This is a genomic window from Nostoc sp. GT001 (assembly GCF_030382115.1).
Lineage (GTDB): Bacteria > Cyanobacteriota > Cyanobacteriia > Cyanobacteriales > Nostocaceae > Nostoc.
Genome location: NZ_JAUDRJ010000003.1, coordinates 5,517,677 through 5,633,019, shown reverse-complemented (window position 1 = coordinate 5,633,019; position 115,343 = coordinate 5,517,677). Strand labels below are relative to the sequence as shown.

The window sequence follows — 115,343 nt, the reverse complement described above, 5'->3', positions numbered from 1 at the left end:
GGGGGAACTTCAATCGAATTTCATGTTTGTCGAGAAGGTAATCTCTAAAACGAATAGCCTCACTTGTACTACTAACATCAATATTTTTATCTCCTACCTTCTTTGTTGTCCCCAAATACTGTGCGAGTAAACGCTTAAAATCTCGTTTTGATATAGGTTGATTACCAATTTTTCTAAGTTCCGATGAGAATAATTTCAATTTTTCAACATCTAGGTCAGATGCTTCTTGTAAAAATTCTTCAACTATATCAGCTAGCTCATCTCCACTTCCCTTGTCTTCGGGAAGTTCAGTTTCGACTTCCTTGAGAATAGCTTCAATTTTAGAAAGGTCAGGAATACTGATTTCATCAGTTATAAATATCTGATTTATATCACCAGCATCAGAAATAACAAGACCTTCTAATGTCTCGATTTTATCTCCTGAGCTACCCGCCGTCATGAATTTTCTATATTTATCAAACTTTTGCCAGTGAAGTAATATATCTTGACCATCTATTTCGTAAAATTCAAAATTACCATTTGGTTGAATTTCCATAAAAATTACGTGGTCTGTATCTTCATCCCAAGCAGCAAAAGTCCAAATTCCTTTTAGTTGAAGTTTACCCCAATCAAACAAGTTCAATGTTCGAGAGCTAACATCACGCTTTATAAGCTGTTCCTTTATAATTGTTTTAACAATAGGCTTAGAGACATTTTTAGTTGATTCAATTGTCAGATTTTGTCGCTGAAATTTATCTGTTGAAGGGAGGTATTCGTCCTTTTGCCCTCTTTTTTCATAAAATTCGGCATCATGTATAATTCTAAAATTTAGAGTGTTTTCTTTATCACGTTTACTAACGGTAATTAGTTTTTCGTCAGTGATATAAGGAAGAAGAAATTCTTTCAGTGTAATTACTAAATTAGTAGAATCTTCATCATTAACTCTATCAACTATATGTATGGCTTGACCATCTAGTTTTGAGTGAAGTTGTTTTGGACTTTTAAGCAAAGTATTTTGGAGTTCAATGCTGCGATCAATTTCAAGAGTGGAAAAATTAACACTCATGTATTCACATAGATATTCTTGAATACTATTGAAAACTTGAAACAAAATACCTGCTCGGCTTTTCTCAAATTTCTCTATACTTCCAAATTCGAGAAAATTAGTATGACGCTTTTCACCTTGTTTCTTACATTTTATGTAAGACTTTGTAGGATCTGTATCTTTACCATCAGATGGAAGCCATCTTCTCAGAGTTCCTGTGCCACTATGGAACACATATTCAGGTCTTTTAAGAATTTTTTTTAATTCTGCCGTACCTTTATATTCTTTTAATATAGATACCTTTTTTCGATAAGTGGGGACACTAACTTTCAATAAAAATTCATTTTTTTTGCTCTCATCACTACTAAGAGTGATTTCAGCAACACCAATCGCATCATAAAGTTTATCTTTTAATGGAGGGACTTTAAGTAATGCTCCCGTCAGATTTGAGAAATGTAGATGTTTAAATTTAGAGCGTGATGAGCCTAGAGAGTTAATTAATAAGCGGGCAAGTGTTACTTCACATATACATTCATCATTTCCAGTATAAACAGCCTGGGATTTTACCTCAATTGCAGATACACTAGCAAATTTAGGATCGGTTTTAAGTTTTTGAAGTAATGCGTAAGTATCATTCGATTTTTTATCAAACATGGCATAGGCATATTGAGCATATCCAACGGACATAGCTTGATAATCGTCGCCTATAATGCAATCCAATTCTTCTGCTCCCCACCATTTGCCATTTTTGTCTCGTTTGAAGCGGATAAAAACAAAATCTCGTTCAATAGCATCAATATGAAAATTTACCTTCAGTCTATTTGTAAGAATGCTCATTTCAAAAACTCATTCACAATAAATTTAAGTGCAAAATCATCAATCTTATCATTTTTACAGAGATAGGGAATCTCTATAATTTTTCCGTCAAATGATGGAATCGGAATAAAAGGAGTGTTAGAAGAACCAAGAATGTTGATAACAAAAACTTTTTCTGCTTCAACAATCTCCATTTTTCCACAGATTTTTTCGATTATTTCATCAGCTTTTACTGCAACCCGATCATTCCATAGCTTGAAGTCTATATAGATATTTTGCTCTGTTTTAAAGTCAAAGAGTTCAAATTCATCTATATTCAGTTCTAGTAAGGGAATCTTTAAGAGGTTTTGAAAAATATGTTTCCCACATACTTCGCCTAATGCCCCTTTATAAATATTGTTGAACATGGGAGGGGTCAGCATTAGTTGAGATTTAGGAAATTTTGTTGCCCAACCAGAATCAGTGAACAATTTATGTAAAGTATCAATTTTCATCAACTCTGAAAGACGGGCAGTTTCTTCGCTTACTTCTTTAACTTCCCTTTTCCCGTAGTTATCAGAAAAGAAAACTTCGATATCATCATAGTCATTTTCATGTGAAAAATAATATGAATCGGCAGATTTTGGCAAATGCAGGTAAATATTATTCCAGTTAATATTGCATTCTGACTCTTTTACAATACTTGGTTGATAAAGAACTTGTTCTCTTAGTTCTTGCCACTTTTTAACACTCTGTTTTGTCCACGGCGTACTCAGTTGGCGACGTATATAAGTAGCAGTTTGATTACTTTTATGAGATGCACGGTTCTGTGCTTCTATTAAATCTTCAGATTGGTTAGGTGATTCACCTGCTGATTCAAGGAGAGCAGTATATTCACGAATAGGAATTACATCTTCTGGCAGAGAAAATCCAATTAAATGTTTTCGGATAGAAGCGTCAGCAAGAATATGAATTGTTGGAGCTTTCATATTGGTACGACATATTCGACCCAATGCCTGAATAATGATTTTATTTAAGTAGCGTGAATAAGCGTTTGTATTGTATGGGTTGATAAAGTCCTCAGCCTTGCGTCTAGGTTTATATCTGTTTATATATCTGTAAAACGCTTCATCCAACTTGCTTTTAAACTGGTTGAGTGAAAAATCTCCGTTTTCTCGAATAAATTCTAATTGAAAAATATATTTTATAAACTTATCGTCATCTATATTATTTTCAAAGATATTAACAAGAATATTTGTTGGATTATCTAAATAAATTCCGTTAATATCCATATTTGAATCCTTAGAAAAGCTGTTGATATGTATTGGCTCTATCCCTGAAGGAATCGAGAATTGTAAATTTTGTCCAACGCCAATGGTTTGGTATGCAGAAATAATAAATCGGCGTTTATTATCTTTTAGTTCATTGAGCAGTTGTTCCTTGTTTGCATCAAAATTATTACTACTAAGTACAAAGAATGTATCAGCTACAGAACTATCAATATTATTTTGATGACTTTCTAATAAAAGTTCCGCATATTTATGCAATATATGCAGGTCGAATTTTGGATCGGAAGGCTTTGGTAATTTATTGAAAAGACAAAGGAACGCATGACAATCAGGATGATCTAAAAAATATTGCCATGCAGTTAAAGCTCTGACATAACGGCAAAATGCAAACTTGATACTTTCCTCCTTCTCATCAGTAATGGTATGAAGAAGAGTATTCCATAAATCCTGGGCTGCTTCTCGATCATTCAAAAGCTCTTCAAGCTGTTTGATTGCTTGTTCTTGTGAATCTGTCCCAATAAATTGAGTTTTTATAGAGACTTTATCATAGCCTTGAGTTGCTTCGTTATATACATTTTTCAGTTTAACAAGCGCATCATCTTTAATACGTATAAATGAATCTCCTAAACGAGATTTTAAATACTCTAGATCATAATTGCCAATATTTGTATAAAGTCCGGCAGTAGCTGAAATACCCACTACAAAAGCCTTTGAGCAAACTCCAGCTAAAAAAGATTCAGGTGTACGGCTGAAGTTAAACATATATATTTTTGATAATGTATCATGCTCATCGCTATCGACGATATCGTAGTAACGAAACCCTGTATCATAAAAATTCTGACTTTGTATTGATCCTTGATAGGGTTGTAAGCCATAAGGTAAATCATCTTCAAGAATTCTATTGGTTAAAAATTCAACATCTTTAAGGTGGAAATTATTAAGAACTGTCTGAATAGCTAATTTCATTGGAAAAGTTTCCTTACCACCTTTATCTTCTTCTTTTAAACGGCGATAGTTATTTGCTAAGTATTTAACTCCTGTCTGAAAATAGGATAAATATCCTGTAATGCTACTCAGTAATTCCTGTATGTCAATACCTGATTTTTGATGTTTAATATCAAAGGCTTTAATCCAATTTGTACGACTATCTATATCTCCAATAATCTCTACATGTTGATTACGAGCCAGAACATTATGGAATTTATAATCATAAAAAAGAAAGTTTCTTTCCTTAGTTGAAAATTCATTCTGAGATTTACAAATATGCTGTAATTCATATTTATTAAATATATAGTTGGCTTTTTCTCGCAATGATTCAATTTGCTCTCGTAGAGATAGCCAATTTTTACCTGAAGATTTTTTCTTTCGCCAGTTTGATTCTTGCAGAAGTACTTCAGGGCATTCGGTTTGCATCAGATGATTATGAATGTTCAAAAATAAATCAATAAGATCCACCCGATGCCGTAATCCAGACTTAATAATATTTTTGAGTACAGCATCTTTGGTAGTATCGAACTCATCAATAAAAATAACTGACTCATTAATCAACCGCTCATAAAAGTAATATGATGGTTCCACAAGTGTTGAATTTTGAGCGACGAACTTATCTATACTAAGAAATAAGATGGTTTTCTCATCTGTAAATACGGCAGGATAAAGTTCTCCAATCCATTGGTAGTCTTGATTATTCTTTATAGCCAACAAACGAGCTTTTTTTGTTGAAAAATTCTTGGTCAACGTTTTCTGAATAATATCTCGGAATGCAGGCTCAACATTTTTACGAATATCTATTTTAATCTTTTCTTTAAAGCTGCTAGGCAATTGTTCATTTTGGAGTAGCTCTATATCTTTTTTTAGTTCTAAATATATTTCAGTTCTAAATTGATCAGGAATTTGGTTATCAATTTCAAGTAAGCTATTGATAACAGTATCTACATTAGAATCTATAAAAAGAAAATATTTCTCAAAATCTTCCTCATCTCCATTGTCGATAAAAAGTTTCTTGAGTTCGTCAGTAGGTAAGTTCTTCTTGAGGTTGGTAATAAACAGAATCTTTCTCTCTTGCTTGACAAACTCCTTGTAATTAGAATGTATAAACTTTAGAACGTTGTAGGTTTTACCAGAACCAGTTGGCATACTCAGGAGAAGCAGACCAGGAGTATCTTGTTTACAGTATTGATTTAATATTTCTTCCATATCCCTGACAACCTTAAGAAAGTTTAAAATATTGAGATGTGAATGCTACATCTAGATAGCGATCGCAAATTATGACACCAGCATTTTAATGCCCAGCAAGATTTAACCCAATGCTTACAGGACAAGCTATAAAGTACCGAAGAGGTATCATTTACGGTGCTTTTGGGTGGAATAGAGGGGCTATGTAAAGGTTAGATACTGGGTCTTCTGCTAGCAAGTCCCAGTTCCGATGAAGTAATGAGTATCTTACATCCATCTGTAACATTTTGGCGCGATCGCATCATCGCCATCCAAAAAATTAGCTATGGCAAGCAGTGAAGTATTTGATACCAAAACAAAGCTCTCTAACCTCTGTAGCGTCTGCTTTTCAATGAAGTGAAGAATCTAGCAACTTAAACAGAGGATTTATTTACTCTTTGATAAAATCATGAGCATCTTAATTTGTCACATTTTGGCGCGATCGCTCTGAAAACCATAAAAAGGCAATTGAGGATTTTAATCAAGCTCTCCTCATTTTGCAAAAATATGACAACAGACGTGAAATGACCATTCTATGTGCTTGACTGTGCGGCAAGCTGAACGTCTTCTATATCAACATTGAGGTGTTGAGCAATCTGCTCCATACTCATCCCTGTTTTTAGTAACAAAGGTACGGTAAGTTTCAACATTTCAGCTTCCCGTTCTTCTCGACCTTCTTCTCGACCTTCCTCCCGACCTTCTTCTCGACCTTCTTCTCGACCTTCGGCTTTCGCTTCCTGATAAACCCTTGTTTGTTCCAAAGTCAGTCCTAGCATAGCTTCAACTTCCTCTCTACTCAACGAAGAAAACTTATAAACGGCAATTGTGGTGATGATGTCTAGTATTTCGTTTTGCGGCAGTGTGTCCGTTTCTTCTAATTTTACTCGCTCAATTAATTGCTTTGCTTGCTGTGCCATCACTTCATCCGATGCTAGAGTCAACTGCATCAAGTTGATACCTATTGGCTGCTGATTAGTCGCGCCTAGCTCATCTAAATAGATTCGCTGCACTTGGTCGCTGTTAAGAAATATTCGATGAGTTTGTTGATCCCTTGGCTCCAAAGAGCGTGATGAAAAAATTACCACACAGAACCAGTCATCGTACTGAGAACGATTCCGGTTCAGGTACATCAGCGACTCAGTAAAGAACCGATGGTAGAGGGCTTCATCCTTTTGAAATTGAACTTCAGCAAAAAAGATTACCTTCGATGTTGCATCCTCTGGAGGTAAAAACACACCATCGATGCGAAAAGCGGTTTCTTTGACTTCAGGTGATTCAAATCGATAGTTTTGCCCTTGAAGAGGAGGGTGATCTACCAGTTCAAAGAGTAACCGAGGAAACCGCTTAAAAATTTGATAGTAAATGGAGTCTCGTTTCACTACTTCATCCTAAAAACCTGATTTCTCACAAGCCATCAAAATTAATCATAACTTGGCTGAAGCATACGCTAATCAAGGTGTTGGTATAACTGGCTGCTAAATAATTGCGATCGCCTCTGGCGGGGCAAAACGCCATCGCAACTTCAACTTTTCGTTCGCTGATTTCGAGCGGGTAGGGTTTATCTTTATTAAAAGAGAGAAATTAAATCCTATAAACTATACGAAAAAGTAGCTATGGCAAGCGGTGAAGTATTTGATACCAAAACAAAATCCCTATCTGTGCCAAGAGTAAACCTGCTGACCATGTTCCGGCTGGGTTTATTTCAGATGGGGTTGAGCATGATGTCAATCTTGACTCTGGGGGTACTCAACAGAGTCATGATTCAAGAAATAGCAATTCCGGCGACGCTGGTATCAGTAGTTTTAGCACTGCCTTTATTTGTTGCTCCTTCACGGATCTGGTTTGGCCAGATTTCCGATGCTAAACCTTTATGGGGATACCACCGCACAGCTTATGTTTGGGTAGGCGCAGCAATATTTGCGATCGCAGCATTTTTAGCTGTACAAGTAATGTGGCAGATGAATCTTGCTGGAAATAGTGCAGGTAGTTGGGTATGGACAACCCAAACAATCGGCTGGACAGGACTTTTGGCTTTAGTTTTCGCTGTATACGGTCTAGGAATTTGTGCTAGCGGTACTGCCTTTGCTGCTTTATTGGTGGATATATCTGAAGAAGATAACCGTTCTAAAGTAGTCGGTGTGGTTTGGTCGATGCTCATGGTGGGGATTATTGTTGGGGCGATTATTAGTGCCAGCTTGCTGAAACAATTAACGCCAGAAGCAACTGTAGAAACCTTACAGCCAGCAATCAACAGATTGTTTACTATCGTCCCAGCAATTGTATTTGGTTTAGCGATCGCAGCAACATTCGGCGTAGAAAAAAAGTACTCCCAATACTCAACCCGTTCCACACTGGTGAATCGGGAAGATAGCATCACTCTAGGCAATGCTTGGAAAATATTGACAGCTAGCCCACAAACAGGTATATTTTTCACCTTTTTACTGGTGATGACTATCAGCTTGTTTATGCAAGACCCGATTTTGGAACCGTATGCGGGTCAAGTGTTTAAAATGCCCCTAGCGGAAAGTACCAAATTAAATATTTTTTATGGAACGGGTCTACTGATTGCTTACGGCGTTACGGGCTTTTTCATAGTCCCGCGTTTGGGTAAGCGCAGAACTGCACGTTTAGGCTGTATGTTGGTGGCATTCTGTGCAATATTGCTCGGCATATCAGGATTCACGGCTAATGCAGCAGTTCTCAAACTAGGTTTGGTTTTATTCGGTTTAGCCACAGGTTTCTTAACAACGGCTGCAATTAGCTTGATGTTGGATCTTACCGCAGCGGAAGCCGCAGGTACATTCATTGGGGCATGGGGATTAGCGCAGTCTCTTTCTAGAGGTGTGGCGGTAGTAATCGGAGGTACAGTTTTGGATATTGGACGCCAGCTGTTACCTAGCCCAGAGTTAGCTTATGGACTGGTATTTGCTCTAGAAGCCTTGGGAATGGTGGCATCGATTTGGTTTCTGAATCGGGTGAACGTCACAGAATTTCAAACAAGTGCCAAACAAGCGATCGCATCTGTTTTAGAAAGCGATTTAGATTAAACTGTATAGGGCATGGGGCATTGGGCATGGGACAAATGACAAATGACAAATAACCAATGAATGATTTTTGGACAACAATTCTAGATTTTGCCCAAACTACTACTACCAGGGTGGGCAAGCAGCTAATGCAAGATTTTGGGAAAGTACAGGCTGACCAAAAAGCTGATGGTAGTTTGGTGACGCAAGCAGATAAATGGGCAGATCAGGAAATTCGAGATGCGATCGCTTCTAATTTCTCTGGTTACGGCATTTTGAGCGAAGAGAGTGATCAGTCATTTCCCGGTACTGAGTGGTGCTGGGTAATTGATCCTCTCGACGGTACAACCAACTTCACACGCGGCATTCCTCTCTGGACAATATCTCTGGGTTTATTGTATCGAGGCACACCCATTTTTGGGTATGTTTACGCACCAACTCTAAATCAAGCTTTTCATGGTTTCTGGGCAGGTTCATCTGGTTTGGCAACACCAATAGGAGCATTTCTCAACCACCACCCCATCCACACAAGTGTTGATAGTCCCAGCAGCAATCACTTTTTTAACCTCTGTTCTCGTAGCACCGCAGTTATCAAAAACGGCTTTCCCTGTAAAATTCGGATGTTGGGTGTAGCTAGCTATAACTTTTTGACGGTTGCTACTGGGGCTACTCTTGGTGGGATTGAGGCGACACCAAAAGTTTGGGATATAGCAGGGGCTTGGGTAATTGTTCAGGCTGCTGGTGGGGTATGGTCATCGCTGAAGTCAGAACCGTTTCCGTTGTCACCAGGAGAAGATTATAGCGATCGCTCTTTTCCTACCCTTGTGGTTAGTCGTCCCGAATTAGTTCCGGTATTTCAACCTTTTCTCGAAGGTGTAAAAATTTAATTTGCTGCCTCATTATTTGAAAAGAGTAATTTTGTCAACTAGCCTAGTGGATAATAGCATACTCGATATTAAACTTAACAAAACCCTAGTTCAACAAAGAATTGAGTATAAATAAAGCTGGTAATAATCCTGATTTAAGTGCAAAACCAGTGTAGTTATTAATTTAAGTAGTGTTGTGACTTTCATTACACTGGTTAATTTAGTATAAAAAATTTTATGTTGTCTAATCTAGATTTAATTCGAGAGTTTGTGCAAAACTCTATTCAAAAAAAAGATATTTTGTTGTCAAATCCTGTTTTGACAGCGCAAACAGTGTATAAAATCAACCAACTGACAGCAAAATCTGAAGGCGTAATTGCCACTGTTCAACTATCTAACACCTTATCTGAATTCTCGATTTCTCCAAAATCAACCCAGTGGGAATTGATCAATCAGGCATTAGCAGAATATAGTTATATCCTCAAAGGAGAAGTAGATAGTCGGGGTTTCTATCAGTATCAATACTGCGAAGTTCCCAAAGGCTATCAGATGAACTGTACTAAATGTGTCATTCTATGGCGAGCCTGGTGGAAATATTGCAAGCATAGTTCAAGATCAGGGATTCCGTTAGAACTTCTGATTAGAACACGAGATTCATGGTATCCAATTAGAGATTTAATTATCAGTGACGGACTTCTCTATATCAAAACCTTGGGAAGTGAGATTGCACTTGGCTCAGAAGACTTAATTACTTGGTTAAGCAAAGTTGATGTAACCAAAATTAAAGAAATACCTTCTACAGAGACATAGTATGGGTATATCAGTACAAATGTTTGCCCTTATATTTGTAAACATTTTTCAAAGTGATTATGACAACATAATTAGGCAAAGGATTTGACATACTCACCGACCTAAAGGCGCTCTTAAGAAGGAGTAATGAGTAATAAGTAATGAGTAATAAGTAATGAGTAATAAGTAATGAGTAATGAGTAATGAGTAATAAGTAATGAGTAATAAGTAATAAGTAATAAGTAATGAGTAATGAGTAAATACCCATTTTTCATCCACGATGAAACTCATTACTTTAAAGCATTGCGTGAAGCACGAGACTTCTCTACGAGACGCTTCGCGAACAGACCCAAATATGTGGTGAAAAAGAATGAAAGGACTTTGGCTCGAAAATAATCAGTTGCAATTACGTACAGATATTCCCGTTCCTGAACCGCCACCAGGAGAAGCTTTAGTACGCGTCTTGCGTGCTAGGTATCTGTAACACTGACCTGGAATTACTCAGAGGCTACTATCCTTACACTGGTATTTTGGGGCATGAATTTGTCGGCGTCGTTGAACAAGGGCCAGAACACTTAGTTAATAAACGCGTAGTTGGAGAAATCAACGCTGTGTGTGGGCATTGTCGATTTTGTCGTAGTGGACAACCAACTCACTGCGAAAATCGTACAGTTCTGGGTATTGTCAACCGGAATGGAGCCTTTGGTGAATATCTCTGTTTGCCGATAGAGAATCTGCATCTCGTACCTGAGAATGTGCCAACAGAAGTAGCAACATTTACTGAACCTGTAGCAGCAGCTTTAGAAATTCAGCAGCAAGTGCCATTACATCCAAATAATCGGGTGCTAGTGGTTGGAGATGGCAAACTAGGGCAGTTGGTAGCCCAGACATTAGCCTTAACCTAGCTGTGAACTCTTAGCTGTGGGGCGTCATCAAGACAAACTGGCTAACTTAGAGGCACGGGGGATTAAAACTGGTTTAGCTAATGCTGTGAAAGATGGATATTTTGATATCTCAGTAGAATGTACTGGTAATCCAGAAGGATTTGCGATCGCCCGCCGCGCCCTACGTCCCCGTGGTACGCTTGTACTGAAAAGTACTTATGCTGGCAACCTCAGCCTGGATGCTTCTTCTTTAGTAGTAGATGAAATCACCCTCATCGGCTCCCGTTGTGGCCCTTTTGCCCCGGCCCTTCAGCTACTAGCTACAGGAAAAGTTGACGTGCAACCCCTGATTCATGCCACCTACCCTCTTATTGAAGGGCTTGCAGCTTTTGAACACGCTCAGAGTCGGGGTGTTTTGAAAATATTGTTAGATATTAGTCATTAGTCATTAGTCATTTGTCCCCACTCCCCACTCCCTACTCCCTACTCCCTAATAGAGATAAGGATTAGTCTTCGGTTGATAGTCAGAACAATCGATCGCTTCTTCTGTATTGGCAATATATGGGCGTACAGTACATTTAAGACGATAATTGTCGGTAAAAAATTGGCAACCAGTACAAGGAATTTGATGCATTTGCTTGGCTGTTGTCAAACTATCTCGCGCCGCTGCACAGAGACTCCAAACAACGAGAATAATTACAGTCCAAGCTACAACAAAGCAAATCGGGACTAACAAAGGCTCAATCCCATGAATGAGGAAAGATATCAGTTTAAACACGGTATGTCCTGATACAAATTAGGAGTTAGAAGTATATTACCTCCTAACTCCTAATTTCTAACTTCTCACTATAGAAGTAGAAGTTAAACGCCAGCATGACCCAGCGCTAAACCAGTGACGAGCATTCCTAGAACAAGGAAAGGTTGGGCGCTAGCTTGGTACTTAACATCATTCTTCACGGGGTCGCGCAAGAAATACATATCTTGCAAGGTGATTTGCGGGATGATTAACAGTACTAGTATTGCTGCATACAAATTCTCATGGATGCTGACGAGATAAGCTGCAATCAATCCTTGAAAAACATCAATTGTCACTACACAAATCCAAGATGCGGCGGTGATGCCAAACATTACAGGTAGTGAATTTAATCCTAACTGGCGATCGCCTTCTACACTCTTAAAATCATTCACAATAGCAATGCCCAATCCAGCCAAGCTGTAGAACATTGTCAAAATCACAATTGTGGAATTCAGTTCGCCAAACAAAGCGTGTCCTGTAGACCAAGGTAGGGTGATATAACTTGCACCCAAGGCATAGCTACCTAGCCAGCCGTTTTGTTTGAGTTTCAGGGGAGGTGCAGAATAAATGTAGGCGATGAAAGAACCGATAATTGCGATCGCTGTAATTGTCGGGAATTCATGACCAGACCACACATCCAGCACAAATGCCAAACCATAGCCAGCAATCAGTAATACCCAAATCTGAATAATTACCTGGGGTAGGGGAATTGCGCCAGAGGGAATCGGGCGATAGGGTTCATTGATGGCATCGATTTCGCGATCGTAGTAATCATTGAGGATTTGGGTGTAACCTGTCATCAATGGCCCAGCCAGTAACATACAGGCTGCTACCTTCAATACATTTTCCAGTGTCCAAGTATAGTTACCCGAAGAAGCCGCACCACAGACTACACCCCAAATTAGGGGAATCCAGGTGATGGGCTTCATGAGCTGCAAACGGATTTTCCAGATTGAAGTTTCCCCAGCAGATGCACCTTTCATCCCTAGCAGCTGTCTAGTTTTCGCACTGCGATCGGCAGACGCGAGCGCTTGCTCATTGAGATTATTTGCCACTGAGTCTAGTGCTTCAGACGGGTTAGGGTCTGGGGTAATGGGAGTTGATTCTGACATAATGCCTATTTTTTTTAGAGTGAGGAGTTAAGAGTTAGGAGTTATGAATTATTGTTTTATTCCTAACTCTTCACTCCTAACTCCTAACTAAATTAAAACGAAATTATCAAATAATTATTCTGAAACTTTGCTCCAGCAACAGGTCTGCCACTCAGAGCCGGGGGTAAGGGAATATTGCGCCGCTGATCTCCTGCTTCTACCGTGACTTCTGGCCCATATTGGGTAAGCTTGACGTGCTTTTTGTCAAATCCTGGCAAGAATAAGCGTACTTGACGATTGTGGATGTCTATTTCAATCGGTTTGGGAGCCTGTAAAGCTTGTGCTTCAAAGTTTGGTAGAGCGTCTATCAGTGGTTGCCAATCACCCGTGGGCGAGTTCGGAATAACGCTCACAGGGAGGGGTATAAATTCCTCTGGTAGGTTGACATTTGTCTCGGTAGACACAAGCAGAACACCACCGACAGTTAAACCTATTTGTTGAGCGCTACCCCATAAATAACGAGCATTTGCTACCTCAATCGGATCTCCTGTAGTCACTAAGAAAGCAGCGAGACGCTTGGGATCGGACAGAGCAGCTCTCCCCTTTTCTAAGAAATTATTGACTTGGTTAGTGGGAGCGGCAAAGTTATCTGCTGTCCAGTTGACATTGAAAAAACTGCTAATCAGCGGTTGAATCAAGGGTGATTCAGTAATTGTCTTCCCCAAGTCGGAGTTGACAAATAATTGCCGAAATCGCCGGACATACCAACTCAGAGATTCTGGCAAACCCAACATTCGCAGGGTTAAAGAGTCGCCCGTGCCATCGTAGACGATCGCATCATATTTGCCACTGGCATCATATTCGCGGATAGCATTCAGTGCCAGGGCGTTGTCCATCCCCGGCAATACTACCAGTTCTTGACCAAAAACATCTTTGAAGATGGGCGTGCGGAGATATTGCGCCTCAAGTTTCTTCACTTCGTCCCAGTTTCGTTCTAGTAGTACAGATGCTTGAAACTGGACTACTTGCAAATTGGGAGCGATTTCCTGGGGATCGGCAGCAATGGGAGTGCCCAGCAGGATTTGCAATGTTGGTTCTGCTTGTCCTGCTAGAAGTACGCGCTTGCCTTGACTTGCCAATAATTTGGCGGCGGCGATCGCAATTTTGGTACGAGCGGTGCCGCCTTTGCCCAAAAATGTCAATATTAGAGCCATTAGTTGATTCCTATTTTCACCGCCGATCTTTTCAACTCCAACTTAGCACTCAACAAAGAGTCTCAACCTGTGCTTGAAATTTCAGATACCAAGAAAAACTTGGATCTGAGTTCTTTAACTACTACACAGGTTTGATTTCATCTTCAAAAAACCAAGTGGAATAATTATCGTCAAACAGTAGCACTACACCGATACCACCACCATCGGTGACTTTGTAGCCTTGGATAATACCCACTTGTCCGAGCTTTTTCACAACTGGGGCAGAAACGCGATCGCGCAAACGATAGACTTTAACCTTTTGTCCGATTTCCATGCCTGATTACAATGCAATAAACCAAGTCTCAGTGTAGCGGAATCCGTGACTCTGCTCTCATAAATTCAGTGGAGATGAGGAGTGAGGGAGAGAATCGTAACTCCTACCTTCTGACCTAAGAACTTAAAATTAACAACAGGTGCGATTGCAAAGATTAGTGCTAGTGGAACATTTGCGATCGTTAGAGGTTCATCCAGATAGCTTGAGTTAAGCAACAAAGGTAGTAATCATGTATCAAACAGATCCACCCCGTCCGCCACAAGAAACAATGCCTACGATGTATGATTTACCCAGTGAATTAGTGGGGGAATCAGGTTTGCCAGATGAATTTCACCGAATTCAGGCAGATTTGCTCAGTGAGACTTGTCAGCCTCTTGCTTATCCATCTGAGGAAATTTTGCTTGCTAGCGACTTAAATCTTTACTACGATCCCCGCCATCCTTTGTGGTACAAGCGTCCTGATTGGTACATGGTTTTAGGATTACCTAGTGCTAGCCAGCAGCAAGACCTGCGCTTAAGTTACGTTATTTGGCAAGAAGGAATTGATCCATTTTTAGTAGTTGAATTACTTTCACCTGGTACAGAACAAGAAGACTTAGGAAAAACACTGCGGGAAGTAAACCGACCCCCAACGAAGTGGGAAGTATATGAACAGATTTTACGGGTTCCTTACTACGTTATCTACGATCGCTATGAAAATAATTTACGTGCCTTTAAGCTCAATGGCACTCGTTACGAAGCAATATCTTTACCAGAGAACCGCCTATGGTTAGAAGAGTTAGAGCTAGGATTGGGTCTTTGGCAAGGTAATTACCAGCAGACAACAGGTTTGTGGTTGCGTTGGTATAATTCTGCGGGTTGGGTGCCGACTCGAAGAGAACAAGCTGAACAGGAACGCCAACAGGCTGAACAGGAACGCCAACGGGCTGAACAGGAACGCCAACGGGCTGAACAGGAACACCAACGGGCTGAACAGGAACGCCAACGGGCTGAACAGGAACACCAACGGGCTGAACAGGAACGCCAACGGGCTGATCGATTAGCAGAGTATTTGCGATCGCAAGGAATTGATCCAGATAACTTGAGTTAAGCAAAAACTCGCATCCTTAACAAAGAAGGAGCCTGACAAACAGACGTTATATTTGTAGTAAAAATATACTTGACAATATCCTATTTATTGTATAATCGCCAAGATAATTTGGATACAATTTTCTAGTGATGATAAATTCTAAAAGCACTGAAGAGATTTCCAACAAATAAATTATCCAATATTATGAGGTGGGCATCCTGCCTAACCCACGTTTAACCAAAGGCGGGTAAGATACGCACATCACAAGAAGTAGTTGGATATTTTTTCTATTTGAAAGTGCCTGAAAAAGGAACTTTCATAAATATAATAGGCTTCAGTGAGAGTAATTAGATGAGCGGATAGTGAGTAGTAAGCGAGGAAGCAGAAATTGTTGCCGACAATGCGGGGAGTTGTACGTAATGTAGGGAGATTGAGACGAATCTTGCCCATAGATGAACAGATGTGGATGAAGTTCGACTTACTGAGAACTCTAGTACGCCGGGATTTAGAAGCGCGTTACAAGGGTTCTATTTTAGGTAACTTGTGGCCTTTGCTAAATCAGCTATCGCAGTTACTGATTTATACTTATGTATTTTCCACTGTGTTGAAGGTGAAGCTGACTACTCTCAAGGGTTTACCAGCAAATGATTTCACCTTTGGTTTGTGGCTATTTGCAGGCTTACTTCCTTGGATTGCTTTTAGTGGTGGTCTAATGCAGTCCGCTAATTCGGTACTAGGACAACCAAATTTAGTCAAGAAGGTGGTATTTCCTTTAACTTTATTACCCCTAGTGCCAATTTTGTCAACATTCATTGAGAGTTCCTTTGGTTTAATGGCATTGATTTTTTTCGTGGCGATCAATGCTCATACTTTACATACTAGCTTGGCGCTATTACCCTTGATCTGGTTAACACAGTTATTGCTAACAGCAGGGTTGGGCTATTTAACAGCCGGACTAACTGTATTTTTGCGAGATATCCCGCAGACTTTAGGAGTAATTTTAAATATTTGGTTTTATGCAACACCGCTTGTCTATCCAGTATCAGCAGTTCCAGAGGAATGGCGGAGTTTGGTATTCTGGTTAAATCCAATGGCAGCGATCGCAGAGGTTTATCGTGACATAGTTTTAGTTGGAGAAGTAAAGCACTGGGGTGAATGGGGAGTTGCTTGTGTCATAGCAACAATTATATTTTGTTGTGGTTTTACAGTATACAAGCATTTGCGTCCAGCTTTTGCCGACGTGTTGTAGTCAAGGCTTCATTAGTTAGCCGCTTTTAAAACAAGCAAATGCTAACGTTAACTGTATATGTAGATAGCGATATAATTCAACAACAAGCAAAAATTATAATGAAGTAATTAATTTTTAATTGATAAATTTGTACCGTGTGAAATTCATTATTAGTTTAAGTATGCAGTGTTATGGGTGAGGAGATTGTAATTTCACTGAAGAATATCTCAAAGTGCTACAAGCGTTATGCTCGTCCGGTAGATAGGCTCAAAGAAACTTTACTACCTGGTAAGAGCCACGCTCAAGAATTTTGGGCATTGCGGGATATTAACTTAGAAATTACTAAAGGAGAGAAATTAGGAATTATTGGTCAAAATGGTTCTGGGAAAAGTACATTACTACAAATCATTGCTAGAACCTTGACACCAACTACAGGAGATGTCTGGCTTCACGGCAGAGTTTCAGCTTTACTAGAACTAGGTAGCGGATTTAATCCTGAATTTACTGGAAGACAAAATGTATTTTTCAATGGACAAATTTTAGGGTTAAGTCGTGAAGAAATTGAAGCCAAATACAATGAGATAGTCGAATTTGCTGATATCGGAGATTTTATTGAGCAGCCTGTTAAAACTTATTCAAGTGGTATGTTCGTGAGATTAGCATTTGCAGTTGCAGTAAGTGTTGATCCTGACATTCTAATTGTAGATGAAGCACTAGCAGTTGGAGATATTTACTTTCAGCAGAAATGTTTTGAGCGGATTAGAAATCTAACACGTATGGGAACAACACTTTTATTTGTTTCCCATGATTCAGCTGTTGTACATAAAATCTGTAACAGAGCTTTATTTATGGAAGCAGGAAATTTAGTGTTGGATGCTAAACCAAGGCAAGTAATTGATTTATATGAAGCCAAGCTGTTACAAAAAAAAGATATACAATCAGAATTAGTAGAAATTCAAATGCTTCCAGATTCTAATTATGTTACTTCAGAGGAAAATAAAGAATTTTTAGATATAACCTCAGAATCAGTACAAGAAGTAGTAATTAATGCGCCAGAAGTAAGCATAGAATTTGTTAGATTTTTAGATGAAACAGATCAAGAAATAAAAGTTGTAATTAGTGAGCAGTTATTACAGATTTCCGTAGGAGTTTTATTTTCCCAATATTTTGAAGATCCCCATATTGGTTTTAAAATACGGGAAAGAACAGGTGAGGTAATTTTTGAAACAAATACTCTATGTATGGGAAAAAAAATAGGTCGAGTAGAGAGCGGTACTTTACTGGAGATTTGCTTTAAGTTTAAAGTGCCTTTGATGGAGGGTGAATATACAATTACATTTGGCGTAGCTGATAGTGCAATTGGGGAAAGTTTATTCCAGAGAACATTAGTTTATGCTCATAATGTCGCCGCATTAAAAGTTTTAAGAAACAAAGACTCAATACTGTGGTCAGGTATAGTAAATCTTTCTCCTTCTATTTCTATTCATAAATATACTTATGTTTGACTCTATAATTAAACAGGCAAAACAGACAGAATATGACTTTAGAAAAACTACTAATCCAGAAGATCCCTTGTTACATCTTTTTGATGAGTGGATTGATTATTACAAACTCAAATCTGCGATCGCTCATGAATTAAAACCTCTTAATATCCTAGAAATAGGAGTACGTTTTGGTTATTCTGCCGCAGCTTTCCTACACGGATACCCTAATGCTAAATATACTGGTATTGACTTAGATACCAATGATTTTGGTGGTGTCAAAGGTGCAATTAATTGGGCAAAAGAAATTACTAAGCAGTTTAATACTGAATTTATTATTGCTGATACACAGGTAATGAAACGCTTGCCTGGTAATGTCTACGATCTCATTCATGTTGATGGGCAACAAAATGGAGACGGTTCCTTTCATGATTTAGAACTTGCTATTAAGCAATCCCGCTACGTGTTGGTAGATGGATACATGTGGACACAGCAGAACTTTATGGCAGTTAGTGATTTCTTATTTAGATATGCTGATTTGCTCGATTGGTATGGTGTAATACCAGGTTATGCCGGAGAGTTATTAATAAAAGTTTCTAATAATTATTTAAGTGAGCTTGAAGAACACTACCACAATACTAATTCTAGTCTAGACATTCGTCAAAGTTATACTAGTCACTACTATACTCAAGACTGTAGCGGATTTGATACTTATAAACAAAATCAAGGGAAGAAGTTAGAAGATCCAAGATTGCAATCTGTAGCAGCGATCGCTAGTTTGAAAGCATCAGGACGAGTACTTGACATTGGTTCTGGACGAGGTGAACTTAGTTATTATTTTGCTCGTCAAGGTTTTGCGGTTACATCTATTGACTATTCACCAAATGCCATTGAACTAGCAAAAAATTGTTTTAATGGAGAAGCTGAGTTAGCAGCCAACGTAGAATTCATCTGCGATCATGTCTGCAATGTACAACTGCCAGATAAGTATGATCTAGCACTAGCTTCTGACGTGATTGAACACTTAGCTTTTGAAGAACTAGATGTGCTTTATCAGCAAGTCGCGCACAGTCTTAAACAAGACGGATTATTTGTTGTGCATACTTTTCCAAATCTTTGGTATTACAAATATGAATATCCACGTAAAAGGAAAATTGCTGCTTCTGTTGGTGCCTACCTACCACCACAGCCCCGCTCAAGATATGAGCTACTAATGCATATTAATGAACAATCGCCAAGGATTTTGAAAAAGCAATTAAGCAAACACTTTAACCATGTATGTTTATGGTTTGGTGATACCCAGAATCCAGGTGGAAGTTTAGTAAAAAAGTTTTCTACAAGAGAAATAGGTGCAGCAACTAGTCTATTTGTAGTTGCTTCTCATCGACCCATAAATCGGGAACATCTCAAGAATAGCTTACAAATGTTCCCTATCCCACCCATCTCTGCTGGAAAAATCAAGATATTTGTGAAAGATCATCAAAAACTAGTAAATGCAGATAGTGAATTTGAAATTAAATTAGAAATTGAAAACTCTAGCGAATTTACTCTTAATAGTTATGGTTCTCATCCACTTCACATTTCGTATCATTGGATGAATGAAGAAGCTACCGATTACATTGTTTTTGAGGGACAACGAACAAAGATATTTCCCCCATTAAATAGCTCTGAAGATATAGTGTTGAAACATTTATTCAATAATAAAGTACCCAAAGAAACGTATAAAATTAAACTGAGATCGTTAGCACAAAAAGGTAGCTATATCCTGAGAGTGACATTGGTACAGGAAGGTGTACGCTGGTTTGATTTAGCGCCAACTTATTTAATGGAGGACATTGGAATCAGGGTGATATAAGCATTAAATACCATATCTAATCTAGAAATTAAAATCATATCATCATATCAAGAAATAATTGAGGTTAAGTAATAAATAAATGATTGAATCCAATTATCCTGAAACTAATATTGATGAATTAATACATAAAAATGTTGAGCAGATTAGCAAAAACCAAGCTCATTCTCAGTTAGGAGATTCACAATCTAATCTAGACACATCAAACTTGAAGTTAAGTATTAGTTATATTGAAACTTTTATTGAAAATGCAGAATCTCGTTCAAGTGCCCGTACAAAGTGGCCAGATAAACTTAATCTTTTTCCTTTGAATTTAAGTGGTAAGTTGCAAAAACTTATTCTAAAAATCATGAATTTTATCTTTAAAGATCAACGAGAAATCAATTTTAGTATAATTAATTCCCTAAAAGAGTCTGTAGCACTTAATCACCAGATGGTGGAACACATTGCGACTTTAAAAACGCAAGTGGATAACAACATCCAAGGGCTAGATGAGCGCCTGATTGCTATGGATAATCGCTTTCCAGGATTGGATGAGCGCCTGGTTGCTATGAATAACAGCATCCAAGGGCTAGATGAGCGACTGGTTGCTATGGATAATCGCTTTCCAGAGTTGGATGAGCGCCTGATTGCTATGGATAATCGCTTTCCAGAGTTGGATGAGCGCTTAGTTACTCTGGATAACAGCATCCAACAATTAGATAGGCGCTTGATTGCTGTAGAGAATCGCTTTCAAGGGTTGGATGAGCGCTTAGTTACTCTGGATAACAGTATCCAAGGAATAGATGACAGCTTAAATGCTATTCATACTTTAATTACCAACTGGTTAACTGGCGTTCAAGAACGTTTGGATACTCTGAATCGTCTAGTACAAGAAATAGATGAGCATAAAAATATTGTAGATGCTCGTATTGAAAGAATGGGCGATCAATTAATTACAACAGATAATCGTATAAATACAGCAAATGCTCGTATTCAAGAAATCAATGAGCATTACATCAGAAACGATAGTTACCTCAAAAATGACTTAATGCAGCAAAAACGTTTAATAACAGTGTTTTTGGAAGATGCAAGAAAACGTTTACCAGAACCTTTTACTCAAAAGGAGTTAGAAACCTTTGTAAATGAAGATATGCACTTTTTAGATGCCTTTTATGCTGCATTTGAAGAGCAGTTTCGAGGTAGTCGAGAAGAAATATTAGACAGATTAAAAGTTTATTTGCCATTGATTGAGGAAGCAAAGATAGGCACATATGAATCACCAATTTTAGATGTAGGTTGTGGGCGTGGTGAATGGCTGGAGTTGCTACAGGAATCTGGATATACAGCCAGAGGTCTGGATATCAACAAAGTAATGGTAGAACAATCCCGCTCCAGGGGATTTGAGGTGATAGAAGCGGATGTAATGGTTTATGTACAATCTTTACCAGATAGTAGCTTAGGAATGATAACAGGTTTTCATATTATTGAGCATCTAACTTTTCCAAAGTTAATGAAATTTTTCACTGAAGTAGTCAGGGTACTTAAGCCTGGTGGATTAGCCATTTTTGAAACACCTAATCCTCAAAATGTATTAGTTGGTAGTTGTAATTTTTATTTCGATCCCACGCATCATAATCCTTTGCCAAGCTCCATGATTAAATTTATTCTGGAAACGCAAGGTCTACACCAAGTAAAAATTCTCAATCTTCACCCTTACCCAGAAACTTATAAGCTCAGTGGTTCTGAGGTAGCTGAACGATTTAATGATTACTTTTACGGAGCGCAAGATTATGCAGTTGTAGGATACAAATTATAGACTCAAAAATTGAATGTATTAATTACCATATGAGCGAATTACAACCATCTCTAAGAATTGCTATAGATTTAACTCCTCTACGACCTGGTGGTGAAAATGGAGGCGCTAAAGTTTTAGTATTGACCCTACTAAAGCAATTTCAAGAATTAGCACCTCATCATTATTTCTTACTCCTTACAGCTCCTTGGAATCATTTAGAATTAGCCCAATACGAGACTAACAGGATGGAGCGACTATTAGTTCCTGATTTAATTGATACACCAAAAAAAAGTAATTTGGGGCTTTTCTCTAGACTTGTAAAAAAAATAGTTAATAAAATCAACTTTAAGTTAAATGATTTTATAGGCTCTAGCTCCTTACTGAAAGAAAATAAGATTAATTTACTATTCTGTCCTTTCTCTGCACCAACATATGCTGACAAAGATATTCCGTTAGTAGCTATTGCTTATGATTTACAGCATTTAGACTATCAATTTTTCTTTACTACTCAAGAACAGCAACATCGAACAAAATTTATAGTTGAGCTTCTTAATAAGTCTCAAAAAATCATTTGTATTTCAGATTTTACACGCCAATCATTTATCAAGCATTTTAAAACACCCCCTGATAAACTTGCTGTTATACCAATTTCTATTCATGAACGCCTAGTTGAATTAAATGAAAGCACTGTGATAGAGCATCTCAGCAGTATAGGTCTAGCAGGACGAAAATATGCATTTTATCCTGCTAACTATTGGCCACATAAAAACCATCGTATCCTGTTAACAGCCTATGGAATATATAAAAAACAGTTTCCAAATTCATTTTTAGATTTAGTTTTTACAGGTGCATTAGAACATGAAGAAAAGCACTTAAAGGAAGCAGTAGACCTTATGGGTTTGAGTGACAATATCCTATTTTTAGGATTTTTAAATCAAGAGGCATTAACAGCGGTTTGGCAAGGATGCCAATGTTTAATTTTCCCTTCACTATATGAAGGATTTGGGATTCCAACTTTAGAGGCAATGAAATTTGGTAAGCCAGTATTATCTAGTAATGCTGCTAGCTTACCAGAAGTTGGAGGAGATGCCGTTATCTATTTCGATCCTCGAAAACCAGATGAGATAGCATCATGTTTGGCAAAGATTAGCGGTAATCAATTATTAGTTGAACAACTGGTAAAAAAAGGGTTTCAAAGATTAGAGTTATTTGATGGTAAGGAAATGGCTTACCAATATCTAAGTATCTTTCAAAAAGAGGCTTTAAATCAAAAGACATTAGTTCAAACAATGATTTCTGGCATTTATGATGATGGTTGGTCAGAACCTGAGTTTCATATTTCCATAGAGCCAGGTTTGTCAGGGCGAACTCTAGAGATTTTGTTTGAAACTCCTGAATTTTATCCAACCTCTAAAGCCACGATAAAATTACGTACTAAACAGAGAAAAGCTTCTTACAATTGCCTTCGGGGCGAATCACAGAAAGTTATTTGGCCACTTTTGCCTACAGGTGAAGTGGTAACAGTGCAAATATCGCCTAGCTTTCAACCTAGTCAACTAAATCTGAACTCGGATCAACGTCGGCTTGGGTTAATGGTACGCCATTGTCGAGTAAACTTAGTTGATGGGTCATCTAGTTCAATTTTAGCATTAGAGAGTGTGGTGTGAACTTAAAATTTAGCGTTATTACACCTTCTTTTGGTCAGGGTTGTTTTATAGAAAGAACTATACAGAGTGTGCTATCTCAACAATTGGCAGATACAGAAATGGAGTATGTAATCTGTGATGGTGCTAGTACCGATGGGACTGTAGAAATCTTAAAAAATTACGATAAGTACATAAAGTGGGTTTCAGAACCTGATAAAGGACAAGCAGATGCCGTTAATAAAGGTATCGCTATGACCACAGGTGACATAATTGCTTGGATTAATTCTGATGATATTTACTATCCAGGAACTTTTCAGGCGATTAAAGAGATTTTTGAATCTTATCCCAATATAGAAGCTATATATGGTGATGCCGATCACATTGATGAACAAGACCGAGTTATTGAAGCTTATCCGACTGAGGCTTGGAATTATCAACGTTTAATCGAAACTTGTTTTCTCTGCCAACCATCAGTATTTTTTCGCCGTAGTCTAGTTAAAAAATATGGCGACTTGAATGATTCTCTCAAGTACTGTATGGACTATGAGTTGTGGCTTCGTTATGCAAAGAATACAGCATTTCATTATATACCACGCAAGCTTTCTGGTTCTCGCTTATATAAGACTAATAAAACACTGGGTCAACGGATAGCTGTGCATTATGAAATAAATAATATGATGCATTCCAAATTTGGAAATGTGCCAGATAAATGGATTTTTGCTTACGCACACGTAAAGATAGAAGAGAATTGGAAGTTAGACAGAACAAAACCTCTTCAAAACATGATTTTTGTGAATGCAGTAATTTTTAATAGTCTGTGGTCATTTTATCATTGGAAAAAATCGATTTCAGTTAATGCATCAGTCAGGATGATTTGGTGGTTAATTGCTGCCAATATATTTCTGATTAAAAATTTAGTTTTACTATTGAAAAGATTATGAGGATCGGTTTTGATATTAGTCAAACTGGAAAAGCCAAGGCAGGATGTGGATACTTTGCTGATAGTCTTATAAAACACCTAGTAAGCTGCGACAAGAATAATGAGTATTTGCTTTACTCCGCATTTGGAAACACTTTTTGGGATACAGAGCATGGAACTAGCACGTGCCGCCTTCATAAAAGTAATTGTACTCATCTACTAGACCATTTCTCACATCATGAATCTCTAGCTTTTTGGAGTACTTCAGCAGCAATTGATGAAGAAAAATTGGGAAATCCAGATATTGTTCACGGGAACAACTTTTCATGTCCTCGTTTTACTTCTGCTCGGTTTGTTTATACTTTATATGATCTGAGTTTCCTAGATCATCCAGAATATACTTCTGAGGCCAACCGATGGAATTGTTTTAATGGTGTTTTCAATGCAGCAATGCAAGCTGACTTAATTATTGCTATTTCTGAATATTCTAGACAACGATTTCTGGAAATATTTCCCCACTTTCCAATAGAAAGAACTCGCGTAGTCTATTTAGGAAGTCGTTTTCAGGATGATCATAAGGAAAAACCTATTGCTGACCTCGAACCTGATAATTTTTGGCTTTCTGTAGGTACTTTAGAACCAAGGAAAAACTTACGCCGAACTTTGTTGGCGTACAAAAAATATATCGATATTTATAACGATCCTAAACCTTTGGTTTTAGCAGGAGGACAAGGATGGTTAGAAGACGATCTTGAAAGTTTCATTGTCAATATAGGCTTGACTAAGCATATTCGTAGACTAGGGTATGTGGATGATGATACACTAAACTGGCTATATAAAAATTGTTGGGCATTTGTTTATCCATCAATTTATGAAGGATTTGGATTGCCAGTGTTAGAGGCAATGGATCTTGGTGCAGCTGTTATAACTTCTAATACTACGAGTTTACCTGAAGTTGGCAAAGATGCAGTTTTATATGTAGATCCTACAAATGAAGCTGATATCGTGGCAGGATTTGCAAAACTTCAAGATGACAAATTGCGTCAGGTGTTGAGGTTTAATAGTCCAAGACAAGCCAATAATTTTTCCTGGTCGAAAGCAGCAAAGCAAGTAACTCAAGCATATATAGATGTTTTAGAACTTCCTAAAAAAACTTCTGAAAAGGAGATTAAAAAGCAATTTTTTATGAGTTAAATATAGGAATTTAACTCTAGCGTAAAAACGCTTAAACTAAATTTACTTTTTTAGAAAAGCTCATTCTCATTAGATGATTTTTCCCTATCGGCAGCAATACAACCTTGACAACTGTTGTGGTCTTAGTTGAAATTACAAAAATAGAGCATTTCAGACTTAATTGTAAAACAAAGTTTTGGATTTTCACTAAATAGTTTGCCATAACATATACTGAATAAACTTTTAAATTTTATTTTTTTAACAGTAGGATTATAACTGTGACTAGAAAAGCTCTCATTACCGGTTTAACTGGACAAGATGGCTCTTATCTTGCTGAACTACTACTAACCAAAGGCTATCAAGTCTTCGGCTTAGTCCGCCGCTCAAGTTCCAGTAATCTTGAGCGCATCAATCACCTTTCTGGCGATATCCAAATCCTCTCTGGCGACCTTTTAGATCAGTCATCTTTAATGGATGTGATTACCGAAGCTCAACCTGACGAAATTTATAATCTCGCCTCTCAAAGCTATGTTCCTCTGTCTTGGACACAACCTGCTCTCACTGCTGAATATACAGCCCTTGGTGTCTCCCGTATTTTAGAATCTATTCGTCGCTGCAAACCAGATGCCAGATTCTATCAAGCATCTAGTAGTGAAGTCTTCGGTCAACCTGATGAATCACCTCAAACTGAACGCACTGCCTTTCGTCCGCGGAACCCTTATGGTGTTGCCAAAGCATATGCTCATTGGATGACTGTCAACTATCGAGAGAAATACAATCTTTACAACTGCTGTGGTATTACTTATACTCACGAATCGCCTCGACGTGGGACAGAATTTGTATTTCGTAAAATCACCCATGCAGCTGCTCAAATTAAACTGGGTTTAGCAAATGAACTAAAATTAGGCAACCTAGATGCCCGTCGTGATTGGTGCTACGCCAAGGATGCTGTTTACGCTATGTGGCTGATGTTGCAGCAAGCACAACCTGATGACTATATCATTGCTAGTGGTGAAACTCACTCTGTCAGAGAACTCGTTGAGTGTGCTTTTAACTGCGTTGGTTTCAACTGGCAAGATTATGTCTCAGTTGATCCTGCTTTTTATCGCTCTGATGAACCAGTGCAGTTAGTTGGTTCCATTAATAAAATTAAGACGGAGTTAGGTTGGCAGCCTCAGCATTCCTTTGAGCAATTGATTGAGTTAATGGTTGACTATGATCTAAAAAAATTGAGCAACGGCGGAGCTTAAATATTCTGATGCTAAAAATTGTAGTTGATGCCACCCCAGTGGATTCAAAACCCAGTGGGGTTGGCTTTTATGTTGCTAATTTGATATGCGCTCTTGATGTATTACAAAAAGAAGAAAATTTTCAGTTAGGAGTAGTGTATCAACCAGGGTTAAAAAATTGGCTTCGGGGTGATTTCAGGTTTCCTAAATCTTTTAAACATTCTTCTCAACAGTATCTCTTGCCTTTACCTGTAAGAATTTCAGATTTATTATTAGCTTTAGCGTTTAAACCTAGTTTATCTTACTTTGAAAAATATTTTGGTTCTCCAGATATATTACATGGTACAAATTACTCAGTTTATCCCTGTCAAAATAGTTTAAAGGTAATGAATATATATGATCTGACTTTTATTAAATATCCTAACTATATAGATTCAGTTGTAAAAACATATACAGAAAAGGTAAAGCGATGTTTACAGTGGACAGATTTAGTTCTAACAATTTCAGAAAGCTCTAAAAAAGATATTATTGAATATTTGAAAGTAGACCCCAGCAAAGTCTATGTTACACCTTTAGCTAGTCGCTACTATCCTAATTACTTGTCTGAGGAAATTGCCCAAGAGCTAGAAAAACAAGCTAATTATGATTTTTCTAAGCCATATCTACTTTTTGTCAGCACAATAGAGCCAAGAAAAAATATTAATACTATAATCACAGCTTTTAATTTTTTAAAAGAAAAGTATAAAATTGAACATCAATTAATATTAATTGGTAAGAAAGGATGGAATTACGAACCGATATTTGCAGCTATTGAAAATTCCCCTTGGGCAAACCAAATTCATCATCTTAATTACCTATCCAATGAATTAGTTGCATTATTTTACTCAAAAGCTGATGTCTTCGTTTATCCATCTCACTACGAAGGGTTTGGTTTACCTGTATTGGAAGCAATGACTCTAGGCGCTCCTGTGATCAGTTCCAATACTTCCTCAATTCCAGAAGTTACAGGAGATGCTGCTATACTAGTTGACCCTAGTAACTCTATCCAACTAGGGGAAGCCATACTGAAAGTAATCAGTAATTCTCAGTTACGTCAAGAATTAATTTATCAAGGGAAAGCCAGAGCAAAATTATTTTCTTGGGAAAGAACGGCAAAAGAAACATTAAACGCTTATAGAACCATTATTTAATGAAAATAGTAGATAATACCTCTGCCAAACAATTAATTATTAACTTATCTATTCTCTTGTCTAAACCAACGGGTATAGGCAACTATGCTCAAAACCTTTTTCCTTATTTAAAATCTTTGCAACCGACTCTATTAGTAGCGCAAAAATGTCCCTATTTTGACTGCTATCCAATACCGTCAAACTTAACACCAGACCACGGTACAAAAGGTCATTTTAAGCGCCTGATTTGGACACAATTTCAATTACCACAAATATATAAAAATCTCAAATCTAATCTTTTATTCTCCCCGCTACCGGAAGCACCCCTTTATAGCAACTGCCGTTTTGTTGTCACATCTTTTGACATGATACCGTTGCGCTTTGGCAAACGCTTTTCACCACTTACACCCTACCATCGCTACTACACTCCCCAAGTTCTTAAGCAAGCACAACACATTATTTGCATCTCCCAGACTACGGCTAAAGACATCACTGATTTTTACCAAATTCCCGCCAGTAAAATTACTCCGATTCCTTTAGCGCACGATCGCACTCACTTCCTTCCTCTCAACCTCCCCACCAGCAACTACTTTCTCTATATTGGTCGCCAAGATCCTTACAAAAACATCCAGCGACTCATCAGTGCTTTTGCGGCGTTACCTAACTGCAAAGACTATGAACTATGGTTAGTAGGGCCAATTGATTCGCGTTACACCCCGACTTTAAAAATACAAGTTGCAGAATTGGGTGTAACTAATCAGGTGAAGTTCCTTGACTATGTACCTTACAGCGAATTACCAAAAATCATCAATGAAGCGATCGCTCTGGTTTTTCCTAGTCTCTGGGAGGGTTTTGGTTTACCTGTTCTCGAAGCAATGGCTTGTGGTACTCCCGTGATTACCTCCAATCTCTCTTCTTTACCTGAAGTGGCTGGCGATACGGCGATTCTGATCAATCCCTACAACACCGGAGAAATTACAGAGGCAATGCAGTCTATTGCAACTAATTCAGAATTGCGATCGCGCCTTTCTAGTCAAGGTATTACTCACTCTCAAAAATTCAGTTGGGAAAAAACAGGAAAAGCAACCGCCGAGGTGTTATCCCGTTACCTATAAATCAACGCCAGAATTTAAATGCAATGATTTGGGATTTTGTCAAGATTTCAGATTATCTTGACTAATGACTTGTAATTAATCCTAAATCCTTATGAAAGCACTAATTCTTTCTGGCGGTAAAGGTACACGCTTACGTCCCCTCACCTACAGCGGGGCAAAACAACTTGTACCAGTTGCTAACAAACCGGTTTTATGGTATGGCATTGAAGAAATGGTCGCGGCTGGTATTACTGATATTGGCATCATCATCAGTCCAGAAACCGGGGCAGAAGTCCAAGGAAAAACCGGAAATGGAGAAAACTTTGGAGCGAACATTACCTACATCGTACAAGATAAGCCACTTGGACTTGCTCACGCCGTCCAAATCGCTCGTCCTTTTTTAGGAGATTCTCCCTTTGTTATGTACTTAGGAGATAACCTGATTCAACTAGGTGAGTTACGTTACTTTCTGCAACAATTTAGCCAACAACAGCCAGATGCTTTGATTCTCTTACGTTCAGTTGCTAACCCTAGTGCCTTTGGTGTGGCTCAGGTGGATGAAACAGGACGGGTATTACAGTTAATTGAAAAACCCAAAGTTCCTCCTTCAAATCTGGCATTGGTAGGGGTTTATTTCTTTTCTCACCTTATTTATGATGCGATCGCAAATATTCAACCTTCCACCAGAGGCGAGTTGGAAATCACCGATGCTATTCAATACCTGATTAATCAGCAAAAGCAGGTTGTAGCCCACAATCTCCAAGGCTGGTGGTTAGATACTGGTAAAAAAGATGATTTATTAGAAGCTAATAGATTGATTCTCGATACTTATCTGACAGCATCAGTTGTGGGCGAAATTGATGCCCAAAGTCAGATTATTGGACGAGTCCAAATCGGGGTAAAATCTAAAGTAATTAACTGCACAATTCGGGGGCCAGTAATCATTGGTAGCAATTGTCATTTAGAAAACTGCTTTATTGGCCCTTATAGTAGCATCGCTAACAATGTCACACTCATTGATACTGATTTAGAACACAGCGTTATTTTAGAAGGTGCTAAAATTGTCGGCATCCATCAGCGCATTATTGATAGTGTGATTGGACAAAGGGCACAATTGAATCTTGCACCCCGTCGCCCTAAAGCCTTGCGATTTATGATTGGCGATGACTGTCAAATTGAACTAACGTGATTTACTTATTCAAAAGAAAAAAGCCACAGTCAAAATCTTATTCTAATACCTGTAAAATACAAGTATTAAATTATTCTCATAATTAAGACTGTGGCACATTACTGATAATATTAATGAGCATTGTACATACCAAAATTCCCGAAGTTATCCAACTCGAACCCCAAGTCTTTGGAGATGAACGCGGTTTATTTTTTGAAGCTTACAACCACCAAAAATTTGCTCAAGAGATAGGGATTGTTACGAACTTCGTCCAAGATAATCACTCTTGCTCTAAACAAAACGTCTTACGTGGATTGCATTATCAAATCCAACAACCTCAAGGTAAACTCATTCGGGCGATTGTTGGCACTATTTTTGATGTAGCCGTAGACATTAGAACAAGTTCGCCGACCTTCGGTAAGTGGGTAGGTTATGAACTCAGTGCTAAAAACAAACGCCTACTGTGGATACCACCAGGCTTTGCTCACGGCTTTCTGGCGCTTTCAGAAATAGCCGAAGTTCTCTACAAAACTACAGATTACTACGCGCCCCGAAGCGATCGCACAATTCTATGGAACGATCCAGATTTAGCGATAGATTGGCCCCTGAGTGAACCACCAATTTTATCAGCTAAAGACCAAGCGGGTAAATCTTTCAGAACTGCTGAAGTATTTGATTAAATGGTCATTGGTCATTGGATTTTGTCAGATACCCAGCCTCTTGTGATACCCTAAGCTTACTTTTATAGTGTGCGGAAAAACTTTGTCTTTCATCGGACTAATTCAAACCACGTTAAAGAGTGAGCGTGGCTTCTCTTGTACAAATGACAAATACTTCTCTACGAGAGGCTGCACTTCGACTACGCTCTGTTACCACGCCAACGGCTTCGCGGTAGTTGAATCTCGACTTCGCTCGATTACCGCGCAGTCGAAACTCAGTACAAGTGACAAATGACAAATGACTAAATCAATTTTGCTGATTGGTAGTAACGGTCAAGTGGGTAAGGAACTACAACAAATACTTTCATCATCCGGCGATATTATCTCAGTAGCACGCCCAACAGTAGACCTTACCCAACCCGATACCCTCCGCAAAGTTATCAGATCCAAGCAGCCACAAATCATCATTAATGCTGCCGCTTATACTGCTGTAGATAAAGCCGAAAGCGAACCCGAACTTGCTACCGCTATTAATGCTTTTGCACCCCTATTTCTTGCCCAAGAAAGCCAAAAGTTAGGAGCTTTTCTAATTCATATTTCGACCGATTACGTTTTTGATGGCAATGGCTGTAGCCCTTACCAAGAAACTGATGCGACTAATCCGTTGAGTGTTTATGGTAAAACCAAACTCGCTGGAGAAGAAGCTATTCGGGAAAATTGCGCCCATCATCTCATTCTCCGCACAGCTTGGGTTTATGGAACCTTTGGCAAAAGTAACTTTGTTAAAACCATGCTGCGACTAAGTGCAGAACGCCAAGAACTCCGTGTTGTCGCCGATCAAATTGGTAGCCCGACTTGGGCGCAAGATATAGCGGCAGTTATAGCCCAGACGATTCCCCAATTAACTCCAGAAATTAGCGGCACTTATCACTACACTAATAGCGGCGTTGCTAGCTGGTATGATTTTGCCGTCGCCATTTTTGAAGAAGCCCAACAGCTAGGCTTCCCTTTGAAAGTTGAACGTGTTGTCCCCATTACAACCGCCGAATATCCCACACCAGCCCGTCGCCCTGCTTATTCCGTCCTTGCTTGTGGAAAAATTGCGGCAATTCTAGGGACTTATCCCCCCCATTGGCGACAAAGACTCCGGCAAATGCTCACAGATTTGAAAATTGAGCATGGGGAATAGGGCATTGGGCATTGGGCATGGAGAAGAGACAAAGTAGACAAGGAAGAGGGAGGAGACAAGGGAGAGACTTGTTCAATCAATAATTCCCCCTTGTCTCCCTTGTCTCCCCTGCTCCCCCTGCTCCCCCTGCCTCCTCTGCTCCCTATTCGCTATTTCTTTTGACTTTTTAATACTCCCGTTTCATGTTGTATTGGCAAGACATCTAAAATATCAGTTTGGGAACAATATTTTAAATCATCTAGACAGTCAAGACGCAACAATCGTTGGCCGTGACTAGCTTGGTGAAGTAATCCTAATAAGTTATCTTGCCACTGAGAGTAAAGAGCGATCGCACTAATTACTTCATCGTTACCAGCGAGTTCTTCAGGTGACAACTTGGTTTGCTGCAAAATGCTATGAGCGATCGCACCTGCACAAACTGTATCCTCTAAGGAATAACTGCCTTCCCAACCGGAACCGACAATCCATACTGTCTCTGGTTGCTTATCTAAGAGAAATTGCACCACCGCCGCCCGGTTAATCAAGGCTGCTGCTAATACATTTGGGGAGTCTTGTACCCTTTGTAAAGCACGAGTGCCGTTTGTGGTACTGATAAACAAACGCCGCTCTTGCACTAATTCTGGTGTGCAGTCGAGGGGAGAGTTTCCCAACTCAAAACCAGCGACTTTCGCGCCGCCGCGTTCTCCAGCCCGCAGACGTTTTTCAGGGGGCCATTTTTCGCTAACTTCAATTAACTGATCTAAATCGCTGAATACTTGTACAGCTTCGCCTCCAGATGCCAAGACAGTCGCTATTGTGCTAGTGGCTCGCAAGACATCGACTGCGATCGCACATTCTGGCGCTTTATCCGTTGGAGTCAATTCAGGAGTGTGGTATACGAATAACTTCACGGGCTGGATACACCTGTTTTAATACTACTGCCGCAAATAACATTCTACCTAGTTGGTGTCACTAACTATAGTCACAATTATTCGCAAACAATTTTTTAGCATCAAATATGCACGATGTAACCCATTCAATACAAAAATACTCAAAAAGTCCATTTTTATGCTTTTAGACTTTCATATTTGCTGCACTATCCTGTAATCTAAAACAAGAACAGATTTTCTCAAGCTGTATTTGGCATTCCAAGTTAGCACCACTACGCATCCTGACTAATACTTAGCCAAATAGAAAGTAAAATTTTTACCTCCACTCCGCTCATCCCAAATCGAAAATCGCTATGGCACCTTTACCCGACTACCGCCCTAAACAACTATCTTTAGGCCCGTTGGAAGCGGAAATTTTAAATATTATCTGGGAACTTGGTTCAGCCACAGTCAAGGATGTACACGATCGCATCCTCGCCGATCCCAACCGCGAATTAGCGTATACTTCTGTAACCACAGTTTTACGTCGCCTCACTGATAAAGGTTGGCTGGCCTGCGATAAGAAAGAGCGGGCATTCTATTGGCGGCCAATGCTGAGTAAGCAGCAATCAGATGTAATCAAAGCTCACGAGCAGTTACAGCGATTTCTCGCGGTGGGAAATCCCGATGTTATTGCTGCCTTTGCCGATAGTCTAGATGAAGCAGCTAGTGAGCAAATAGCAGCGATCGCCAAACGGATTCAATCTGCACGCCAAGCCAGGGAGGAACAATGATGCATCTAATAATGATTTTGAATGCTTTGGCAGTTGCCTGGTGGTTAAGATCCACTTGGAATCAACCCCAAGGCAATTGGAGTCGGCGGTGGCAGCGATCGCTATTTTTGTTTCTCTTCCCGCCCTTGCTAATTTTTATGACAGCGATCGCGGTGCTGTTCATGGGGCCTCAAGGACAAATGGGCGGGATGTATACAGGCTCAATTAGCTATTTACTAGCATTAATTTATTTGGCATTTTTTGCCATTTCATGCATTAAACTTGCTTTCCAGGGTTGGCAGTCTGTAGAATCTGCCCGTAACTGCCCCTTAGTGAATGTTGGCGATAGACGAGCCAGACTGCTGCAAACGGGCGCGTTGTTTGCAGGTCAAATCGGTTTTTGGCAACCAGAGCTAGTAGTTAGCCAAGGATTAGTACAAACTCTCTCACCCGCTCATTTAGAAAGCGTCTTAGCCCATGAGCAAGGGCATCACCATTACAGGGATACATTCTGGTTTTTCTGGCTGGGTTGGGTGCGTTCTTGCACTGCATGGTTGCCAAATACAGAGCCTTTGTGGGAAGAACTTTTAGCTTTGCGCGAACTCCGTGCTGACAGTTATGCAGCATTGCAGGTAGACCCTCTGGTGCTAGCAGAATCACTTTTATTAGTGGTTAGTAGCGGCCCCGTTTTATCGGAAATTTGCTGTGCTGCATTAGGTTCCTCTGGTGCAGATCGTTTAGAACAAAGAGTAGAAGCTTTATTAGCACCAACAGAAGCAACCCCAGAAGCTCAATTGCAATCGTGGCATGGCTTTCTGTTGGCGTTCCTACCTCTACTGACTGTGATATTTCATAGTTAAGTTGAATTTAAAAAGCTACTACAGCACGAAATCGTTATGTTTGTAACGAAAATTATGTTATTTGTAACAAAATCGTGGTGTTTGTAACAAAAATCGTTATGTTTGTAACGAAAATCGTAGCGTTGCTAACAAAACTCGTAGTGTTTGTAACGAAAATCGTAGCGTTACTAACGAAACTCGTAGTGTTTGTAACAAAACTCGTAGCGTTGCTAACAAAACTCGTAATGTTTATAACGAAAATTGCAATCAAAACAAATTAACAAGCGGTAATTACGAACTACGAATTAAGCTTATTCGGCGTTGCTGAATTAAGGGATGATTCTTGTGGGGTGGGCATCCTGCCCGCCCGGAAATACAAGGGACGCTCATGTTGCCCATCTCACAAAAATAGTAAAATCATCCCGCAAATATGCAACCCCGCTTATTCTTCTTCTAGCAACTGTTCTATATATTTTTGTACCAAAGGCACTTGAAAAGCATTGCCTTCTGGAGTCAAGATTTCTTTTCGCGTTAGTTTGCGGATAACGCCTTTGTCTTGCTGTGTGGGAGTTTCCCCGTGGATTATCCGGCGCAGGAGAGAGCGATCGCGTGTAATTCATCTTTACGACCGACAAATAGCCTGGGATCTTCAATGAAAATATCTATTTGGCAAATGGCCCAATGTTGACTGCCAATAGTGCAGAACAAAGCATTGAAGCGATCGCCAATTTCCTAAACTAGATTAACAGCACAACCCCTTTAGCACCTTTGCCAAATACTCATACTGCTCTAAAGTATTGTAAATCTGCGCCGAAATCCTTACCAACAGCCGAGGTTTTTCCTGCCACGGCATCACCTGCACTTGAATACCAAACTTATCAAACAACTCATCGTGTACAGACATGAAATCGCGGTTTTCCAATATCGTAGGCATTGGCACAACCGCCATTGAACCAATCATCTCCTCTGGACAAGGCGGCTGCACCTCCAACGCTTCACAAAGTAGCTGTCTTCCCTGCAACACTAGCTGATGATTTTGCTGTCTCAATTCTTTCCACCCACCAGGTAACAAGGAACCCATAAAAGCGATCGCTTCCGGTACACACATATAAGCTGTAGGATCGTCTGTACCTGTCCAGTCAAATTCCAACTGAAAGCGGCTTTTATCAGTGCGTGGCGAATTTGTCCCGTGGCTAATTGTCAGAGGACGAATTTCTGACTGTTTATCTCGTCGCACATACAAAAATGCTGCCCCTTTAGGCGCACACAGCCATTTATGACAATTCCCGGTGTAATAAGTTGCGTCAATCTCTCGTAAATCGAGAGAAATCATTCCAGGCGCATGTGCCCCATCTATCAATGTATCTACACCCCGTTGTTGCAACTCCTTCGCCAACTCTTGCATCGGGAAAATTAGCCCTGTCTGACTGGTAACATGATCCAAAAGTGCTAATCGTGTTTTTGGTGAAACTCGCTCAATTACTGCTGCGATTACTTGCTGTGGCGAGTCAATGGGGAAAGGAATTTTTGCCACTACCACCCGCGCACCAGTGCGACTGGCAATAAAATCAAGTGCATTGCGGCAAGCATTATATTCGTGGTTGGTTGTAAGTATTTCGTCCTCTGGTGAAAACGTCAGCGACCTTAACACCGAATTAACGCCAGTCGTCGCATTGGGGACAAATACCAAATCCTGCACATCAGCACCTACAAACGCCGCTAACTTACTTCTGGCATCGTCTAGCAGAGGTTCCCATTCCCTACCAAAAAAGCGTAAGGGTTCATGTTCGAGGTGCGATCGCAAACGTTGTTGAAATTCCAGCACTTGTTTAGGACAAGCACCAAAAGACCCATGATTCAGAAACGTCACAGCCGAGTCAAGCGACCATAAGTCTCTGATGGATAATCTAGAATCCAAAATTTAAAATCCAAAATTGATAAACTCCCCAGGCTGGATTCGAACCAGCGACCAATCGATTAACAGTCGATCGCTCTACCACTGAGCTACTGAGGACCACTCACGATTTATAATCTTAGGGCTAAAAATAGTATTTGGCAAGTACTTTCGCCAATATTTTTTTTAGATAGTTAATTTAGAGAAATTTTGCAGCCAAAATCGATTCAGGAACTTAAGCAGAGACTCTGAGATACTAAATATCTACTGTAATCCCATTCGTAATTCAGCCAGACGCTGCCGCGCCTTAGCATCAATGGCATTAGCTAAAAACCGACTCTTAGATTGTTTGCGCGTATGATACTTCTGTCGCATCCGGCATACAGTGGTTTCCACTTCCCCACAGAGTTGCTGTGCTGACAACCATTCAGCCCCATATCCTTGGATCATCAACTGCTGTGCCCGATCTGATGTAGCAACAATCACACGAGAAATCAAAGATTGGGCTATTTGGTGGCGAAAAGAAGCGCAGGATTTTTCAATATAAGTATCTGCGGTTTGCCCAAAATCAGTGTAATAAACAGATAAAAGCTCAGTAATAATTTCTTTATTACTAGAGGTGTTCTGATATTGGGCATCAAAAACTATCTGAGTTGTGTAACCTTGAAACGCACTATAACCAGTCATCGCTTCCACAAGTTCGCCCCGTGCAGCCTCTAATCCAACGCTATCACGCGTTTTTTTAAGGCAAGGCCAAGCGCCTATGATATTGTAGCCGTCCACTAACAAAACGGCTTGGAGTAAGGAACGGGGCATGGTTTTTGATCACAATTTTCTAGAGTTAACAAAATTCATTCATAAGTTTTATAATAATTGATGCATAGTCTGTAACACTATGCTACACAGAATAAAAAATACGGCAGCCTCACAAAACTCAAACTTCAGATAGACCCACCAACTTAAAACGCGCCTTTGTTTAAAAGGCGCGTTACAGTTCTTTATTAGTAGTATTCAGGAGTGCTAAGTACAATGAATTTTACTCAGCACTCAATTAAGAGGCTTCGCTGTGTACCTCCATCAGACGTTGTTTGAGGCGTTGGGCTTCCCCACTATCAACCAAAGAGCCTTTTTCTAGCAAAAAAGCGCCGTCACAGTAATTTAGCTCATCTAATCGATGTGTCACCCAAAGGGCTGTAATACCTCGACTTTTGACAAGGCGGCGGACACCAGCAACTAAATCCAACTGGCTATCTGGATCTAGTAAAGCAGTGGGTTCATCTAATAATAGAACTTCACAGCGACGGGCGATCGCACCTGCGATCGCGACTCGCTGTTTCTGTCCGCCAGAAAGTGCATAGATAGGGCGTCGTTGCAAAGTAAGCAAATTCACCGCTCCTAACGCCTCCTCAACCCTGGCTCTGGTAGCAGCAGGTGGCAACTTTTCTTCCACCAATCCAAAAGCCACATCAGCACCAACCGTTGGCATCACCAGTTGATGATCCGGATTTTGGAAGACAAAGCCAACGGGTTGTAAAACCCGAATTTCGCCAGATTCAGGAGCTAATAACCCCGCCAGCAGTCTCAGTAAAGTAGATTTTCCGCTGCCATTTGTACCCAAGAGCATCCAAAACTCACCCTTGGGTACTTCTAAAGAGCAAGATTTGATCACTTTCTCTCCATTAGGCCAACTGAAATTTAAATCCTTGACCTCAATGCCCACTTGAGCCATTTGTCAACCTTGGTTACTCAGCAGCTACAGCGAAAAAGCCAGGTGGTCTGCCGCCACCAGGAGTTGTACCATCTTTCTGAACAATCTGCACTCCAGAAATTTCACTAGCGCGGACAGCAATTTTTTTCTCTGTCTTGCCTTCGCACTTGAGTTCTACAATGTCAGGGTTCCCAGAACGGATTGCTGCCAAAATTAGCTGATAGACAGCCTCAGCATCCTCTGCTGACTTACGTTGTACTGAGATCGGGAAAGCAGTGTTTCTGATGCTTAAATCGATGGTAAACATTTAGCAATAATCAAATTTAACTGTGGACTCATTTTAGCGTCAGCTGACTGATTCTAGGAAAATGGGCATTAGAAGAGGCAGAGGGGCAGGGGGCAGGGCGCAAGGGGGAGAATTCAAATTACCTCTTTCCTCTGTGCTCATCTGCTCTATCTACCTCATCTGGATAAAAAATTAATTTTTATTACAAAACCCCTAGAAAAATTAGCGATTTACACCTAATATGATTAAAGGTGTGTAAAAAATTGTAAACTTGGTTAACAACCTGGTTAACTTTCTGCTTATGGAAGGCTCTTATATGGCCATCTATAATACAGATACAACCTGTACTTATAAACATTTGGAGATTTGCTCTAATGACCATCGCAGTTGGACGTGCCCCTAGTAGAGGGTGGTTTGACGTTCTAGACGACTGGCTCAAGCGCGATCGCTTCGTATTCGTAGGTTGGTCAGGGATACTATTATTCCCCTGCGCCTTCCTAGCACTAGGCGGTTGGCTGACCTAGGCACCACCTTCGTAACCTCTTGGTACACCCACGGATTAGCCTCCTCCTACTTAGAAGGAGCTAACTTCCTGACAGTAGCAGTATCCACCCCCGCCGACAGCATGGGACATTCCCTATTGCTGTTGTGGGGACCAGAAGCCCAAGGCGACCTCACCCGTTGGTTCCAACTGGGTGGCTTGTGGCCATTCGTTGCCCTACACGGAGCCTTCGGTTTGATTGGCTTCATGTTACGGCAATTTGAAATTGCGCGTCTAGTAGGGATACGTCCTTATAACGCTCTGGCTTTCTCCGCTCCCATTGCAGTATTCGTCAGCGTATTTCTGATGTACCCCTTGGGACAATCTAGCTGGTTCTTTGCACCCAGCTTTGGGGTGGCTGCAATTTTCCGATTCCTACTATTCCTGCAAGGCTTCCACAACTGGACACTCAACCCCTTCCACATGATGGGTGTTGCGGGTGTATTGGGTGGTGCTTTATTGTGCGCCATTCATGGTGCCACAGTCGAAAACACCTTGTTTGAAGACGGCGATGGTGCTAACACCTTCCGCGCCTTCAATCCCACCCAGTCGGAAGAAACCTACTCAATGGTGACAGCAAACCGTTTCTGGTCACAGATTTTCGGGATTGCTTTCTCTAACAAGCGCTGGTTGCACTTCTTTATGTTGTTCGTGCCAGTCACAGGCTTGTGGATGAGCGCCGTCGGCATCGTCGGTTTAGCACTCAACCTGCGGGCTTATGATTTCGTCTCCCAAGAATTGCGGGCGGCGGAAGACCCTGAGTTTGAAACCTTCTATACCAAAAACATTTTGCTGAACGAGGGTATCCGCGCTTGGATGGCTCCTCAAGATCAACCCCACGAACAATTTGTATTCCCTGAAGAAGTTCTACCTCGCGGTAACGCTCTCTAAGAATTCAAATTTGACCATGACCTGAATTAGGGTTGTGGTTGGCGAAAATTGACAGACCTAGATAAAATAATCTCCTTTTAATCAGCCAATAAAGTGTCAATTTTCACTATTCTCCAGTAATCTCCCATCAAAGAGGTGGGAGATTTTTCTTCTATATATGGTTAATATCTCTAAATTTATATGTTATGTTAGGTGAAGGTTATGAACCCAGAGTAAATTCTCTGCCCTTTTGAAACTAAGACCGCTTAGGCAATAAGGAGGTGATGCCCATGATAGAAAGTAGTAAATGCATGGGTCATCAGGTTGCAGTTAGTCGGCTGCGCGCCGGGGCTGTTCTCTAAAAGTTAGCCTTAGTTATCTTTGAGATACTAAGTTAGCTCAAGTAGCTAGGCAAGCTCGGAGTTCCTTCCGGCAGTCTGGTTGCAACCTGAAGACCCGCTAGACCGCTCTGATTTAGATCGTCTGATCTAAATCAGGGCGGATAGTTTTTTAGGGGTGATTTTTGTTTTTTCAATGGTTGCTTTTAAAAAATAGATAGCGATGGCTGCCGTGAACAAAGGCAACCGATTTAAGTTTTCTTAAAAAGCATAAATATCTTGCCTTTAACCTTGGAGTATATGACCAAATGTGAGAAATAGCGTCTATCTACCAAGCCCTATTTAAATCTAGACACACGAATTGTGGCTTAATTTATCCTCCCATACTTTGTGTGTGGAGAATAAAAGCAGTTTGCCTTTGTCAGATGCAAAATGTTGTAACAAATATATAAGTAGGAATTTCTTGATATGCCACAACTACTCACCGAAGCGGAAATTCAAGAACAGGCAAAGATTCTGTCAGATTGGACTGTTAAAGACTCCAAGTTGCAGATTACCCGCACATTCAAAGATTTTATTGCAGCAATTGAGTTTGTCAATAAGCTGGTTGAGCTGACTGAATCAGCGGGACATCATCCAAATATAGAAATTTCCTACAATAAAGTGAAGATTACACTTACAACACATGATGCAGGCGGATTGACGCAGTCAGACTTTGATGTAGCACGGGTGATTTCCCAGATCAACTAACTGATTTCTTCTAACATCTTGCACCAGACTACAGAAAGTCACTGCGATATACGGTTTATATAGCCGAGCTAGTGTGTTCTAACTGGCATGAAATTTATACCATAGGTCAGTGGAAGAAGTGATTTTTGATGGCAAACTGCTAAATGTCTTAGGCTTTCAGCAATTTAGCCTGCATAGAGAGTGAATGACCCAAACCCTACTCCCTGCTTAGATATTTAGATAAGTCTGTGTGACAGTTATTAAGGCGATCGCTGCAATCTTGCCATCTAGATCAGATGTTTTATAATGTTATGATATAAAGATATGTTTTTGCATAAGTTAATCACATCAGTTTTTAACCCAAAGTTAATCGTTTATTAGCTTTGCAAAAACTAGAATTGTAGTAGTGACAACTATGCCTCATCCATAGGTTTCAATGAGATGTCGCATTTTCGAGAATTAGGTGTAACGAAACCAATTATCTAAACAAGGTGTGAGGAGTAAAGTGAAAATGTCTAATCTATTATGGAAATCCTTAGTGGTTAGCCCAGCAGTTTTGGGAGCAACATTGTTAGTTTCGGCAACAGCAATGGCGGCCCCAAACCCAACCACACAAGTATCAGCAGCCAAACAACTAGGTGTAACCGAAGTTGCCCAACAGCCAGAAATATTGGCTCAAACAACCATAGATCAAGTTAATCGCTACAGCAGTGAAGGCAACCAAGGTAATTCTCAGTCTCAAGTAACATCGGTTTCTCAATTTTCCGATGTACAACCTACTGACTGGGCATTCCAAGCATTGCAGTCCTTGGTTGAACGCTATGGTTGTATTGCAGGTTATCCAAATGCGACTTATCGCGGTAATCGTGCTTTGACCCGTTATGAATTTGCCGCTGGTTTAAATGCCTGTTTGGATCGGGTTAACGAATTGATTGCCACAGCAACCGCTGACTTGGTAACAAAACAAGATTTAGCCACCTTACAACGGTTGCAAGAAGAATTTTCCGCAGAATTGGCAACCCTACGTGGTCGTGTAGATTCCTTAGAAGCGCGGACTGCTGAATTGGAAGCGAATCAGTTCTCCACCACCACAAAACTAGTCGGTGAAGCCATTTTTGGTGTTACTGATGTGTTTGGAGGTAACACTGGTGACAACAACAATACTGTCTTCCAAAACAGAGTACGTTTAGACTTGCAAACCAGCTTCACTGGTAAAGACGTTTTACATACTCGTCTCGCTGCTGGTAATGCAACAGCCTTTACACAATTTGACAACGCTAATAATCCACTCAATACTGCTGAAGGCACACAAACATTTCAAGCTGGTATCGGCGATGGTAACAACAGTGTCAAGATAGACCGCTTGACTTATGAAGCTCCCGTAGACCCAGCCCAAGTTTACCTCGCAGCTAGTGGTGGACGACACAGCCATTATGCTGCTGTCAACAATCCTTACTTTTTTGATAATACTGACGGTGGTAACGGTGCTTTATCTACCTTTGCTTCTGAAAGTCCCATCTATAGGATTGGTGGCGGTGCTGGTATAGCGCTCAATCTGCCCCTTGGTAAAGGTGGTGGTATTTTAGGAAATAGCTCAATCACTGCGGGTTACTTGGCATCACAAGCTAACGATCCTGCTCTTAGTTCAGGTCTGACCAACGGCGACTATGCCGCTTTAGGACAGTTGAACTTTAGTGTAGGCGATCGCGTAGCTTTAGCTGCTACCTACGTCCACGGATATAGTGCCAGTGGTGCTTTATTCGACTCTGGTACAGACGGAACAACTGGAGGTTTTGATGTAGGTACTGGACAAGCTAACTTTTTAGGTAATGCAGCCGGTCTAGCAGGAGGTGTAGCAACCCCAGCTAGCAGCAACTCCTACGGTGTGTCGGCTGCGTTTAGACCTAGCGACAAACTATCCATTAGTGGATTCGTCTCTTACCATGACGTTACAGGTGTCGGTGCAGGTGATGATTATCAAGCTTGGAGCTACGGTTTAGGGGTAGCCTTACCTGATTTCGGTAAAAAAGGTAACGTTTTAGGTGTTTTTGCTGGTGCAGAACCTTATTCCTTTAACCGCCCAGGTTTTGGTGGCAACAATGATATACCCTACCACTTTGAAGGCTTCTACAAGTATCGTGTGTCGGATAACATCTCTGTAACTCCTGGTGTAATCTGGTTGACCTCTCCTGGTCAAAACAGCGATAATGATGATGCTATTATCGGTACGCTCAGAACTACTTTCACCTTCTAGAGTGTTGATTATCTGCTGACAAATTTGAACTCTATTTCTCCCCGCCATTAGGTGGGGTTTTTTGTTTTCGATAATAATAATGGATAAACCCCAGTAGTTAACCGGAGTATAATAGAAAAGTTAGGAGTTAGAAGTTATGAGTTATGGCGGGTTTGAGATGAATAGACCAGAGTAATACCCACTCTACAAGTGACTTACGCCGCAAGCAGCTTTTTATGAGCGAGCTTTTTTAGTAGAAGTTGGCGGTATAAAGCTACATATTGCGTAGTATCTTAATTCTACCAATTTGAGATTTTGAATTTTGGATTTGAGATTGAAGGAAAAAGCGTTCGACTGAGCGCTCACGCCGAAATCTCAAATCCAAATTGAATGACTCCTAACTCCTAATTTCTACCCCTAACTTAATTGCTGCTTGTGGAACTATCCTGTAAATCAGAATACGCAATTCTCGCCTTATTAGAGATGGCTGCTCATTACGAAAGCGGCGAACCGCTGCAAATTCGACAAATTGCAGCACAACAAAACATACCCGATCGCTATCTGGAACAGCTACTAGCAACCTTGAGGCGTGGCGGTATAGTTAAAAGTCAGCGTGGATCAAAAGGTGGCTATCTATTAACGCGAGAACCTCGAAAAATCATCCTTTTTGAAATTTTAGAATGTTTAGAAGGGTTAGAAGCGCGGGCTGGTGAAGAAAACGTTAATTCCAAAAGCATAGACAGTTCAGTTATAGAAGAAATTTGGCAAGAAGCAAGTCGCGCGGCAAATTCAGTCTTGCAAAAATATACGCTCCAGGATCTTTGTGAAAAACGAGATTCGCGGCGCCAATTAGATATCATGTACTACATTTAGTCAAGAGTCATTTGTCATTTGCTGATGACTAATGACCAATAACAAATAATTAATAATTAAGGACCAATTTATGCGAATAGCTCGTAACATTACAGAACTTGTTGGTCGTACACCCCTAGTACAGTTGAACCGCATTCCTCAAACAGAAGGATGTGTTGCGGATATTGTGGTGAAACTGGAAAGTATGAACCCATCGGCATCAGTTAAAGACCGGATTGGGGTAAGTATGATTAACGCCGCAGAGGAGGAGGGGCTAATTACTCCTGGGAAGACAGTATTGGTAGAACCCACTTCTGGAAACACCGGTATTGCCCTAGCAATGGCAGCAGCCGCTAAGGGTTATCAATTAATTTTGACAATGCCAGAAACGATGAGTGGAGAGCGTCGGGCAATGTTGCGAGCTTATGGAGCAGAACTGGAACTAACACCAGGAATGGAAGGCATGAGTGGGGCAATTCAACGAGCGCAGCAAATAGTTAATACTACACCAAATACCTATATGTTGCAGCAGTTCCGCAATCCAGCTAATGCAAAAGTGCATCGGGAAACTACAGCGCTTGAAATCTGGGAAGATACCGATGGACAAGTTGATATCATTGTGGCGGGAGTGGGTACAGGTGGTACGATCACTGGTGTAGCAGAAGTGATTAAAGCACGCAAGCCTAATTCCAAGGCGATCGCAGTTGAACCAGCCAATAGCCCAGTTTTATCTGGGGGACGACCAGGACCCCACAAAATCCAGGGAATTGGTGCTGGGTTTATTCCCCAAGTATTAAAGATAAAATTGATTGATGAAGTGATTACTGTCACCGATGAAGATGCGATCGCTTATAGTCGGCGTTTGGCAAAAGAAGAAGGGCTATTATCTGGCATTTCCAGTGGAGCAGCTTTATGTGCAGCAATTCGCGTCGCCCAACGTCAAGAAAATAAGGGACGTTTAATTGTGATGATTCAGCCTAGCTTTGGTGAGAGGTATTTGAGTACACCGTTGTTCCAAGACCTGGACGCAAGGTTAGCCACTAGCGTCAGTTAACGATACATTGAATTAATGGTCAATTCTAAGCACGTTTCTAACCATTACGAAACTCTCAAAGTTAGTCCAAGTGCAAGCCTTGCGGAGATTAAGCAAGCTTATCGCCGCTTGGTTAAATTGTTTCATCCTGACAGTAATCAGGAAACAGCCGATCGCGAGCAAATTATCCGCATCAATGCAGCTTATGAAGTTTTAGGCGACAACCAAAATCGCCGCAATTATGACAAAGAACTGCAACATGACTTCCAAAAATTAAATAGCGATCGCCAACAACGTACAGCATCAGCCCAAAACCATTACCAGACAAGACGAAAAACTGGACGGGATGTTGACGAGCAAGTTGAAGAATGGCTGCGCCAAGTTTACCAACCAGTAAATCGCTTGCTTTGTACAATTCTTTATTCGTTAGAAGAACAAATGGAGCAATTAGCTGCCGATCCCTTTGATGATGAGTTGTTAGATGAATTTCAGGAATACTTAAAAACCTGTCGAGATGACCTCAAGCAGGCACAAACTACTTTTCGCTCCCTGCCAAATCCCCCTAGTCTCGCAAGAACGGCGGCTCACCTTTACTACAGCCTCGATCAAGTAGCAGATGGACTCGATGAATTAGGTTATTTTCCTTTGAACTACGATGAGCGTTATTTACACACAGGTCATGAACTATTCCGTATAGCTTCGAGATTGCACTGTGAAGCACAAGCGTCTGTTACATAGTTATTGGGCATTGGGCATTGGGCATGGGTCAATATCGCTTGATATCAAAGGATAAATGACCAAGGACAAACGACTAATGACGAAGAATTTAGTTTATGCTGGAAGCAGAAAAAGATTAAGAAAGTTTAAATTCTGCTCATAGTGTACTCATGCCATGTATTGTTAATCGCCGCGCCCAGTTTGCAGCAAGTCATCGTTATTGGTTACCAGAACTGAGTGAAGCCGAGAATATTGAGAAATTTGGTGCTGGTTCTAGATTTCCAGGACACGGGCATAACTATGTCTTATTCATCTCCCTAGCCGGGGAATTGGATGAATATGGTATGGTGCTGAACTTGTCTGATGTGAAACACGTAATTAAACGGGAAGTTACCAGTCAATTGGACTTCTCTTATCTCAATGATGTATGGGCAGAATTTCAACAAACTCTGCCTACCACTGAGAATATTGCACGGATTATCTGGCAACGGCTAGCACCTCATTTGCCTCTAGTCCGTGTGCAGTTATTTGAACATCCTGAACTTTGGGCAGATTATATGGGAAACGCAATGGAAGCTTACCTCACCATCAGTACTCACTTTAGCGCCGCCCATCGGCTAGCTCATCCTAAACTCAGTAACGAAGAAAACACTGAGATTTATGGTAAGTGCGCTCGTCCCAACGGTCACGGACACAACTACCATTTAGAAGTCACTGTCAAAGGAAAAATTGACCCGCGTACTGGCATGATTATTGATTTAGGTGCCCTGAATCAAGTGGTAGAAGATTATGTGTTAGATCCATTCGATCACACATTTTTAAACAAAGATATTCCCTACTTTGCCGAAGTTGTACCCACTGCTGAAAATATCGCACTTTACATTAGTAATTTACTGCGATCGCCCATTCAGGAATTGGGAGCTAAACTTTACAAAGTAAAATTGATTGAAAGTCCTAATAACTCCTGCGAAATCTACTGTACGGAGTCTGAATCAGATTCTGTCAGCACATCCGTGAATCAGCCAGTATTAGCACAAGTTTAGCTAATTGCAAATTAGGCATAGGACATAGGGAATTTATCTCATCCCCATGCCCATGCCCAGCTAGAAAAGTTTACTTACTAAGCAATTAAAACTAGGTAGCAAAGGACTTGTCAGTCCATCTTGACTAAATAAGGTAGCTGCTAATTTTAATACAGCCTTAGAAACCCCCTAGCCTTTTCCTAAATCATATTTTAAAAATACCGACGGCGGGCGGAATGTCGTAAATAGCGATAAATGCCCCAAGCTAAAACTCCAAAAAAGAGATTTAGTAAAAAACGACTAAATATAAACCACAAAATATCAGTGTCAAAAAGCTTTGACGGACTCAAAGGACTAATTTTCCTGACTAAGAGAAACAGCCCGAAAATAGCATTTCCACCCAGCACGAGGGCAAACAACACTAAACTCCTCTGCCAGTAACGGCGCTGGGGTGTACGTTCTGAAATCAGGGTAATTAGAGGTTTACCTTGCACTTTTCGTAGTAATTGTTCTAGTCGCCAAAACATCCATAACAAAAACGGAAATAAACCGTAACTTAGAAAACGTATGGGTAATGAATAACCCCAAGCACTAGATAGGACATTCACTAAGGCATGACAGATTACAGAATTTAGCCAAGCCCTAAAAATAAACTTTTTGTCTCGATTTAAGCGATTTTTAGAAGAAATATAGGTTCCTAATGCATATCCCCAAGGCGCAGAGAACATCGCATGGACTGGCGTGCCGATAGTACGTTCAAAAACTGATGCTGTACCGTGGAAAAAGTAAATCCAGTTCTCTTCGGCAGTAAATCCAAGGGAAACGGCTATGGCGAAGAGAAAAACCGTAGAGTGAAGTAATCGATACTTGCGTTGCAGATAGTAAGTTGGGATAACAACCGCAGCCAACTTGCAGCCTTCTTCAATTGGGCCTATTTCTACAAGCTGCCGCAAGGCTGTACCAGGAAGCCAACGTTTCATCTGCTGCCAGTCTACAAACCAGTTGGCTACAGTTTCAAAATCCCATTCGAGTCTAAAGGCTAAAACACCAGATATTGCCCCAATGATAAAGAACATCAGTAACTTTAACAGAGGTGGGGCAAATGGTACTCGACAGTAGTAGTAGCATAGCAGCAGCAATGGTGGTATCGCTGCCCACAACACTAGAGATAAATCAACCACTCACCTGAGCAATTACTGTACGGTGACGGTGGGTATTGTTGGTGATAGTGGGAGCTTGGAAACCCGCCTCAACAATCGCTTGCTCAATGTCCAAAGCAAAATATTCATCTAAATATGGTTCGGTACTTTTGAGCAAAGTCAAAATATAGGCTGGCATTTTCTTGTAAACTTCAGATTTGGGATTCATATCCATGATTGCCAAGTAGCCACCCGGACGCAACACGCGCCGCATTTCAGCTAAAATCTGTCGGGTTGCTGATTGGGGTAATTCGTGGCACATGAGGAAAATGGAAACTAAATCAAAGGAGGCATCAGGTAGCCCGGTAGATTCAGCTTGGGCATGAAGCCAGTTAATTTTAGTTTGACGTTGCCCAGCGCGGTAATTGGCAACTGCTAAGAAGTAGGGAGATAAGTCTAAGCCTGTAATTTTGGTATGGGGATAAATTTCTTGTAGGGCAAAACTACTCAAGCCCACACTACATCCTACATCCAAGATGTCTTGCGGCTCATTAGGAATTTGACTTTTCAGGATATTGTGGTAACTTTGGCGCAACATCGGATCGCCCTGCGCTTCTTCAGAACCCTGCCAAATCTTAGCGTGGACAGCGTAAGCAGCAGGTTCTACTTCAAAAGCAGCTTGCCAACTGAGATTTCCGGTTTCGTAAGCATGGAATGAGGTGACGTAGTAATTGGGGTAGGAAAGCTGAGGATTTTGTACTTGAGCAAGATCGTCCTTCCAATCACGCGCTTGTAATGTTTCGACTTCTTGCGTCCAAGGCACACCAATTCTCTCAGCACGTTTAATCATCATTTGTCTAGCTTGATGCTTGGCTAGGTTAGCTAAAGGCTGGATTGCCAGTATGCCATTCACCAAGCGAGAAGCTAAACCAGGATTAGTGTTTACAGCAGCAGTCATAAATTAGTTTGCATTTAACAGCCTTTTCTACTTATGACATAGTTGCTGGAGGCCAGTCTAGATGCAAATTGAAAAACATTCTGGGGAATGGGGAGTGAAGAAGGGAATAGGTTACAGGTTATAGGGTAGAGAGTAAAGGTTATTCTCTATCCTATAACCTGTAACCTAAAACAGTTTCCCCATCTCGCATCCAAAAGGTTATTCCCTATCATATCATGTCCGCTTGATTGCTTATTAAACCCGAAGAACCCCACCCCGCCAAAGCCGTGCTTTGTCTCCCCTCCCCGCAGGCGGGAAGCAGGGTGGATTAATTGTCGAGAGAGAAAATATAACATAGAAGGATGATTCCTTAAGAAAAACACGGTTCTCCCAGAGGAAAGTTAGGAATGAATTTAATCGAAGCAATCCAAGGGGTTCCCGATTATCGACATGCTAGAGGTATTAGACATAGACTTTGGATAATACTAACTATAGTTTTGTTAGGTAGTTGTACAGGATATTGGGGGTATAAACCTTTAGCTGAGTTCACAAAAAATCATCGATTATCTCTAATCAAATTATTAGATTTATCTCCAGATATTCAATTTCCGTCAGCATCAACATTCAGAAATATTATGATGTCAATTGATTTTCAGATATTAGCTGAACTGTTTAACGTCTGGGCAGAAAAGAGTTTGCCAATTAATTTCAAAGAATTATTTGCCATCGATGGGAAATGTATTAAAAGTACTGTAACCGGGGGAAATCAATCCTATCAAAACTTTGTGAGTATCGTTTCAGTTTTCAGTTTATAGTCATCAGCAAGGATGGGTAATCAGACATCAAGCTATGGAAAATAACAAAAACAGTGAGATTAGTGTGGTAGAAGAGCTAATTAAAAAGCTTTATGGGCATCATATCGTGATTACAGCCGATGCACTACATTGCCAAAAAAAACTGTTGAGCTGATTATCGAGGGAGAAAATGACTACATTATTACTATTAAAAGAAACCAGCCAAATCTCCTGAAAGTAGCTACTGAGCTAGCTGAATCCTCAATCGCTATCGATACCAATTACCATGATGAAAATTTACATGGACGAAAGACTACTCGTCAAGTCAAAGTCTATCCAATTCCATTTGAGTCACTACCTGATTGGGTTGGCGCTAAAAGTTTAATTGAGGTTAACAGATATGGAACTCGACCTCAAGGATAGAATTGTCGTCGCCAGATTGTTGACTATCATGAACAACACTTTTATTTAAGTAGCTGAAATTATTCAGCTTCAGAATTCGCGGAGATTATTCGTGGTCATTGGTCAATTGAAAATCAACTTCATTGGGTCAAGGATGTAACTTTAAATGAAGATAACTGTATTCATACTGGCGGTTTTTCACCAGCTAATTGGGCGATGGTCAGACAGTTTTTAGTTTCCCTGGCTCGTCAGTTAAATTGTCGGACTCTTCCCGAAGCGTTAAGGCTGATGGCTAACCAACTTCAAATGATTTTTGATGCGCTATTTGACCACTCCGACTCCTTTTGCCCAATGCCTGTGAGTCCAATGGTCGAGTGAGAAAACTTTTTCTCTCCCGACAATTAATCCACCCTGCTCCCCGCTCTTCGGGAGGGGGTTGGGGGTCTTTCTGGGGCAGGTTTTTTTGATTAGACAAATTTTTGGGATTTTAAAACCAAAACCATTGTCTGAGAACTTAAAACTACGTTCAATAATTGAGAACATTCTCAACTATTTATCGAAAGCCTAAAAGCCTGCCCTTGAAAGGGGTTGGGGGTGGGGTTATTTTATTATGGGTAATTTGGCGGACATGATATCACCTGTAACCTGTCACCTAATCTCCATGCTTCATACCCTATTTTGCACTAGGCTTAAGAGCTAATAACATCTCTAATTCACTGGTGGATTTATCTGGGCTAATAGCGGTAAAACCAAGACCACGAATGGAATTCAGGATGGTGATAGTATCGGCGTTAGATGATACAAAACTATTGATTAGGGGCACAGTTTTAGTTTTATCCATATCCAGGTAGAAATAGCCGCCATTGGGCTTTTGCAAAGAACCAGTCACGGCTTTGAAAGCGTCGCTAGTGTCAAGAGATGGATTTTTGCGATCGCTAACTGCGTCTGCAATTGGGCCACCAAGAGCTACAAATACAGTATCTTGATCTAGCCAACCATGTGCTAATAAAGCTCCTTGTCGGGGAATTTGCCATTCAGTTACGTTTTTACCACCGATATTTCTATTGGCAACGTTGATTTGTTGGGTTTTGGCAAGGGTATCCAATTTTGTCAAGGTGGCTTCGGCAGTTTTGCGATCGCTAGTATCAAATACTAAAGCACCTCCAAAACCAACACTCGCTAATACTCCTTGATTTGATGGAATCGCACCAAAGGCAAATTCCCCATTCATCCAGCCAAAAATATCCTTATCTAGGTCTATATTGGCGAATTTCAGTTGTCCTCGCGCTTGTTCCAGAGCTTGCTTCATTTCTGGATAATCTTTTGACTGCTCTACTAGCACTTCCCAACCACGGCTGATGCCATTTCCGCTAATCAGAGCAAAGGTCTCGGCAGGAAATTGCCCGACTATATTCCCAGGACTTGATTGATACTGAAATTTATTTAATTGCGGATCTAAATTAGCGATCGCTTTTACCCTCACTCCCGCATCATCAACTCCAACACCCGCTACCACAGATTTTATCTGCTTCAATTGCGTCAGGGTTTGTGGAGGTAACTGCTTTGCCTGCGGATTTCCAGCAGTTAATTGCTGTATCATTTCGGCATAGTCTGGTACATAAATTTGGGCGAGGCTGTTTTTAACATCCACTCCTTTAAGAATGCTGCTAGCACCTTCTTTACTAGCAAAAGAAGACTGTCCCTTAAAGGTATCAATTGCTTTTTCTACAGCTTGCTTTTCGGGGGCTAATACCAACTGACTATCATTTAAAACTACGCTATACGTCGGCTTGCCATTTTGTGTAGTTTCAACAATTTTTTGACCTTGATAGTCAGATTCCTGTAATTTCACCCCTTTTTGTGACTTCAATTTGTTAGCAAAATTCAACGCGCTGAGTTTGTCCTTGATTCCCACCACTATCAGGATATTTGATTCCTGCTGTAAATTTGTTGGTACATTAGGTGTCCCAGAGGGCACGTTTAACTGTGCTTAGGTTTTACAGGATTTGGTGGCAGTACAGCAATCATGACACCACCAGCCCAAGGCTTTATGTCTTTTTCATAAGAAATGTTACTGTCACTGAACATTTGCTTATTGAAATCTTCCCAACCTTTTGCTACTAACTTTTGTGCTTCTGGAGTGCCGAACTGCTGTAACTTTGCCCAAGCTTCAGAGTCAGTAGTAATGTAAGTTGCCATCAGTGCTGTTGAAGGCACTACTTTAGCACTGCCTAGAGCGTCTGAACTACCTCCTGGTGAGCCTTTGAAGTACATATAAGCCGCTATACTTCCAACGACAACGACAGCAGCACCAACAGCAGGAATGAGAAATTTTGATTTACTTTCAGGCATTTTGTTATCCTCTTTTGCTCAGATTGTCACCGAGATTTATACAAGTGTCACTGTAGAGTTTTCGGATTTATAATATTTCCGCTAATCCATCGCTAGACTAACCCATGACAAAAGGATTCAGCCGCACACTCGTTGGCAAGCTGCACGTCTACCCCCTCTTTGCTGAAAATTGTTGCTTTTGACATCCATAAGCTTTTGACATCCATAATTAATTGGATATTAATCATAAAAATTCTCAGTTAAATCTCATGTCTCAATTAGCAAACATGCAACTTAAAAGTGATTTTTCACCACAAATGGTGTTTCTGTAAATTAAATACATAGCAATCCTATCTGATTTGTAAAAATTGCAAGGGTAAGATTCTCGACTTCTCTAATAAGTTGAGAATCTCATTGTTTACGAATGATTTCAGATTGCTATAACACTTGGATCTCGCAGTCCATCTATACAGCAAACAAGCTAGCGATGTCTACGATGGTCACTGAGCCTGTCCTGAGCGTAGCCGTTGGCGCAGCCTCTCGTAGAGAAGGGCGCAGCCGTTCGCGCAGCGTCTCGTAAAGAAGTGCGGGCTACGCCTACGCCGATTTGTTAAAGAAGTGAAGAGGATTTGACAAGCGCAACGTCAATCTACAAGCATTACCTCTGAGGGACTTTTACATGCACTCGCCAGTATGGGAGTTTTTACGGAGACAGAAATCTGTTATTGTACTCTCACACAACTGGTATCCTGCATTTAGTTTCAACTCCAGTTGGTATTTACTGATAAAATTAGTAATCCTACAAATTAGCGGTCTAAAATTACTCTCAAAAATACTTCAACCAGATGAGGAGCGAATCTGCAAATGATATGCTGTTCATTTTAAACAAAATAGCGTGTTCACCAGCAAGCTATCCTAAAGTTATAAAAATAATTAGGAGTATTTGTACTTAATGAGAATCTATCGAGGTGCAAGAGACTCTTGACTCAATACCAAAAAAGTGCAGAAGAACATCAGCAAAAGTAAATGCGGCAGGGATATGGNCAAAAACCCCAGGATCGGNNNTCGATCTTTGGAAGTTCGGGTGAGATTAATTTCAATCTCCCAATCCCAAAGGTGAGAAGTCACCTTCATAATGCCCTGTTGAGAGAAATACATCAGATACCGCTATTTTACTTAACTACATCCAACCAAGCCAGACTTTTCAGGATTACAAGGTCAGTAAGCATCAATGTCGCAGTCTTATTTTGATACAGATAATAACGGACACAAACCTTTTGAGTTACCGGGAGCAAGACCACACTACAACCCCGATCGCCCCGGACAGGTAGAGCATATTTTTCTCGATCTCAGCTTGGATATCCCCAAGCAAAGCTATCAGGGCAGTTGTAGCATTCGCCTCTTGCCAATCCGTAATGGTATTGATCGTTTGACTTTGGATGCTGTCAACCTAAATATCGAGTCTGTGCAGGTGGACGAAGTGCCACAAAATTTTAACTATGACGGCGAACAGCTTTCCATCGAACTTTCTCAGCCAACCCAGATTGGTAAACGCTTGCTGATTGCGATCGCCTACTCCGTAGCAAAACCGCAACGCGGTATTTATTTTATTCAACCAGATAAGCACTACCCAAACAAGCCTAGTCAAGTTTGGACTCAAGGCGAAGACGAAGACTCTCGCTTTTGGTTCCCCTGCTTTGACTATCCAGGACAACTATCTACTTCGGAAATTCGTGTCCGCGTTCCCAACCCTCTCGTAGCAATTTCCAATGGTGAATTAATTGACACCACAGAAGATGGTGATTACAAAGTCTATCATTGGTTACAGCAACAAGTTCATCCTACCTACTTGATGACTTTAGCAGTAGGTGATTTTGCTGAAATTCGAGATGAGTGGAACGGGAAAGCTGTCACCTACTATGTCGAAAAGGGACGGGAGGAGGATGCTAAACGCAGCATGGGCAAAACTCCCAGGATGATCGAATTTTTGAGCCAAAAGTATGGCTATCCATATCCTTTTCCGAAATATGCCCAAGTTTGCGTTGATGACTTCATCTTTGGCGGCATGGAAAACACTTCCACAACACTGTTAACAGACAGATGTTTGCTGGATGAACGCGCCGCCTTAGATAACCGTAACACTGAAAGTTTGGTCGTCCACGAACTCGCGCACCAGTGGTTTGGTGATTTGGTAGTGATTAAGCATTGGTCTCATGCTTGGATTAAAGAAGGGATGGCTTCTTACTCTGAGGTGATGTGGACAGAACAGGAATATAGTCTAGAAGAAGCAGCTTACTATCGTTTATTGGAAGCTCGTCGTTACTTAAGTGAAGATAGCAGCCGTTATCGTCGTCCAATGGTAACGCACGTTTACCGAGAAGCTATTGAACTTTACGATCGCCACATCTACGAAAAAGGATCTTGTGTCTATCACATGATTCGGACTCAATTGGGAGATGAGTTATTTTGGCAGGCAATTCAAACATTTGTCCAAGATAATGCCCACAAAACCGTAGAAACAGTAGACTTACTCAGGGCGATTGAAAAGGCAACCGGACGTAATCTTTTGTTTCTGTTTGACCAATACGTTTATCGTGGTGGTCATCCCGATTTTAAAGTAGCTTACTCTTGGGATGGAGATGCTAATTTAGCAAAAATTACAGTCACTCAAACCCAAGCTGATGAAGGTAAAAATGGCAGTAAGGATTTGTTTGATTTAAAAATACCTATTGGTTTTGGCTATACGCAACAAGAAAAAGTGAAAAGTGAGGAGTTAGGAGTTAAAAATAATTCTAAACTCATAACTCCTAACTCACAACTCAAAATTTTTACTGTCCGGGTGAATGAACGCGAACAAAGCTTCTACTTTCCCCTAGAAAATAAGCCCCAATTTATTAGCTTTGATGTTGGAAATAATTACCTAAAAACAGTAGCTTTGGAATATCCAATCGCGGAGTTAAAAGCACAGTTAGAATTCGATACCGACCCGATTTCGCGTAGTTATGCAGCAGCAGCTTTGGCGAAAAAAGGTGGGTTAGAAGCGATCGTTGCACTGTCTGCATCGCTAAAAAATGACCCATTGTGGGGTGTGCGTGTGGAAGCGGCGAAACAACTAGCCAAAATTAATTTAGATCAAGCCTTTGATGGCTTAGTTGCTGGCTTAAAAGATAAAAATGCTTACGTGCGACGATCTGTAGTGGAAGCACTTACTCAAATCAAAACTGCTGAAAGCTATAAAGTTGTGAAAGGGCTGTTGCAAAAAGGCGATCCCAGCTACTACGTGGAAGCAGCAGCTTCTCGTGTGATTGGAGCGATCGCATCGGCCAACTTGGAAGAAAAACCCAAGGAAGACAAAGTATTAAAGCTGCTGAAATCTGTTTTAGAAGAAAAGGCGGGTTGGAATGAAGTAGTGCGGAGTGGTGCGATCGCTGGTTTAGCTGAATTCAAAACTTCGGAAGCAGCTTTAAATCTGCTGTTAGAATACACCAAACTCGGTGTGCCACAACCCCTACGTTTAGCCACAATTCGCGCTTTAGGAAAGATTTCTGTCGGTCAAAGTCCGGCTAATTTGGAACGGATTTTAGACAAATTAACGGAACTAGCCAAAGAAAGCTTCTTTTTAACGCAAGTGTCGGTAGCAGCAGCATTAGGACAAATGGAAACACCTAAAGCAGTGGGGATTTTGCGATCGCTAGCTGAACAAACAGCTGATGGGCGTGTACGTCGCTCTGCTGAAGAAGAAATTTCCAAGGTGCAAAAGAACATTGGTTCAGAAAAAACCCTGCGTCAACTGCGTGAAGATTTCGACCAACTCAAACAACAAAATCAGGAATTGAGAAGCCGTTTAGAAAACTTGGAGGCCAAATCTAAATAGCAATACATGACAATTAAAAGTAGGTAATTGGTAATTGTGGCAAAGCTATTACCAATTACCACGGTTTTAGTTGATGCTGTAATTTTATTTTCCACTTAAATTACAGGTATAAATAAACATAGTACGAAGATCCCCGGCTTCTATTAGAAGCCGGGGATCTTTATGTTGTAAGCGGTTACTGAGTTTCAATTTGCATATATAGGTACATATTTATATTTATATAAATTAAAGTTAAGAAAAGATAAAATCATCAAAAAGATGGATAAGTAGTTGTAGTTTTATAAAGTATAATTAAGAAAAAGATAAACAAATGTAGGCAGTAACAGATGCTAAAATCGCCTCGAACACTATCCCCAAAGGATAGAGTTCTAGTTGTTTTAGATAAAAGACTACCGCTATCCTGAACTTGCAACTAACTTGTGGGTTAGGAGAAAAACAATCATTGTAAATTTTTCAGTTGAAGAGGCAAAAAAAGGCGTGGGTCAGTATCAACCTGCTCAACTAAAACTCTATAATCCAGATGCGATCGCTCGCTACTATAGTTACCGTCCGTGGCTAGCCTGGGGGCGAGTGCTGAGAATTATCTCCTCCTTTGCAGGATTTATATTCGGTCTGAAGTGGGACGAGTGGCAAGATAAAGTTGAGCAGAACAAGGGTAAACGAGCTATCCAGTTGCGAGAACTGCTCACCCGCCTCGGCCCGACTTTTATTAAAGTTGGTCAAGCCCTCTCTACTAGGCCTGACCTGATACGCAAAGATTTCTTAGAAGAACTGATCAAGTTACAAGACCAGTTACCACCTTTCGATAATGCGATCGCTTACCAGATTATCGAAAGTGAACTAGGTCGTCCAATTCACGAAAGTTTTAGCGAACTGTCACCTAATCCAGTCGCTGCTGCTAGCTTGGGTCAAGTTTACCGCGGTCGTCTGGTTAGCGGTGAAGAAGTCGCCGTGAAGGTGCAACGCCCTAACTTACACCCGGTGATTACACGCGACCTATATCTGATGCGTTGGGCAGCAGGCTGGCTAGCTCCTTGGTTGCCTTTAAATCTCGGTCACGACCTAACTTTAATTGTGGACGAGTTTGGCACAAAGTTATTTGAAGAAATTGACTATATTAATGAAGGCCGCAACGCCGAGAAATTTGCTAGCAACTTCCACAATGACCCACAAGTAAAAGTTCCAAGTATTTACTGGCGTTATACCAATACCCACGTTTTAACCCTGGAATGGATTGACGGCTTCAAGCTGACGGATACTCAACGCATCCGCGAAGCAGGTGTAGACCCAGAAGCGATTATCCAAATTGGCGTTACATCAGGATTGCAACAGCTTTTAGAATATGGCTTCTTCCATGCTGACCCTCATCCTGGCAATTTATTTGCTTTACCCGATGGTCGTATGGCTTATATTGACTTCGGTATGATGGATCAGTTGGAAGAAAGCACCAAAGAAACCCTGGTCGATGCACTAGTGCATTTGGTGAATAAAGACTATACCGACTTAGCCGAAGACTTTGTAAAATTAGGGTTTCTGACTCCAGATACGAATATTTGCCCGATAGTGCCAGCATTAGAAGCGGTGCTAGGAAACGCTATTGGCAAAAATGTCAAAGATTTTAACTTCAAAACTATTACCGATGAATTTTCGGAACTGATGTACGAATATCCTTTCCGAGTTCCGGCAAAGTTTGCTTTGATTATTCGTTCTCTAGTTACCCAAGAAGGTATTGCCCTTAGCCTTAACCCCGATTTCAAAATTGTGGAAGTGGGTTATCCGTATATAGCGCGGCGGTTGCTGACAGGAGAATCGCCAGAATTAAGACGACGATTATTGAATGTATTGTTCAAAGATGGTAAATTTCAGTGGCAGCGGTTAGAGAATTTGATTGCGATCGCTCGTACTGATAACAACTTTGATGTATTGCCCACAGCGCAGATGGGGTTTCAATACTTAATGTCGGAAGAAGGCAAGTTTCTAAGGCGACAGTTGGTACTTGCTCTCACCGAAGATGACCGCTTGCACACCGAAGATGTCCAACGCCTGTGGAACCTGGTTAAAGATGACTTAAAACCGGATCGTTTATTAAATGTAGCGATCGAGATTTTAACAGAGTTATCCAGAGAAGGGGCAGCCGCTATCCTGCCAAAAACGACATTAATTGGGTCTTTTGCTGAGAACCAGTCAACAAATAAAAAGTAAAAAATCTTGAATATAAATTAGGAGTTTTCATGTATTATTTTCCTGAGCAACCGCCTTACTTTCTCTTACTTGTTGGCTTTTTGATAGCATTAACATCTGGTTTGGCATTATCTGGCACTTTGAAAGTAATTGTGCAGAACTGGCCAAACGAACGAGCAGAAAATACTCAGCCACGTTCCTCACTGAAACAATTACTTGTACCATTTATCGGCATAACAGGCGGTACTTGTCTATTTATGTCTTCAGGTTTAGAGATATTTGGCTTTCCCTCATCCTTGGCTTTAGGAGTCGGTCTACCAATTAGTCTGTTTACTTGCTTATTAGTTTGGTTGCAGCTGGGAAGTATGATGACCTTTATAGAACGTGAAGGTATGCAATCTTTAGATTTAGATTCTTTTTCTTAGAAAAGAGTAGGAAATTAATATTTTAAAATTAAAGAGAGTTTCAGACTCTCTTTAATTTTTATTGAGCAATTCTATGCTTGAAGTTGCGATACTTTAGCTTAATATTGTTTATTCTTTGCTGAATAAAGCTACTAGTGGACTTTTGGAGAAGTGTTAGCTTGCTTGGGCGCTTAAAGCTTTGAGGACGTTTTTCAGGTGATTTTAAATAGCGATAATATAAGAAAACATCGCGGTAAGCAATATCAACATCTTCACCCCCACAAAGCCTCGTAAAAGCTGAAGAAGATACACTCATATAGTGTAAGTATGTCAATTTCTGCCCTTGGTCGTAAAGAATATTATCTACAACATCAAATTTAGAAGTCCAATGGCAACCAGTCGCTTTACCGTGATAGGCGTAATTGTAGTAAGAAATTCCACTACGTAAAACTAAATAGTTGAGAACTGTTTGATCGGAATCTGCCCATGCCAGTGCATCAGCTTCACCTGCTTCTAAGTTTGCTAGTAGATTTGCTAAATTAGCATCATTAAAAACACCTTTTTTAGAAGCAAACCAACCAGAACAAAAAATTTGATTCCTAATATCTTCTATAGGAAAAATCTCTGCTAGCTTATCTTCTTTCCAGTTGAAAATATAATTCAAATCGGATCTATATTGAAAGTCATTTGTAATCCAATCATATTCATCCAACTTTTGATAAACATCATCGAGTGATTTCATCAACAAGGTATCTCCATCAAAGAAGATATACTTGTCAAATGGGCCATCTAGACAGCAGAGCTTTCGATGTCTTTCTATGCGATAATTATCTGGCAAACCATATTCTCGCCATAGCTTTAACGCCCTTGGGTGAGCTTTCCAGATCCGAGAGCCAAAGTCCTCCCAATAAGCTATAGAATCAGAATTTTCAAACAAAGTAACATTATCTCTAGATGCAATTTCTGCCTTTACTTTCTCTAGCTGGTCATTATATGGAATTACACAAACAGGAATTTCTCTACCAGCATTAGCTTCTATGCTGTTGAGCAAAGCAACTAGTTGGTCATAGACAACATCATTCGCTAAGGTGTAAATACCATCAATCATTGTAATACTCCTAACATTAAGTACGCGCAGAAACAAAGGGAAATAAACGGCGAGTCAGTTTGGGGATGAAGGCAAATTTACCCTCATGAAGATAGCGATAGTGTTCCCACACTTGCCAATAGGGACTACCAGTTTTCATCCGCGTACCAGCCCAGTGGAGATATTTGAGTCGTTGTCCTCGGTCATAGAGGGCGTAATCTTGCTGTTGGAAATTTTGCGATCCTGCCCAACTACCAGGCCCTCCCCCAGGAATTTTGACGAGATTTCCACGTTTAGAAATTAGTTTGAGAACAAGATAATTTAAAATGGGTTGGTCTGTAACCCCTTCAGAAAAATCGAAATATTCACGATGTGCTGCACACTCGCGTAAAGCTTCATCCATTTGTTGTTCGGTAATAGCTCCTTTTCTCGAAGCCCAAAAACCACTGTTGAAAACATCTTGAAGTTGGGCATCGGAAAAAATTTGCTGTTCTTTCACAAATGGGGAAAAAATATTTCGCAGCTTTTCATTAGCATGATGGTAATCACAGCAGAAGAAATCGACTTCTGCAAGTTTGTCCAAATTGTCGGCAATTTTTTCAAAAACGACAATATCCGTATCAATATAAATAAATTCATCTAAAGGCCCAAACCACGCCACCAGTTTTCGCATTTTGTTGGGTAAGGCGAGGAAATCTCGGTCAAAAATTTCTCCGATGCGTTTGGTAAAGGTATCAATAAGTTCTAAATCTGGGAAAACTTGGACGTTGTGTAAGGTAGCAAGCTGTTCTGCTACCTTGTGATAATTGTCATTAAAAGGTATGAGATAAATAGTAACTTCTGGGTCATAGTAACGAATGCTATTGAGTAGAGCAATAGCATTATCGATAACGCGGTCATTGGCAACTATATAAATGCCCCTACTCATAAATTATCCTTGGTTAATTAACTTAAGTTTTTGCAAAGCTCTGGTAAGCAAATTTGGTGCTGGAGCGTCATTATAATTTTTAGGAGGATTGGTAAATACTGGACGCTTTTCTGGTTCGTGTAAGTAACGATAATAGAGAAATAAATCTCGATAGGGAAACTGAATATTTTCTCCCGCACAGACTGCTTGATTGATATTAGGAGGAATCCCAATGTAATGGAGATAAGTTAGTTGATTACCGCGATCGTAAAGAATATGTTCTCGTTCCTCGAAGTGTTTAGAACTAGCAGAACATCCTGTTTTTTGATTATCTGGCAGTTGGCAAGCAAAGTTATAAATAGAAAGATTAGACCTCATTACCATATAGTTGATTAATGGTTGTTCGCCAGCACCGCCATACAAAATTTCTGACTCGCCATTTTGTAAATGTGATATTAACCAATCTCTTTTTTCTGAGTCAAATAGCCCTTTTTTTGCGCCATAAAAGCCTGAGCAAAATATTTCGGAATCAATGCGTTTTTGCTCAAAAACTTTTAGTAATTTGGGAGAATTAACATTATATATTTTACTAACGTCTGTAAATTGAAAATCGTAGACCACAAAATCATAACTATCTAGCTTTTCAAACACTCCTGCAAGTGACTTCATTACCAAAGTGTCTGCATCTAAATAGATAAACTTCTCGAATGGCCCATCAAAAGCGCAAAAACGACGGTGAGCGCCATAAAGACGAGATTTACTCCGATTCAATCGTTCTGGTGCTGCTGCCAACATAAATTGATCCCAGCGGTCGATTGATTCTTGGTCATCGTAAAGAAATACATTTGGGCGTTTAGCTATTTCGTCAGCAATCCGTTGTGTGCGGTCGTCAAAAGGATAGATACAAACAGGAGTTTCTGGACCTAAGATAATATCAATACTGTTGAGCAAAGCCACCAGTTGATCGAAAACATAATCATTGCCAAGGGTACAAATACCATTCATAATTTATGAGTGTTGATCGACAAAGTTTGATAACCAGTTCAGCAAGTTTAATTTGTGTAAAATGATTTGACGTGCTTCTGCGATCGCATCTTTGGCAGCATACCAAGCATCAGGTGTAGCTGTCACTTCTTGGATGTAGGCAATGCCTTTTTCATCTAAACTGGGCAACCGCAAAAAACTACCCGGTGGCAATAATTTATCAGCAGCCGGGCCACCATAGTAAATTGGTAAACACCAAGCAAGTAAACTATCCCAAAGTTTCTCACTCACATACCAATTATTATCAGCATAGTTTTCAATTGCCAAATTGTAATAGTATGGTGCCATGCCATACCATTTGTTACCTAGTTCTCCTGAACTGTTCGCCCATTCTGGTAAGTTACGCCCATACAAATCAAATTTCATGCCACTAGATTGCAAAGATTGTAAAAAATCTAAACGCTGGCGATGGTTGGCCGTGCGGCTAATTCCCGAAGTAATCCAACTACAAGGGGCAACTTTTGGGGGCGGTGGCATTTCATTTAAATCTTGAAATGAATTTGAGTGATACCAAATAGCAGGCATATAGTCAGGAATGGGAGCAAAATCATCAGGCCCAGAAACGTAGCCGCAATACTTCTGGGCTTCTTGATAATTATGATTAGTTATTTTTACAACCTCATCTAAAGGCGGTTCTCTGAGCAAATAAATAATTCGCTCTTTGTTGACACCACGCAGTAGAGATTCAACATTTACTACTGGTTTTTGCTGCTGTTTGCGAAAACTATCTAACCAAGACTTTTGCGGCGATGCTTGGGGAAAATCAAATTGATATAGCAACATAAAATCTGGCTTTTGTGCCATTTTCAACATTTGCATATTCTTCCAAACACCAAAGTAGTGCGGAGTTTGTTGCCATAACCAATCTTTATTTTTAGCAAGACCTGAATAGCTGCTAATCATGCCAACAGTTTTAATAGTCATAAATCGTATTTATTCGGTTATTTTTGTACCGTTATCCTAAAATTGGTGGACGTTGATCTTCTTCTATGTAGCTTAATATTTTGGTAATTCTATTCTCCCAAGAAAATTGCTGGGCAAAATCTATACTAGCTGCATAACCCTCTATTTTTCTGGGATAAGTTTCTAAAGTATGTTGAATAGATTGGGCAAGTTTATGCGGGTTATCTGGTGTACACCAACTGGCAATCAAAGGTGATGTTTTGAATTCCATTAAAGGTGGAATCTCAGTTACAACTATAGGAGTGCCAGCAGCCATATACTGAAAAAACTTAACTGGATTCGTGAAATCTGCTGATTTTCCAGCGCAGTGAGGATGAACCAAAATATCAGCTGCTTGAAACAAGCTGACTAATCGTTCTCGTGGAAGTATCCAGCCTAAAAATTTAACGTTTTCGACATTTTTATCTCTGGCTATTTGTTGATATGCTTGTACTTGTGCTTCTGTTCCTCCTGTGATTACAAACTGAATTTCTGGCAATTCTTTAGCAGAATCAATTAAGAGATCGACTCCTTTGAAAGGATACAAAGCGCCTGAATAGACAACTAAATGCTTCCGTCCATTTATAAGTAATTCTTGCCGCCACCTTTCGGCTTCTTGGGGCTGTCTGATTGAAAATGATTGATTGAATCCGTTATGTAGCCAAACTACTTTTTCCGGTGGCATTCCATTTTCTATTAGGCTTTGCCGGATGGGTTCTGACTGAGTTATGGCTATTTTAAAATAGGGACTGTGGATGATATCTTGTTCAAATTTTCGGTCTTGAAAGTAGTGACGTTCATAGATTGTAGGAACTTTATTTTTGACTGCGGCTTTCACAAAGTTCCAATCTCGTGTATGGACAACTTTAGTATGAGGTAGAATATGAATTGGTAAATAATATTTCGTTACTACTGTACTAGAATTGGTAAATTTACCACCTATTTGATCGATAGGCCAAGGCATTGGCAATGCTGCAACTTTGAGCTTTTCTTGAACATCGTAAAATTCAATAAATTCTCTTCCAGGTTTTTTGGGTTGATAAGGATAAATTAACGATAATAGATTAACAGAAGAATTTTTTTTATCTTGATAAATTAAAACTGAGGAGTAGCCTAAGTTAGCTGCTGCGTTGGCACAAAGAACATCATGAATTTCGTGTGCTGTGTCCGGCTTTAATGATAGCTCTCCGGTGTAAAAAATATATTGATTTTTCTTTGAAGAATTTATCATTTTTTTTTGGGGATGATAGGTTTTTAAAGATTGTGATATAAGTATTTTGGTTCCTGACATTAACTAAAATTAAATTTTATTTTCAAAAACTTTTAATATATCTAATAGGTAAATAGCAGATTGATAAGATTCTGCAATTAATAGATTTTGTTTTTGGGGTTCGGATTCTAATTTATCGACCAACAAGTGCAGAGAGCTAATCAGAGGATAGAGACGCGTGCGAAACTCATCTGAGATATGACTAAAGTTTTGATACTGGTTATGTTCATCTTGATTTTGGTCTATATCTGACGATAACTGCCAGTTAATTTTCAGGTTAACTACATCGCTGAAGAGATCGATGGCGTTGAGAACTCTTAAAGCTGAGTTGTATGATTGGTCAATTAATTCCTGCCGTTCTTGGGAATTGTCTACTAGATCGTCAACTAATAGTCCCAGGAAACCAATCATTGAATTAAGCCTTGTACGCAGTTCGTGAGAAATGCGGTTAAAGCTGGGATTAGTTTTGGTGGAAACTTCAGTCTGATCGGCAAATTGCATTGAGTAGAGGCGTGAATAGTAACCACCTTTTTGTAAAAGTGCTTCATGGGTTCCCACTTCTACCACCTGTCCTTGATCTAAAACGGCAATTTGATCGGCTTTTTGGACTGTGGAAAGGCGGTGAGCAATTACCAGGGTTGTGCGATCGCGACTCAGATCGTCGAGTGCAGCTTGTACTAAGCGTTCGGAAACGGTATCTAAAGCGCTGGTGGCTTCATCTAAAATCAAAATTTCGGGATTTTGCAGCAGGGCGCGAGCGATCGCTAATCTTTGCCTTTGTCCACCAGACAACATGACGCCGCGATCGCCAATTTGGCTGTCTAATCCTTGAGGTAATTTATCAATAAATTCATAAGCATTTGCTCGTTTGGCTGCTGAGATAATTTCATCTTCTGTAGCTTCAGGTCTTCCATAAGCAATGTTATTTCGCACCGAGTCATTAAAGAGAAATGTATCTTGACTGACAATTCCCATGTGTGTTCTGAGAGATTTGATATCAAAATCACGCAGGTCTGTGCCATCGATAGAGATACTGCCAGATGTCGGATCGTAAAATCTCGGTAAGAGGTCAGCCAAGGTGGATTTACCAGCACCAGAACCGCCTACCAAAGCGAGAGTTGTAGCACGGGGTAAAAATAAATTTACATCTTTGAGTACTAACTTTTCATGACTAGGGTAGGCAAAGGTAAGTGAATTAAAACGTATTCCTTCTTTTAATTCTTTGTATAGAATATTACCGTTTTTCATAAACGGCTTGCGATCGCGACTTAAAAACTCACTCACTATTTCTACGCTAGTAGAACTATTGGCAAAGCTACTACGAAGACTATTTAACTGAGATACCAAAGGCAGCAGTCGCAGTAATACTAATAAATATGTCAGTAGTACCGTTGAAAGGAAAGAAACCTGGTTGGCAAAGAAAGCTTTACTCAAGAATACAATTAGAAGTAAGGCTACTACTCCCATTACCTCACTTATCGGCCTGATCGCTTGGGAGTTTACCTGAGATTGAAAATCTGCTTTTTCGCGATCGCGGATTAATTTGGTAATCTTTTGATATTCTCTGTCTTCATTGGCAGTTGACTTTACCAGACGAATTCCATTCAATGTTTCTAAAACACTGATGGAATAAGATGTAGACATTTCTGATAGTTGTTGACCAAATTTTTTCGCTCTACTAATTGTGTATTGATTGATTAATGTTATAAAACCCAACAGAATTGTTGCTGCGATTGTTAGCTGCCAAGAAATTGCTAATAATAAACCAACGAAAACTAAAATTGTAATTATTAAAATAATTAAATTGATAATACTCCCGATAGCGCTAGACGTGCGGGCAGTTTCCGAACCAAGGCGATTAATAATATCGCCTACTTTCGTTTTTGAATAATAGTCTATATCAATATCTAGCAATAACTCTAAGCTAGCTTCCCGAATATCCGCATTTAATTTCCGAGTGAAAACACTCGATGTTAAAATACTAAAATAACTAGATAAATTTTTTAATAAAATTATAAATATAATTGTTCCAGCCATTCCCAAATTCCGATAATTTTCGGGAAGATTATCAAATGGGAACATCACAGCTTTCAGAATCGGAGGAAAACCAGTTAAATCTACTGGTTGTCCAACAATTCTCAAAATTACTGGCACAATCAAAGTCACACCGACACCATTAAATAAAGCACCAGAAAATCCCAACAGCATTGTTAGGACAATTAAACCTGGATAGGGTTTGGCGAATCTTAGTATTAGTTTTCTGGTAGACATTGGGTATTTTTATGCCAATTTAACTTAATTATTAATATTATTCACAACTGAGCAATTACTGACTTGAGCGTAGAAGCCATAGCCTCTATGCTATAGTGTTCGACACATCTTTCTCTTGCCTTGATACCTTTCTGGCTTGCTGACTCTAAATTCTGAAAAATCAATTGAATTTGTTCAGCAATTTGCTCAGGACAACCAGGCTCGACTAAATAACCAGTATCACCTAAAAGTTGGGGAATATCTCCAACACGCGTTGATAATACAGGTTTAGCCATTGCCATCCCATCTGTCAACTTCAAGGGAAATTGAGCGCGAGTTTCTGGAGTATCTCGCTGGGGAACAACTACAATGTGAGCAGCTGCTACCAAGTCAGGCATAACGTCGGCTGGATACTTAGGTAATTTGATAATCCAACGTCCCCACTTTTGTTGAAGTTGTTTATCATAATCATCATAAGGACTACCACCTACAATTACTAGTCTCAAGTCTGGTTGATTAAGTTTATCGAGCGCGATGAGAACATCTTCTAAACCTTTATAAGGTCTTGGCGCACCGGGAAACATTAAAATCCGATATTCAGATAAACCATAACGATCCCTACTGGATTCAGCATCATATTGAGCGGGATCGAATAAAGAAACATCTTTGCCATTCGGAACAAATGTACCACCAAAACGCTGCTGCAAAAATTTAGTATGCACTGTCACAGCATCAGCGTGACTTACCAAACCTTCCATCCATTTCACATATAAAGTATGATGAGGATTTTTGAGTGCGCCCTGTGGTTTCAATAAGTCCCTAGCTAATTCTTTGGGTGTAGGATGATAATGCCAGTTATCACCGCCATGCCAGCTGAGTTCCCAATCATCTATGTCTAAAATTAATGGCTTTCTAGTGAATATTTTCCTTAATAGTCCAACTCCAAAACTTGCTATTTGGGGTTTGACAGCATAAATTATATCGCCATTGATTTTTGGTAAAAACTTTTGAATTTCTCCAAAAAACTCTGGAAAATCTTTGCCTGGTAAGTTATAAACGTTGAATTCGGATGGTAAATTTAAATAGAAGTTCTTTCCAAATAAAAAACCCATAATTTCAACTTCATATCCTAACTGATTGAGAGCTTTTGCTATCAAGTATGCACGCAGAATCGCTGCACTTGATAAATCTGAAACCAACAAGGATATTTTAGAAAATTTTCTCACTATTTTTATACTTATTTTTATTTAGTTTTCCCAGGATTTGTCAGCTGTTGATAAATCTGCAAATAGTAATTTAATTTGTTTTGTCGGAGTTGGAGCAACTAAATAAATTAGTTGTCAATCCATCAAGATACAAAATTTTTCTGAGGAATTTTTAAGATTTCATGGTAAAGTGCCAACATCTCTGAGGCAACAGTATCCATTGTACGTACTGGTTGGATACCTTGACGTAATTTAGCTAGTAAATCGGCGTCTTTGGCTAAAGTTGCGATCGCTTGTGCCCATGCTTGGACATCTTTGGCTGGAACTAACCAACCATCGATGCCGTGGCGGACTAACTCAGCAATTCCTCCTAAATTTGAACCTAGTACGGGAATGCCCATAGCTTGTGCTTCTAAAGCAACTATGGGGCCAGTTTCTAACCACTGCGACGGTATTGCTAGTATATCGAAACCTGCTAATGCCTCTGGTACTGCTTCGCGTGAAAGTGGTTCAGCAATCCGAATCCGGCGATCGCATCTCGCGATCGCCATAACTTTTTCACGATTGGCAGCACCGTATTTTCCCGGATGAGTAGCATGAAGAATTAACTCTACAGGTACATCATTCGGTAGACTATGTACGGCTTCTACTAAAACTTGTACCCCTTTAGTTTCTTGCCAGCGCCCAAAAAGCCAATTTTTAATGTAGAGTTTTGTAGTTTGTTTGGTGTTACTTCACGTTTAAAAGTGTTAGCAACACCTTGGCGAGAGACAGTAAGTTTTTCGGGAGGAACCTTGTTTGCAACAAAAGCATTGTATTGCCAATTACTCGTTACAACAATGCGATCGGCTAGTTTTGCTAGTTGCATCAAATTCCGTCTATGTTGAGACACTAGGGTAGGAATACCAAGAGTTTTACCAAGTAGACGCAGCTTGAAATTTTTAGAGGTAAGTAATTTTGTTTCTGCTGCGATGCCAACATCTAAGGGAACTTGACCTAAAGCCTTGAGCATCCAAGGCGATACTTGCTTTGCTACTCCCAAACATTGACTACAATTAACAGAGTCAATCAACCCATTGCAAGGTTCTTCACCCCAGCGCATCATCGTACCACGCAGACATATAGGCTCAGGTATGTGGACGGTGACTACAGTAGCCATCCCTAACTGGCGGGCGAGAGCAAGATGATGTAAACCGCAGTCAAATCGCCATGAGTGTTGATGGTAGACATCGGCTCGATTGTTTTCTAGCCAATTAGCAAAAGTTTCAAAGCCGCCGTGGGGTAGCTGCTTGTGTACCTGTATCTTGCTGGGGTTGGGAAAAACAGGATAACGATAAACTGAGATGCCATTGTATTCGTAGGTATCTTCTTCTGTACCCTGTTTAGGAGCAGCAACAATACTTTCTAGTCCATGTACTTGTAAGCCATGCAGTAGTGAATCTAAGTATACTTCAGCATCGGCTGATGTATCTGGAAAATACCAGCTAGTTGTATGGATTAGCTTCATTTATGAACCTGCAAAGAAAAAATTGGAAAGCTCATCTTTTTTTACCATGATTGATTGCTATATTTATCGTTATTAACATCTATCTTTTATAAAGAATACAAAGTGAATCTATAAGATTCCGTATTAATAATTAGTATGTACAAAAAAAAATCGATAGTTTATTTTGTGTTTTTGAGTAAAAAAGATAATTTAGGACAAAAAGAACAGAATAAATCTAACTTAGCTTTTACACTTCCTTCCAGAGAAATTTTACTGATATGCCCAGATTATAATTTATAGTTACTTAGTGTATTTTAAGTATTATTACGGTTGTATACTATCATAGTATTCATGGGCTTTCTCAACCTTTTCTCACTGAGATATTTAAGATTGCTGATAGATTCCAAAGTATTTACTGGAAACGGAGATATTAAGTAATGCAAGTAATCAGGCTTGAGGCACTCTCAGATAACTACATATTTTTGCTGGTGGATCGCCAGCAAGAAATTGCTGCTGTTGTCGATCCAGCAGAGGCTGAACCAGTACTAAAGCAACTTGCACAGTTAAAAGTTGAGTTGGTGGCAATTTTCAACACACACCACCACAATGACCATGTAGGTGGCAATCAGCAATTAATAGAACACTTCCCGCAACTAACAGTCTACGGTGGCGTCGAAGATCGCGGGCGAATTCCCGGACAGCAGGTGTTTTTGCAACAAGGCGATCGCGTCCAGTTTGCAGATCGCACAGGTGAAGTTATTTTTGTTCCCGGACATACCCGCGCTCACATCGCTTACTACTTTCCCCCCGAAAAATCTGGTGAGACAGGCGATTTATTTTGCGGTGATACCTTATTTTCTGGCGGTTGCGGTCGCTTATTTGAAGGAACACCAACCCAAATGGTAGATTCTTTAAGCAAATTACGCTCTTTACCAGATGATACGCGGATTTGGTGTGCCCACGAATACACTTTAGGAAATCTGCAATTTGCCCTAACTGTGGATGGCGACAATGCCGACTTACAAAGACGTTTCAACGAAGTGAAAACTTACCGTAGTCGAGGAGAAGCTACCATACCCTCGCTGCTGGGAATGGAAAAGCGAACTAATCCCTTTTTACGTTGGGATCAGCCATCATTACAATCAACCGTTAAAGGTAGTGATGGAGTGCAAACCTTTGCGCGAATACGAGAAATGAAAAATAACTTTTAGATATTGGGCATTGGGCATTGGGAATGGGGAAAGGAAAAGGGGTAAGGGGAAAAGGGGTAAGATTAAATTTATTCCTTTTCCCTTTTCCCTTTAACCTTTAACCTTTTCCTCTGCCTCCCCTGCCTCCCCTGCCTCCAACTTTCTAGCGCGAATAGTTGCGATCGCACCCTTCCTTTCGCTAGGATCTGTAAGCTTTAGGGTATGGGCAAAGCTACTTGGGAAAATATACTCATTTCAGGAGTTCTAAGTTCTGAAAAAACACTAGTTATTCAGGACTCTTTACTCAGCACTGGCTACAACGCCCTGCTACTGCAACAGCACTGGCTCAAGGCCCCGCTACTGCTAACAGCACTGTTTTAGTGAGCAATGCTGCCCAAAACCACCCAAATTAATCAGATTTTACAGGAAAAACGAAAAACGATGGCGAAACGCGTGCAGTTAGTTTTAAATCAGGATATCAGCAAGCTGGGAAAATCTGGCGACTTAGTGGAAGTAGCTCCTGGCTACGCTCGTAACTATCTGATTCCCCAGAAATTGGCAACCAATGCCACTCCTGGTATTCTCAAGCAAGTAGAGCGTCGTCGCGAGCAAGAGCGTCAACGGCAATTAGAACTTAGACAACAAGCTCTTGAGCAAAAAGAATCTTTAGAAAAAGTTGGCAGCTTGACAATTGCCAAGCCAGTTGGTGAAAACGAAGCAATTTTCGGTACTATCACCACCCAAGATGTTGTAGATGCAATTAAGGCAGCCACTAGGTCAGGAAATCGATCGGCGTGGAATTACCATCCCCGATATTAACCACCTTGGTACTTATCAAGCCGAAATTAAGCTGCATTCGGAAGTAGCGGCGCAAGTCGATATTCAAGTCGTTGCTAGCTAGGAGACAGCAGTGGGAGCATAGGAAGCAGGGAAAGTAAGGGTAAATACAAACTCCAAACTCCTGTACAGACGCGATTAATCGCGTCTCTAGCAAAATCTCAAAACTAAAATCGTTTATGGCTGAAGAATTGAGTTTTCAAGGCGATGGTAGCAATCGCCTCCCACCACAAAATATTGAGGCGGAAGAAGCGATTTTGGGTGGTATTTTGCTAGATCCAGAAGCGATTAGTCGAGTTAGCGATCGCCTTCTTCCTGAAGCTTTTTACATTAGCGCTCACAAAGATATTTATCAAGCAGCTGTGAGGCTCCATGCCCAAGGTAAACCCACAGATTTGCTCTCAGTCACAAGTTGGTTGACTGACCACGAGTTACTGGCTCGAATTGGTGGCAGAAATAAATTAGCAACTCTGGTAGACCGCACAGTGTCAGCGGTGAACATCGACGGGTTAGCCGGGTTGGTGATGGAAAAATACCTGCGGCGACAGTTAATTAAAGCTGGCAATGAAATTGTACATCTTGGTTACGAGACAGAAACCGAGTTACCACAGGTTTTAGATCAAGCAGAACAGAAAGTATTCGGCGTTACTCAAGAGCGTCCCCAATCGGGTTTAGTTCACATTTCTGATACTCTAATTAATAATTTTCAGGATATTGAAGATCGAAATCAAGGCATCGCCTTACCTGGAATTCCCTGCGGATTTTACGATTTAGATGCCATGACTAGCGGCTTTCAGCGTTCTGATTTGATTATTATCGCGGGCCGCCCATCAATGGGGAAATGTTTGCATGAAAATGTGGAAATACTTTTGAGTGACGGGAGTATCTCAACTATTAAAGAAATATATCATCGTCGGCAAGCTGAGTTAATAACTTTAGGAAATGATTGGAAGTTTCATTTAACTCAAGCTTCAGCCTTTGTTAATGACGGCATTAAACCAGTTTTTAGTGTTACTACTCGCTTAGGACGATATATTGAAAGTACTATCACCCATCCTTATTTAACCATCAATGGATGGCGACAACTTTCAGAATTAAGAGTAGGGGATAAAATTGCTGTAGCTCGTAAACTTAATGTATTTGGTACAGAAACTATCCGCGAGTGTGAAGTTAAATTATTGGCATATTTCATAGGTGATGGATGCTTAACAGATTCAACACCAGAATTTACTAATATTAACTCTCGCATCCAAAATGATTTCACAGACGCTGTTATCAGCTTTTCACCCAAGTTGAAAGTTAGGATAGAAATTAGGAGTGAACGCACCCCAATACTCTATGCAGCTATGTCTCAAGGGCAAAAGAATCCTTTAACAACATGGTTGGAAAACATAGGACTATGGGGCAAAAAAGCTGATGCCAAAATCATTCCGCAAGCTATTTTTAAATTGGAGCGATCGCAAGTTTCCTTATTCCTCAATCGTTTATTTGCAACCGATGGATGGGCTACAGTACTTACAAGCGGTCAATCGCAGTTAGGCTACTGTACTGTCAGCGAAAAATTAGCTAGACAAATACAACATTTGTTATTGCGATTTGGAATTATTGCCAGTCTGAAAAAACGCTCTGTGAAATATAAAGACACTCGCAGACAAGCTTGGCAATTAGATATTACTGATGCCCAGAGCATCAAAAATTTTATCTCAGAAATTGGTATTTTTGGCAAAGAAGAGGCATTAACTAAAGTCGCAGATGCAATAGCTAAAAAGAGATATCAAACAAATCGTGACCTCATTCCAATAGAAATTTGGGAACAGATAACAACAGCTAAAGGTAATGAACCTTGGACTTTTTTAGCTCAACGTGCCGGAATTCAAGGGTATTCAAATATCCATGTTGGGAAACGTGCTTTAACACGAGAAAGGCTTTGGATATTAGCAAGTACTTTAGAAAATTCGCCACTTCAACAGTTAGCAGCGAGTGATGTGTACTGGGATGAAATAGTTTCGATTGAATCGATGGGATGCAAACAAGTTTATGACTTAACAATCCCAGAAACACACAATTTTGTCGCCAATGATATCTGTGTTCACAATACCGCGTTCTGTCTGAATCTAGCTCATAATATCGCTGCTTCTTATAAATTACCAGTTGCTTTTTTTAGCTTGGAAATGTCCAAAGAGCAACTGACGCAACGTCTATTAGCTAGTGAAGCGCAAATTGAAAGTAGTTATTTGCGAACTGGTCGCCTGAGTCAAACGCAGTGGGAACCTTTAAGCCGCGCTATTGGTATCCTCTCCGAGATGCCAATTTATATTGATGACACGCCGAATATTACAGTTACACAAATGCGTAGTCAATCAAGAAGACTGCAAGCTGAAATTGGCACTGAATTAGGATTAATTGTAATAGATTACTTGCAATTGATGGAAGGAGCAGGTGATAATCGCGTACAAGAATTATCAAAAATTACGCGTCAACTCAAAGGTTTAGCGCGGGAATTATCTGTTCCAGTTATTGCCTTATCTCAGTTGAGTCGAGGAGTGGAAGCACGCACAAACAAGCGTCCAATGTTATCTGATTTGAGAGAATCCGGTTGTTTGGCAGGTGATACTTTGGTAACATTAGCTCCAGACGGACTGCAAGTACCAATTAAGGAATTAGCAGGTAAATCTGGTTTTGCAGTTTGGGCGTTGAACGAAGCTACAATGCAGCTAGAAAAAGCAATTGTTAGCAATGCTTTTTCTACTGGTGTAAAGCCTCTGTTTACTTTAACAACTCGATTGGGTCGAAAAATCCGTGCCACAGGTAATCACAAATTTTTAACAATTAATGGCTGGAAAAGACTTGATGAATTAACTCCTAAACAACATCTATGTTTACCAAGACATCTTCCTAGTTCTGGTAAACAAACCATGACTTATGCGGAAGTTGCATTATTAGGACATTTAATTGGCGACGGTTGTACATTACCACGTCATGCCATACAGTACACTACCAGAGAGATAGATTTAGCTCAGAATGTTGCTTTCTTGGCAACAGAAGTTTTTGGAGATTCAATTGTTCCTAGAATTTCACCTGAACGTGGGTGGTATCAAGTTTACTTATCCGCAGCACAGAATCTAACTCATCATGTAAGAAATCCAATAGCCAAATGGCTAGACTCTCTCGGTGTTTTTGGTTTAAGGTCTTATGAAAAATTTGTACCTCAAGAATTGTTCTCACAACCTCAAGAGTTAATAAGTTGCTTTTTAAGACACCTTTGGAGTACAGATGGCTGTATAAAATTGGTTGCAGGAAAAAACTTAAGACCTATTGCATATTATGCAACGAGTAGCCAGAGACTAGCTTTTGATATACAGACACTTTTATTAAGACTTGGCATTAACGCAACACTAAGGACAGTTCCTCAAGTTGGGAAAGGCAGAAATCAACATCATGTAATAATCACTGGTAAGCCCGATCTCCAGTTGTTTATTATTCATGTTGGAGCAGTTGGAGAATATAAGCTACGTTCACTCCAAGATATTTTCCAACACCTTGAAAACAGTATTCACAACCCTAATAGAGATATAATTCCGAAGGATGTTTGGAAAATAGAGGTTGTACCTGCAATGCAGGCTATTGGCTTCACCACACGGATATTGCAAGCCTCTATTGGAATTTCGTATTGTGGCTCTACTCTTTACAAAGTAAATTTAAGTCGGGAAAGAGCTTTAAAAGTCGGCAAAGTTGTTCAATCATCTAAACTCGTTACTCTTGCCAAAAGTGATGTTTATTGGGACGAAATAATTTCAATTGAATATAGCGGCGAGGAAGAAGTCTTTGATCTTACGGTTCCTGGTTTGCATAACTTTGTTGCGAATAACATCATAGTTCACAATTCGATCGAACAGGACGCGGATTTAGTAATAATGTTATACCGCGACGAGTACTACTCTCCCGATACTCCCGATCGCGGTATTGCAGAAGTTATTATAGCTAAACACCGCAACGGGCCTACGGGTACAGCGAAACTTTTGTTCAATCCACAGTTTACAAAGTTTCAAAATTTAAAAATTTAGCCATTGAATTGGGGACTGGGAACTGGGAGAAACCAATGCCCAATGCCCCAATCCCTATTTAACTCCCAGCAATTCCACTTCAAAGATTAGAGTTGCATTGGGTGGAATCACGCCACCAGCACCACGAGCGCCATAGCCTAAATCAGATGGGATGATTAACTTACGAAGACCGCCTACTTTCATGGTGCTAAGTCCTTCATCCCAACCTTTGATTACCTGTCCAGCACCGATTTTAAAGCTGAAGGGTTGACCGCGATCGCGTGAACTATCAAACTGAGTACCATTTTCTAAAGTGCCGACATAGTGAACTTCAACCGTTTGTCCAGGTTTAGGAGTTGCCCCAGTCCCCTCTTTTAACTCCACATACTTTAATCCAGAGGGAGTGGTTACGGCATTAGCATCAGACATAGTATTACTCGCAATTAAGATATTGTTTTCAGTTACAGTTGTGGATACTGGCGGCGTTTGGGTTAACTCGGCAGCAATGGCAGTATTCTGTTTACTTCCTACTTGCCCCACAACCAAAAGCACAACACACACCAGCATGAACGCCACGCTGAGGAAAATTGGTTTCAAAATCAGTTCTCCTTACTTAGGTATCCTGGCAAAAAGATTACCAACAGGACACATTTAGTTTAAATCACAAAGGACATTCTAACGCCAAAGCTTATTTTCTAAATCGCGCAATTGCCGCTCTAAACGGTCTATTCTACCCCTCAGCTCGTCCACTTCTGACTGGCGAGCCACCCCCAAATCCTGCATCATATTTCGCATTTGCCGTTGCATTTGCACATCGAAGTTTCCCTGTTCCGACTTTAACTGCTGGGCAATATCATCTATTACCGCCTTGGCTTGCTCAGGATTGAGCTTACCGTCTTTGACTAAATCATCGCTGACTTGCCGCAGTTTTTCTGCGACTATAGACGTTGTACCAAGACCCACCATCATTAGCTGTTGCAACCAGTTGTTATTGTCCATATTCCCTTCCTTTTATCTTATTAACCAGCCGACCCTTGCTCCTGAGTTTAGGCAATCAAGCTTTTTAAAGCGTAGTTATTCTAGCCTACAGCTTTATTTTGGCAAATTGGCAAGCACAAGGATAAGGATCAAAGGGCGTGATTACACAACTCCTTAAGTTTAAGGTTGCCCAAATTTACCTATTTTGCGATGTCAGAGGCAATTCCCTATAAATTACAAATCTCACACTCACCCCTGGCAGTGAATGTGAGTAGTTCATGAGAAGATTTTATCTAGAAGGAGGCACAAATTTAGACAACAGCGATCGCTGAATATCTAAGATTGATCGTTCAAGGAGAAGTTAAATTTGTGTACGCCATTTCTGAAAAGCGATTTCGTAATCCTCTGATTTACTCTGATAAACACTCCACCAATGAAAAAATAATCCTAACCCCCATCCTAATACTGGGAAAATAGCCCAAAAATAACTAGGACTAGTGATTAAATTTAAGAGAATGAGGAATAAATTCACTGCTAGGAAAGAAACAAAGTGTGTCCAAAAGGCTCTGCGTCGGAAAGTATTAAATCTGTGTCGTAAACGTTCCTCTTCTTGTTGAGCCAACCACTTTTGTTCAGTTGCTTCCAAAATATTAGAAGAAATACCTAACTCAGATGCCATTTCTAAAAGCTGTTCTCGTGAAAATTCACCTTTGTCTTTACGAGTGAGTGCTTTTTGCAGTATTTGTTCTACATCTTCTGAATCGTAAGTCATTTTAATTACCTTATAAGTTTGTGTGTAAATGCGCCTTTGATTTCACGAAATTATCGATCGGCTTCGTTCAATTCAATTAGCAAATGCATCCACATTTTGCACCCAATACTTAGTGATATTCACAACACTATTATTTTCTCACAATTGATTTAAGGCTACTGTATTTGTCAATACCTCTATAATTGCTTTAATGAGAGCGATCGCTCTTACGACATTAAGCCAAACATTATCATTATGGAGCAAAGGATTCTCCTAGAACAATTCCAGCTAAAAACCCAACTACATATTGCTGCCTCATCGAGTCAACATCGCTGAAATCAATATTTTGAATTTCCAAAAATATTAAATTTAATGGAAGATTTAAGATATTAGCAGGGGTGTACGCTACCTAGTAGTCTGTCAAGTTTGATTTGATCGGTTCGTAGTTTGTGCTTTAGCGTTAACTAGAAAACAATCCGCACCCCTCAATTATTTCTTGACAGACAGTGGGAATGCGTCAATAGAGGACTCAATCAATGGGATATGTAATTGCTACTGCCAATATGAAAGGTGGTGTTGGTAAAACCACCCTCACGGTCAACTTAGCTACCTGTTTAGCTAAAAATCATGGCAAGCGGGTGCTGGTTCTTGATTTAGACAGCCAAATTAGCGCCACACTCAGTTTGATGTCGCCTTTAGATTTTGCCAAGCTTCGTAAACAAAGTAAGACATTTAGGTATCTGATAGACGAAGTTATCAATCCAGATCCCCAAGCAAAATTCACAATTCAGGATATTGTTCAATCCCAGGTTTGTAATCTTCCTGGACTAGATTTATTACCCGGAGACATCGATTTATATGATGAATTTGTTGTTTCAGAAATGCTGCATCAGCAAGCAACTGCTTTAGGCGAACAGGACTTTGAAACGATTTGGAATCGCTTTGAAAGGGTCTTAATCAATAACATCTTAAAACCAGTACGTCAAGAATATGATTTTATCCTTCTCGATTGCGCCCCTGGCTATAATCTATTGACTCGTAGTGCTTTAGCCGCCAGCGATTTCTACATACTTCCTGCTAAACCCGAACCATTATCTGTAGTGGGTATTCAACTGCTAGAAAGACGAATTGCCCAATTAAAAGATAGTCACGGACATGAAACCAAGATAGATATAAAAATGTTGGGAATTGTATTTAGTATGTCCAGTGCTAACCTGCTCACTGGTAGATACTATAAACAAGTAATGCACCGCGTTGTCGAAGATTTTGGTGTCGATAAAATTTGTAAGGTACAAATACCTAGTTGATGTCAATGTTGCTAAAGCTGTTGATAGTTTTATGCCAGCTGTTTTAAATGCTCCTCAATCAGCAGGTTCAAAAGCTTTCTTGCAATTAACTCAGGAGTTGTTGCAAAAGCTATAGCTCTAGTTAATCATTGATGAACAACATGATTTCTGATTTATGAAATTAGAGATATGAATGTAAAGACGTAGCAGTGCTACGTCTTCACAAGGGTTTCAGGCAATAAATAATTAATTTCTAGATGTCTATTAAATTAGGTTGGAAATCTGAACCTTTCGATTTTTACAAAGGTCTGAAGAAAGAGAATTTCTATTTACTCCTCGATAAACAAGCTACGTGGAACAAATCTCAAATTTCAAAGTTAAAATTCTTTCTTGAAGAAAAATACTTTAGGTATGGAGTAAATCTAAAATCTAAAATCTAAAATCTAAAATTACCAATTCAGTGACAAATGAGTTATCCTTTTCTAAAGTTCAGCAGTTATACGGAAGCTATAATCGGTGAGATTCAGCTATTGAGTGAAAAGGTCAGTAAATCTCACTAAGAAACAATGGTTAGTAACGATTCTGCACGGGCGGACAACAATCAGCACTTGCTAATGCGCCTACCACGGACTCTAAGTTATCTCGAAACCTGGGGCTTCGGGTTAACTGGTCATGTTGGATGGATTGGTACTGCCCCCATCATTCATGCAGCGTTAGGGCCGAAAGCTATCTTAGTTTGGTTTTTTGGCACGATTATTTCTTTCTTGCTTAACTTGCAGGTACAAAGTCTAGGTAAACATTGGTCAGATGTTGCCGGAGGAACACCAAACTATACCACAAGGCTATTAAAGAACTTCCCTGGCTTAGGCCGTTACGTAGCATTAGGATACTTTTTTAGCTGGGCAGCAGCACCAGCACTGTATGCAATTATTCTAACCAACCTAATTAAAGTCAATTTTGAAACATTAGGTATTTCTTGTCCAGAAACTTTCTTAAAAGTCTTATTTACAGCGATTCCATTTATTTTAGCCTTCAGTGGCACCCGTGCTTTGGCGCTTCTACATTTATTTTTTGTATTCCCAGCGATTTTATTACTGTTATTGTTTTGTGTTCAAGGTGTATTATGGTTAGCCTTTTCATCTCCTAGTTTTCAATTTTCCCCAACTAGCACACATAGCCTAAGCTTTGAAGAATGGACAAAGTGGTTTTTTCTAGCTAGCTATTCAATTTATGCTTGTGAAACCACTTCTTCTTTTATTGCTGATAGTCGCCATCCATATAAAACTTTAAAGTTTTTAACCGTAGCTGCTTGGTTAATTCCTCCGGTGTTTCTAGGTGGTTCTTGGGTATTAATGTGTTCGGCTCCCAATCCTAGAATAGGTGACGATGCGTTCTTAAATCTAGTAGCAGCTTCTAAGCCTTTTTGGGGTGAATTTGCCCCCTTTCTAGTAACACTTCTGATTACTATATCTTGCCTTCTAAGTTCTGCTACAGCAGTTTCTAACTCTCCTCGGATATTATACCAGCTTGCCTTAGACAGACAGCTTGCTCCGATATTTACATTAGTTTCCCGTCAAGGTGTCCTTGGTCCTGCTATTTTAGTTACCTTTCTCCTCAGTTTGCTTTGTCTAAATTTGGGAAATGTACCTCAACTTGTCACAGTAGCAGGCACCTGTTATCTCATGTCTATTATGGGTCTACATCTGGGATTATGGATGTGTCGTGGCAAAGCATACGTGTTATGGCCTTGGTGGTCACTTAGTTTTTTCTTGGTAGAGGCGGTAGTTTTAATAGTGGGAGGTTTAGCTTGGAACTGGAGAGATTTCTTAGCGGGATTATTATTACCCATTATTTTGATGAGCGGAGATTTAGTGCTACGTCGCTTAAGATTTGCGCCATTACATCCAAATTGGTGGACACAGCGTTACGATACTAAGTCTATTAGAAATAATCCAGATTTTGTAGTATTACAAGTGATTGTTTTAGTATCATTGATTTGTATTACTGCCACAATCAGTTGGGTTATTCGTGATTTTTTAGATAGACTTTCTAATAATCCTCAAAATTCTTTCCTTGCAATTTTATTAGTGACGCTTTCTTTTACGGGAGTTGCGATCGCTTGCTGGACAACTTTACCACAAATCATTGCTATTGATGAAGCGCGCAAACAAGCAAGAAACCTATTTATCACTACTCTAGATACGGTTCCAGATACTGTTTTAGTATTAGATGAAGACGGAAAAATTTCTCAGACAAATGCAGCTGCTGAAGAATTATTTCAAACAAGTATTCAGGAGTTACTTGGGCAAAACTTGAATCAACTTCTAATATGCTATCGCGGCAAACCGGAGCAATGGTCTACTAGAAGCGAGCAAAGCTTGAAAATTAACCAAGGTTTGCGAATTGTTGAATCGACGATTTCTCAGCCATTTAATTCTCTGCTACGAGAGTATATTGTTATTGTTCGTGACATCACTAAGCGGAAGCTAGCAGAGGAAGAATTAGTCCAGTATCGTTATCAGCTTGAGCAGTTGGTGCTAGAACGCACCATTGAACTTATTAGAGTTAATCAACAACTTCAACAAGACATTATTAAACGTCAAGAAGCACAAGAACAATTACTGCACAATAGCCTTCATGATGGGCTAACTGGATTACCTAATCAACGATTATTTATGGAGCGGGTGCAACAGGCAATAGAACAAGCTCAACAGCAAAATAATTATTTATTTGCTGTACTCTTCTTAGACCTAGACCGCTTTAAAGTAGTTAATGACAGCCTTGGACATCTACTAGGAAACCAACTTTTGATTGCAATTTCTCATCGGCTAAAGTCAGTTCTGCGAGGTGGAGACATAGTTGCCCGTTTTGGCGGAGATGAGTTCACAATCTTAATTGAGGAAATTGAGGATGTCAACACCGCAATACAGGTTGCCGAGCGAATTAAAAAGGTGTTAGCTTTGCCATTTCAATTAAATGAGCATCGGGTGTTTACTAATGTTAGTATTGGCATTGCTTTAAGTAGAGCAGATTATGAGCAAGCAGCGCAGATTTTACGCGATGCTGATGTGGCAATGTATTGTGCAAAATCACTTGGTAAGGCACGTTATGAGGTTTTTGATCCAAAGATGCACGAGGGTGCAGCTTTGCTCTTAGAGTTAGAAACTGCTCTGCGAAATGCGCTGCTCAAGCAAGAAGAATTTCGCCTTGATTATCAACCAATTGTTTCACTAACAACAGGCAAAATTATTGGATTTGAGGCACTGATACGTTGGTATCATCCAGAACGAGGACTTATTTCCCCTCAAGATTTTATTCCTTTGGCTGAGGAAACTGGAATGATTATTAGTATTGGTCAATGGGTGCTTTATGAAGCCTGTTACCAAATGCACAAATGGCATCAACAATTTCCTACCTCACAACCTCTGACGATTAGCGTAAATTTTTCTGGTAAACAAATTACGCAACCTGATGTGTTTAAACAGGTTAAACATATTTTGCAGCAAACTGGGCTGGAGCCATGCTGTTTGAAATTGGAGATTACTGAAAGCTTGTTGATGGATAATTTTGAATTAGCTACCACTGTGCTTTCCCAGTTAACAGCGCTGAATGTTGAAATGCACATGGATGATTTTGGAACTGGCTATTCATCCTTGAGTTATCTACATCGCCTACCAATCAAAACCATTAAAATTGACCGCTCTTTTGTCACCAGTATAGGTAGTCGAGGAGAAAACTTAGAAATTATTCGAGCGATTGTGACATTAGCCCATAATTTAAATATGTCTGTAACAGCAGAAGGCATAGAAACTGTAGACCAATTAGCACAATTGAAGGCTTTACAATGTGATTATGGGCAAGGGTATTTTTTCTTACCACCTATGGAACAGGCAGAAGTAGAAATACTACTTGCTGCTAATTTGTGCGGAAAAAACTTTTTAAAAAGATAAAATTTTGGGAGCAAATTCTGTTTAGAGAAACACTTTGTCAAACTGGGCAATAAATTTCACTTGACAATCTCTTCTTAGTGTCGGGATGATTGTAGTTGGAAATTGTCTACCTTATCGAGCAACCCTTCTTCTAACAAAAGCTCGTTAACAAAAGTATCTATTTTGTGCCGATCGATATTTTGCATGACTACAATGTGTACCCAATTTTCATAAATTGCTAACTGCCACTTTTTAATTAACCTTTGAGAAGGTTTTTGAAACACTACGGTATTAGAAAATTTATTGAGCATACATGGATATTCTCTGATTTTAAGTTGTTGGAAAAGATATTGCGCATTATCTATACAGGTATTTGCTTCTTTGGCTAATCCATCATAACCTCTGGTTTTTATTGCATACCAGAGAATCAGAGGGGTATGACCGTTTCTAGAACCGAGGATTGTTGTATCTGATGAACCAATATATTCAATTGCTGTTTCAACTTTTTCTACCCATTTTTTCTTAGTTAAAACTACACCGCAAGGCAAGGGAGAACCAATGAATTTAGCAGAAATAGCTATACTATCTATGGGTTTTTGAAAGTTAACTTGTGGAGCGCCATCTAGAAAGGGTAATATTAATCCTGAAAGGGCGGCATCACAATGAATGTAGTAATCTTTAATCTGATTGCGTTCTAAGATTTCGAGAACTTTGTCTAAGTTATCAATTGCGCCTTTGACAGTAGTCCCAATATTCAAATTGACGATCGCAGGATAATTGCGATTTTCGCTAATGAGTTGTTCAAAATGTTCATAATTCATCTCTCCATTAATTTGTGAGTTAACAACATTATGTTGAATGCGGAATAGTTTTGCTGCTTTTGGTATAGAGTAATGAGAGTCTTGTGATGAGTAAAGAATGCCATCGGGATAGATTTCTCTTGCTAAGAATATTCCATATAAATTACCTTCAGTTCCGCCAGCAGTAACATAACCCCAAAACTCATTTTCTGGAATTTTATAGAGTTGGGCAAAAAAAGATAATACTTCTTGCTCAAACTTACGAGAATGGAGACCAAAATCTGGTTCAATATATGGATCTCCAGCATTATTTAACAGAAGATTGAAAAATTTAGCGATCGCACTGTAATCACAACTTAAATTATATGGATAGCCTGCATGAAGCTGCGATCGCTGTTCTATTTGCAGCAGAAAATCAGCCAATTCCTTAGCGACTTTATTTGACATATCTTTGTATCTCTTAAATTTTGATTGAGTTAATGGATGTTTTAAACTACATTCTACGTATTAATCCATACCTTTAGACTTTCTTAATAATCTATTGGTTTGGCTCTTTAACTGAAGATAATACAGTGAAAATACTGATAAAGATTCAGTAATAATACCCAAATTTTTTCTGCGGAAGTATATTACACTTAGAACTTCTGCATAATACGAGATAACCATAATGCGTATTACGTAAAATATCTTTTCAGTCGTTGACTGCAACCTGATTTAATCACATATTTAACTTTGTGCCAGTTGCGTAATTTCTGGGAATGACTAGGCTATACAAGCGAAGTCCGCATAAGCGGACTTCATCAAGCTAAAAAGACATTTCCAGAAATTAAATATGCGTTATACAGAACCCTAATAGGGACTTAGTGCTGCTCGTCTCTATATTCTTTTTCACTTTAAGGTTGATACAAATAAGCAGCAGGGGAGTAGGCTTGCCGTGACTTGTGCCGATCATCTCTACTTACTTCGACTACGCTCAGTACAAGTCGCTCGATGGAACCGGAGCCGAGGTAGCCTACCCAAACGGGGTCAGAGGGGGAAAGAGTTAGAGATAAATCATTGGTATCAAGCATTTCGTGAAATGGTATTACAGCTGTTTTCAAGTAAATGAGGTACAGCAGGACTTGCCCATCAAGTTTCTACTTCCTTGCTCCTGCCTCAAAACCCGTAGCTTTGTACTTCATATAAAACAAAACTAAAACAAAACTGCTGTAAGCGATTAATCTACAAAGAACGTTAACGCAAAAATTAACGGGACCTTCCAAGATCAAGTCTTGGTTTATTCCGGGGGCTTTACGCATTACGACTCGTAAGTGCGAGGTTTCTGACCAATTAAGGTACGAGAATTCTTGCTGCCTCGTCTAGTTTTCGGTTTTTTTGCTGAAATACTTAACATAACTTTACTGCTATAAATGAAAAAGACTGTCAATAACTCTGGTACTATATCTTCAGAGTTATTGAGATTAATACTCATTAAGCAAGCCATGTATTTCAGCTATTTGCAAACTGTCTAAAAAGATAACGCTTTTGACTTGCGTGGCTGTTCAAACACTTGAGTCGATGTCTTGATGGGCAGAGAACGCTGGATTAACCAACCTCTCAGGGCGACTTTTCAGCAGAACACACAACTATTTATTTATCAGGTGTCAATATGTCAAAAAAAATTGGTTTGTTTTACGGTACTCAAACTGGCAACACTGAATCTGATGCTGAAAAAATTCGGGATGAGTTTGGTGATGATATTGTGACATTGCATCCCATTTACGAAGCGGATAGCAGCACTTTTGATGAGTATGACTTGCTAATTATTGGCTCTCCTACTTGGGATATTGGTCAACTTCAGAGCGATTGGGAAGGCTTTTTCTCCGATCTAGATCAAATAGATTTTAGTGGTAAGCTGGTTGCCTATTTTGGTGATGGAGACCAATATGGCTATAGCGATAACTTCCAGGATGCAATTGGAATTCTGGAAGAAAAAATTTCCCAACGGGGTGGTAAAACCGTTGGTTACTGGCCAACTGAGGGGTATGAATTCGATCAATCTAGAGCTTTGAGAAATGGCAAGTTTGTCGGATTGGCACTTGATGAAGGTAGTCAATCTGATTTAACAGATGAGCGAATTAAAACTTGGGTTGCTCAGTTGAAGACAGAGTTTGGTTTGTAGAGATTTGGGGCGCACAGCTAGCTGTGCGCCTTTGTTGAAGTTGATAATTTAGAAGTTATAGGTATTTATGTCTGATTCATTTGATATTTTATGGTTAAGTGCCAGTCCTGTTTTGCAGCGTTTTGATAAACCATTACTTGAATATTTATCTAGGTATATAAATGTCGCCCAGTGGGAATACCAGCAAACCAAAGATGAAGCAAGTTCCATAGATCAAGCTGTGGAGTTGCTATATGAGTTTTTAGAATGGCGCGATCGCCCTGTGCATTTAGCAGGACATGCTATGGGTGGTGCGATCGCCTTAACCTTTGCGCGGCGATTTCCGCAAAAAGTGCGATCGCTAACTCTGCTGGCTGTAGCAGCTCAACCTGCAAACAATTGGCAAGCTCACTATTACTTTCAACGACAACTTTTTAGCATTAGCCGTGAGTTAGTTTTGGCAAGCAGCGTTCGCAGTCTATTTGGAAATCAACCAGCTCATACCACTAAAAAGTTAGTAGCTGCCTTAGATAAAGATTTAGAACAATCTCCATCATCACACTCTTTATTTAAGTTGGTTTATTTACCCAAGGGTGGAGTTTCTATGCCAATGATGGTATGTGGTAGCAAGAGCGATCCGGTAGTCAACCCAACTGCATTACATGACTGGTTGAATTGGTTCAAGCCAGAAGATAAGCTCTGGGAATGCCCACAAGGGTATCATTTTTTTCACTACTTCTATCCTCAACAGGTTGGCGAACAGATTTTGAGTTTTTGGGAACGCCACCATCCGCATCTACTGGAAGCATCTGCACTATCTTTTAGCACTTCTACAAGTTAATAACTTTCAGAGTGCAATGTCTGAGGACAAACCTTACGGCTACGCACTTGTGAAATTTAGTGCAGCGATCGCTAATTAAAGTCTCACAAAATGCTTGTGTAGGCAGACTGAGTTACAACGGAGAAAATTTTCGTACTCCTCTTGTGTTCCCAGTGGTATCTTTAATGCATTCGGCTATAACCCAAAGATGCTGTGCAAGTAAAGATTTAAACGAATTCAGAGGTTAGTTCATGGATTTTCTCTCGGATACCGTTGCCTTATCGCGGATGCAGTTTGCACTGACGGCGATCTTTCACATGCTATGGCCTGTTCTCACCACTGGGATGGGGATTTATCTAGTCATAGTCGAAGGAATGTGGCTCAAAACACGCAATCCCGATTACTATCACCATGCTCGTTTCTGGGCAAAGCTATATGTGTTGAACTTCGGTATTGGTGTAGCATCCGGTTTGCCGATGGAGTTTCAATTTGGCACGAACTGGGCACCGTTTTCCGAAGCGGTAGGCGACTTTTTTGGCAGCATTTTAGGCTTTGAGGCTTCGATGGCATTCATGCTAGAAGCTGGATTTCTGGGGATTATGCTGTTTGGCTGGGAACGAGTCAACCCAGTGATTCACTATTTCGCCACGATTATGGTTGCCTTTGGCGCAAACCTATCTACCTTCTGGATTTTAGCGGCCAACTCTTGGTTACAGACTCCTGCTGGCGGAGAAATGGTGAATGGGAAGTTTGTTGTGGATGATTACTTTCAGGCAATTTTAAATCCCTTCATGCTCAACAGTGTCTCGCACATGTTTTTGGCGACGCTGGAAACTTCGCTGTTTGTGATTGGGGGAATTAGCGCTTGGTATATTCTCAACAAACGTCATCAGGCTTTCTTTGCGCGATCGCTTAAAATTGTCTTAGCAACTGCGATCGCAGTCACCCCATTACAAATCTATGTCGGACACCTCAGCGCCGAACAAGTAGCTGATTATCAACCTACCAAACTCGCGGCGATGGAGGCCAAGTGGGAAACCTCTCCAGCCGGACAGCCCGCGCCTTGGAGTGTGGTGGCATTACCCAATAATCAGACTGAGCAAAATGATTGGGAAATCTCAATTCCCAACGGCTTAGGCTATATTTTGGAATTTAAAAAGAACCTCTCTAAACCCGTTCTTGGACTGAAACATTGGAAGCCTGAAGATCGCCCCCGGATGGTGGGTTTGATTTATTATTCTTTCCGTATTATGAGCGGCATTGGCTTCTTCTTGGCTGGATTGATGGGACTCAGTGTGATTCAGTGGTTGCGGGGAAAACTCTCACCAGAAGCGATCGCCTCGCAGAAATGGCTACTGCGAATCTGGATTTTGGCGGCTCCATTGGGCTACATCGCCGTCGAATCAGGCTGGATTGTGCGTTGTGTTGGGCGGCAACCTTGGGTGCTTTATGGGCAAATTCGCACCGCAGACGGAGTTTCTCACCTACCTGCTAGTGAGGTGTTAACATCCTTGATCATTTTTACTGGAATTTATACAACCCTGTTTATTTGTGCTTTATTCTTTGGTAGTCGCATCATTCGTCAAGGCCCGAATCTGGAACTTCCGGTTCCAGGCGTTGACACCGAACCTGTCGCAGAAACTACTCCGGCTGAATTTGTTCCAGATCAACGTCCTGTAGAAGCAGAGCAATGAAATCAATTCGCAATTCGTAATTCGTAATTCGTAATTCGCAATTCGTAATTCGTAATGAAGAGTGCTGAGTATGGTAAATCAATAGGTAACTGTATGGAGAATCTGGAACACTTTTTAGCGCAGGTTTGGTTTGTCATTTTAGCTCTGTTTTTATTTCTCTACGTCATGTTAGACGGGTTTGATCTAGGCGTAGGCATCCTATCACTAACAAGTTCCAATGACGACCGACGCGACATCTTAATGACGAGTTTGGGTAATGTTTGGGATGCCAATGAAACCTGGTTGGTGTTGATGGGGGGTGCGTTGTTTGGGGCATTTCCTCTGGCTTATGGCACTATTTTAAATGCGCTCTACATTCCTATTTTTGGGATGATCTTTGGCTTGATTTTTCGGGCTGTGGCCTTTGAATTTCGAGAGCATTCTACAAACAAAGTGTTTTGGAATGTAGCGTTTGGAGTCGGTAGTTTCATGGCGGCGCTATTTCAAGGATTCGCCTTGGGCACGATTTTGGAAGGCATCAAGGTGGATGCAGCGGGTCACTTTATCGGCGGTATGTGGGATTGGTTCGATTGGCGATCGCTCCTGGTTGCCTTGACATTAATCCAGGGTTATGTATTGATTGGCTCCACCTATCTCATCTTAAAAACTGAGGGAGAACTACAAGCGTCCCATTACCGCACAGCCAAACTCGCTGCCTGGACAACGCTTTTAGGTGCAATCTTGATCACGATCGCCACCCCTGTTGTGTATGAAAATGCCAGGGCAAAGTTATTTCATCAGCCAGAAGTGTATCTATTTTCAATCATTCCAGTGTTAGGTGTGCTGCTGATTTGGTTATTGATTCAAAGCCTGAACCGCAAAGCAGAAACTACTCCCCTCGTTTGGACAGTACTGCTTTTTCTACTTAGCTTTGTTGGGTTAGGATTAGTTGTTTTTCCCTATATTATTCCTCCAGGTATCACAATTTATCAGGCAGCCGCAGCACCTAGCGCGTTAGTGTTTATGATTATCTTCATTGGATTTCTGATTCCCATTATGTTGTTCTACAACATCTACAATTACATTGTGTTTCGAGGGAAAGTTGCAGGTACACATTATGGNGGAATAGGTGACACAATTTTGGATTTTAGATTTTAGATTTTAGATTGATTCTAGGGAAATATCGCTAACTCAGTTTCCGGGTCAAAAAAGTGAATTTTCTCTGGAGTTAGAGATAACCAAAGTTGCTCGCCAGGTTGTACAAATCGGTCTGGTGGTATTCGCACTTGTAGGGAATTGGCTGTAGTAGCAGGTTGAGAACCAGGTTCGGCAATCTTAACAGCGAGAAAAGAATCGTTGCCGAGATTCTCTACCAAATCCACTTGCACTGGTAGATTTTTGGTAGCAGGCATACTCAAGTTTAAGTGTTCTGGACGAATACCTAAAATTAGAGTTTTCCCATCATATTTTTGTAAAGCTTTTCCCCAAATTTCTGGCAGAGTGAAACGCAACTGGGAATGAGTAATCAACTGCGGGGCATGAAATTCTACAGGAATAAAATTCATCGGTGGTGAACCAATGAATTCTGCTACAAAAAGATTAGCAGGACGGTTGTAAAGTTCTAAGGGAGAAGCAACTTGCTGAATTTTACCCTCAGACATAATTGCAATGCGATCGCCCATTGTCATCGCTTCTGTTTGATCGTGGGTAACGTAAATTGTCGTTGTCCCCAATTGGCGCTGCAATTTCACAATTTGGGCGCGGGTTTCCGCCCGCAGTTTGGCATCTAAGTTAGAAAGCGGTTCATCCATTAAGAATACTTGGGGGTCACGTGCGATCGCTCGTCCCAATGCAACCCGTTGTCTTTGTCCCCCAGATAGCTGTTTGGGTAAGCGATTCAACAAGGTTTCGATTTGCAACAGTTGGGCAACACTACGCACCTGCTGATCTACCGCCCGTTCTTTGTCAGAAGTGTAGCGCAATCCTTTAGGTAACTTTCTTGTCGCCCCCCCAAAAAGATTTTCCGCCCACGTCCGAAGATAGGGAGTATTTTCTCCTCTGCTCCTCTGGTTAATGAGCGCAGTCGAAGTATGCTCCTCTGCTCCCCTGCTTCCCCTACGCCGCAGCCCAAAAGCGATGTTGTCATACACCGTCATGTGAGGATAGAGGGCGTAATTTTGAAACACCATTGCGATGTCGCGTTCCTTGGGTGGTAAGTCATTGATTAAGCGATCGCCTATCCAGATATTACCGCCAGTCATCACTTCTAAGCCGTACGATTAGTCGCAGTAGAGTGCTTTTACCACAACCAGAAGGGCCTACCAGCACCATAAACTCACCATCTGCGATCGTCAGGTTAATCCGCCGCAAGACATTGACACTTCCCGCACGTTCCTGCGCTGCATCATTCTCCCCAGATGTGAGGGGAGATTGCGTTTGTGAGGTAACACTTTCCCCTTTACGCGGGGAAAAACTTTTATAAACGTTTTCTAAAACAACTTGAGACACAACTAATTATTGTCATTGGGGATTGGGCATTGGGCATGGGGGAGCCACTGCGGTCTTGGGGTTTCCCCAAGTGGAGCAAGTGGCGTCATTGGGCATTGGATTTGGACTAATGACTAATGACTAATGACCAATGACAGTTTAGCGCCCATCATAATACACCTTCAGGGTAAATACGAAAAGTTAAAAAAACAGCTTGCACTATCAAAAGCAAACTGTCCTGAATTTTAGGGCTATCAGGAGGTGTTGTTATGACTACCGATGTACCTAAAAATCTTTCCCAAGACCCAAGCGTTAATCCTGTCCATGACATTGTAGACCGACAAACCACAGATTGTTGCATTGTGGGTGGGGGACCAGCAGGAGCAGTATTGGCGCTGTTGTTAGCGCGTCAAGGCATTTCTGTGATGCTGCTGGAAGCACATAAAGACTTCGATCGCGATTTTCGCGGCGATACGATTCATCCATCAGTGATGGAAATTATGGAGGAATTGGGACTTAGCGATCGCTTGCTAAAACTCCCCCATACCAAAATGCGCCAAATTAGTATTCAAACTCCTCAAGATACTGTCACATTCGCAGATTTTAGTCATCTGAAAACCCATTATCCCTACAAGTACAACTTAGCGACTTAGCAAAAGTACAACGTCAACGCGAGTTGCCTACACGCATCATTCAGGCGTTTCAAACTTTGATCCAAAAGCGGGTATTGGCCCCGGTTATCACCTCAAATCGCACCTTTGTACCACCTGCGTTTTTGCGCTTACCCGTCTTGCGCAGCCTTCCAGCCAGGTTGATCGCCTTGGGTGTTTTTCCAGTTCACGTCAAGGCTTAATTTTTGGCAAGAATTTTTTCTATTTAATCAATGAGTGGTACAATCATACTACTCTATGCAGAATTGAATGCTCAATTTAGTCAAGCGAGGGTGGCGAACGGTATATTCAATGCTGTTCAAAGCAATCGCTTGGCTTTTATGCTAGAAATAACTAAAAAGAATTCAGCACCCAGGTGGTCGCCGAGCGTAGCCGAGGTGAGTCAAAAGTCAGAATTGATAAGCAGTTTAGTATGATTGGTATATTCATTCATCAAGTGTTCTTCTGACTCCTGAATTCTGACTCCTGAATTCTGTTAGAAAATTTGTTCAAACATTATTAAAAAATGCAAACAATTAAACCTATCTAGATATTAATTGGCACTACATAGAAAAACCCCTCTTTTTCAATCAGTACTTTTTGCAGTCAGGAGTAATTTTAATGAACAGCTGCGTCTTAATGGCGGAAATTATTAACGAGCCGCAACTCCGTTATACAGCGGATAATTTGGGAGTCACGGAAATGCTAGTGCAGTTTCCCAATTCCCAGAAACCAGAAGATCCGCCAGCCACGCTGAAAGTTGTCGGCTGGGGGAATTTAGCGACAGAAATTCAGCAAAATTACCACCAAGGCGATCGCGTCATCTTGGTAGGACGTTTAACTATGAATACTGTTGAGCGTCAAGAAGGTTTTAAAGAAAAACGCGCTGAATTGACGGTGCAACAAATTCAATCTGTTGGAGGTAGTTTTAATACCGATCCATCGCCCTCAGCAACCGTAACTCCATCATTCACTGAAACTGCTCCACGACAACCATCTCCAGCATCTCGTCCTGCCCAAAAAGACGTTCCCAGTTATGAGTCAACACTTCCAGCGCCTACCCCAGCTACAAATCCTGTTGGCGTTGCTCCCCAAGCGAAAACTTACGAACCCGTACCCCAACCCACAAATTATGAGCGAACCACTTATCCAGCAGTGAAAGAGCAAGAACCAGATCCAGATGATATCCCCTTCTAAAGTTGGTAATTGAGTGTGTATTCAATTTGCTAACTAACATTACGATTAGACAATTTTTACAAATAGCCATCCTTTAGGATGTGCTATTTTTTTTGTTTGCGTTGACGCTTTGCATCTAGTTATGAGACATCACTTAGTTTAACTATCGAGCAGTTAGGGATCAAGAATTTTAATTTCTAAATCCCAAGCTTCAGCCTCTATCTTACAATTTAATAAACTTCATCATGGCTGCCAATATCAATCAATAAAATAACCATTTCTAACAACTTATCATCCTCAGAGAAATTAAAGATAATTCTACAATCATAAGCAACAGAACAAGACCACAAACCCGCTAAATGTCCTGTTAACTTATGAGACTTCAAAGACGGTGTAAATGGATCATCTGCCAAAAGCCTTAATACATTAACAATTTGATTCTTTAATTGCGGGTTTTTCTTTGTAATCTTCCTAAAAGAGCGCTTAAATCCGCTACTCCAGACAACTTCCATCATCATCTCCGAGTAAATCAGCGATCAAATCATCAACGCTTCCCCTATAAGCTGTCCCATCCTTAAAAGCCTGCATTACTTCCTGAGCATTAGCCAAAATTTCAACCCGCCGATTCTCAATTCGTTGCTGGCGAAGAAACTCAAATAAATACTCTCGATCTTCTGTGGGCAAACTTTCAATAGAATTAATAATTTCTTGTAAAGTCATCATAGAACCTCCTAATCAAGTAAATCCTACCTTTACTAACTCTATTTTAATCTCTAAATCCAAAGCCTCAGCTTCTTACATTTGGTCAATTTTGGCAAGAATATGATATAATACACCCGCAGTAAGGGCAAATGTTTCTGGAGGGTAGAAGCAGGGATTAGCGATCGCTATTAGCTAAGGCATTGACTATGATGCTGGATTTGGAGATGTCTATCAAGAGAGGGGATGGGTTTAAGGATTTACTGCCAATAATTCTTAGTATTAGCAGGTTATTTAAGTTAACTTAAACTGAGAATTTTTGATTTTGGATTGTATGTTTGATTTTAGTCTAAAATCAAACATCAGTATATTATAAATCATTTAAAATTTCCTATGTTTACATTTATCATTTATAAACTAAACTTTTCTATAAGAGTGACTTTGCTCAATTTCAGCAATAGGTAATAGTAAGGTTCCCTCAACTTTCTCACGAATTGGGCGACTCATATAACAATCGCTATTAAGACAATCGACTAATAACTTATTCCCATCATAATATTGATTTAATAGTTTCATTTGTTGATTATTGAATTGCCAATCATATCCCAAGTTACGGAAATCAATGATTAATTTACATACCAGATTTCTTAATTTTTCAGCCCAATCTGGCCCTTTCTCCAACCACCAGTTTTCAAACGATATTCCAAAAATACCTGGATCGGGCAATTGTGCTTTAACTTCTAATAATAAATTAGACAGTAAACTATTAAGAGATAAGTTAGAATCGAACTCCTGTTGAGATTCTTGTTTTCTGAGTTCACTAAGGCGCTTGTCAAGAGTTTGAAGCTTTAATTCAATTTCTGAGCGTATCTCTTCAAAAATGCTTTCATCTTCAATTGTTATATATCCTATATCAATATTGGCTTTATCTAGTAAAAATTGTAACTTTTCTTTTAATTCCTCAATCTCTTCTTTGTCAGAATCTATCTTCTCATTTATTCCTTCAAGTTCATCATTAATTTCTTCTAATGTATCTTTAATTTCATCAATTTCATCTTCTTCGGCTTTTAATCGTTCTTTTTCAATGTCTTGAACTTGTTTTTTTAAAATTGCACGTTTTGCTTCAAGTTCTTCTATATCAGCCATATATTCAGTATTTTCAGTCTCAATTTCTAAAATATTGGAACTAATGTCTTCAAGCAAACCAAATTCATCTTCAATTGCCTCAATGGAAGTCATATTATCCAAATCATGAATTTCATTAAATTCTTGAATAGCAAGTTCTCCATTCCTGTTAACAGTGAGATCATTATCGATTGCAAAGGCAAGTGTTCGATCTGGATTAATAGTAGAACCAAAATCAAAATCTAGTTCTACAATAAGTTCTCGAAGATTCTCAAGGCTAATTGTTATTGTTTCTTCAAAAATTAAGTCTGTAGCAAGCTGTTTAGCAAAATCTATAATTTGATTATCCAGTTTAAAAAGTTTTGTAAATCTTCATCATTCTCTATAGAGTAGGTCTTCTTTACGCTGCAAGGATAATTGCTCATATATTTTATCCCGTTCAATATTACGTTTTGCATCCCATTTTTTCAAAAGAATATCTAAACCCTCTTTATAAAGTTCTGAACGATTAGAAGGAAAATCTGCTTTTTCCCCAAAAACTAAACATAGTAATGTCAGCAAGAGAGGACTAGTTGCTAATTCTTGTATTGGTTCATTTCCTTTCAGTTTTTGAATAAACTTATCAACTTTAATTACATCTTTAATTTGGAACCACTTTTTTGCAAAAGTACATATTTGATTTATATCAAAATCTGCAAATTCTACTTCTGTAAAATGTTCAAATACATATTCTTTTGCTCCAATACGGCAAGTTATAACAAACCAATTAGTATTGAATTGCTCAGAAAAATCTTTAATCTGTTTGATAATTCTACTAGAATCTTCCTCTCTAACTTCATCTAATCCATCAAGTAATATCAATCCTCTACCTTGGGTTAATATGTTTTCTACCTGATCAGAAGTAACATTATTTTTGGCAAATTGTAAAAAAATATAATCTAATAAACTTGGGTATTCTTTAGAGTTCTCAGCACCAAGCTTTACCGATAGTTGATCCGTTTCAGTAAAATCTTTTAAAGTAATAAAAATAGGAACTTTATCAGCTTGAAAATCACCTAAATTGCATCGAATTATTAAATATTTCAAAAAAGTGGTTTTACCTGCTCCTGGCTTACCTAAAACTACTAATTTTGAATATTTTTCTACAGCTTTAGTGCCAATTACCCGTTTTTCAGATATCCTTCCAAGACCAAATCGATCAAAATTAACTTGATTACAATTCTGTTGCAAGTCTGAAAGACCTAGACGACGACGGCTAATAATTCTTTCAAGGATATTAACATTTGTATATACCTCTTCTAACCCAATAGGTTGATCCATATCCAGCACGCGCATAGTGCCGTACAACTTTTGGATGCTACTCCGTCTCTTCCTTCTGACTTTTGTAACTAAATCATCAATGTCAGAATTTTTATCACGATTGTTGTAAGAAATACGAACTCAGTTGCAAAGTCGGACAGATACGCGGACAACCTCAGTCAGAGTAACGGACATCTGAGTAGGAAACTGAAGATAGTCAAAGTTTAACGAAGTAATTGTAATTATGAAACCTACTAGCTTCAAGCTTATCTTTCTAACAGTTGTTGGTATTACTCTCCTGTCAGGTGGTACATCTCTCTGGCTTGCCAGCCAACCCACGCCTACTAAACCCCAAAAAGGAATGTTTGGAACTACACAAAACACTTGGCTGATGGGAACTGGAGCTATTTTCGGTTTGTTAGGTGGGCGTTCCGACTCCACTAAGGCCAACAAATCCGACTCAGAAAATTAGCTAGAATAACTAACATCTTGCACTATTGTTGATCAGGTAGAGTGGGCATTGCCCACCCTATACAATAATCATGTTTTTAGACTTTGATTTTGGCAAGAAGATGGTGGTGCAAGATAAAATTAATGACGATTTATAAAATACTGCTGTTCTATGGCAATGCTCACTGGAGATGTCAAATCCGAAAAACGAGAACAAGCACTGCAAAAGCATGACTTAACATTGCAGACTGGCGACGCTCCTTAAGCAATTTACGGATTTGCTCTCCTGGCTGTTTTGTTCGTGGTGGCAACTTTCTGTGCTTATGCTGTTATGTAAAGACTGGAACTCTGAAAAGCGAGGATAGCAAGAACCGATCGCAGTTTGCAGAGATCGCAAGCAGTTCTACATTGCAAATGCGTGTATATTGTGGAAGTATGTGAGAAACCGCCAATGAGTGTAAAAACCAAATTTACTTACATATACATCAAAACTATTGTTAAAATCCAAATAATTTTAAGTTAGAATTCCTACCCAACTCCTATGAGAGAAACTGTCCTAGAGGTTCGCAATCTCCAAGTTGAATTTCCCGGTGATGGCAATACTGTCAGAGCTTTGGATGGTATTTCCTTTGGGCTGCATCGAGGTGAAACTCTAGGAATAGTAGGAGAATCGGGGAGTGGTAAGTCGGTGACAGCCCTAGCTGTGATGGGTTTGTTGCAGACTCCCGGTATAGTTACTGGCGGTGAAATCTGGTTTCGTCCGCAGGAGAATGGCGACCCCATCGATTTGGTAAAATTGCCTCCTGAGCAAATGCAGTTACACCGGGGTGGCGACATCGCCATGATTTTTCAAGAACCGATGAGTTCGCTCAATCCAGTTTATAACATTGGGTTTCAGCTAACAGAGGCGATTGTGCGACATCAAAATGTGTCAGCCGCCCAAGCACGACAAATTGCGATCGCAGGTCTGCAAGAGGTTAAACTTCTACCTAGCGATGAGGAGATCCAACAGCAGTATACCGAAACTTCATCGAAACTAGAACCATCAAAGTTGGCACAGTTGGTTAAAGAACACAAAGAAGCCATGCTGGAACGCTACCCCCATGAACTTTCTGGGGGTCAGTTGCAACGGGTAATGATTGCAATGGCAATTTCTTGCAACCCATTAATTTTAATTGCTGATGAACCAACCACAGCCTTGGATGTGACGGTGCAAGCGACTATTTTGGACTTGTTGCGAGAATTGCAGCAAAGCCGTGACATGGCAATGATTTTCATTACCCACGACTTGGGGCTAATTTCAGAAATTGCCGACCAAGTAGCGGTGATGTATAAAGGTAAAGTTGTCGAATCTGGTACTTCTGGGCAAATTTTTAGCACTCCCCAACATCCATATACTAAAGGTTTGATAGCTTGTCGCCCCACACTCAACCGCCGTCCCCAAAAATTACTCACTGTTTCTGACTATATGAGTGCAGAAGAGACACCAACGGGACAAGTAGTAATTCAGGCGAAAGAACCTGCACAACCCGCAGAAATCACCACTGAAGAGATTGCTGCAAGATTGGCAAACTTTAATCAAAAGGAACCCCTGCTGCAAATCCGCAACCTGAAAGTTGGTTTTCCGGTGCGCGGGGTGTTTGGTGGGACAAAACGCTACAATATGGCAGTTAATGGCGTTTCTTTTGATGTTAAACCAGGGGAAACACTAGGTTTGGTGGGAGAATCTGGTTGTGGTAAAACCACCCTTGGTAGAACCTTGCTGCGATTAATTGAACCGATGAGTGGTCAGATTATCTTTGAGAAACAAGATATTACTAGCCTCAAAGGAGAAGCATTGCAAAAACTGCGGCGAGAAATGCAAATAGTCTTTCAAAACCCTTTCAGTTCCCTCGATCCCCGCATGAAGGTTGGCGATGCGGTGATGGAACCATTGTTAATTCACGCTGTTGGCAAAAGCAAGCAACAACGACGCCAGCGAGTAGTCGAACTCTTAGAACGAGTGGGGTTGAGTGCAGATGCGATTAACCGCTATCCGCATCAGTTTTCCGGCGGTCAACGCCAACGGATTTGCATAGCCCGTTCTTTGGCATTGAATCCTAAGTTTATCATCTGCGATGAATCAGTTTCAGCGCTGGATGTTTCTGTACAGGCGCAGGTATTAAATCTTCTTAAAGAGTTACAGTCAGACTTTCAGCTTACTTATATTTTTATTTCTCACGATTTAAGTGTAGTGAAATTTATGAGCGATCGCATTTTAGTGATGAATCGCGGTCAAATTGTTGAAGAAGGTACAGCCGAAAGCATTTACCAAAAACCCAAAGAGGAATACACGCAAAAATTAATTGCTGCGATTCCTACTGGTAGTGCAGAACGGGTGCGAAGTCGGCATCTACGGGCTTTATAGAAAGGGCGGTTATAAACAAATTCGCATTGTCCAGATCCCCGACTTCTCAAAAAAGTCGGGGATCTAATTTTTCGTGGGTTATAAAATTCTTTTTAACAGATATTTGTGCAAACAAAGTTAATTACATCTGCAAGTCCAGACTGAGTTTTTAAATTAGTAAAAATAAAAGGTTTATCACCGCGCATTTTTTTAGCATCTCGTTCCATCACACTTAAATCTGCACCAACGTATGGTGCTAAATCAGTTTTGTTAATCACCAACAAATCAGACTTAGTAATGCCGAGGCCACCCTTGCGGGGAATTTTATCACCAGCCGCAACATCGATTACGTAAATCGTTAAATCCACCAATTCGGGGCTAAAAGTTGCAGCCAAATTATCGCCGCCACTTTCCAAAAATACCAAATCCAAATCGAGAAAACGTTCCTCTAACTGTTCAATTGCCGCCAAATTCATCGAAGCATCTTCGCGGATAGCAGTATGAGGACAACCGCCAGTCTCTACACCCAAAATGCGATCGCTAGCCAACGCCTGAGAACGCACTAAAAACTGAGCATCCTCTTGAGTATAAATATCATTCGTCACCACCGCAATCTGATATTGCTCACGCAATCCCTTGCACAAAGCATCCACCAAAGCTGTCTTCCCCGAACCCACTGGCCCAGCAACTCCCACCCTAAATGCATTCATAACTCCTAACTCCTAACTCCTAACTCCTAAACAACCTTGTATACTGCGTTTCATGCTGCATACTCGCTAGCGACAAACCCCAACTACAACAGGCGAGTTCATCATCTTCCAACGCGAGAATTTCTAATGCCGCAGCACTGAGTAATGGTTGTAAATCTAGCAATAACTGCTGTCCTGCTGTTTGTCCAAGGGGGATAAGTTTCACGCCAGCAGTAATTAAATTACTTGCCCAACTATGCAGATATCCCAGTAATGCGGCTTGGATGCTGATTTGCCAATGGGCAACGGCAATACCAAAAGCGATCGCATAATTGCAAGGATTACCCACAGCATTAGCAATAGGTATAATCTGAGGTTCTAGTTTACCAAGTAATTGGATCAGCGATCGCCCCATCTGCCAACTAGAGGCGCGTAATTCTTCTGTTTCTCTAGCGGCGGATAACCAGAGATTCCAACGGCATAGCGACTCAACATCACCTATTTTTACAGCTTGCTGCGATCGCACCATCACCGCCGCCTCTAACCGAATTGCTCCATAGAGCAACTCTGCTTTTAACCAATCTTTGAGATTTGTGTGGTTAGCGATCGTACCATTTTCTACTAGCATTTCCAAGCCTTCAGAATAACTATATGCTCCCACAGGTAAAGCGGGGCTAGCCAACTGTAAAATACTTAAAAGATGACTATCAGTGAGCATGATGGTGTTGTCCATAAGCTCCTAATTCTGGCTGAAACGGTAAAATTTCCTCTTTAACTTCTAATCCCAATTGTTCCAACATCGTGCGTAAAACCGAATCTGAGGACAAACGTAAATAAGTTGGAGTAATTTCTACAGGTACATGGCGATTTCCCAGATGGTATGCCGCCCGTAATAATAAAAGTGGTGTTTGGGCAAAGGCAGTCAGAACTAATTCTGGTTTAGCAGTAATTCTGATTAAACTGCTATGGCTTTCTTCTTGCAGAATATCGCCATCGTGTAAGACGGTTCCTCTGGGTAAATGTAAAAACACAACTTTACCATCTTCAGTTTCAAAGCGATGACGACTGCGGGTGCGTTCTTCTGCTGTTAGCGCCAGAGTAAAAGTAACTGCGGCATCGCGATTAGGTGGTTTCAGTTGGGTAAACGTCAGCATACAGAGTTTAACTTGAACTTTTGCTTTTCATTATGGTTCTAATTTAAATACCATATCTGCCTTACCAGAAGAAAAGATAAAATTGAACAAAGGCAATGAGCCAAACGGGGATAATCATGAACCAAGCCATTGAGGGAGTACGCTGGACAATTCACGATTTAGAGCTTTTACCCGAAAATGAGTGGACGCGCTATGAAATTATTAATGGAGAACTCTTTGTGACTCGCACTCCTCACCGCCGTCATCAACAAGTTTGTGTTAAAATTGCCCGACAACTCGATGTTTGGTCAGATTCGAGTGGTTTAGGGGAAACAATTGTGGCTCCAGGAGTGATTTTTTCACAAGCAGATAGCGTCATACCAGATGTAGTTTGGGTAAGTCGAGAACGACTGGCGCAAATTGAGGATGAAGCGGGACATTTGACAGGCGCACCAGAGTTAGTAGTAGAGGTTTTATCCCCAGGTAAACAAAACGAACTTCGAGACAAAGAAGCAAAACTGAAACTATATTCAGTTCAAGGCGTGCGTGAGTATTGGATTGTCGATCGGTTTACTAAACAAGTCGAAGTTTATCGGCGAGAAAAAGCACAGTTGGTTTTAGTTGCGACTTTGTTAGGCGATGATGAGATAACATCTCCACTTTTACCCGGATTTTGTTGTTCTATTCATTTATTTTTTCCTGAATAATAGCAAGTTTGAGAAGATGTATGGAAACATAAATGCTAGATGATACAAATAATTGATTACAATTATCTGAATATAATTAGGACTTATATCATGTCCGCTTGATTGCTTATTAAACCCGAAGAACCCCACCCCGCCAAAGCTGTGCTTTGTCTCCCCTCCCCGCAGGCGGGGAGGGGGTTGGGGGTGGGATTATTTTATTATGGGTAATTTGGCGGACATGATATTACGCAAGAACTCTCTGAAACTCTTATTTCTCCGTGTCCTCTGCGCCCTCTGTGGTTCGTTTTTTCATGATTTTGCGTAAGTCCTGTATAATATCAGGCGTATTGTAATATGGTTCAGTTAAGCCCAAAAAAATAAAAATATGTAGGTTGAGTTGAGGAACGTAGCTTGCTTCCCGCAGGGTAAACCAACATTTTGCATACAAGAAATAGAAGTATAATGGGCAATTGAGCGGACATAATAAACTAGAAGCCTTATCCTGTGAATGGGCTACTAATAGGTAATGTAAACCAAAATGTTGCACCTGCATCCAATGCACTGTTTACGCCAATTTCGCCGCCGTGAGCATGGATAATTTGCTTACATAGATACAAACCTAATCCCAAACTTACAGAATTGCCGAGACTTGTACCCCGAAAGTAAAGGTCAAAAAGCCGATCGCTTTGTTGTTGACTAATTCCTACGCCATTATCAGTAACAGTACAATAAATCATGTCATCCTGACGGGTAGCATTGATTGTTAAAAGCAGTTCTGGGGGATTATGTTTGAGGGCGTTGACGATTAAGTTAGAAAAAACTCGCCATAGTTGCGTGGGATCTGCATTCACTAATGGCAAATCTGCGGATACCAAATTTGTGAGCTTGGCTTTATTTTGTGCTAATAATGGCTCCAAATCTGCGATCGCAGCTTCGACGACTGCCAGTAATTGTACGGGTTGGCGTTGTAAAACTACACCTTGCACCTCGCTGATATGAGTTTCCATCAACGAATTAATTAAGTTCAGTTGGCGATCGCTACTTTGAATCATCCGCTCTAAAATTGAGCGGGAAATCGAAATATTTTCCTCTGAACGGGCCAGCAAATTTTTCAACACCATTACAGTACCCAGAACTGGGTTGCGTAAGTCGTGGGAAACTGCATGGAAAAATACTCGTAGTTCTTCTTCAGTTTGCTTGCGCTGGGTAATGTCTTCAATCAAACCTTCGTAGTAAAGCAGTTTTCCCTGTTCGTCACGGACTGCGTAGGCTTTTTCGGAAATCCAGACAATACTCCCGTCTTGGCGATAAATTTGGGACTCGAACTCCGAAACGCTGCCGTACTTTTCCATCAGGCGTACAAATTCTGTGCGGCGGTTCGGGTCAACGTACAATTGTTCAATATCAGTGAAATTTGCTGTCACCTCCTGCGCTAAGGAGTAACCATAAATCCTCGCTAAAGCAGGATTTGCCGTAATGTAACGTCCATTGGGACTGCTTTGAAAAATCCCTTCAACGGCGTTTTCAAAAATGCTGCGATATTTAGCCTCGGCAACCTTGAGTTTTTGGTAGGCAGATTCTAGTTCTTGACGGGCGAAAAATTCAGAACGTTGCAGGCGATCGTACAGATAAACACCGATGTCACATATAGTACAAAACCAGAAAATGTATAAAATGAATGTGACATTATATATTCCTGGATGTTCGGGGATTGATGTTTTTAGCCCAAGTGCCGTATTCACACCAAAATAGTAAATCAGCACACTCACTTGAGTCAGCAAGTGAAGAATCCAGCAGACGGGCATCAACACAGCTTGGCTCAAGAACAGCAGCGACTCAGCCGATGGTATCGGGTAGTGCAAAACCTCTGATGGTTGCAAACAACTGCGACGCTAAACTAATTGCCCAAGAAGATCCCAAAAATAATAAATCTGGACGATGACGACCTAATTTAGTTTTATGTAAAGCAAAGCAAATAATTATACTCGCAAGCATTGCAACATTAATTACCAAGCGCTGAGTTCTAAGTACTTCTGGTAATTGCTGCAACTCTGCAAAAGGAAAAAACAGTCCGTAAATATCTCGCAAAGTAAAAGACAACAGACAGATCAGCGCCAGCCATAACCATAAACGTAATCTCTGCCACAAAAAACGGTTACGCCAAGCTCTGTAAAGACTAGTGATTTCATCTGTTGTTGGTGCAGAAAAGGTTTTTCTCCACCAGCTTTGCACTGTTGTAAATGGAGTAGCCATTAGCATCCGAGCAACTTTGCCCATACCTTGAGGGTGTTTCCCTTACTTAATAGACTTCTTGCAGAAGTCGGGAAAAGGGGAAGGGGCAAAGGGTAAAGGTTTTGTATTTAACCCTTCCCCTTTAACCTTTACCCTTTTCCCACAAGAGTGCAAAAAGCACTTTTGCAAGAGGTTTTATATTGCCATAAATAACACCCTCTCATTTTTTGGTGATTTATGGGCGATTTGTTGCGGATGAAGTGAAGAGAGGTAATGTAAACCAGAAAGTTAATCCACGCTTGCGGTTACTCATCACACCGATTTCGCCGCCATGCGCCTTAATAACTTTTCGACAAAGATACATTTTTAAGCCAATGCTTGTAGAGCAGCAATCTTGAGGATCGCGGACATGGAGATCGAAGAGGCGATCGCACTCTACTTTACTCATTATCACACCGTCATCTTGAATCTGAGTGCGAATCATTCCCCTTTCAACGGTGGCACTCAGGGTAAAATTTAATCCTGGTGGATTATTGTGCAAGCTATGTGCGATTAAATTTACCAAAACTTTCTGCAATCGAGTCCCATCTGCCATTACTAACGGTAAGTCTGCGGGAACCAAGTTCTTCAGAGTCGCTTGATTTTGTGTCAGTATGGGTTCCAACTCGGCGAATGTGCCTCCCAGTATGGTACTAAATTGCACAGGTTCGAGTTTGATCTCAAGACCCTGTTTTTCACAAGAATTAATTTCTAGCAATGAGTTAATCATCGTCAGTTGGCGATCGTTGCCCTGAATCATCCGCTCGATAATTGAGCGAGATATTGGAATTGAAGATTGGGCACTTGGGATATGGGAAAGAGGCAGAGGGGCAGAGGGGATGGGGAGCAGAGGGGAAAGACTTGCTGTAATTACTCCCCTGCTCCCCTGCTCCCCTGCTCCCCTGCTCCCCTGCCCCTGATTTAACAAATTCTTTAACACCATCAAGTTACCCATCACGGAAGTCCGTAAATCGTGGGCAACTGTGTGCAAAACAACATCTTTGACGCGATGCAATTTTTCAACTTCTTGCATTTTCTGCTGCAACTGTGCTGTCCGTTCTTCTACTTGGTATTCTAAATTAGTGTTGAGTTCTGCTAGCTTTTGGCATATCTGGCTTTGTTGAATCGCGATCGCTAGCTGTTCTGACATCTGCTGTAACAAATCAATTTCTATTGGCTGCCAATGACGTGGCCCTGAGCATTGATTGGCAATTAACGCCCCAAATAATTCGTCACCTAGCATAATTGGTACAGCCAAGCTAGCCTTAGTTTGGAATTTTTGACAGTGTGCTTTTACTTTGGGAGATACTGATATTTGCGTTACGTCTTCAACGACACGCACACGATTATCTTTTAATAAGTTTCTTAATTCTTGTAGATAAGCTTCATCTTTAGTAGACCAACCTGAGACTGATGGATATTTAGGATCTACTGATTCGGCAAGAGTTTTGACTCCTAAATTAGCATTATTTAAACCAATGAAAACTCGATCTGCTTGCAGAAATTGCCTGACTTCCGTCACGGTGGTTTGCAGAATTTCCTCTAATTTAAGCGAAGATCGAATTCTTACTAGGGTTTCTGCCAACAAGCGATCGCGTTGGGCACAAAAGCGTAATTGTGCTTCTACCTGTTTGCGTTCTGTAATGTCGTGATGCACTGCTAAAATGGCAGGAATACCATTTAAATCAATGACTTCGGCTGACAGCAGCGTTGTAATTATCTCGCCAGATTTTTGCCGAAAATCAATTTCTAAGTTACGAGCAACTCCCGTGCTTTGCAGCTCTTGCACTAAGTTTAGGCGATCGCGATCGTTTACCCAAAGATTTAACTCAAAGGAAGTTTTACCAATTGCCTCATCTCGCCCATAACCTGAAAGATTCACAAAACTGTCATTAACTTCGATAAAGCGTCCTTCTTGCAGCGTGCTAATGGTAATTGAATCGGGGCTGCAACTAAAAGCTTTAGCAAATTTTTGGGCAAGATTTTGTAAGGCGACTTCTCCTTGTTTGCGATCTGTGATGTCTCGGACAATTGCTAGTACTTCATCTGTACCACTAACTACCAATCGCGCCTCATAATCTCTGACTCCCAAAGATGTTGGTAGTTGATATTCACAAGTTTGCAAAATTCCAGAATCTAAAGTTTTAGCGATCGCTACTTGGCTAATGGCTGCAACATCACTCGGCAATAACTCTTCCAAATTTTTTCCAACTATTTCTTCTCTCGAAAGAGTGATATTTGCTCCTTCACTTTTCAAATCTAGATACTCGCCATCACGGCTGATGCGAAACATCAAATCGGGGATCGCATCCAAAATTGCTTTATATCGTGCCTCACTTTCTTGCAATTTTTCTTCGGCTTGTTTTCGGTCTGTAATATCCATAATCAAGCCATGCCAAAGAAAATCACCATCTTCTTGTAATTCTGGTTGCGAAGTACCTTGAATCCACTTAAGTTTGCCACTAGGCGTAATAATCCGACCTTCCCAATCCCAAGGTGTAAGGGTAGTGCGACAAACAGTAATAGATTCTGTAAAAGCTTGTATATCTTGTGGATGAATCAGCTTACATAACACCTGAAAGTCTGCCTGTACAGCTTCAGGTTCTAATTCATACAAATATTTACAACCAGAACTAATATAAGGGATAAATACAGAACCATCCTGCCGTTGCAGAATTTGGAAAATCATCCCCGGTAAATTGGCAGCCATTGTTTCCAACAGAGGGATCTTCTCTGGTAGAAAATCTGGTTTATGCCGTGATTTTACAATTTCATCCACTCTTAGACCCTTTGATATATAAGCAATTGGCATAATATTCAAGGCAATCATAGCCATTGTAAAAGTTTTTTAGCTGTCGGCGAAATCACTAACAGCAAAAAAGTGGCTCTACTTTCAGAGTAGTTCTGGATGCTGCGATCGCATTCACCCAATCGGGTGAACCATTTGTCAAATAGCGAATCAGTTCAGGAGTGCTGATTCACTTTCAGGCAAAGGTTTCAATTCTTTTTTGAACACTAAGTACAGTTTTGCATAAATTCGTAGCTTTTTTAAACGCAAAGAAATGCAAAGAGAATATAAAGATGTAACACTGCTACGTCTCTACAAGGCTTATGGATAATAATTAATTTCTAGAAATGCCTAATAGGTGATGAATTAATAAAATTTTTAGTCAGCTAATCGTCATTCAAATAGCATCTCCGTGTCTTTGCGTAAGAGTATTTGCACATCAGCTTATTATCATATCCTTGAAAAACAAACCCTGATTTTGGGAACAATAACGATATATGTGCTGCTAAAAGTTTAACTTTTGGTCAGCAGTCTTGATTATTGAGAGCATAACCATGACAACAGCAATTTATGAAGTTTATAGCATAAGCGGCTATAAATTAATAGAAACACTCTACCAAGGTTCCAAAACCATAGTCTATCGAGCCATCCGACTGGTCGATGAACAACCTGTTGTCATTAAAATACTGCAAGTCGAATCCCCTACTTTTAACGAACTGTTGCAGTTTCGGAACCAATATACCATTGCCAAAAATTTAAATATTCCTAGTATTGTTCGTCCCTATAGTCTAGAAGCATATCGCAATAGTTATGCTTTAGTAATGGAAGATTTTGGGGGAATTTCTCTGAGAGAATATACCAAAACTCAATCACTAGAACTTGTGGAATTTTTCACAATCGCCCTGCAACTTAGTCATATTCTCCATGAACTCCATCAAGAACGGGTAATTCACAAAGATATCAAACCGACTAATATTCTGATTAACCCGCAAACCAAACAAGTAAAACTCATCGATTTTAGCATTGCTTCTTTGCTTCCCAGAGAAAACCAAACTACGATCAGTCCCAAGGTTTTAGAAGGAACTTTGGCTTATTTATCTCCCGAACAAACTGGACGCATGAACCGGGGAATAGACTACCGCAGTGACTTTTATTCTTTGGGTGTGACATTTTTTGAACTAATCACAGGACAATTACCCTTTGAGTCAGAAGATTCAATGGAGTTGGTGCATTGTCATATTGCCAAACAGCCACCATCCCTCCGGGAAGTTAAAAGTGAAGAGATTTCGGAAGTGTTGTCAGATATTGTCATAAAACTAATGGCGAAAAATGCTGAAGATCGTTATCAAAATGCTTTAGGGTTAAAACACGATTTAGAAAATTGTCTCTGTCAACTGAACGAAACTGGTCAGATTAAATACTTCCAAATTGGACAACGGGATATTTGCGTAGGCGTAGACCGTCGTAGACATCGCTTCATTATCCCAGAAAAATTATATGGGAGAGAAACAGCCGTCCAACAACTCTTAGAAGCTTTTGAGAGGGTTTCTCTGGGAAAGCGTGAAATCATGTTAATTGCTGGTTCTTCTGGCATTGGTAAAACTGCGGTGGTGAATGAAGTTCATAAACCAATCGTTCGGCAACGCGGTTATTTGATCAAAGGTAAATTTGACCAGTTTAACCGGAATATTCCCTTATCTGCCTTTGTGCAATCCTTGCGTGATTTAATAGTGCAGTTATTAACAGAAACCGATCAACAACTGCAACAATGGAAAAAAAATATCCTGGCAACATTAAGAGACGATGGACAGATAATCGTTGAAGTTATTCCCGAATTAGAAAAAATTATCGGTAAACAACCACCGACACCAGAATTATCAGCAGAAGCGGCGCAAAATAGATTTAATTTATTATTGCAAAGCTTTATTCAAGTTTTTACTACAAAAGAACATCCCTTAGTTATTTTTCTAGATGATTTGCAATGGGCAGATTTAGCTTCATTAAAATTGCTCCAATTACTAATGAATGAGTCAAACTCTGGATATTTATTACTAATTGGTGCTTATAGAGATAACGAAGTATCACCTGCCCATCCGTTAATGTCAACTTTAGATGAGGTAAGAAAAATAGGCACGACTATTAACTTGATGACTCTGCAACCTTTAAGTCAATTACAATTGAATCAGTTAGTAAGCGATACATTAGGTTGCAAAGAAGAATTAGCATTACCCATTTCACAATTAGTGTTTCAAAAAACTCAGGGAAATCCATTTTTTGCAACACAGTTTATTAAAGCTTTGTACCAAGATGGGTTGATTATCTTTAACTTTGCAGAAGGCTGCTGGCAATGTGATATTGCAAAAATCAATCAGCAATCTCTGACAGATAATGTTTTGGAATTCATGGCATTTCAATTACGGAGGCTGCCAGAATCAACTCAACAGACTCTAAGGTTAGCTGCTTGCATCGGTAATCAGTTTGATTTAGCAACATTGGCGATCGTTTCTGAACAGTCGGAAACCGAAACAGCAGCTTGTTTATGGAATGGTTTACAAGAAGGTTTAATTTTGCCCCAAAGTGAAGTTTATAAGTTTTATGTTGGGCAAGAAGAACAAATATTTACTCAACAAACTTCCCCAAATGCTGGATACAAATTCTTACACGATCGCGTTCAACAAGCTGCCTACTCGCTGATTCCAGACGACCAAAAGCAAGCCACCCATTATAAAATTGGGATGTTATTGTTACGCAATTCCTCAGATTTAGAACGAGAAGAACGACTATTTGAAATTGTCACTCATTTAAACGCAGGTAGTTCCTTAATCACTGAACCTTCAAAGCGGCAAGAACTGGCACAATTAAATCTGAGCGCAGGACGGAGAGCAAAATCTGCAACTACATACACAGTAGCCGTCGAGTATCTGACCGTGGGAATTAGTTTGCTATCCCATTCTTCCTGGGAAAGCCACTATGACTTGACCCTGGCGCTGTATATCGAGGTAACTGAAGCCACCTATCTCAACGCCGATTTTGAGCAGATGGAACAATGGGTAACAATTGTGTTGCAACACGCTAAGACCTTGCTCGACAGCATTCCCATATATGTAACCAGAATGATGGCAGGAAGATCGCAAGGTCTTCCATTGAAAACGCTGAATATTGGCTTGCAGGTGTTGCAACTGTTGGATATTGAGTTTCCTCAACAATCAACTGCGGCAGATATTGGACGAGCAGGTGAAGCAACTATGGAGTTATGGGAAGGACGTTCTTCTCTGGATTTGCTCAATTTATCCACTATGAAAGATGCTCACCGCTTGGCAGCTATGAGCATCATGAGCAGAATGATTCCGGCTGCCTATCTTGCAAGACCAGCTTTAATGCCTCTACTGATATTCAAACAAGTAGAATTTTCGATTAAATATGGTACTTGTCCTATTTCTGTCTATGCTTATGCCGACTACGGCATCATCCTCTGTGGTGTGCTTGGTAATCTGGAAGGTGGTTATGAGTTTGGACAATTGGCGTTAAACCTGCTGGAACAGTTGCAGTCCAAAATCTTTAAATCCAGAACCTACTTTATCGTCTACTACTTTATCCGTCATTGGAAAGACCCATTGCGCGAACAACTTGTGCATCTGCAAGAGGGCTACCAAAATGGACTGGAAACTGGAGATTTGGATAGTACAGCATTGAATGCCCAAGCTTACTGTCACTATGCTTATTTTGCGGGGCGAGAATTAACTGGGTTGGCGAATGAAATGGCAGCCTATCGCCAAAGCATCTATTCACTCAAGCAAGAATCGCCGCTGCAATATCTGGAGATTGCTTATCAAGCTGTACTCAACTTGCTAGGACATAGCCAATCTCCCGATCGCTTAACGGGAACGATTTATCATGCAGAACAACGATTATCCCTGAATCAGGCAACCCAAGACCGAACGGGATTATTTTATTGGCAAGTTAATCAAACGATTCTCTGGTATTTGTTTGGGCAGTATCAAGAAGCTGCCCAACAGTCTGCCCAAGCGAAGCAATACTTAGATGCTGGTATCGCCCAATTTAGTGTTGCTCTGTATTTTTTCTACGATTCTTTGATTCATCTGGCAGTTTACAAAGCCGCAGCTGAGTCAGAACAGCAACAGATTCTCGCCCAAGTCGAGGCGAATCAAGAGAAAATGCAAAGATGGGCAGCATTTGCTCCCTGTAACCATCAACACCGTTGGGATTTGGTGGAAGCCGAACGGTATGCTATTAGCGAACGCGCCCTAGCAATGGACTTTTACGATCGCGCCATCACTAAAGCCAAGGAAAACGGCTTCCTCCAAGATGAAGCTCTCGCTAACGAACTCGCTGCCAAATTCTACCTGAACTGGGGCAAAGAAAAAGTCGCCCAAGCCTATATGCAGGCAGCTTACTCTGGCTATGCCCGCTGGGGAGCCAAAGCCAAGACAGATGACTTAGAAAAACGTTACCCACAATTGCTGCATCCAATTTCGCAACAGACAGTACCAACAGTAAATCTGTTAGAGGCCTTAGCAACAATTGCTAACCCAATCAACTCATTTACTAGTACCGCGACTTCTTCCGGTAGCAACATCAACAACATACTTGACTTGAGCGCTATCCTCAGAGCGTCGCAAACTCTTTCTGCAACAATTCAACTCGATGAATTTTTACAACAACTAACCCAAATCATCCTCGAAAATGCTGGTGCTGATAAATGTGCCCTGCTTTTACCTGAAGATGGGAAATGGCAAATACGCGCAATTACTACCCTTGATAGCACTAGCTTAAAATTAGAACCGCTCGAAAATAATCCTAATGTTCCGATTGCGCTGATTCAGTATGTGAAAAATACAGCTAATGTGGTTGTGATTGACGATCTCAAAACTACTTTACCGATAGTTGATGATTATTTAATTCAGCATCAACCTCAGAGTGTGCTGTGTTTACCGATACTCAATCAGGGGCGTTTAGTAGGAATTTTATACTTAGAAAATCATTTAACGAGTGGGGTATTTACCAGCGATCGCATTTTAGTATTGAATTTCCTTTGTACTCAAGCGGCAATTTCTTTAGAAAATGCTCGGCTTTACGCGAATCTTCAGCAAAGCGAAGCCCGTTTCCAGAAAGTTGCCGATAATCTTCCTGGAGCTATTTATCAACTCCATGTGACAGCAGATAACTTGGCTTCTATGCCCTATATTAGTTCTGGCTGCTATAACCTTTACGAAGTGACAGCAGAGGAAATAATTGTCAAGCAAAGAAAACCCTCGTTCTCTAGAACATCCCGATGATATTGCTGGTATCGAGCAAGCAATGATGGAATCTGCCCAAAATCTGACACCGTTTGTTCATGAATGGCAAATCATCACGCCATCAGGAACTATGAAATGGGTGCAAGGGGCATCTCGCCCAGAGATGCAAGTGGATGGTGCAATTGTTTGGGATGGTTTAATTTTAGACATTAGCGATCGCAAAGCTGCCGAAGCTGTCGTCCAGCAAAAATCTCAACAACTAGAACAAGCAATTGAAGACTTACAAAAAGCCCAATTACAAATTGTCCAAAGCGAAAAAATGTCAGCCCTTGGGAATTTAGTTGCAGGTGTCGCCCACGAAATAAATAACCCAATTGGCTTTATCGCTGGAAACGTCAACGAAGCGAAGTTGGGATTAGAAGATATTATTGAACACTTGCAATTGTACCGTTCTGGCGCATCTACAACAGAAATTGAACAACATGCCCAGGAGATTGAGATTGATTATCTCCTAGAAGACGTACCCAAAATGATTAAATCTATGGACGTGGGGTGCGATCGCATTAAAAATATCAGCACTAGCTTGCGAACTTTCTCACGTGCAGATAAGGATTACAAAGTTCCGTTTAACATCCATGAAGGTATTGATAGCACTATTTTAATTTTGAAACATCGCCTGAAGGCTAATGAACAACATCCAGCAATTGAAGTCATTACCAACTACGGCGATATTCCCCAAGTAGAATGTTTTCCTGGGCAACTCAATCAGGTATTTATGAATTTGCTAGCAAATGCCATTGATGCCTTAGAAGAATCTAACCAAGGATACACCTTTAATGAGATCGAGTCTAATATTAATCGGATTATTATTACAACATCAGTGCATAACGATAAATATGTAAAAATTAAAATCTCTGACAACGGTATTGGGATGAATGATGAGGTAAAAAAACGAATTTTTGATCATTTATTTACTACTAAACTTGTCGGCAAAGGCACAGGATTAGGATTAGCGATCGCTCGACAAATTATAGTTGAAAAACATGAAGGTACTTTGGTAGTAAATTCTACTTTAGGACAAGGCTCTGAGTTTGAAATAACACTACCAATCGGGAATTGACCCTGCCAATTTTAGATTTTTGATTTTTGATTTTCCTAACGGTGCAGAGCGTTCTCCAGATGCTTCCTGGGTGAAAATGAAACGGTGGAATGCTTTAATCGAAGCAGAAAAAGAAAGATTTGCTCCTTTGTGTCCCGATTTTGTGGTTGAGTTAATGTCTCCAAGTGATTCCTTAGAAAAAACGCGAGTCAAAATGAAGGAATACATGGAGAATGGCGCAAGATTAGGATGGTTAATTAATAGAGGACAGCAGCAGGTAGAAATTTATCGTCCCAATCGAAAAGTTGAGATTTTACAAAGTCCTAAAACTCTATTGGGAGAAGATGTTTTGCCAGGATTTGTTTTAGATTTAGCAGAAATTTGGTAATACCAATTCTGTATGAAGATGCGCCAAACTGCGTCAAACTGATAGATGAGTGCATTGAGTAATTTTGTGATGAGTCGTCCATTCCAAGTCGAGATATCAGAAAGCCAAAAAGAATTAGAGAAAGCTCTCAAACATGCCACAACAGCAAGCAGCAAAGAAAGATTACAAATGCTTTATTGGCTTAAGAGTGGTCAAGTCAGCAGCAGGCGAACGTTGGCAGAACGTTTAGGGCGTGATGAAGCAACCATAACTCGTTGGGTGAGAAAGTATAAGGATGAAGGGAAAAGGGGCTTGCTGGAAGTCAAACATGCACCCGGCAAAGCACCGAGTATCAGTGGTTCAGACTTAGAACGCTTAGAAAGGCGGTTGCAGGAAGCATCTGGGTTTCAAAGCTATGGTCAAATTCAACAATGGCTTAAAAGCGAATTAGGGCTTTCACTTGCCTATAAAACAGTCTATGAAGTGGTTGATCTTTCAACCTCCTCACTCTCCTGAACTCAACCCCATTGAGCGGTTTTGGGAATTTCTCAAATCTAAACTGCAATGGGAAAATTGTAAAACACTCACACAACTACAGCACAAGTTAACTGATGTCCTCAAAGAAATTACACCTTCCATGATTGCCTCTCTCACTTCCTACGACTTTATTCTTGAGGCTTTATTTAGCGCAGCTTCATAAAGAATTGGTATAAGTAATTGCCTACCCTGAATCATTTGTAAGAAACAAGATCCCCAACAAATTTTATGAAATCGGGGATATGTCAATACGGTTCGGATAAGGTTTTTTGATGACATGCCCTAGATCGGAAAGACGCGATAAATCGCCGTCTCTACAAAGGACTGATTATTGTAAAGACGGCGATTTATCGCGTCTCTTGCCTGAATCAGGTAAATACCACCACTCATAAAAACTCCGTTGTGTTGACCTAATTTAAGGTTCCCGGTTTCATCGAGTAGTGAACACTCTTTCAACGAGTTGGTACATTCAAAAACTGAGATAATCAACTTTGATCGCAACAATCAGATAGAAAGTAGTTTATCAATACATTTAATCTAGTTTTACCTAAAGACAAAAAATAATAATTAACACTCCAAAGTGGGGATACTTTGCAATAGATTTAAGGAGATATGAATGCAATTACAACAGACACAAATTTTAGAAGAAACGTTCTGGCAAGCAGTTCTCAATCGAGATTACACTTTTGAAGGTAAGTTTTTCTATGGTGTTCGCTCTACAGGCATTTATTGCCGACCGATTTGCCCTAGTCGCAGACCAAATCGGAATCAAGTTTGTTTTTTCCAGTCAGTACAAGATGCTGAAATTGCAGGTTTTCGAGCTTGTAAGCGCTGTCAGCCACAATCTGAAATAGTTCCAAATACAGCCAAAATCTTAGCAGTATGTCGATATATTGAAGCACAAGTTGACCACATTCCAACCCTCTCAGAATTATGCTCTCAGGTGGAAATGAGTCCGAGTTACCTACAAAGAATATTCAAGCAGATAATTGGCGTATCGCCTTTTCAATATGCAGATGCGCTGCGTAGCCAGCGATTGAAACAGCGTCTTCAGTCGGGGGAAGAAATTGCTGATGCAGTTTACGATACGGGGTATGGTTCAAGTAGTCAACTGTATGAGAAAGCACCTAAACAATTAGGAATGACACCAAAGACTTACCAACAAGCTGGAAAGACAATTAGCATTGTTTATGCGATCGCTCCATGTTTACTAGGATATTTGCTTGTGGCAACAACAGAGAAGGGTATCTGCGCCGTAAAATTAGGTGATGAAGCAGACAAGCTTGAACACATTTTGAACCAAGAATTTCACCAAGCCCAGATTGTGCGTAATGACCACATATACAAAGACTGGATACAAGCAATCCTCGACTTCATTGCAGGAGGTGAAACACATCTTGATTTACCACTTGATGTCCGTGGGACAGCATTTCAGAAACAGGTTTGGCAAGCATTACAAAAAATTCCTTATGGCGAAACGCGTACATACACTGATATCGCCTGTGATATTGCCAAACCCCAAGCAGTCCGCGCAGTGGCAAATGCTTGTGGAGCTAATCCAACAGCGCTGATTGTACCGTGTCACCGTGTGCTGCGGAGTGATGGTAGTCTTGGCGGTTATCACTGGGGAATTGAGCGCAAACAAAAACTGCTTACACAAGAATCGAAATTTCTCAAAGATGACTCAAACACCTGAACTAGAATCGTTAACTGAAGAAAGTTTGACCCGTGGTTTAATGGTGCTTGCCAAACTTGATAGCGATTTGGCTCGGATTTTAGAGACATTGGGGCCTCCACCGATATGGTCAAGAGAACCGGGTTTTGCAACGCTTCTGTGCATCATTCTCGAACAACAAGTTTCCTTAGCGGCTGCAAAGGCTGTATTTACAAGACTTTGTGGGGTTGTTGTAACTCTGACGCCAGAAAATTTTCTGATATTGGATGATGTTCAATTAAGAGCGATTGGATTCAGTCGGCAAAAGATTTTATACTGTCGTGGATTGGCGAATGCTGTTGCAACTGGTCAGCTTGACCTAACCAAGCTCCAAACAATGGACGAAACTGCTATCAGAACCGAGTTAAAGCGTCTCAAAGGCATCGGAGATTGGACAGTTGATATTTATTTGCTCATGGCGTTGCAACGTCCTGATGTCTTTCCTAAAGGCGATTTAGCGATCGCGATCGCTCTACAAAAACTCAAAAACTTGGCAACGCGTCCAACACCAGTGCAACTAGAAGTCATGACACAGCACTGGCGACCGTGGCGAGCAGTTGCGGCAAGACTTCTATGGCACTATTACCTAAGTAATCCCAAATAATTGCTCTTTCTCCCTTCTCTACAAGACGCTGCGCGTTCACGTAGTGTCTCGTAGAGAAGGCGCACTTGGCAGTTCGTATAATAAATATAAACTAATAAATGGCAGAAAATCAATGGTTCTTCAGTATTTGTTATGCCAAATTATTAATTAAACATCAAGATTTGGTTTAAAAAATAAGGTTAAAAGCCAAAATTATTGATTAAACCCTAAAATATTAGTAAATAATGTGAATTATATTGAAAAATAAGGATTTCAGGGTTTTGTCAAAGATATTTAGCATAATAAGTACTGAAGAGCCAAAATAATGCAATAAATAGACCATATTGTAGAGACGCGATTCATCGCGTCTTTACCCAAGGATGTGTTGCAATATTATTAAATAACTATAAGAAACGATGGCACAGCCCGCCGCAGACATCGCTGCAAGGCTTCTATGGCACTACTACTTGAGTAATGCCAATAGTAAGTCGGTTACAGTTTACCAGTGAATACCTTTTCAGCCGGGCCTGTCATGTAAATCCGTTGGTCTACTTCTGACCATTCAATTTGTAAGGGACCACCTGGTAATTCTACAGTGGCGATGCGATCGCA

86 protein-coding genes, 1 tRNA gene and 9 pseudogenes (2 of these 96 running past the window's edge) are annotated in these 115,343 nt (G+C 40.3%); 53 read left to right on the top strand and 43 right to left on the bottom strand.

Annotated elements, in window-relative coordinates; all coding sequences use genetic code 11:
• From QUD05_RS26680 to QUD05_RS26670, 3 genes are all read right to left on the bottom strand, one after another.
• Positions 1 to 1,861: the 5' portion of a hypothetical protein gene (locus QUD05_RS26680; RefSeq protein WP_289798717.1), read on the bottom strand. 293 nt of this gene lie to the left of the window's left edge; the window shows 1,861 of its 2,154 coding nt (coding positions 1–1,861); its start codon is at positions 1,859 to 1,861; its stop codon lies beyond the left edge, outside the window.
• On the bottom strand, positions 1,858 to 5,304 hold the full coding sequence (locus QUD05_RS26675; RefSeq protein ID WP_289798716.1) for a P-loop NTPase family protein: 3,447 nt from the start codon (positions 5,302 to 5,304) through the stop codon (positions 1,858 to 1,860). Before QUD05_RS26675 ends, QUD05_RS26680 begins: the two co-directional genes overlap by 4 nt.
• A 551-nt stretch (positions 5,305 to 5,855) precedes the next feature.
• Positions 5,856 to 6,701 (bottom strand): Rpn family recombination-promoting nuclease/putative transposase, encoded by an 846-nt coding sequence (locus tag QUD05_RS26670; protein WP_289798715.1) that lies wholly within the window; start codon positions 6,699 to 6,701, stop codon positions 5,856 to 5,858.
• Positions 6,702 to 6,935: 234 nt separating this feature from the next.
• Between QUD05_RS26670 and QUD05_RS26665 the strand changes: the two genes are divergently transcribed.
• The 4 genes and pseudogenes from QUD05_RS26665 to QUD05_RS26650 all read left to right on the top strand — a co-directional run bounded on the left by QUD05_RS26665 (position 6,936) and on the right by QUD05_RS26650 (position 11,329).
• Positions 6,936 to 8,369 carry a BCD family MFS transporter gene (locus QUD05_RS26665; protein ID WP_289798714.1) on the top strand — a complete coding sequence of 478 codons (1,434 nt, stop codon included), beginning with the start codon at positions 6,936 to 6,938 and terminating at the stop codon, positions 8,367 to 8,369.
• A gap of 56 nt (positions 8,370 to 8,425) precedes the next feature.
• Positions 8,426 to 9,232: an inositol monophosphatase family protein gene (locus tag QUD05_RS26660; RefSeq protein ID WP_289798713.1), complete on the top strand. Its 807-nt coding sequence runs from the start codon at positions 8,426 to 8,428 to the stop codon at positions 9,230 to 9,232.
• A 216-nt stretch (positions 9,233 to 9,448) separates the two neighbouring features.
• Positions 9,449 to 10,021, top strand: coding sequence for a hypothetical protein (locus tag QUD05_RS26655; RefSeq protein WP_289798712.1), 573 nt, complete (start codon positions 9,449 to 9,451; stop codon positions 10,019 to 10,021).
• A gap of 349 nt (positions 10,022 to 10,370) precedes the next feature.
• A pseudogene (locus QUD05_RS26650) lies at positions 10,371 to 11,329 on the top strand (MDR/zinc-dependent alcohol dehydrogenase-like family protein).
• 45 nt (positions 11,330 to 11,374) lie between these two features.
• Here QUD05_RS26650 and QUD05_RS26645 read toward each other — a convergent pair.
• From QUD05_RS26645 to petP, 4 genes are all read right to left on the bottom strand, one after another.
• Positions 11,375 to 11,662: a hypothetical protein gene (locus tag QUD05_RS26645; RefSeq protein WP_069069020.1), complete on the bottom strand. Its 288-nt coding sequence runs from the start codon at positions 11,660 to 11,662 to the stop codon at positions 11,375 to 11,377.
• An 83-nt stretch (positions 11,663 to 11,745) separates the two neighbouring features.
• Positions 11,746 to 12,792, bottom strand: a complete 1,047-nt coding sequence (gene chlG, locus QUD05_RS26640; protein ID WP_289798711.1) for a chlorophyll synthase ChlG — start codon at positions 12,790 to 12,792, stop codon at positions 11,746 to 11,748.
• Positions 12,793 to 12,884: 92 nt separating this feature from the next.
• Positions 12,885 to 13,985, bottom strand: coding sequence for a Get3/ArsA fold putative tail anchor-mediating ATPase NosAFP (locus QUD05_RS26635; RefSeq protein WP_289798710.1), 1,101 nt, complete (start codon positions 13,983 to 13,985; stop codon positions 12,885 to 12,887).
• A 121-nt stretch (positions 13,986 to 14,106) separates the two neighbouring features.
• Positions 14,107 to 14,298 carry a cytochrome b6f subunit PetP gene (gene petP / locus QUD05_RS26630; protein WP_289798709.1) on the bottom strand — a complete coding sequence of 64 codons (192 nt, stop codon included), beginning with the start codon at positions 14,296 to 14,298 and terminating at the stop codon, positions 14,107 to 14,109.
• A 229-nt stretch (positions 14,299 to 14,527) separates the two neighbouring features.
• Here petP and QUD05_RS26625 point away from each other — a divergent pair, with 229 nt between their 5' ends.
• The 14 genes from QUD05_RS26625 to rfbD all read left to right on the top strand — a co-directional run bounded on the left by QUD05_RS26625 (position 14,528) and on the right by rfbD (position 31,951).
• A complete protein-coding gene (locus QUD05_RS26625) occupies positions 14,528 to 15,388 on the top strand; it encodes a Uma2 family endonuclease (protein ID WP_289798708.1) in 861 nt (286 codons plus the stop codon).
• A gap of 379 nt (positions 15,389 to 15,767) precedes the next feature.
• Positions 15,768 to 16,616 carry an ABC transporter permease gene (locus QUD05_RS26620; RefSeq protein WP_289800086.1) on the top strand — a complete coding sequence of 283 codons (849 nt, stop codon included), beginning with the start codon at positions 15,768 to 15,770 and terminating at the stop codon, positions 16,614 to 16,616.
• Between the two features lie 170 nt (positions 16,617 to 16,786).
• Positions 16,787 to 18,100 (top strand): ABC transporter ATP-binding protein, encoded by a 1,314-nt coding sequence (locus QUD05_RS26615; RefSeq protein WP_289798707.1) that lies wholly within the window; start codon positions 16,787 to 16,789, stop codon positions 18,098 to 18,100.
• Positions 18,093 to 19,931 carry a class I SAM-dependent methyltransferase gene (locus tag QUD05_RS26610; RefSeq protein ID WP_289798706.1) on the top strand — a complete coding sequence of 613 codons (1,839 nt, stop codon included), beginning with the start codon at positions 18,093 to 18,095 and terminating at the stop codon, positions 19,929 to 19,931. Before QUD05_RS26615 ends, QUD05_RS26610 begins: the two co-directional genes overlap by 8 nt.
• A 79-nt stretch (positions 19,932 to 20,010) precedes the next feature.
• On the top strand, positions 20,011 to 21,726 hold the full coding sequence (locus QUD05_RS26605) for a methyltransferase domain-containing protein (protein ID WP_289798705.1): 1,716 nt from the start codon (positions 20,011 to 20,013) through the stop codon (positions 21,724 to 21,726).
• Positions 21,727 to 21,755: 29 nt separating this feature from the next.
• The gene (locus QUD05_RS26600) at positions 21,756 to 23,372 is read left to right on the top strand and encodes a glycosyltransferase family 4 protein (protein WP_289798704.1); all 1,617 of its coding nucleotides are present in this window, start codon (positions 21,756 to 21,758) and stop codon (positions 23,370 to 23,372) included.
• The gene (locus tag QUD05_RS26595) at positions 23,369 to 24,292 is read left to right on the top strand and encodes a glycosyltransferase family 2 protein (protein WP_289798703.1); all 924 of its coding nucleotides are present in this window, start codon (positions 23,369 to 23,371) and stop codon (positions 24,290 to 24,292) included. The genes QUD05_RS26600 and QUD05_RS26595 overlap by 4 nt, the downstream gene beginning before the upstream one ends.
• Entirely contained in the window at positions 24,289 to 25,464 is a 1,176-nt protein-coding gene (locus tag QUD05_RS26590; protein WP_289798702.1) for a glycosyltransferase family 4 protein, read from the top strand. The genes QUD05_RS26595 and QUD05_RS26590 overlap by 4 nt, the downstream gene beginning before the upstream one ends.
• Positions 25,465 to 25,721: 257 nt before the next feature.
• Complete coding sequence (locus tag QUD05_RS26585; protein ID WP_289798701.1) at positions 25,722 to 26,693, top strand: GDP-mannose 4,6-dehydratase; 972 nt, start codon at positions 25,722 to 25,724, stop codon at positions 26,691 to 26,693.
• Positions 26,694 to 26,701: 8 nt separating this feature from the next.
• Positions 26,702 to 27,862: a glycosyltransferase family 4 protein gene (locus QUD05_RS26580; RefSeq protein WP_289798700.1), complete on the top strand. Its 1,161-nt coding sequence runs from the start codon at positions 26,702 to 26,704 to the stop codon at positions 27,860 to 27,862.
• Positions 27,862 to 28,956 carry a glycosyltransferase family 4 protein gene (locus tag QUD05_RS26575; RefSeq protein ID WP_289798699.1) on the top strand — a complete coding sequence of 365 codons (1,095 nt, stop codon included), beginning with the start codon at positions 27,862 to 27,864 and terminating at the stop codon, positions 28,954 to 28,956. The genes QUD05_RS26580 and QUD05_RS26575 overlap by 1 nt, the downstream gene beginning before the upstream one ends.
• 91 nt (positions 28,957 to 29,047) lie before the next feature.
• A complete protein-coding gene (locus tag QUD05_RS26570; protein ID WP_289798698.1) occupies positions 29,048 to 30,124 on the top strand; it encodes a glucose-1-phosphate thymidylyltransferase in 1,077 nt (358 codons plus the stop codon).
• 113 nt (positions 30,125 to 30,237) lie between these two features.
• Positions 30,238 to 30,783, top strand: coding sequence for a dTDP-4-dehydrorhamnose 3,5-epimerase (gene rfbC, locus QUD05_RS26565; protein ID WP_289798697.1), 546 nt, complete (start codon positions 30,238 to 30,240; stop codon positions 30,781 to 30,783).
• A gap of 277 nt (positions 30,784 to 31,060) precedes the next feature.
• A complete protein-coding gene (gene rfbD / locus QUD05_RS26560; RefSeq protein WP_289798696.1) occupies positions 31,061 to 31,951 on the top strand; it encodes a dTDP-4-dehydrorhamnose reductase in 891 nt (296 codons plus the stop codon).
• A gap of 149 nt (positions 31,952 to 32,100) precedes the next feature.
• Here rfbD and QUD05_RS26555 read toward each other — a convergent pair whose 3' ends face one another.
• Positions 32,101 to 32,841 carry a 2-phosphosulfolactate phosphatase family protein gene (locus QUD05_RS26555; RefSeq protein WP_289798695.1) on the bottom strand — a complete coding sequence of 247 codons (741 nt, stop codon included), beginning with the start codon at positions 32,839 to 32,841 and terminating at the stop codon, positions 32,101 to 32,103.
• A gap of 332 nt (positions 32,842 to 33,173) precedes the next feature.
• On the opposite strand from QUD05_RS26555, the gene QUD05_RS26550 reads away from it, so the two are divergent.
• Positions 33,174 to 33,593 (top strand): BlaI/MecI/CopY family transcriptional regulator, encoded by a 420-nt coding sequence (locus QUD05_RS26550; protein ID WP_069069046.1) that lies wholly within the window; start codon positions 33,174 to 33,176, stop codon positions 33,591 to 33,593.
• On the top strand, positions 33,593 to 34,432 hold the full coding sequence (locus QUD05_RS26545) for a M56 family metallopeptidase (protein ID WP_289800085.1): 840 nt from the start codon (positions 33,593 to 33,595) through the stop codon (positions 34,430 to 34,432). Before QUD05_RS26550 ends, QUD05_RS26545 begins: the two co-directional genes overlap by 1 nt.
• Positions 34,433 to 35,153: 721 nt before the next feature.
• Here QUD05_RS26545 and QUD05_RS26540 read toward each other — a convergent pair.
• The 5 genes from QUD05_RS26540 to QUD05_RS26520 all read right to left on the bottom strand — a co-directional run bounded on the left by QUD05_RS26540 (position 35,154) and on the right by QUD05_RS26520 (position 38,320).
• Positions 35,154 to 36,329, bottom strand: coding sequence for an aminotransferase class V-fold PLP-dependent enzyme (locus QUD05_RS26540; protein WP_289798694.1), 1,176 nt, complete (start codon positions 36,327 to 36,329; stop codon positions 35,154 to 35,156).
• 24 nt (positions 36,330 to 36,353) lie between these two features.
• Positions 36,354 to 36,425: transfer RNA gene (locus QUD05_RS26535), tRNA-Asn, on the bottom strand.
• A gap of 144 nt (positions 36,426 to 36,569) precedes the next feature.
• Entirely contained in the window at positions 36,570 to 37,121 is a 552-nt protein-coding gene (locus QUD05_RS26530) for an NYN domain-containing protein (protein WP_289798693.1), read from the bottom strand.
• A 235-nt stretch (positions 37,122 to 37,356) separates the two neighbouring features.
• Complete coding sequence (locus tag QUD05_RS26525; RefSeq protein ID WP_289798692.1) at positions 37,357 to 38,034, bottom strand: ABC transporter ATP-binding protein; 678 nt, start codon at positions 38,032 to 38,034, stop codon at positions 37,357 to 37,359.
• A 13-nt stretch (positions 38,035 to 38,047) separates the two neighbouring features.
• Positions 38,048 to 38,320 (bottom strand): UPF0367 protein family, encoded by a 273-nt coding sequence (locus tag QUD05_RS26520; protein ID WP_012410874.1) that lies wholly within the window; start codon positions 38,318 to 38,320, stop codon positions 38,048 to 38,050.
• Positions 38,321 to 38,673: 353 nt separating this feature from the next.
• On the opposite strand from QUD05_RS26520, the pseudogene psbD reads away from it, so the two are divergent.
• The 7 genes and pseudogenes from psbD (at position 38,674) to QUD05_RS26485 (ending at position 46,655) form a co-directional block, all read left to right on the top strand.
• A pseudogene (psbD, locus tag QUD05_RS26515) lies at positions 38,674 to 39,731 on the top strand (photosystem II D2 protein (photosystem q(a) protein)).
• A 785-nt stretch (positions 39,732 to 40,516) separates the two neighbouring features.
• Positions 40,517 to 40,798: a 4a-hydroxytetrahydrobiopterin dehydratase gene (locus QUD05_RS26510; RefSeq protein ID WP_289798691.1), complete on the top strand. Its 282-nt coding sequence runs from the start codon at positions 40,517 to 40,519 to the stop codon at positions 40,796 to 40,798.
• A 490-nt stretch (positions 40,799 to 41,288) separates the two neighbouring features.
• Positions 41,289 to 43,031 (top strand): iron uptake porin, encoded by a 1,743-nt coding sequence (locus QUD05_RS26505; RefSeq protein ID WP_289798690.1) that lies wholly within the window; start codon positions 41,289 to 41,291, stop codon positions 43,029 to 43,031.
• Positions 43,032 to 43,445: 414 nt separating this feature from the next.
• Complete coding sequence (locus QUD05_RS26500; protein WP_094352153.1) at positions 43,446 to 43,883, top strand: RrF2 family transcriptional regulator; 438 nt, start codon at positions 43,446 to 43,448, stop codon at positions 43,881 to 43,883.
• A gap of 70 nt (positions 43,884 to 43,953) precedes the next feature.
• Positions 43,954 to 44,916 carry a cysteine synthase A gene (cysK, locus tag QUD05_RS26495; RefSeq protein ID WP_289798689.1) on the top strand — a complete coding sequence of 321 codons (963 nt, stop codon included), beginning with the start codon at positions 43,954 to 43,956 and terminating at the stop codon, positions 44,914 to 44,916.
• 15 nt (positions 44,917 to 44,931) lie between these two features.
• On the top strand, positions 44,932 to 45,633 hold the full coding sequence (locus QUD05_RS26490) for a J domain-containing protein (RefSeq protein WP_289798688.1): 702 nt from the start codon (positions 44,932 to 44,934) through the stop codon (positions 45,631 to 45,633).
• A 149-nt stretch (positions 45,634 to 45,782) separates the two neighbouring features.
• Positions 45,783 to 46,655 carry a 6-carboxytetrahydropterin synthase gene (locus QUD05_RS26485; RefSeq protein ID WP_289798687.1) on the top strand — a complete coding sequence of 291 codons (873 nt, stop codon included), beginning with the start codon at positions 45,783 to 45,785 and terminating at the stop codon, positions 46,653 to 46,655.
• A 191-nt stretch (positions 46,656 to 46,846) separates the two neighbouring features.
• On the opposite strand, the gene QUD05_RS26480 is transcribed toward QUD05_RS26485, so the two are convergent.
• The gene (locus tag QUD05_RS26480; protein ID WP_289798686.1) at positions 46,847 to 47,815 is read right to left on the bottom strand and encodes a PrsW family intramembrane metalloprotease; all 969 of its coding nucleotides are present in this window, start codon (positions 47,813 to 47,815) and stop codon (positions 46,847 to 46,849) included.
• On the bottom strand, positions 47,808 to 48,731 hold the full coding sequence (locus QUD05_RS26475; protein ID WP_289798685.1) for a class I SAM-dependent methyltransferase: 924 nt from the start codon (positions 48,729 to 48,731) through the stop codon (positions 47,808 to 47,810). The genes QUD05_RS26480 and QUD05_RS26475 overlap by 8 nt, the downstream gene beginning before the upstream one ends.
• A gap of 386 nt (positions 48,732 to 49,117) precedes the next feature.
• On the opposite strand from QUD05_RS26475, the gene QUD05_RS26470 reads away from it, so the two are divergent.
• From QUD05_RS26470 to QUD05_RS26460, 3 genes are all read left to right on the top strand, one after another.
• Complete coding sequence (locus tag QUD05_RS26470; RefSeq protein ID WP_289795575.1) at positions 49,118 to 49,525, top strand: transposase family protein; 408 nt, start codon at positions 49,118 to 49,120, stop codon at positions 49,523 to 49,525.
• Between the two features lie 129 nt (positions 49,526 to 49,654).
• The gene (locus QUD05_RS26465) at positions 49,655 to 49,927 is read left to right on the top strand and encodes a hypothetical protein (protein WP_289794483.1); all 273 of its coding nucleotides are present in this window, start codon (positions 49,655 to 49,657) and stop codon (positions 49,925 to 49,927) included.
• A gap of 195 nt (positions 49,928 to 50,122) precedes the next feature.
• Complete coding sequence (locus tag QUD05_RS26460; protein WP_289794484.1) at positions 50,123 to 50,284, top strand: hypothetical protein; 162 nt, start codon at positions 50,123 to 50,125, stop codon at positions 50,282 to 50,284.
• Positions 50,285 to 50,579: 295 nt separating this feature from the next.
• Here the strand turns inward: QUD05_RS26460 and QUD05_RS26455 are convergent.
• Together QUD05_RS26455 and QUD05_RS26450 are read right to left on the bottom strand one after the other, a co-directional pair.
• A pseudogene (locus tag QUD05_RS26455) lies at positions 50,580 to 52,258 on the bottom strand (DUF3352 domain-containing protein).
• Positions 52,259 to 52,350: 92 nt separating this feature from the next.
• A complete protein-coding gene (locus QUD05_RS26450; RefSeq protein ID WP_289798684.1) occupies positions 52,351 to 52,485 on the bottom strand; it encodes a hypothetical protein in 135 nt (44 codons plus the stop codon).
• Positions 52,486 to 53,468: 983 nt separating this feature from the next.
• Between QUD05_RS26450 and QUD05_RS26445 the strand changes: the two genes are divergently transcribed.
• The 3 genes from QUD05_RS26445 to QUD05_RS26435 all read left to right on the top strand — a co-directional run bounded on the left by QUD05_RS26445 (position 53,469) and on the right by QUD05_RS26435 (position 58,717).
• A complete protein-coding gene (locus tag QUD05_RS26445; RefSeq protein WP_289798683.1) occupies positions 53,469 to 56,111 on the top strand; it encodes a M1 family metallopeptidase in 2,643 nt (880 codons plus the stop codon).
• Between the two features lie 477 nt (positions 56,112 to 56,588).
• Positions 56,589 to 58,313, top strand: coding sequence for an ABC1 kinase family protein (locus QUD05_RS26440; protein WP_289798682.1), 1,725 nt, complete (start codon positions 56,589 to 56,591; stop codon positions 58,311 to 58,313).
• Between the two features lie 29 nt (positions 58,314 to 58,342).
• The gene (locus tag QUD05_RS26435; RefSeq protein WP_289798681.1) at positions 58,343 to 58,717 is read left to right on the top strand and encodes a hypothetical protein; all 375 of its coding nucleotides are present in this window, start codon (positions 58,343 to 58,345) and stop codon (positions 58,715 to 58,717) included.
• 58 nt (positions 58,718 to 58,775) lie between these two features.
• On the opposite strand, the gene QUD05_RS26430 is transcribed toward QUD05_RS26435, so the two are convergent.
• From QUD05_RS26430 to QUD05_RS26390, 9 genes are all read right to left on the bottom strand, one after another.
• A complete protein-coding gene (locus QUD05_RS26430) occupies positions 58,776 to 59,804 on the bottom strand; it encodes an Npun_R2821/Npun_R2822 family protein (protein WP_289798680.1) in 1,029 nt (342 codons plus the stop codon).
• Between the two features lie 16 nt (positions 59,805 to 59,820).
• Positions 59,821 to 60,711, bottom strand: a complete 891-nt coding sequence (locus QUD05_RS26425; protein WP_289798679.1) for an Npun_R2821/Npun_R2822 family protein — start codon at positions 60,709 to 60,711, stop codon at positions 59,821 to 59,823.
• Positions 60,712 to 60,714: 3 nt separating this feature from the next.
• Positions 60,715 to 61,695: an Npun_R2821/Npun_R2822 family protein gene (locus QUD05_RS26420; protein WP_289798678.1), complete on the bottom strand. Its 981-nt coding sequence runs from the start codon at positions 61,693 to 61,695 to the stop codon at positions 60,715 to 60,717.
• Between the two features lie 3 nt (positions 61,696 to 61,698).
• The gene (locus QUD05_RS26415; protein WP_289798677.1) at positions 61,699 to 62,658 is read right to left on the bottom strand and encodes a glycosyltransferase family 10 domain-containing protein; all 960 of its coding nucleotides are present in this window, start codon (positions 62,656 to 62,658) and stop codon (positions 61,699 to 61,701) included.
• 31 nt (positions 62,659 to 62,689) lie between these two features.
• Positions 62,690 to 63,907, bottom strand: a complete 1,218-nt coding sequence (locus tag QUD05_RS26410) for a glycosyltransferase family 4 protein (protein ID WP_289798676.1) — start codon at positions 63,905 to 63,907, stop codon at positions 62,690 to 62,692.
• A 69-nt stretch (positions 63,908 to 63,976) separates the two neighbouring features.
• Positions 63,977 to 66,217: an ATP-binding cassette domain-containing protein gene (locus tag QUD05_RS26405; protein WP_289798675.1), complete on the bottom strand. Its 2,241-nt coding sequence runs from the start codon at positions 66,215 to 66,217 to the stop codon at positions 63,977 to 63,979.
• A 41-nt stretch (positions 66,218 to 66,258) separates the two neighbouring features.
• Positions 66,259 to 67,422, bottom strand: a complete 1,164-nt coding sequence (locus QUD05_RS26400) for a glycosyltransferase family 4 protein (protein ID WP_289798674.1) — start codon at positions 67,420 to 67,422, stop codon at positions 66,259 to 66,261.
• Positions 67,423 to 67,544: 122 nt separating this feature from the next.
• Positions 67,545 to 68,105 (bottom strand): glycosyltransferase, encoded by a 561-nt coding sequence (locus QUD05_RS26395; RefSeq protein ID WP_289800084.1) that lies wholly within the window; start codon positions 68,103 to 68,105, stop codon positions 67,545 to 67,547.
• Entirely contained in the window at positions 68,051 to 68,908 is an 858-nt protein-coding gene (locus QUD05_RS26390) for a glycosyltransferase (RefSeq protein WP_289798673.1), read from the bottom strand. Before QUD05_RS26390 ends, QUD05_RS26395 begins: the two co-directional genes overlap by 55 nt.
• Before the next feature lie 416 nt (positions 68,909 to 69,324).
• Here QUD05_RS26390 and gloB point away from each other — a divergent pair, with 416 nt between their 5' ends.
• The 3 genes and pseudogenes from gloB to QUD05_RS26375 all read left to right on the top strand — a co-directional run bounded on the left by gloB (position 69,325) and on the right by QUD05_RS26375 (position 74,978).
• Complete coding sequence (gene gloB / locus QUD05_RS26385; RefSeq protein ID WP_289798672.1) at positions 69,325 to 70,098, top strand: hydroxyacylglutathione hydrolase; 774 nt, start codon at positions 69,325 to 69,327, stop codon at positions 70,096 to 70,098.
• Between the two features lie 420 nt (positions 70,099 to 70,518).
• Positions 70,519 to 70,978 (top strand): annotated as a pseudogene (rplI, locus tag QUD05_RS26380) (50S ribosomal protein L9).
• Between the two features lie 115 nt (positions 70,979 to 71,093).
• Positions 71,094 to 74,978, top strand: coding sequence for a replicative DNA helicase (locus QUD05_RS26375; RefSeq protein WP_289798671.1), 3,885 nt, complete (start codon positions 71,094 to 71,096; stop codon positions 74,976 to 74,978).
• A gap of 54 nt (positions 74,979 to 75,032) precedes the next feature.
• Here the strand turns inward: QUD05_RS26375 and QUD05_RS26370 are convergent, their stop codons facing one another.
• The 3 genes from QUD05_RS26370 to QUD05_RS26360 form a co-directional block, all read right to left on the bottom strand.
• Positions 75,033 to 75,554 (bottom strand): FKBP-type peptidyl-prolyl cis-trans isomerase, encoded by a 522-nt coding sequence (locus QUD05_RS26370; RefSeq protein WP_289798670.1) that lies wholly within the window; start codon positions 75,552 to 75,554, stop codon positions 75,033 to 75,035.
• Positions 75,555 to 75,632: 78 nt separating this feature from the next.
• A complete protein-coding gene (locus QUD05_RS26365; RefSeq protein ID WP_094352173.1) occupies positions 75,633 to 75,956 on the bottom strand; it encodes a phasin family protein in 324 nt (107 codons plus the stop codon).
• Between the two features lie 340 nt (positions 75,957 to 76,296).
• Positions 76,297 to 76,707, bottom strand: coding sequence for a 2TM domain-containing protein (locus QUD05_RS26360; protein WP_094352174.1), 411 nt, complete (start codon positions 76,705 to 76,707; stop codon positions 76,297 to 76,299).
• A gap of 515 nt (positions 76,708 to 77,222) precedes the next feature.
• On the opposite strand from QUD05_RS26360, the pseudogene QUD05_RS26355 reads away from it, so the two are divergent.
• Together QUD05_RS26355 and QUD05_RS26350 are read left to right on the top strand one after the other, a co-directional pair.
• A pseudogene (locus tag QUD05_RS26355) lies at positions 77,223 to 78,108 on the top strand (ParA family protein).
• A gap of 430 nt (positions 78,109 to 78,538) precedes the next feature.
• On the top strand, positions 78,539 to 81,922 hold the full coding sequence (locus tag QUD05_RS26350) for an EAL domain-containing protein (protein ID WP_289798669.1): 3,384 nt from the start codon (positions 78,539 to 78,541) through the stop codon (positions 81,920 to 81,922).
• Positions 81,923 to 81,996: 74 nt separating this feature from the next.
• Here QUD05_RS26350 and QUD05_RS26345 read toward each other — a convergent pair whose 3' ends face one another.
• Entirely contained in the window at positions 81,997 to 83,148 is a 1,152-nt protein-coding gene (locus QUD05_RS26345; RefSeq protein ID WP_289798668.1) for a histidine decarboxylase, read from the bottom strand.
• 446 nt (positions 83,149 to 83,594) lie between these two features.
• Complete coding sequence (locus QUD05_RS26340) at positions 83,595 to 83,771, bottom strand: hypothetical protein (RefSeq protein ID WP_289798667.1); 177 nt, start codon at positions 83,769 to 83,771, stop codon at positions 83,595 to 83,597.
• A 578-nt stretch (positions 83,772 to 84,349) separates the two neighbouring features.
• Between QUD05_RS26340 and fldA the strand changes: the two genes are divergently transcribed.
• The 4 genes from fldA to cydB all read left to right on the top strand — a co-directional run bounded on the left by fldA (position 84,350) and on the right by cydB (position 88,492).
• The gene (gene fldA / locus QUD05_RS26335; RefSeq protein ID WP_289798666.1) at positions 84,350 to 84,862 is read left to right on the top strand and encodes a flavodoxin FldA; all 513 of its coding nucleotides are present in this window, start codon (positions 84,350 to 84,352) and stop codon (positions 84,860 to 84,862) included.
• 67 nt (positions 84,863 to 84,929) lie between these two features.
• Positions 84,930 to 85,682 carry an alpha/beta fold hydrolase gene (locus tag QUD05_RS26330; protein ID WP_289798665.1) on the top strand — a complete coding sequence of 251 codons (753 nt, stop codon included), beginning with the start codon at positions 84,930 to 84,932 and terminating at the stop codon, positions 85,680 to 85,682.
• Between the two features lie 230 nt (positions 85,683 to 85,912).
• Entirely contained in the window at positions 85,913 to 87,355 is a 1,443-nt protein-coding gene (locus QUD05_RS26325) for a cytochrome ubiquinol oxidase subunit I (protein WP_289798664.1), read from the top strand.
• 93 nt (positions 87,356 to 87,448) lie between these two features.
• On the top strand, positions 87,449 to 88,492 hold the full coding sequence (cydB, locus tag QUD05_RS26320) for a cytochrome d ubiquinol oxidase subunit II (protein ID WP_289798663.1): 1,044 nt from the start codon (positions 87,449 to 87,451) through the stop codon (positions 88,490 to 88,492).
• 14 nt (positions 88,493 to 88,506) lie between these two features.
• Here the strand turns inward: cydB and QUD05_RS26315 are convergent, their stop codons facing one another.
• Positions 88,507 to 89,595 (bottom strand): ABC transporter ATP-binding protein, encoded by a 1,089-nt coding sequence (locus QUD05_RS26315; RefSeq protein ID WP_502911414.1) that lies wholly within the window; start codon positions 89,593 to 89,595, stop codon positions 88,507 to 88,509.
• Positions 89,582 to 89,842 (bottom strand): ATP-binding cassette domain-containing protein, encoded by a 261-nt coding sequence (locus tag QUD05_RS34525; RefSeq protein WP_502911413.1) that lies wholly within the window; start codon positions 89,840 to 89,842, stop codon positions 89,582 to 89,584. The genes QUD05_RS26315 and QUD05_RS34525 overlap by 14 nt, the downstream gene beginning before the upstream one ends.
• Positions 89,843 to 90,090: 248 nt before the next feature.
• Here QUD05_RS34525 and QUD05_RS26310 point away from each other — a divergent pair.
• Positions 90,091 to 90,674, top strand: a pseudogene (locus QUD05_RS26310) (FAD-dependent monooxygenase).
• Positions 90,675 to 91,092: 418 nt separating this feature from the next.
• The gene (locus QUD05_RS26305) at positions 91,093 to 91,668 is read left to right on the top strand and encodes a single-stranded DNA-binding protein (protein ID WP_289798662.1); all 576 of its coding nucleotides are present in this window, start codon (positions 91,093 to 91,095) and stop codon (positions 91,666 to 91,668) included.
• A gap of 209 nt (positions 91,669 to 91,877) precedes the next feature.
• On the opposite strand, the gene QUD05_RS26300 is transcribed toward QUD05_RS26305, so the two are convergent.
• The 4 genes from QUD05_RS26300 to QUD05_RS26285 form a co-directional block, all read right to left on the bottom strand.
• Positions 91,878 to 92,159 (bottom strand): type II toxin-antitoxin system RelE/ParE family toxin, encoded by a 282-nt coding sequence (locus QUD05_RS26300; protein WP_354666189.1) that lies wholly within the window; start codon positions 92,157 to 92,159, stop codon positions 91,878 to 91,880.
• Positions 92,140 to 92,370, bottom strand: a complete 231-nt coding sequence (locus QUD05_RS26295) for a hypothetical protein (RefSeq protein WP_289798660.1) — start codon at positions 92,368 to 92,370, stop codon at positions 92,140 to 92,142. The genes QUD05_RS26300 and QUD05_RS26295 overlap by 20 nt, the downstream gene beginning before the upstream one ends.
• 393 nt (positions 92,371 to 92,763) lie before the next feature.
• Entirely contained in the window at positions 92,764 to 93,585 is an 822-nt protein-coding gene (locus QUD05_RS26290) for an NACHT C-terminal helical domain 2-containing protein (RefSeq protein ID WP_289798659.1), read from the bottom strand.
• A gap of 261 nt (positions 93,586 to 93,846) precedes the next feature.
• Positions 93,847 to 94,791 (bottom strand): NACHT domain-containing protein, encoded by a 945-nt coding sequence (locus tag QUD05_RS26285; protein ID WP_289798658.1) that lies wholly within the window; start codon positions 94,789 to 94,791, stop codon positions 93,847 to 93,849.
• 223 nt (positions 94,792 to 95,014) lie between these two features.
• Between QUD05_RS26285 and QUD05_RS26280 the strand changes: the two genes are divergently transcribed.
• Both QUD05_RS26280 and QUD05_RS26275 read left to right on the top strand, forming a co-directional pair.
• Entirely contained in the window at positions 95,015 to 95,242 is a 228-nt protein-coding gene (locus tag QUD05_RS26280; protein ID WP_289798657.1) for a hypothetical protein, read from the top strand.
• A gap of 519 nt (positions 95,243 to 95,761) precedes the next feature.
• Complete coding sequence (locus QUD05_RS26275) at positions 95,762 to 97,627, top strand: ABC transporter ATP-binding protein (protein WP_289798656.1); 1,866 nt, start codon at positions 95,762 to 95,764, stop codon at positions 97,625 to 97,627.
• 92 nt (positions 97,628 to 97,719) lie between these two features.
• Here the strand turns inward: QUD05_RS26275 and ureG are convergent, their stop codons facing one another.
• The 3 genes from ureG to ureE are packed head-to-tail and all read right to left on the bottom strand — an operon-like array spanning position 97,720 to position 99,449.
• Positions 97,720 to 98,316: an urease accessory protein UreG gene (gene ureG, locus QUD05_RS26270; protein ID WP_289798655.1), complete on the bottom strand. Its 597-nt coding sequence runs from the start codon at positions 98,314 to 98,316 to the stop codon at positions 97,720 to 97,722.
• A 19-nt stretch (positions 98,317 to 98,335) separates the two neighbouring features.
• Positions 98,336 to 99,028, bottom strand: a complete 693-nt coding sequence (locus QUD05_RS26265; RefSeq protein ID WP_289798654.1) for an urease accessory protein UreF — start codon at positions 99,026 to 99,028, stop codon at positions 98,336 to 98,338.
• Positions 99,003 to 99,449 carry an urease accessory protein UreE gene (ureE, locus tag QUD05_RS26260; protein ID WP_289798653.1) on the bottom strand — a complete coding sequence of 149 codons (447 nt, stop codon included), beginning with the start codon at positions 99,447 to 99,449 and terminating at the stop codon, positions 99,003 to 99,005. The genes QUD05_RS26265 and ureE overlap by 26 nt, the downstream gene beginning before the upstream one ends.
• A gap of 116 nt (positions 99,450 to 99,565) precedes the next feature.
• On the opposite strand from ureE, the gene QUD05_RS26255 reads away from it, so the two are divergent.
• Positions 99,566 to 100,135 (top strand): Uma2 family endonuclease, encoded by a 570-nt coding sequence (locus tag QUD05_RS26255; RefSeq protein ID WP_289798652.1) that lies wholly within the window; start codon positions 99,566 to 99,568, stop codon positions 100,133 to 100,135.
• 476 nt (positions 100,136 to 100,611) lie between these two features.
• Here QUD05_RS26255 and QUD05_RS26250 read toward each other — a convergent pair.
• Positions 100,612 to 102,367 (bottom strand): annotated as a pseudogene (locus QUD05_RS26250) (PAS domain-containing sensor histidine kinase).
• A gap of 214 nt (positions 102,368 to 102,581) precedes the next feature.
• Positions 102,582 to 105,221 (bottom strand): sensor histidine kinase, encoded by a 2,640-nt coding sequence (locus QUD05_RS26245; protein WP_289798651.1) that lies wholly within the window; start codon positions 105,219 to 105,221, stop codon positions 102,582 to 102,584.
• Positions 105,222 to 105,727: 506 nt separating this feature from the next.
• Between QUD05_RS26245 and QUD05_RS26240 the strand changes: the two are divergent.
• The 6 genes and pseudogenes from QUD05_RS26240 to QUD05_RS26215 all read left to right on the top strand — a co-directional run bounded on the left by QUD05_RS26240 (position 105,728) and on the right by QUD05_RS26215 (position 114,752).
• Positions 105,728 to 111,551: pseudogene (locus tag QUD05_RS26240) on the top strand (AAA family ATPase).
• Between the two features lie 25 nt (positions 111,552 to 111,576).
• Positions 111,577 to 111,918, top strand: a pseudogene (locus QUD05_RS26235) (Uma2 family endonuclease); the annotation flags it as partial.
• Positions 111,919 to 111,987: 69 nt separating this feature from the next.
• Complete coding sequence (locus tag QUD05_RS26230) at positions 111,988 to 112,413, top strand: helix-turn-helix domain-containing protein (protein WP_289798650.1); 426 nt, start codon at positions 111,988 to 111,990, stop codon at positions 112,411 to 112,413.
• The gene (locus tag QUD05_RS26225; protein WP_289798649.1) at positions 112,376 to 112,597 is read left to right on the top strand and encodes a transposase; all 222 of its coding nucleotides are present in this window, start codon (positions 112,376 to 112,378) and stop codon (positions 112,595 to 112,597) included. Before QUD05_RS26230 ends, QUD05_RS26225 begins: the two co-directional genes overlap by 38 nt.
• 453 nt (positions 112,598 to 113,050) lie before the next feature.
• Entirely contained in the window at positions 113,051 to 114,130 is a 1,080-nt protein-coding gene (ada, locus tag QUD05_RS26220) for a bifunctional DNA-binding transcriptional regulator/O6-methylguanine-DNA methyltransferase Ada (RefSeq protein ID WP_289798648.1), read from the top strand.
• Positions 114,114 to 114,752 (top strand): DNA-3-methyladenine glycosylase family protein, encoded by a 639-nt coding sequence (locus tag QUD05_RS26215; RefSeq protein ID WP_289798647.1) that lies wholly within the window; start codon positions 114,114 to 114,116, stop codon positions 114,750 to 114,752. Before ada ends, QUD05_RS26215 begins: the two co-directional genes overlap by 17 nt.
• 471 nt (positions 114,753 to 115,223) lie before the next feature.
• Here QUD05_RS26215 and dapF read toward each other — a convergent pair whose 3' ends face one another.
• On the bottom strand, positions 115,224 to 115,343 hold the 3' portion of the coding sequence (gene dapF, locus QUD05_RS26210; RefSeq protein WP_289798646.1) for a diaminopimelate epimerase. Its footprint extends 720 nt past the window's final position; 120 of the gene's 840 nt are visible here — the last part of the coding sequence; the start codon falls outside the window, past its right edge; the stop codon is at positions 115,224 to 115,226.

Bases quoted from the DNA above. Each gene is read 5' to 3' on its own strand.
- QUD05_RS26635 (WP_289798710.1), bottom strand. From the start codon at position 13,985: ATGGCTCTAATATTGACATTTTTGGGCAAAGGCGGCACCGCTCGTACC.
- QUD05_RS26225 (WP_289798649.1), top strand. From the start codon at position 112,376: ATGAAGTGGTTGATCTTTCAACCTCCTCACTCTCCTGAACTCAACCCC.
- QUD05_RS26430 (WP_289798680.1), bottom strand. From the start codon at position 59,804: ATGATTGATGGTATTTACACCTTAGCGAATGATGTTGTCTATGACCAA.
- QUD05_RS26305 (WP_289798662.1), top strand. From the start codon at position 91,093: ATGAACAGCTGCGTCTTAATGGCGGAAATTATTAACGAGCCGCAACTC.
- petP (WP_289798709.1), bottom strand. From the start codon at position 14,298: ATGGAAATCGGACAAAAGGTTAAAGTCTATCGTTTGCGCGATCGCGTT.
- QUD05_RS26325 (WP_289798664.1), top strand. From the start codon at position 85,913: ATGGATTTTCTCTCGGATACCGTTGCCTTATCGCGGATGCAGTTTGCA.
- QUD05_RS26420 (WP_289798678.1), bottom strand. From the start codon at position 61,695: ATGAATGGTATTTGTACCCTTGGCAATGATTATGTTTTCGATCAACTG.
- QUD05_RS26435 (WP_289798681.1), top strand. From the start codon at position 58,343: ATGTATTATTTTCCTGAGCAACCGCCTTACTTTCTCTTACTTGTTGGC.
- QUD05_RS26330 (WP_289798665.1), top strand. From the start codon at position 84,930: ATGTCTGATTCATTTGATATTTTATGGTTAAGTGCCAGTCCTGTTTTG.
- rfbD (WP_289798696.1), top strand. From the start codon at position 31,061: ATGACTAAATCAATTTTGCTGATTGGTAGTAACGGTCAAGTGGGTAAG.
- ureE (WP_289798653.1), bottom strand. From the start codon at position 99,449: ATGCTGACGTTTACCCAACTGAAACCACCTAATCGCGATGCCGCAGTT.
- QUD05_RS26285 (WP_289798658.1), bottom strand. From the start codon at position 94,791: ATGGATCAACCTATTGGGTTAGAAGAGGTATATACAAATGTTAATATC.
- QUD05_RS26605 (WP_289798705.1), top strand. From the start codon at position 20,011: ATGATTGAATCCAATTATCCTGAAACTAATATTGATGAATTAATACAT.
- QUD05_RS26290 (WP_289798659.1), bottom strand. From the start codon at position 93,585: ATGACTTCCATTGAGGCAATTGAAGATGAATTTGGTTTGCTTGAAGAC.
- QUD05_RS26460 (WP_289794484.1), top strand. From the start codon at position 50,123: ATGGTCAGACAGTTTTTAGTTTCCCTGGCTCGTCAGTTAAATTGTCGG.
- QUD05_RS26390 (WP_289798673.1), bottom strand. From the start codon at position 68,908: ATGAAGCTAATCCATACAACTAGCTGGTATTTTCCAGATACATCAGCC.
- QUD05_RS26580 (WP_289798700.1), top strand. From the start codon at position 26,702: ATGCTAAAAATTGTAGTTGATGCCACCCCAGTGGATTCAAAACCCAGT.
- QUD05_RS26405 (WP_289798675.1), bottom strand. From the start codon at position 66,217: ATGTCTACCAGAAAACTAATACTAAGATTCGCCAAACCCTATCCAGGT.
- QUD05_RS26445 (WP_289798683.1), top strand. From the start codon at position 53,469: ATGTCGCAGTCTTATTTTGATACAGATAATAACGGACACAAACCTTTT.
- QUD05_RS26525 (WP_289798692.1), bottom strand. From the start codon at position 38,034: ATGGCTCAAGTGGGCATTGAGGTCAAGGATTTAAATTTCAGTTGGCCT.
- QUD05_RS26530 (WP_289798693.1), bottom strand. From the start codon at position 37,121: ATGCCCCGTTCCTTACTCCAAGCCGTTTTGTTAGTGGACGGCTACAAT.
- cysK (WP_289798689.1), top strand. From the start codon at position 43,954: ATGCGAATAGCTCGTAACATTACAGAACTTGTTGGTCGTACACCCCTA.
- QUD05_RS26590 (WP_289798702.1), top strand. From the start codon at position 24,289: ATGAGGATCGGTTTTGATATTAGTCAAACTGGAAAAGCCAAGGCAGGA.
- QUD05_RS26300 (WP_354666189.1), bottom strand. From the start codon at position 92,159: ATGGAAGTTGTCTGGAGTAGCGGATTTAAGCGCTCTTTTAGGAAGATT.
- QUD05_RS26625 (WP_289798708.1), top strand. From the start codon at position 14,528: ATGTATCAAACAGATCCACCCCGTCCGCCACAAGAAACAATGCCTACG.
- rfbC (WP_289798697.1), top strand. From the start codon at position 30,238: ATGAGCATTGTACATACCAAAATTCCCGAAGTTATCCAACTCGAACCC.
- QUD05_RS26350 (WP_289798669.1), top strand. From the start codon at position 78,539: ATGGTTAGTAACGATTCTGCACGGGCGGACAACAATCAGCACTTGCTA.
- QUD05_RS26660 (WP_289798713.1), top strand. From the start codon at position 8,426: ATGAATGATTTTTGGACAACAATTCTAGATTTTGCCCAAACTACTACT.
- ada (WP_289798648.1), top strand. From the start codon at position 113,051: ATGCAATTACAACAGACACAAATTTTAGAAGAAACGTTCTGGCAAGCA.
- QUD05_RS26345 (WP_289798668.1), bottom strand. From the start codon at position 83,148: ATGTCAAATAAAGTCGCTAAGGAATTGGCTGATTTTCTGCTGCAAATA.
- QUD05_RS26315 (WP_502911414.1), bottom strand. From the start codon at position 89,595: ATGACTGGCGGTAATATCTGGATAGGCGATCGCTTAATCAATGACTTA.
- QUD05_RS26410 (WP_289798676.1), bottom strand. From the start codon at position 63,907: ATGATAAATTCTTCAAAGAAAAATCAATATATTTTTTACACCGGAGAG.
- QUD05_RS26425 (WP_289798679.1), bottom strand. From the start codon at position 60,711: ATGAGTAGGGGCATTTATATAGTTGCCAATGACCGCGTTATCGATAAT.
- QUD05_RS26545 (WP_289800085.1), top strand. From the start codon at position 33,593: ATGCATCTAATAATGATTTTGAATGCTTTGGCAGTTGCCTGGTGGTTA.
- QUD05_RS26520 (WP_012410874.1), bottom strand. From the start codon at position 38,320: ATGTTTACCATCGATTTAAGCATCAGAAACACTGCTTTCCCGATCTCA.
- QUD05_RS26450 (WP_289798684.1), bottom strand. From the start codon at position 52,485: ATGATTAATATCCAATTAATTATGGATGTCAAAAGCTTATGGATGTCA.
- QUD05_RS26575 (WP_289798699.1), top strand. From the start codon at position 27,862: ATGAAAATAGTAGATAATACCTCTGCCAAACAATTAATTATTAACTTA.
- QUD05_RS26600 (WP_289798704.1), top strand. From the start codon at position 21,756: ATGAGCGAATTACAACCATCTCTAAGAATTGCTATAGATTTAACTCCT.
- QUD05_RS26295 (WP_289798660.1), bottom strand. From the start codon at position 92,370: ATGATGACTTTACAAGAAATTATTAATTCTATTGAAAGTTTGCCCACA.
- QUD05_RS26505 (WP_289798690.1), top strand. From the start codon at position 41,289: ATGTCTAATCTATTATGGAAATCCTTAGTGGTTAGCCCAGCAGTTTTG.
- fldA (WP_289798666.1), top strand. From the start codon at position 84,350: ATGTCAAAAAAAATTGGTTTGTTTTACGGTACTCAAACTGGCAACACT.
- QUD05_RS26475 (WP_289798685.1), bottom strand. From the start codon at position 48,731: ATGACTGCTGCTGTAAACACTAATCCTGGTTTAGCTTCTCGCTTGGTG.
- QUD05_RS26490 (WP_289798688.1), top strand. From the start codon at position 44,932: ATGGTCAATTCTAAGCACGTTTCTAACCATTACGAAACTCTCAAAGTT.
- gloB (WP_289798672.1), top strand. From the start codon at position 69,325: ATGCAAGTAATCAGGCTTGAGGCACTCTCAGATAACTACATATTTTTG.
- QUD05_RS26280 (WP_289798657.1), top strand. From the start codon at position 95,015: ATGAAACCTACTAGCTTCAAGCTTATCTTTCTAACAGTTGTTGGTATT.
- QUD05_RS26620 (WP_289800086.1), top strand. From the start codon at position 15,768: ATGCGGGGAGTTGTACGTAATGTAGGGAGATTGAGACGAATCTTGCCC.
- QUD05_RS26255 (WP_289798652.1), top strand. From the start codon at position 99,566: ATGAACCAAGCCATTGAGGGAGTACGCTGGACAATTCACGATTTAGAG.
- QUD05_RS26375 (WP_289798671.1), top strand. From the start codon at position 71,094: ATGGCTGAAGAATTGAGTTTTCAAGGCGATGGTAGCAATCGCCTCCCA.
- QUD05_RS26275 (WP_289798656.1), top strand. From the start codon at position 95,762: ATGAGAGAAACTGTCCTAGAGGTTCGCAATCTCCAAGTTGAATTTCCC.
- QUD05_RS26610 (WP_289798706.1), top strand. From the start codon at position 18,093: ATGTTTGACTCTATAATTAAACAGGCAAAACAGACAGAATATGACTTT.
- QUD05_RS26485 (WP_289798687.1), top strand. From the start codon at position 45,783: ATGCCATGTATTGTTAATCGCCGCGCCCAGTTTGCAGCAAGTCATCGT.
- QUD05_RS26245 (WP_289798651.1), bottom strand. From the start codon at position 105,221: ATGGCTATGATTGCCTTGAATATTATGCCAATTGCTTATATATCAAAG.
- QUD05_RS26340 (WP_289798667.1), bottom strand. From the start codon at position 83,771: ATGCTTGATACCAATGATTTATCTCTAACTCTTTCCCCCTCTGACCCC.
- QUD05_RS26415 (WP_289798677.1), bottom strand. From the start codon at position 62,658: ATGACTATTAAAACTGTTGGCATGATTAGCAGCTATTCAGGTCTTGCT.
- QUD05_RS26510 (WP_289798691.1), top strand. From the start codon at position 40,517: ATGCCACAACTACTCACCGAAGCGGAAATTCAAGAACAGGCAAAGATT.
- QUD05_RS26215 (WP_289798647.1), top strand. From the start codon at position 114,114: ATGACTCAAACACCTGAACTAGAATCGTTAACTGAAGAAAGTTTGACC.
- QUD05_RS26665 (WP_289798714.1), top strand. From the start codon at position 6,936: ATGGCAAGCGGTGAAGTATTTGATACCAAAACAAAATCCCTATCTGTG.
- QUD05_RS26615 (WP_289798707.1), top strand. From the start codon at position 16,787: ATGGGTGAGGAGATTGTAATTTCACTGAAGAATATCTCAAAGTGCTAC.
- chlG (WP_289798711.1), bottom strand. From the start codon at position 12,792: ATGTCAGAATCAACTCCCATTACCCCAGACCCTAACCCGTCTGAAGCA.
- QUD05_RS26675 (WP_289798716.1), bottom strand. From the start codon at position 5,304: ATGGAAGAAATATTAAATCAATACTGTAAACAAGATACTCCTGGTCTG.
- QUD05_RS26550 (WP_069069046.1), top strand. From the start codon at position 33,174: ATGGCACCTTTACCCGACTACCGCCCTAAACAACTATCTTTAGGCCCG.
- QUD05_RS26360 (WP_094352174.1), bottom strand. From the start codon at position 76,707: ATGACTTACGATTCAGAAGATGTAGAACAAATACTGCAAAAAGCACTC.
- QUD05_RS26230 (WP_289798650.1), top strand. From the start codon at position 111,988: ATGAGTCGTCCATTCCAAGTCGAGATATCAGAAAGCCAAAAAGAATTA.
- QUD05_RS26570 (WP_289798698.1), top strand. From the start codon at position 29,048: ATGAAAGCACTAATTCTTTCTGGCGGTAAAGGTACACGCTTACGTCCC.
- QUD05_RS26470 (WP_289795575.1), top strand. From the start codon at position 49,118: ATGAATTTAATCGAAGCAATCCAAGGGGTTCCCGATTATCGACATGCT.
- ureG (WP_289798655.1), bottom strand. From the start codon at position 98,316: ATGAATGCATTTAGGGTGGGAGTTGCTGGGCCAGTGGGTTCGGGGAAG.
- QUD05_RS26655 (WP_289798712.1), top strand. From the start codon at position 9,449: ATGTTGTCTAATCTAGATTTAATTCGAGAGTTTGTGCAAAACTCTATT.
- QUD05_RS26365 (WP_094352173.1), bottom strand. From the start codon at position 75,956: ATGGACAATAACAACTGGTTGCAACAGCTAATGATGGTGGGTCTTGGT.
- QUD05_RS26265 (WP_289798654.1), bottom strand. From the start codon at position 99,028: ATGGACAACACCATCATGCTCACTGATAGTCATCTTTTAAGTATTTTA.